111 protein-coding genes, 1 pseudogene and 1 riboswitch (2 of these 113 running past the window's edge) are annotated in these 115,343 nt (G+C 65.5%); of the genes and pseudogenes, 64 read left to right on the top strand and 48 right to left on the bottom strand.

The window, feature by feature from the left end:
* The 5 genes from MTX35_RS15835 to MTX35_RS15815 all read left to right on the top strand — a co-directional run.
* Positions 1-247, top strand: the 3' portion of a protein-coding gene (locus tag MTX35_RS15835) for an FAD-dependent oxidoreductase (RefSeq protein WP_243595894.1). 944 nt of this gene lie to the left of the window's left edge; 247 of the gene's 1,191 nt are visible here — the last part of the coding sequence; its start codon lies off the left edge, out of view; it ends in the stop codon at positions 245-247.
* Positions 248-352: 105 nt separating this feature from the next.
* On the top strand, positions 353-2,122 hold the full coding sequence (locus tag MTX35_RS15830) for a YfhO family protein (protein ID WP_243595893.1): 1,770 nt from the start codon (positions 353-355) through the stop codon (positions 2,120-2,122).
* The gene (locus MTX35_RS15825) at positions 2,100-5,303 is read left to right on the top strand and encodes an arabinosyltransferase domain-containing protein (RefSeq protein WP_374230307.1); all 3,204 of its coding nucleotides are present in this window, start codon (positions 2,100-2,102) and stop codon (positions 5,301-5,303) included. Before MTX35_RS15830 ends, MTX35_RS15825 begins: the two co-directional genes overlap by 23 nt.
* Positions 5,304-5,379: 76 nt before the next feature.
* Positions 5,380-8,697: an arabinosyltransferase domain-containing protein gene (locus MTX35_RS15820; protein WP_374230306.1), complete on the top strand. Its 3,318-nt coding sequence runs from the start codon at positions 5,380-5,382 to the stop codon at positions 8,695-8,697.
* Positions 8,698-9,024: 327 nt separating this feature from the next.
* The gene (locus MTX35_RS15815; RefSeq protein ID WP_243595891.1) at positions 9,025-9,987 is read left to right on the top strand and encodes a hypothetical protein; all 963 of its coding nucleotides are present in this window, start codon (positions 9,025-9,027) and stop codon (positions 9,985-9,987) included.
* A 162-nt stretch (positions 9,988-10,149) separates the two neighbouring features.
* Here the strand turns inward: MTX35_RS15815 and MTX35_RS15810 are convergent, their stop codons facing one another.
* The 16 genes from MTX35_RS15810 to cobM form a co-directional block, all read right to left on the bottom strand.
* Positions 10,150-11,694 carry an acyl-CoA carboxylase subunit beta gene (locus tag MTX35_RS15810; RefSeq protein ID WP_243595890.1) on the bottom strand — a complete coding sequence of 515 codons (1,545 nt, stop codon included), beginning with the start codon at positions 11,692-11,694 and terminating at the stop codon, positions 10,150-10,152.
* A gap of 3 nt (positions 11,695-11,697) precedes the next feature.
* On the bottom strand, positions 11,698-16,716 hold the full coding sequence (gene pks13 / locus MTX35_RS15805; RefSeq protein ID WP_243595889.1) for a polyketide synthase Pks13: 5,019 nt from the start codon (positions 16,714-16,716) through the stop codon (positions 11,698-11,700).
* A 42-nt stretch (positions 16,717-16,758) separates the two neighbouring features.
* Complete coding sequence (fadD32, locus tag MTX35_RS15800) at positions 16,759-18,657, bottom strand: long-chain-fatty-acid--AMP ligase FadD32 (protein ID WP_243595888.1); 1,899 nt, start codon at positions 18,655-18,657, stop codon at positions 16,759-16,761.
* Positions 18,658-18,838: 181 nt separating this feature from the next.
* Entirely contained in the window at positions 18,839-19,837 is a 999-nt protein-coding gene (locus MTX35_RS15795; protein WP_243595887.1) for an LLM class F420-dependent oxidoreductase, read from the bottom strand.
* Positions 19,838-20,043: 206 nt separating this feature from the next.
* Positions 20,044-20,994, bottom strand: coding sequence for a cutinase family protein (locus MTX35_RS15790; protein WP_243595935.1), 951 nt, complete (start codon positions 20,992-20,994; stop codon positions 20,044-20,046).
* A gap of 12 nt (positions 20,995-21,006) precedes the next feature.
* A complete protein-coding gene (locus tag MTX35_RS15785) occupies positions 21,007-21,552 on the bottom strand; it encodes a DUF732 domain-containing protein (RefSeq protein WP_243595886.1) in 546 nt (181 codons plus the stop codon).
* 82 nt (positions 21,553-21,634) lie between these two features.
* Entirely contained in the window at positions 21,635-23,443 is a 1,809-nt protein-coding gene (locus MTX35_RS15780) for an alpha/beta hydrolase-fold protein (RefSeq protein WP_374230310.1), read from the bottom strand.
* A gap of 314 nt (positions 23,444-23,757) precedes the next feature.
* Positions 23,758-24,771, bottom strand: coding sequence for an alpha/beta hydrolase family protein (locus MTX35_RS15775; RefSeq protein WP_243595884.1), 1,014 nt, complete (start codon positions 24,769-24,771; stop codon positions 23,758-23,760).
* 333 nt (positions 24,772-25,104) lie between these two features.
* Positions 25,105-26,112 carry an alpha/beta hydrolase family protein gene (locus MTX35_RS15770; RefSeq protein ID WP_243595883.1) on the bottom strand — a complete coding sequence of 336 codons (1,008 nt, stop codon included), beginning with the start codon at positions 26,110-26,112 and terminating at the stop codon, positions 25,105-25,107.
* 217 nt (positions 26,113-26,329) lie between these two features.
* Positions 26,330-28,195 carry a flagellar motor control protein ZomB gene (gene zomB, locus MTX35_RS15765; protein WP_308198135.1) on the bottom strand — a complete coding sequence of 622 codons (1,866 nt, stop codon included), beginning with the start codon at positions 28,193-28,195 and terminating at the stop codon, positions 26,330-26,332.
* Entirely contained in the window at positions 28,173-29,078 is a 906-nt protein-coding gene (locus MTX35_RS15760; protein WP_121871812.1) for a decaprenyl-phosphate phosphoribosyltransferase, read from the bottom strand. Before MTX35_RS15760 ends, zomB begins: the two co-directional genes overlap by 23 nt.
* The gene (locus MTX35_RS15755) at positions 29,075-29,611 is read right to left on the bottom strand and encodes a phosphatase PAP2 family protein (RefSeq protein ID WP_243595882.1); all 537 of its coding nucleotides are present in this window, start codon (positions 29,609-29,611) and stop codon (positions 29,075-29,077) included. Before MTX35_RS15755 ends, MTX35_RS15760 begins: the two co-directional genes overlap by 4 nt.
* Positions 29,589-31,496, bottom strand: coding sequence for a glycosyltransferase (locus MTX35_RS15750; protein WP_243595881.1), 1,908 nt, complete (start codon positions 31,494-31,496; stop codon positions 29,589-29,591). Before MTX35_RS15750 ends, MTX35_RS15755 begins: the two co-directional genes overlap by 23 nt.
* Positions 31,493-32,722: a UDP-galactopyranose mutase gene (glf, locus tag MTX35_RS15745; protein ID WP_243595880.1), complete on the bottom strand. Its 1,230-nt coding sequence runs from the start codon at positions 32,720-32,722 to the stop codon at positions 31,493-31,495. The genes MTX35_RS15750 and glf overlap by 4 nt, the downstream gene beginning before the upstream one ends.
* A gap of 55 nt (positions 32,723-32,777) precedes the next feature.
* The gene (gene cobF, locus MTX35_RS15740; RefSeq protein ID WP_243595933.1) at positions 32,778-33,530 is read right to left on the bottom strand and encodes a precorrin-6A synthase (deacetylating); all 753 of its coding nucleotides are present in this window, start codon (positions 33,528-33,530) and stop codon (positions 32,778-32,780) included.
* The gene (gene cobM / locus MTX35_RS15735; protein WP_243595879.1) at positions 33,524-34,267 is read right to left on the bottom strand and encodes a precorrin-4 C(11)-methyltransferase; all 744 of its coding nucleotides are present in this window, start codon (positions 34,265-34,267) and stop codon (positions 33,524-33,526) included. The genes cobF and cobM overlap by 7 nt, the downstream gene beginning before the upstream one ends.
* Before the next feature lie 182 nt (positions 34,268-34,449).
* On the opposite strand from cobM, the gene MTX35_RS15730 reads away from it, so the two are divergent.
* Positions 34,450-36,696, top strand: coding sequence for an N-acetylmuramoyl-L-alanine amidase (locus tag MTX35_RS15730; RefSeq protein WP_243595878.1), 2,247 nt, complete (start codon positions 34,450-34,452; stop codon positions 36,694-36,696).
* Between the two features lie 79 nt (positions 36,697-36,775).
* Here MTX35_RS15730 and MTX35_RS15725 read toward each other — a convergent pair whose 3' ends face one another.
* Complete coding sequence (locus tag MTX35_RS15725) at positions 36,776-37,612, bottom strand: HAD family hydrolase (protein WP_243595877.1); 837 nt, start codon at positions 37,610-37,612, stop codon at positions 36,776-36,778.
* 75 nt (positions 37,613-37,687) lie between these two features.
* Between MTX35_RS15725 and MTX35_RS15720 the strand changes: the two genes are divergently transcribed.
* From MTX35_RS15720 to MTX35_RS15695, 6 genes are all read left to right on the top strand, one after another.
* On the top strand, positions 37,688-38,719 hold the full coding sequence (locus tag MTX35_RS15720; RefSeq protein WP_243595876.1) for an NADP-dependent oxidoreductase: 1,032 nt from the start codon (positions 37,688-37,690) through the stop codon (positions 38,717-38,719).
* A gap of 57 nt (positions 38,720-38,776) precedes the next feature.
* Positions 38,777-39,283, top strand: a complete 507-nt coding sequence (gene msrA, locus MTX35_RS15715) for a peptide-methionine (S)-S-oxide reductase MsrA (RefSeq protein WP_243595875.1) — start codon at positions 38,777-38,779, stop codon at positions 39,281-39,283.
* Between the two features lie 172 nt (positions 39,284-39,455).
* Positions 39,456-40,727: a YhgE/Pip domain-containing protein gene (locus MTX35_RS15710; RefSeq protein WP_243595932.1), complete on the top strand. Its 1,272-nt coding sequence runs from the start codon at positions 39,456-39,458 to the stop codon at positions 40,725-40,727.
* 19 nt (positions 40,728-40,746) lie between these two features.
* On the top strand, positions 40,747-41,490 hold the full coding sequence (locus MTX35_RS15705; protein ID WP_243595874.1) for a CPBP family intramembrane glutamic endopeptidase: 744 nt from the start codon (positions 40,747-40,749) through the stop codon (positions 41,488-41,490).
* 5 nt (positions 41,491-41,495) lie between these two features.
* Entirely contained in the window at positions 41,496-42,071 is a 576-nt protein-coding gene (locus MTX35_RS15700; RefSeq protein ID WP_243595873.1) for a DinB family protein, read from the top strand.
* Positions 42,072-42,211: 140 nt separating this feature from the next.
* Positions 42,212-43,675 (top strand): HNH endonuclease signature motif containing protein, encoded by a 1,464-nt coding sequence (locus MTX35_RS15695; RefSeq protein ID WP_243595872.1) that lies wholly within the window; start codon positions 42,212-42,214, stop codon positions 43,673-43,675.
* A 61-nt stretch (positions 43,676-43,736) separates the two neighbouring features.
* Here MTX35_RS15695 and MTX35_RS15690 read toward each other — a convergent pair whose 3' ends face one another.
* The gene (locus MTX35_RS15690; protein WP_243595871.1) at positions 43,737-44,336 is read right to left on the bottom strand and encodes a hypothetical protein; all 600 of its coding nucleotides are present in this window, start codon (positions 44,334-44,336) and stop codon (positions 43,737-43,739) included.
* Between the two features lie 127 nt (positions 44,337-44,463).
* Between MTX35_RS15690 and MTX35_RS15685 the strand changes: the two genes are divergently transcribed.
* Positions 44,464-45,147, top strand: coding sequence for a response regulator transcription factor (locus MTX35_RS15685; protein WP_243595870.1), 684 nt, complete (start codon positions 44,464-44,466; stop codon positions 45,145-45,147).
* Positions 45,144-46,595 (top strand): cell wall metabolism sensor histidine kinase WalK, encoded by a 1,452-nt coding sequence (locus MTX35_RS15680; protein WP_243595869.1) that lies wholly within the window; start codon positions 45,144-45,146, stop codon positions 46,593-46,595. Before MTX35_RS15685 ends, MTX35_RS15680 begins: the two co-directional genes overlap by 4 nt.
* On the opposite strand, the gene MTX35_RS15675 is transcribed toward MTX35_RS15680, so the two are convergent.
* Together MTX35_RS15675 and MTX35_RS15670 are read right to left on the bottom strand one after the other, a co-directional pair.
* Positions 46,596-47,081: a GNAT family N-acetyltransferase gene (locus MTX35_RS15675; RefSeq protein WP_243595868.1), complete on the bottom strand. Its 486-nt coding sequence runs from the start codon at positions 47,079-47,081 to the stop codon at positions 46,596-46,598.
* Positions 47,082-47,090: 9 nt separating this feature from the next.
* On the bottom strand, positions 47,091-47,831 hold the full coding sequence (locus tag MTX35_RS15670) for a 1-acyl-sn-glycerol-3-phosphate acyltransferase (protein WP_243595867.1): 741 nt from the start codon (positions 47,829-47,831) through the stop codon (positions 47,091-47,093).
* Between the two features lie 87 nt (positions 47,832-47,918).
* Here MTX35_RS15670 and MTX35_RS15665 point away from each other — a divergent pair, with 87 nt between their 5' ends.
* A complete protein-coding gene (locus MTX35_RS15665) occupies positions 47,919-48,788 on the top strand; it encodes a hypothetical protein (protein ID WP_243595866.1) in 870 nt (289 codons plus the stop codon).
* 7 nt (positions 48,789-48,795) lie between these two features.
* Here the strand turns inward: MTX35_RS15665 and serS are convergent, their stop codons facing one another.
* Complete coding sequence (serS, locus tag MTX35_RS15660; RefSeq protein ID WP_243595865.1) at positions 48,796-50,049, bottom strand: serine--tRNA ligase; 1,254 nt, start codon at positions 50,047-50,049, stop codon at positions 48,796-48,798.
* 11 nt (positions 50,050-50,060) lie between these two features.
* A complete protein-coding gene (locus MTX35_RS15655) occupies positions 50,061-50,453 on the bottom strand; it encodes an ankyrin repeat domain-containing protein (protein ID WP_243595864.1) in 393 nt (130 codons plus the stop codon).
* A gap of 34 nt (positions 50,454-50,487) precedes the next feature.
* Here MTX35_RS15655 and MTX35_RS15650 point away from each other — a divergent pair, with 34 nt between their 5' ends.
* Complete coding sequence (locus tag MTX35_RS15650) at positions 50,488-51,573, top strand: septum formation family protein (RefSeq protein ID WP_243595863.1); 1,086 nt, start codon at positions 50,488-50,490, stop codon at positions 51,571-51,573.
* A 13-nt stretch (positions 51,574-51,586) separates the two neighbouring features.
* A complete protein-coding gene (locus MTX35_RS15645) occupies positions 51,587-51,919 on the top strand; it encodes a metallopeptidase family protein (RefSeq protein ID WP_243595862.1) in 333 nt (110 codons plus the stop codon).
* A gap of 164 nt (positions 51,920-52,083) precedes the next feature.
* On the opposite strand, the gene MTX35_RS15640 is transcribed toward MTX35_RS15645, so the two are convergent.
* Positions 52,084-52,851, bottom strand: coding sequence for a CbtA family protein (locus MTX35_RS15640; RefSeq protein ID WP_243595861.1), 768 nt, complete (start codon positions 52,849-52,851; stop codon positions 52,084-52,086).
* Positions 52,842-53,036 carry a CbtB domain-containing protein gene (locus tag MTX35_RS15635; protein ID WP_032396459.1) on the bottom strand — a complete coding sequence of 65 codons (195 nt, stop codon included), beginning with the start codon at positions 53,034-53,036 and terminating at the stop codon, positions 52,842-52,844. Before MTX35_RS15635 ends, MTX35_RS15640 begins: the two co-directional genes overlap by 10 nt.
* A gap of 69 nt (positions 53,037-53,105) precedes the next feature.
* Positions 53,106-53,181: riboswitch (cobalamin riboswitch) on the bottom strand.
* 100 nt (positions 53,182-53,281) lie between these two features.
* Between MTX35_RS15635 and MTX35_RS15630 the strand changes: the two genes are divergently transcribed.
* The 4 genes from MTX35_RS15630 to MTX35_RS15615 all read left to right on the top strand — a co-directional run bounded on the left by MTX35_RS15630 (position 53,282) and on the right by MTX35_RS15615 (position 56,305).
* Positions 53,282-53,848 (top strand): histidine phosphatase family protein, encoded by a 567-nt coding sequence (locus tag MTX35_RS15630; protein ID WP_243595860.1) that lies wholly within the window; start codon positions 53,282-53,284, stop codon positions 53,846-53,848.
* Positions 53,849-53,936: 88 nt separating this feature from the next.
* Entirely contained in the window at positions 53,937-54,248 is a 312-nt protein-coding gene (locus tag MTX35_RS15625; protein ID WP_032381057.1) for a PE family protein, read from the top strand.
* A 63-nt stretch (positions 54,249-54,311) separates the two neighbouring features.
* Positions 54,312-55,481, top strand: coding sequence for a PPE domain-containing protein (locus MTX35_RS15620; RefSeq protein WP_243595859.1), 1,170 nt, complete (start codon positions 54,312-54,314; stop codon positions 55,479-55,481).
* Positions 55,478-56,305 (top strand): ESX secretion-associated protein EspG, encoded by an 828-nt coding sequence (locus tag MTX35_RS15615; RefSeq protein ID WP_243595858.1) that lies wholly within the window; start codon positions 55,478-55,480, stop codon positions 56,303-56,305. The genes MTX35_RS15620 and MTX35_RS15615 overlap by 4 nt, the downstream gene beginning before the upstream one ends.
* On the opposite strand, the gene MTX35_RS15610 is transcribed toward MTX35_RS15615, so the two are convergent.
* From MTX35_RS15610 to MTX35_RS15600, 3 genes are read right to left on the bottom strand one after another with little or no spacing between them, the layout of a single operon-like run.
* On the bottom strand, positions 56,298-56,963 hold the full coding sequence (locus tag MTX35_RS15610) for a histidine phosphatase family protein (RefSeq protein WP_243595857.1): 666 nt from the start codon (positions 56,961-56,963) through the stop codon (positions 56,298-56,300). The genes MTX35_RS15615 and MTX35_RS15610 overlap by 8 nt on opposite strands.
* Positions 56,960-57,892: a prephenate dehydratase gene (gene pheA, locus MTX35_RS15605; protein WP_243595856.1), complete on the bottom strand. Its 933-nt coding sequence runs from the start codon at positions 57,890-57,892 to the stop codon at positions 56,960-56,962. The genes MTX35_RS15610 and pheA overlap by 4 nt, the downstream gene beginning before the upstream one ends.
* Positions 57,893-57,901: 9 nt before the next feature.
* A complete protein-coding gene (locus MTX35_RS15600; RefSeq protein ID WP_243595855.1) occupies positions 57,902-58,624 on the bottom strand; it encodes a hypothetical protein in 723 nt (240 codons plus the stop codon).
* Between the two features lie 124 nt (positions 58,625-58,748).
* Between MTX35_RS15600 and MTX35_RS15595 the strand changes: the two genes are divergently transcribed.
* The 5 genes from MTX35_RS15595 (at position 58,749) to MTX35_RS15575 (ending at position 63,268) form a co-directional block, all read left to right on the top strand.
* Positions 58,749-59,519, top strand: coding sequence for a DUF2470 domain-containing protein (locus MTX35_RS15595; protein ID WP_243595854.1), 771 nt, complete (start codon positions 58,749-58,751; stop codon positions 59,517-59,519).
* Positions 59,520-59,553: 34 nt separating this feature from the next.
* On the top strand, positions 59,554-60,363 hold the full coding sequence (locus MTX35_RS15590; protein WP_374230305.1) for a CPBP family intramembrane glutamic endopeptidase: 810 nt from the start codon (positions 59,554-59,556) through the stop codon (positions 60,361-60,363).
* Between the two features lie 358 nt (positions 60,364-60,721).
* Positions 60,722-61,999 carry an LCP family protein gene (locus MTX35_RS15585; RefSeq protein ID WP_374230309.1) on the top strand — a complete coding sequence of 426 codons (1,278 nt, stop codon included), beginning with the start codon at positions 60,722-60,724 and terminating at the stop codon, positions 61,997-61,999.
* Between the two features lie 41 nt (positions 62,000-62,040).
* Positions 62,041-62,601 carry a ferritin gene (locus MTX35_RS15580; RefSeq protein ID WP_243595853.1) on the top strand — a complete coding sequence of 187 codons (561 nt, stop codon included), beginning with the start codon at positions 62,041-62,043 and terminating at the stop codon, positions 62,599-62,601.
* A 112-nt stretch (positions 62,602-62,713) separates the two neighbouring features.
* The gene (locus MTX35_RS15575; protein ID WP_243595852.1) at positions 62,714-63,268 is read left to right on the top strand and encodes a ferritin; all 555 of its coding nucleotides are present in this window, start codon (positions 62,714-62,716) and stop codon (positions 63,266-63,268) included.
* A 106-nt stretch (positions 63,269-63,374) separates the two neighbouring features.
* On the opposite strand, the gene MTX35_RS15570 is transcribed toward MTX35_RS15575, so the two are convergent.
* From MTX35_RS15570 to MTX35_RS15555, 4 genes are read right to left on the bottom strand one after another with little or no spacing between them, the layout of a single operon-like run.
* Positions 63,375-64,286, bottom strand: a complete 912-nt coding sequence (locus tag MTX35_RS15570) for a DUF5926 family protein (protein WP_243595851.1) — start codon at positions 64,284-64,286, stop codon at positions 63,375-63,377.
* 10 nt (positions 64,287-64,296) lie between these two features.
* The gene (locus tag MTX35_RS15565; RefSeq protein WP_243595850.1) at positions 64,297-65,070 is read right to left on the bottom strand and encodes a glycerophosphodiester phosphodiesterase; all 774 of its coding nucleotides are present in this window, start codon (positions 65,068-65,070) and stop codon (positions 64,297-64,299) included.
* On the bottom strand, positions 65,067-66,107 hold the full coding sequence (locus MTX35_RS15560) for a DUF4328 domain-containing protein (RefSeq protein WP_243595849.1): 1,041 nt from the start codon (positions 66,105-66,107) through the stop codon (positions 65,067-65,069). The genes MTX35_RS15565 and MTX35_RS15560 overlap by 4 nt, the downstream gene beginning before the upstream one ends.
* Positions 66,108-66,410, bottom strand: coding sequence for a rhodanese-like domain-containing protein (locus MTX35_RS15555; protein WP_243595929.1), 303 nt, complete (start codon positions 66,408-66,410; stop codon positions 66,108-66,110).
* Positions 66,411-66,735: 325 nt separating this feature from the next.
* On the opposite strand from MTX35_RS15555, the gene MTX35_RS15550 reads away from it, so the two are divergent.
* Positions 66,736-67,671 (top strand): LLM class F420-dependent oxidoreductase, encoded by a 936-nt coding sequence (locus MTX35_RS15550; RefSeq protein ID WP_243595848.1) that lies wholly within the window; start codon positions 66,736-66,738, stop codon positions 67,669-67,671.
* 121 nt (positions 67,672-67,792) lie between these two features.
* Here MTX35_RS15550 and MTX35_RS15545 read toward each other — a convergent pair whose 3' ends face one another.
* Positions 67,793-68,920: an acyltransferase gene (locus tag MTX35_RS15545; protein ID WP_243595847.1), complete on the bottom strand. Its 1,128-nt coding sequence runs from the start codon at positions 68,918-68,920 to the stop codon at positions 67,793-67,795.
* 259 nt (positions 68,921-69,179) lie between these two features.
* On the opposite strand from MTX35_RS15545, the gene MTX35_RS15540 reads away from it, so the two are divergent.
* Positions 69,180-69,803, top strand: coding sequence for a superoxide dismutase (locus tag MTX35_RS15540; RefSeq protein WP_243595846.1), 624 nt, complete (start codon positions 69,180-69,182; stop codon positions 69,801-69,803).
* A 79-nt stretch (positions 69,804-69,882) separates the two neighbouring features.
* On the opposite strand, the gene MTX35_RS15535 is transcribed toward MTX35_RS15540, so the two are convergent.
* The gene (locus MTX35_RS15535; protein ID WP_243595845.1) at positions 69,883-70,803 is read right to left on the bottom strand and encodes a sucrase ferredoxin; all 921 of its coding nucleotides are present in this window, start codon (positions 70,801-70,803) and stop codon (positions 69,883-69,885) included.
* 1 nt (position 70,804) lies between these two features.
* On the bottom strand, positions 70,805-71,752 hold the full coding sequence (locus tag MTX35_RS15530) for an ABC transporter substrate-binding protein (protein WP_243595844.1): 948 nt from the start codon (positions 71,750-71,752) through the stop codon (positions 70,805-70,807).
* Between the two features lie 158 nt (positions 71,753-71,910).
* On the opposite strand from MTX35_RS15530, the gene MTX35_RS15525 reads away from it, so the two are divergent.
* The 8 genes from MTX35_RS15525 to MTX35_RS15490 all read left to right on the top strand — a co-directional run bounded on the left by MTX35_RS15525 (position 71,911) and on the right by MTX35_RS15490 (position 79,591).
* The gene (locus MTX35_RS15525; protein WP_243595843.1) at positions 71,911-72,438 is read left to right on the top strand and encodes a peptidase; all 528 of its coding nucleotides are present in this window, start codon (positions 71,911-71,913) and stop codon (positions 72,436-72,438) included.
* A gap of 208 nt (positions 72,439-72,646) precedes the next feature.
* The gene (locus MTX35_RS15520) at positions 72,647-73,351 is read left to right on the top strand and encodes a TMEM165/GDT1 family protein (protein ID WP_243595842.1); all 705 of its coding nucleotides are present in this window, start codon (positions 72,647-72,649) and stop codon (positions 73,349-73,351) included.
* 32 nt (positions 73,352-73,383) lie between these two features.
* Positions 73,384-74,568 carry a sensor histidine kinase gene (locus tag MTX35_RS15515; protein ID WP_243595841.1) on the top strand — a complete coding sequence of 395 codons (1,185 nt, stop codon included), beginning with the start codon at positions 73,384-73,386 and terminating at the stop codon, positions 74,566-74,568.
* Positions 74,565-75,581: a hypothetical protein gene (locus MTX35_RS15510; protein ID WP_243595840.1), complete on the top strand. Its 1,017-nt coding sequence runs from the start codon at positions 74,565-74,567 to the stop codon at positions 75,579-75,581. Before MTX35_RS15515 ends, MTX35_RS15510 begins: the two co-directional genes overlap by 4 nt.
* An 86-nt stretch (positions 75,582-75,667) precedes the next feature.
* Positions 75,668-76,963 carry an ABC transporter substrate-binding protein gene (locus MTX35_RS15505; protein ID WP_243595839.1) on the top strand — a complete coding sequence of 432 codons (1,296 nt, stop codon included), beginning with the start codon at positions 75,668-75,670 and terminating at the stop codon, positions 76,961-76,963.
* Positions 76,960-77,865, top strand: a complete 906-nt coding sequence (locus tag MTX35_RS15500; RefSeq protein WP_243595838.1) for a carbohydrate ABC transporter permease — start codon at positions 76,960-76,962, stop codon at positions 77,863-77,865. Before MTX35_RS15505 ends, MTX35_RS15500 begins: the two co-directional genes overlap by 4 nt.
* Positions 77,862-78,701, top strand: a complete 840-nt coding sequence (locus MTX35_RS15495; protein WP_068045038.1) for a carbohydrate ABC transporter permease — start codon at positions 77,862-77,864, stop codon at positions 78,699-78,701. The genes MTX35_RS15500 and MTX35_RS15495 overlap by 4 nt, the downstream gene beginning before the upstream one ends.
* Before the next feature lie 122 nt (positions 78,702-78,823).
* The gene (locus tag MTX35_RS15490; protein ID WP_243595837.1) at positions 78,824-79,591 is read left to right on the top strand and encodes an SDR family NAD(P)-dependent oxidoreductase; all 768 of its coding nucleotides are present in this window, start codon (positions 78,824-78,826) and stop codon (positions 79,589-79,591) included.
* A gap of 40 nt (positions 79,592-79,631) precedes the next feature.
* Here the strand turns inward: MTX35_RS15490 and MTX35_RS15485 are convergent, their stop codons facing one another.
* Positions 79,632-81,245: a TM0106 family RecB-like putative nuclease gene (locus tag MTX35_RS15485; RefSeq protein WP_374230304.1), complete on the bottom strand. Its 1,614-nt coding sequence runs from the start codon at positions 81,243-81,245 to the stop codon at positions 79,632-79,634.
* Between the two features lie 132 nt (positions 81,246-81,377).
* Here MTX35_RS15485 and MTX35_RS15480 point away from each other — a divergent pair, with 132 nt between their 5' ends.
* From MTX35_RS15480 to MTX35_RS15440, 9 genes are all read left to right on the top strand, one after another.
* On the top strand, positions 81,378-82,028 hold the full coding sequence (locus MTX35_RS15480; protein WP_037186611.1) for a DUF6474 family protein: 651 nt from the start codon (positions 81,378-81,380) through the stop codon (positions 82,026-82,028).
* Between the two features lie 15 nt (positions 82,029-82,043).
* A complete protein-coding gene (locus tag MTX35_RS15475; RefSeq protein ID WP_243595836.1) occupies positions 82,044-82,562 on the top strand; it encodes a hypothetical protein in 519 nt (172 codons plus the stop codon).
* A gap of 45 nt (positions 82,563-82,607) precedes the next feature.
* Entirely contained in the window at positions 82,608-83,273 is a 666-nt protein-coding gene (locus tag MTX35_RS15470) for a YcnI family protein (protein ID WP_243595835.1), read from the top strand.
* Between the two features lie 5 nt (positions 83,274-83,278).
* Positions 83,279-83,833 (top strand): MprA protease, GlyGly-CTERM protein-sorting domain-containing form, encoded by a 555-nt coding sequence (gene mprA, locus MTX35_RS15465; protein ID WP_243595834.1) that lies wholly within the window; start codon positions 83,279-83,281, stop codon positions 83,831-83,833.
* A 16-nt stretch (positions 83,834-83,849) separates the two neighbouring features.
* Positions 83,850-84,794: a copper resistance D family protein gene (locus MTX35_RS26040; protein WP_243595833.1), complete on the top strand. Its 945-nt coding sequence runs from the start codon at positions 83,850-83,852 to the stop codon at positions 84,792-84,794.
* Between the two features lie 35 nt (positions 84,795-84,829).
* A complete protein-coding gene (locus MTX35_RS15455; protein WP_243595832.1) occupies positions 84,830-86,005 on the top strand; it encodes a DNA cytosine methyltransferase in 1,176 nt (391 codons plus the stop codon).
* A complete protein-coding gene (locus MTX35_RS15450) occupies positions 85,989-86,840 on the top strand; it encodes a GIY-YIG nuclease family protein (RefSeq protein ID WP_243595831.1) in 852 nt (283 codons plus the stop codon). Before MTX35_RS15455 ends, MTX35_RS15450 begins: the two co-directional genes overlap by 17 nt.
* An 18-nt stretch (positions 86,841-86,858) precedes the next feature.
* Entirely contained in the window at positions 86,859-87,767 is a 909-nt protein-coding gene (locus MTX35_RS15445) for a LysR family transcriptional regulator (protein ID WP_243595830.1), read from the top strand.
* A gap of 68 nt (positions 87,768-87,835) precedes the next feature.
* On the top strand, positions 87,836-88,945 hold the full coding sequence (locus MTX35_RS15440) for a TDT family transporter (protein ID WP_243595829.1): 1,110 nt from the start codon (positions 87,836-87,838) through the stop codon (positions 88,943-88,945).
* On the opposite strand, the gene MTX35_RS15435 is transcribed toward MTX35_RS15440, so the two are convergent.
* The gene (locus MTX35_RS15435) at positions 88,936-89,286 is read right to left on the bottom strand and encodes a VOC family protein (RefSeq protein WP_243595828.1); all 351 of its coding nucleotides are present in this window, start codon (positions 89,284-89,286) and stop codon (positions 88,936-88,938) included. The two genes, MTX35_RS15440 and MTX35_RS15435, sit on opposite strands and share 10 nt — an antisense overlap.
* Before the next feature lie 108 nt (positions 89,287-89,394).
* Here MTX35_RS15435 and MTX35_RS15425 point away from each other — a divergent pair.
* From MTX35_RS15425 to MTX35_RS15410, 4 genes and pseudogenes are all read left to right on the top strand, one after another.
* Positions 89,395-89,592 (top strand): annotated as a pseudogene (locus tag MTX35_RS15425) (type II toxin-antitoxin system Phd/YefM family antitoxin); the annotation flags it as partial.
* A 219-nt stretch (positions 89,593-89,811) separates the two neighbouring features.
* Entirely contained in the window at positions 89,812-90,297 is a 486-nt protein-coding gene (locus MTX35_RS15420) for a MarR family winged helix-turn-helix transcriptional regulator (protein ID WP_243595826.1), read from the top strand.
* 3 nt (positions 90,298-90,300) lie between these two features.
* Positions 90,301-92,304, top strand: coding sequence for an MDR family MFS transporter (locus MTX35_RS15415; protein WP_243595825.1), 2,004 nt, complete (start codon positions 90,301-90,303; stop codon positions 92,302-92,304).
* Positions 92,305-92,420: 116 nt separating this feature from the next.
* Complete coding sequence (locus tag MTX35_RS15410; protein WP_243595824.1) at positions 92,421-93,815, top strand: PQQ-binding-like beta-propeller repeat protein; 1,395 nt, start codon at positions 92,421-92,423, stop codon at positions 93,813-93,815.
* 35 nt (positions 93,816-93,850) lie between these two features.
* Here MTX35_RS15410 and MTX35_RS15405 read toward each other — a convergent pair whose 3' ends face one another.
* Positions 93,851-95,443: a succinic semialdehyde dehydrogenase gene (locus MTX35_RS15405; protein WP_279396000.1), complete on the bottom strand. Its 1,593-nt coding sequence runs from the start codon at positions 95,441-95,443 to the stop codon at positions 93,851-93,853.
* Between the two features lie 115 nt (positions 95,444-95,558).
* On the opposite strand from MTX35_RS15405, the gene MTX35_RS15400 reads away from it, so the two are divergent.
* Both MTX35_RS15400 and MTX35_RS15395 read left to right on the top strand, forming a co-directional pair.
* The gene (locus MTX35_RS15400) at positions 95,559-96,764 is read left to right on the top strand and encodes a lipase family protein (RefSeq protein WP_243595822.1); all 1,206 of its coding nucleotides are present in this window, start codon (positions 95,559-95,561) and stop codon (positions 96,762-96,764) included.
* Positions 96,765-96,827: 63 nt separating this feature from the next.
* Positions 96,828-97,580 (top strand): MerR family transcriptional regulator, encoded by a 753-nt coding sequence (locus MTX35_RS15395; RefSeq protein WP_243595927.1) that lies wholly within the window; start codon positions 96,828-96,830, stop codon positions 97,578-97,580.
* Here the strand turns inward: MTX35_RS15395 and MTX35_RS15390 are convergent.
* Both MTX35_RS15390 and MTX35_RS15385 read right to left on the bottom strand, forming a co-directional pair.
* Entirely contained in the window at positions 97,549-97,899 is a 351-nt protein-coding gene (locus MTX35_RS15390) for a WhiB family transcriptional regulator (protein WP_279395999.1), read from the bottom strand. The genes MTX35_RS15395 and MTX35_RS15390 overlap by 32 nt on opposite strands.
* A 71-nt stretch (positions 97,900-97,970) precedes the next feature.
* Positions 97,971-99,011, bottom strand: a complete 1,041-nt coding sequence (locus tag MTX35_RS15385; RefSeq protein WP_243595821.1) for an amidohydrolase family protein — start codon at positions 99,009-99,011, stop codon at positions 97,971-97,973.
* A gap of 106 nt (positions 99,012-99,117) precedes the next feature.
* On the opposite strand from MTX35_RS15385, the gene MTX35_RS15380 reads away from it, so the two are divergent.
* The gene (locus MTX35_RS15380; RefSeq protein WP_243595820.1) at positions 99,118-99,501 is read left to right on the top strand and encodes a DUF5313 family protein; all 384 of its coding nucleotides are present in this window, start codon (positions 99,118-99,120) and stop codon (positions 99,499-99,501) included.
* Between the two features lie 24 nt (positions 99,502-99,525).
* Entirely contained in the window at positions 99,526-100,005 is a 480-nt protein-coding gene (gene rraA, locus MTX35_RS15375; RefSeq protein ID WP_094638506.1) for a ribonuclease E activity regulator RraA, read from the top strand.
* A gap of 43 nt (positions 100,006-100,048) precedes the next feature.
* On the opposite strand, the gene MTX35_RS15370 is transcribed toward rraA, so the two are convergent.
* Positions 100,049-100,888, bottom strand: a complete 840-nt coding sequence (locus tag MTX35_RS15370; RefSeq protein WP_243595819.1) for an alpha/beta fold hydrolase — start codon at positions 100,886-100,888, stop codon at positions 100,049-100,051.
* A gap of 105 nt (positions 100,889-100,993) precedes the next feature.
* On the opposite strand from MTX35_RS15370, the gene MTX35_RS15365 reads away from it, so the two are divergent.
* Positions 100,994-101,566, top strand: a complete 573-nt coding sequence (locus MTX35_RS15365) for a TetR/AcrR family transcriptional regulator (RefSeq protein ID WP_243595818.1) — start codon at positions 100,994-100,996, stop codon at positions 101,564-101,566.
* Between the two features lie 66 nt (positions 101,567-101,632).
* Positions 101,633-102,781, top strand: coding sequence for a serine hydrolase (locus tag MTX35_RS15360; protein ID WP_243595817.1), 1,149 nt, complete (start codon positions 101,633-101,635; stop codon positions 102,779-102,781).
* Here MTX35_RS15360 and MTX35_RS15355 read toward each other — a convergent pair whose 3' ends face one another.
* Positions 102,782-103,693, bottom strand: coding sequence for an aminotransferase class IV (locus MTX35_RS15355; RefSeq protein WP_243595816.1), 912 nt, complete (start codon positions 103,691-103,693; stop codon positions 102,782-102,784).
* Positions 103,694-103,757: 64 nt separating this feature from the next.
* Here MTX35_RS15355 and MTX35_RS15350 point away from each other — a divergent pair, with 64 nt between their 5' ends.
* Together MTX35_RS15350 and MTX35_RS15345 are read left to right on the top strand one after the other, a co-directional pair.
* Positions 103,758-104,732 carry an aldo/keto reductase gene (locus MTX35_RS15350; protein ID WP_243595815.1) on the top strand — a complete coding sequence of 325 codons (975 nt, stop codon included), beginning with the start codon at positions 103,758-103,760 and terminating at the stop codon, positions 104,730-104,732.
* 55 nt (positions 104,733-104,787) lie between these two features.
* On the top strand, positions 104,788-105,171 hold the full coding sequence (locus MTX35_RS15345) for a GNAT family N-acetyltransferase (protein ID WP_243595814.1): 384 nt from the start codon (positions 104,788-104,790) through the stop codon (positions 105,169-105,171).
* On the opposite strand, the gene MTX35_RS15340 is transcribed toward MTX35_RS15345, so the two are convergent.
* Positions 105,153-105,395: a PLDc N-terminal domain-containing protein gene (locus MTX35_RS15340; RefSeq protein WP_243595813.1), complete on the bottom strand. Its 243-nt coding sequence runs from the start codon at positions 105,393-105,395 to the stop codon at positions 105,153-105,155. The two genes, MTX35_RS15345 and MTX35_RS15340, sit on opposite strands and share 19 nt — an antisense overlap.
* 134 nt (positions 105,396-105,529) lie before the next feature.
* Between MTX35_RS15340 and MTX35_RS15335 the strand changes: the two genes are divergently transcribed.
* Both MTX35_RS15335 and MTX35_RS15330 read left to right on the top strand, forming a co-directional pair.
* On the top strand, positions 105,530-107,050 hold the full coding sequence (locus tag MTX35_RS15335) for a hypothetical protein (RefSeq protein ID WP_243595812.1): 1,521 nt from the start codon (positions 105,530-105,532) through the stop codon (positions 107,048-107,050).
* A 42-nt stretch (positions 107,051-107,092) separates the two neighbouring features.
* A complete protein-coding gene (locus tag MTX35_RS15330; RefSeq protein WP_243595811.1) occupies positions 107,093-107,290 on the top strand; it encodes a PLD nuclease N-terminal domain-containing protein in 198 nt (65 codons plus the stop codon).
* Between the two features lie 4 nt (positions 107,291-107,294).
* Here the strand turns inward: MTX35_RS15330 and MTX35_RS15325 are convergent, their stop codons facing one another.
* Together MTX35_RS15325 and MTX35_RS15320 are read right to left on the bottom strand one after the other, a co-directional pair.
* On the bottom strand, positions 107,295-107,651 hold the full coding sequence (locus MTX35_RS15325) for a hypothetical protein (protein ID WP_243595810.1): 357 nt from the start codon (positions 107,649-107,651) through the stop codon (positions 107,295-107,297).
* A gap of 117 nt (positions 107,652-107,768) precedes the next feature.
* The gene (locus MTX35_RS15320) at positions 107,769-109,658 is read right to left on the bottom strand and encodes an HNH endonuclease signature motif containing protein (RefSeq protein ID WP_243595809.1); all 1,890 of its coding nucleotides are present in this window, start codon (positions 109,656-109,658) and stop codon (positions 107,769-107,771) included.
* A 120-nt stretch (positions 109,659-109,778) separates the two neighbouring features.
* Between MTX35_RS15320 and MTX35_RS15315 the strand changes: the two genes are divergently transcribed.
* Together MTX35_RS15315 and MTX35_RS15310 are read left to right on the top strand one after the other, a co-directional pair.
* Positions 109,779-110,270 (top strand): hypothetical protein, encoded by a 492-nt coding sequence (locus MTX35_RS15315; protein WP_243595808.1) that lies wholly within the window; start codon positions 109,779-109,781, stop codon positions 110,268-110,270.
* A 60-nt stretch (positions 110,271-110,330) separates the two neighbouring features.
* Entirely contained in the window at positions 110,331-110,927 is a 597-nt protein-coding gene (locus tag MTX35_RS15310; RefSeq protein ID WP_243595807.1) for a hypothetical protein, read from the top strand.
* On the opposite strand, the gene MTX35_RS15305 is transcribed toward MTX35_RS15310, so the two are convergent.
* Positions 110,924-111,394 carry a hypothetical protein gene (locus MTX35_RS15305; RefSeq protein ID WP_243595806.1) on the bottom strand — a complete coding sequence of 157 codons (471 nt, stop codon included), beginning with the start codon at positions 111,392-111,394 and terminating at the stop codon, positions 110,924-110,926. The two genes, MTX35_RS15310 and MTX35_RS15305, sit on opposite strands and share 4 nt — an antisense overlap.
* 33 nt (positions 111,395-111,427) lie before the next feature.
* The gene (gene fmdA / locus MTX35_RS15300; RefSeq protein WP_243595805.1) at positions 111,428-112,681 is read right to left on the bottom strand and encodes a formamidase; all 1,254 of its coding nucleotides are present in this window, start codon (positions 112,679-112,681) and stop codon (positions 111,428-111,430) included.
* A gap of 131 nt (positions 112,682-112,812) precedes the next feature.
* Between fmdA and MTX35_RS15295 the strand changes: the two genes are divergently transcribed.
* The 3 genes from MTX35_RS15295 to MTX35_RS15285 all read left to right on the top strand — a co-directional run bounded on the left by MTX35_RS15295 (position 112,813) and on the right by MTX35_RS15285 (position 114,364).
* The gene (locus MTX35_RS15295) at positions 112,813-113,100 is read left to right on the top strand and encodes a zinc ribbon domain-containing protein (RefSeq protein WP_243595804.1); all 288 of its coding nucleotides are present in this window, start codon (positions 112,813-112,815) and stop codon (positions 113,098-113,100) included.
* 43 nt (positions 113,101-113,143) lie between these two features.
* Positions 113,144-113,902: an FAD-binding domain-containing protein gene (locus MTX35_RS15290; protein ID WP_243595803.1), complete on the top strand. Its 759-nt coding sequence runs from the start codon at positions 113,144-113,146 to the stop codon at positions 113,900-113,902.
* A 75-nt stretch (positions 113,903-113,977) separates the two neighbouring features.
* The gene (locus MTX35_RS15285) at positions 113,978-114,364 is read left to right on the top strand and encodes a hypothetical protein (RefSeq protein WP_243595802.1); all 387 of its coding nucleotides are present in this window, start codon (positions 113,978-113,980) and stop codon (positions 114,362-114,364) included.
* A gap of 34 nt (positions 114,365-114,398) precedes the next feature.
* Here the strand turns inward: MTX35_RS15285 and MTX35_RS15280 are convergent, their stop codons facing one another.
* Both MTX35_RS15280 and MTX35_RS15275 read right to left on the bottom strand, forming a co-directional pair.
* The gene (locus MTX35_RS15280) at positions 114,399-115,172 is read right to left on the bottom strand and encodes a DUF4097 family beta strand repeat-containing protein (protein ID WP_243595801.1); all 774 of its coding nucleotides are present in this window, start codon (positions 115,170-115,172) and stop codon (positions 114,399-114,401) included.
* Positions 115,169-115,343 carry the 3' portion of a response regulator transcription factor gene (locus MTX35_RS15275; protein WP_243595800.1) on the bottom strand. It continues 482 nt past the right edge of the window, so 175 of the gene's 657 nt are visible here — the last part of the coding sequence; its start codon lies off the right edge, out of view; its stop codon occupies positions 115,169-115,171. The genes MTX35_RS15280 and MTX35_RS15275 overlap by 4 nt, the downstream gene beginning before the upstream one ends.

Below are 115,343 nucleotides of genomic sequence, written 5' to 3'. Positions count from 1 at the left end.
CACCGCGCTTCCGTGGTTCTGGTCCGACCAGTACGACCTCAAGCTTCAGATCGCCGGACTGGGCACCGGATACGACGAGGTCGTCATCGACGGCGACCCGGAGCGCGATCGCGACTTCACCTGCTACTACCTCCGCAGCAGCGAACTCATCGCCGCAGACTGCATCAACCGCCCGCGCGATTTCATGAACAGCAAGAAGAAAATCGCCGAGCATTCCACAATCGAACGCGCGGAATTGATCGGATAGGTTGTATGTCTGCCCGCTCGCACTGCCGGGAGCCGGCGATCCTCACCGTGTGACCCAGGTCGTTCGAGTTTTCGCCCATCGTGATCTTTCTGTAACCTCGACGCGATGACCACCCACGACCAGAGCGTTCTCGAGCGGCAGCCGACTACGGCACCGGCTCGACACTCCGGCGTCGGACGTGGTGACGTCGTTGCGGCCGTCGGATTTCTGATCGCCGCCCTGTACGTCCTGCAGGGTCAATGGCGCAATCTGGGTGGCGGCTACCTCTACAACAGCGGCCAGGACCAGACGATGTGGGAGTGGTTCTTCTCCGTCGCCGCGCATTCGGTTGCTTCACTGGACAACCCGCTGTGGAGCGACCTGCAGAACTACCCGCTCGGGGTGAATCTGATGGCGAACACGGCGATGTTCGGTATCTCCATCCCGCTTGCCCCGATCACGTTGCTCTTCGGACCCACCGTGACCTGGGCGATTGCCCTCACCGTCGGCCTGGCCGGCACCGCGTTCGCGTGGTACTGGCTGTTCTCTCGTCAGCTCAACGCGTCCAAGGGTGCCGCTGCCATGGGCGGTGCGTTGTGCGGCTTCGCACCCGGCGCAATCTCCCACGCCAACGGCCACCCCAATTTCGTGGTTCTGTTCCTGCTTCCGGTCATCGCGATGCTGGTCACGCGCATCGCGCACGGCGGCGGAACCACCAAGAACACCGTCGGACTGGGCCTGATCGTCGCGCTGCAGATCCTGCTCGGTGAAGAACCCCTGCTGATCTTCGCGATGTCGTTCGCCATTTTCGCCGTCGTCTACTACCTGTCGCGCCCGCGTTCGCTGTGGCCCGCCGTCCGCAACGCCGTTCCCCGACTTGCGGTGTCGGCCGGTATCGCGTTGACGCTCGTCGCATTTCCGCTGTGGTGGCAGTTCTTCGGCCCGCAGTCGTACTCGTTCCTCGAACACGGACCGATGGGCAACGACGCCAAGGCCCTGTTCCAATTCCCGACGCAATCCCTGGGCGGCGAGGCGACGCCGGGGCAGAACGTCCGCATCAACGCCACCGAGGAGAACGCGTACTTCGGTTGGCCGCTGCTGGTGCTGTGCCTCGTGGCAGCGGTGTGGATGTGGCGCGTCGCGTGCGCCCGCGCTGCCGCCGCGACCGCGATCGTCATGAGCGTGCTCTCGCTCGGTGCAACGCTGGTGATCGGCAAGGACGACACCGGCATCACGCTGCCGTGGACGAAGCTCGCCGAGTACCCACTCGTCGAATCCGTGCTCGAGACCCGCTTCGCGTTGGGCGCGGTGCCCGCCCTGGCCCTGCTGCTCGTTCTGGCCACCGACCGCACCGTTCGCAACGGACTTCGCCCGCTGCCTGCGTTCTGGATCGCCGGACTCGCACTCGCCCTCGTGCCACTGATCCCGACGCCGCTTCTTGCCGTCGACAAGACCCCGACCCCGCAGTTCTTCGCCGACGGTGACTGGCAGAACTACGTCGACGACGGTTCCGTCGTCACCGTTCCCCTGCCACGGCCCGAGGATGCGCGTCCGCTGCGCTGGCAGATGGACGCCGACATGGGCTTCAGGCTCGCCGCCGGATACTTCGTCGGACCGAGCGACAAAGAAGACAAGGTCGCCAAGTACGGGGCCGTCGACCGTCCGACGGCGTTGCTGCTCGGCTCGGTCTACGACTCGGGCAACGTCCCCGAGATCACCACGGATCAGCGCAGTCAGGCTGCGCAGGACATGGCCTTCTGGGAGGCCGACGTCGTGGTGCTGCCGCCGAGCGAGAACACCATAGCCCTGCGCACCACCGTCACCGATCTCCTCGGCGTGCAGCCGAGCTACACCGGCGGCGTGTGGGTGTGGGATGTGCGGACGCTCGTCCCATAGCATCGTCGGCGTGCCCGAGACCGCTCCGAACATCGTGACCGCCCGACTGGTAGCGATCGTCACCGGCATCATCGGTGCGATTTTGGCCATCGCGACTCCCCTGCTGCCGGTTCAGCAGGACGTCGCAACCCTGTCGTGGCCGCAGAGCTCGTTCGGCAGCGTCAACGCCCCGCTGGTGAGCTACTCGCCCGTCGACCTCGAGGCGAGCGTGCCGTGCAGCGCGGCCACTGCTCTCACCGACGGCGGCACGCTGATCTCCACCGCACCCATAGCAGCCTCGAAGACCGAGCAGAGGGCGCTGATCGTGCGGGTCGACGACGGCCGACTGCAGGTTCTGCTGCGTGATCGCGTCCTCGCCGAGGCTCCCGTGTCCGAGCTGTCCGAAAACTGCGCACTGACGGTGTCCTCGAACGCCACCAGCACGATCGTCGACCTCGACGGCGAGGCCAACACCGTGGACGGCGACGTCCGGCCGCAGGTCGTCGGCATCTACACCGACCTCACCGCTCCGGTCGACGGCCTGAACGTGCGCGCCGATATCGACTCGCGGTACTCCTCCAGCCCCACCACGTTCAAGTTGCTGGCCATGATCGTCGGCGCGCTCGCCGTCATCGCCTCCCTGTTCGCGCTCCATCGCCTCGACAGCATGGACGGTCGACGCCACCGCCGATTCCTCCCCTCCCGCTGGAAATCGATCACCGGCGTCGACGCCGTCGTGGTGGGTGTGTTGGTGCTGTGGCACTTCATCGGCGCGAACACCTCCGACGACGGCTACCTGCTCAACATGGCCCGCGTCTCCGAGAACGCCGGCTACATGGCCAACTACTTCCGCTGGTTCGGTGTCCCCGAAGCGCCGTTCGGCATGCCGTACTACGACATGCTCGCCGCCCTCGCCAAAGTCAGCACCGCCAGCATCTGGATGCGGCTGCCCGCCACCATCGCGGCGCTGCTGTGCTGGCTGGTGATCAGCCGCGAGGTCATCCCCCGCCTCGGCCGCGCGGTCGTGACCAACCGTGTCGCGCTGTGGACCGCCGGATTCGTGTTCCTCGCCTTCTGGCTGCCCTACGACAACGGCCTGCGCCCCGAGCCGGTCATCGCCCTCGGCGCACTCCTCACGTGGTGCTCGATCGAGCGCGCCATCGCCACCGGACGACTGCTGCCCGCCGCCGTCGGCACCCTGATCGCCGCGTTCTCGCTCGCCGCCGGACCCACCGGACTGATCGCCGTCGCCGCCCTGCTCGCCGGCCTGCGCCCACTGGTGATGATCGTGGTCAAGCGTGCTCGCCAGGTGGGACTGCTCGCCGTTCTCGCGCCGCTGGTCGCGTCGGGACTGGCGGTGCTGATCGCGATCTTCGCCGACCAGACTCTGAGCACCGTCCTCGAAGCGACGCGAGTGCGCTCGGCCATCGGACCGAACGTGCCGTGGTTCGAGGAACGCGTCCGCTGGGACGCGTTGATGACCATCTCGCCCGACGGCTCGCTCGCCCGACGATTCGGCATGTTCGCGATGCTGCTCTGCATCGTCGTGTGCATCGCGGTGATGCTCCGCAAGAACGGACGCATCCCTGGTACCGCCACGGGGCCGTCGCGTCGGATCCTCGGAATCATCCTGGGCGCACTGGCTCTGATGATGTTCACGCCCACCAAGTGGACCCACCACTTCGGTGTGTACGCCGGTCTCGCGGCGTCGTTGGCCGCGTTGGCTGCTGTGGCCGTGACCGCGGCGACCGTCCGATCTCCGCGCAACAGAACGCTGTTCACCGCCGCTGTCCTGTTCCTGACGGCCGTGGCATTCACCAGCTCCAACGGGTGGTGGTACGTCTCGAGCTACGGGATTCCGTGGTTCGACAAACCGCCGTCCGTTGCCGGAAAGGGCTTTTCGACGATCCTGCTCGGACTGACGGTGCTGACGCTGCTCTACGCCGCCTATCAGCACGTCCGATTGCCTTATCGCAGAAAAGAACCCACCACGCGTCGACGCTTCGCGCCGTCCGCGCTGACCATCGTCGCCGGCGGGGTCGTCGCATTCGAGGTGCTCTCGTTCGTCAAAGGCGCTGTGGCGCAGTACCCGGCGTACTCCATCGCTCGATCGAACTTCTCCGCCCTCGCCGGAAACTCGTGCGGACTCGCCGGTGACGTACAGGTGGAAACCGACGTCAACGGCTCGGTCCTGCAACCGATCGATCCCGCAGCCGACGCATTGGGTGCCGGTGGAAATACCGGATTCACCCCCGACGGTGTCGCCCGAGACCTGACCGCAGACTCCGAGGACACCGCGCAGGGCAGCGCCAACTCGATCCGCCCCGAGGACTCCGAACAGAGTGCGGCGGCCACCTCGTCGAACTCGGCGGGCACCTCCGGTGGAACCAACGAGAACGTCGGAATCAACGGCAGCGCGGTTGCTCTGCCGTTCGGACTCGATCCGAGCACCACGCCGGTACTCGGCAGCTTCGGGGCCACCGAGCCTGCATCCCTGACCTCCGGTTGGTACGTATTGCCGGGGGAAGGCGACCTGATCACCATCGCCGCCGCGGGCCGCATCCGATCGGTGGACAAGGACGGCATCGTCACCGAAGGTCAACGCGTCGAACTGGAATACGGACGCCGCGACGGCGGTGACGTGCTCGCGCTGGGACGGATCACCCCACTCGACATCGGTCCGTCGCCGTCGTGGCGCAACCTGCGGGTCCCGATGAACGACCTGCCTGCCGACGCGGACGTCGTACGTATCGTCGCCGAGGACAACGACCTGGCCGGCGATCAATGGCTCGCCGTCACCCCGCCGCGCGTGCCGAAGACACAGACGCTGAACTCGTTGGTCGGATCGACCGATCCGGTGTTGCTGGACTGGGCCGTCGGACTCGCGTTTCCGTGCCAGCGCCCGTTCGATCATCGCGACGGCGTCGCCGAGGTACCGGAGTACCGGATTCTGCCCGACCGCACCGGTGCCGAATCCACCAATGCCTGGCAGGACTCGATCGGCGGCGGCCCGCTCGGTTGGACCGAACTGCTGCTCGACGCGCAGACACTGCCGTCGTACCTAGCTGACGACTATGCCCGAGATTGGGGATCGATCGAGAGATACATGCCACTCGATCCTGACGCGACCACGGCCGAGATCGCCGTCGAGCAGCAGTCTCGGTCCGGATTGGCCAGCGACGGACCGATGAAAACCGACTGATCCCCTGGTTTCAGGATTATTCCCGGGGACGGTGCCTGTGTGACCTCTTCGTCACGCTCGCATAACATCGACTCTCGTGCCCGACGTCGTGACAGATTCATCAGCTGGTCCGCCCGTCCCCGCTCCACTGCGAGCCTCGGACGAACTTCGTGCTCAGGTACGAGTTCCCCGGCTGATCGCCATGGTCGCCGGCGTGCTCGGCGTACTGTTCGCGCTGATCACTCCGTTTGCACCCGTCACGCAGACCACCGCCACCATCGAATGGCCCCAGAACGGGCTGCTGCAGGACGTGGACGCCCCACTGGTGTCCCAGGCACCTCTGAGCCTGACTGCGACCCTCCCGTGCTCTGCCGTCGCCTCACTCCCCGCGTCGGGCGGGCTGTTGCTGGCGACTGCTCCCCCGCAGGGCGAAGGCGCGGCATTGAACAGTCTGTTCGTTCGCGTCGGCGAGGCGAACGTGGACGTTCTCGACCGAAACGTCGTCGTCGCGACGGCACCTCGCGCCGACGTCCAGAGCACCCGCTGCGCGGCCATCGAGATCACCTCGAACGACGAGTACACCTCGGCGGCCTTCACCGGACTCACCGACGACGACGGCCAGCCGATCCAGGGCAGGCTCGACGGCGACCTCCGTCCCCAGGTCGTCGGCATCTTCAGCGATCTCAGTGGCGCGGCTCCGGCCGACATGTCCGTCACCGTCGACGTCGACTCCCGCTTCTCGTCGTCGCCGACGCTGCTCAAGTCCTTGATCATGATCCTCGCGATCGCCTGCACCCTGCTGGCCATCGGCGCACTCGGTCGGCTCGACGGCACCGACGGTCGCGCGCACCGCCGCTTCTTCCCCTCCCACTGGTGGAAGTTCACCGGCGTCGACGTCACCGTTCTCGGTGTTCTGGTGGGCTGGCACTTCGTCGGTGCGAACACCTCCGACGACGGCTACCTGCTCACGATGGCCCGCGCCGCGGACCACTCCGGCTACATGGCCAACTACTTCCGCTGGTTCGGCGTACCCGAGGCCCCGTTCGGCTGGTACTACGACGTACTCGCAGTCTTCGCCAAGATCTCGACCGCCAGCCCGTGGATGCGACTGCCCGCCCTCATCGCAGGCGTCCTCTGCTGGATGGTGATCAGCCGTGAGGTGGTGCCACGCCTCGGACGCGCCGTCCGCAAATCCAACGTCGCCCTGTGGACCGGCGGACTGGTGTTCCTCGCGTTCTGGCTGCCGTACAACAACGGTCTGCGTCCCGAACCGATCGTCGCCCTCGGCGCATTGCTCACCTGGTGCTCGGTGGAACGCTCCATCGCCACCGGTCGACTGCTCCCCGCGGCCGCAGCATGTCTCATCGGAGCCTTCACCCTCGCCGCAGCGCCGACCGGATTGATGTGTGTGGCAGCACTTCTCGCCGGGGCCCGCCCCATCGCGCGCATCGTCGTCCGACGCCACCGCCAGGTCGGCACCCTCGCGATGCTCGCACCGCTGGCTGCAGCAGGCGTACTGGTACTCGTCGTCGTCTTCGCCGACCAGACGTACGCGACGGTCATCGAGTCCACCCGAGTCCGCACCATCATCGGCCCCAACGAGGCCTGGTACCAGGACTTCCTGCGCTACTACTACCTCTTCGTCCAGACCGTCGACGGCTCGGTCGCACGCCGCTTCGCGTTCCTGACGATGATCCTGTGCCTGTTCACGACACTGTTCGTGCTGCTTCGCCGCCGACGCATCCCCGGCATCTCGAACGGACCGGCCTGGCGACTCCTCGGCGTCGTCCTCGGCACCATCTTCTTCATGATGTTCAACCCCACCAAGTGGACTCACCACTTCGGTTCCTACGCCGGAATCGCCGGTGGCCTGGCCGCGCTGACGGCCGTCGCCGTCTCGGCCAGCGCCCTGCGCTCGCGACGCAACCGATCGCTGTTCGCAGCCGGGCTGATGTTCGTTCTCGCACTGTCGTTCTCGGGCATCAACGGCTACTGGTACGTCTCGAGCTACGGCGTGCCGTGGTTCGACAAGACGGTGTCGCTGAGCGGCAACGAATCGGGCACCCTGTTCCTCATCCTCTTCGGACTGGTCCTCGCCGTCGCCGCATTCCAGTACCTGCGCGAGGGATACGCTCCCCCACAACCGAAACCGACCTCCGCGCGCGGCAAGCGCATCCGTAAGTTCGCCGCCGCACCGCTGACCGTCATCGCCGGAATCATGGTGTTGTTCGAGGTGCTCTCGCTCGTCAAGGGAGCCGTCTCCCAGTACCCCGCCTACTCGCTGGCACGATCGAATGTGCAGTCCGTCCTGGGCAATTCGTGCGGACTGGCCAACGACGTGCTCGTCGAGTCCAACCCCAACGCAGGCATGCTGAGCCCACTGCCGGACGACTTCGACCCCGTCGCAGGACCCCTTGGCGGCGCGAGCTCCACCCTGCGCAACTTCACTGCCAACGGCGTGCCAAGCGACCTCAGCGCCGACGCCGTGGAAGTCAAACCAGGACAGGGCAACACAGACCAACAAGCCGTCGGACCCGCCTTCGAGGAAGGCCAGAGCTCCGGAACCGCTGGCGGCACCGGCGAAGTCGGCGTCAACGGCTCGTCCGCCGCCCTGCCCTTCGGACTCGACCCGGCCACCACACCGGTACTCGGCTCGTACCAGGAGGGCATCCAGGAGCCCGCGGAGGCGACGTCGAGCTGGTACCAACTACCCGCTCGTAGCGACGATGCTCCCCTGGTCGTCTTCTCCGCAGCCGGCCGCATCTGGTCCTACGACGACACCGGAGCACTCACCTACGGACAGTCCCTGCTGCTCGAATACGGCAAGCGTCAGCCCGACGGCAGCGTCCAGGCCCAGGGCACCTACCTGCCCCGCGACATCGGACCGGCACCCTCGTGGCGCAACCTCCGAATCCCGTTGGCGGACATCGCACCCGACGCCGACGCCGTCCGCATCGTCGCCAACGACCCCAACCTCACCGGTGACCAATGGCTCGCGTTCACCCCGCCACGGGTGCCGTTGATGGAGAATCTGAACACCATGATCGGCAGCGATCAACCCGTGCTGCTCGACTGGGCCGTCGGACTTCAGTTCCCGTGCCAGCGCCCCTTCGACCATCGAAACGGCGTCGCCGAGGTACCCGAATACCGCATCCTCCCCGACCGCCCACTCGCCGTCAGCTCCACCGACACCTGGCAATCCGGCGAGAACGGCGGCCCCCTCGGCTGGTCCGAACTGCTCGCCAAGCCCGTCACCGTCCCCACCTACCTCGAAAACGACTGGGCCAGGGACTGGGGTTCGTTGGAGCGCTACGAGCAGTACTACCCGAGCGCTGTGCCCGCTGAACTCCAGACCGCCGACGTCACCCGATCGGGTTTCTACCAAGACGGCCAATTGCGAGTATTCGAGGACTGATCGCCCGCCCGCCCCCCGCCCCGCGTCAATGGACCCTTGCACACGTCTCGACCGTGCAAGGGTCCATCCACGTCTCGGCCTGTAGTGGGTCAATGGACCGTTGCATACGTCTGAGCGCGTAGATGGTTCATTCACGCTGCCGGATGGCCACGCCCGCGGACGCTATCGGACTCCATCGGCCGCCCTTAGCATCCGAGTCCGACAGCGTCGTCCGGCTCGAGACTGGTCACAGCCAATCCATCCACAGACTCGCCGTCCATCCACAGACATCCTGAGACAGCGTCGAAACACGACGAACGTGTCGGTGTCGAATTCCACTCTTCGGGCATGAGAAGACGAATGTGGAACGCAGAATCATTGTTCGACCTGAGCTCGACCGGCGTCGTGACGCGACGGCAGCTTCGCGAGGCGGGCGTCAGCGACGCTGCGATCGACGGCAGGTGCGCAGCCGGCGGTCCGTGGCAGCGGTTGCTACCGGGAGTCGTACTGCTGCGCAACGGACATCCGTCGACGCTCGAGCGCTCGGCCGCGGCGCTCGCATACGGCGGAGCGACGAGCATGATCACCGGCTGCGTCGGACTCGATTCGTTCGGATACGGGACCAACGGATCCGCCGGGGAGGTTCATCTGCTGCTACCCGCGGAAATGCGTCGGGCATCGGTGTCATTCGTCCGAGCAGAGCGGACATGGCGGCTTCCCGAGTCGATCACCAAGGGCAGCATCCGAGTTGCTCCTCTGGTGCGATCACTGGTCGACGCCACGCGAGCCGCGAAATCCGAGGCACGGTGCGTCGCCCTGCTGACCGAGGTGCTCCAACGAGACGGCGTGACCATCGACGAGATCGCCGCCGAATTGGCCGAAGGGCCGCGCCGCTACAGCGCGCTCACCCGCCGTGTACTTCTCGAGTTGCGGGACAACGCGCACTCGGTGGCAGAACTCGAAGACCAACGCCTGTACAGAACCAGCGGACTGCCCGCGATGACACACAACTGCGACATCTACGCCCGCAGCGGAGAGTTCATCGCCAATACCGACGGGTGGATCGACACCGTGGCGCTGGCACGTGAAATCGATTCCGTGGCCCATCATCTGTCACCGGCCGACTACCAGCGGACCCAAGCCCGACGTAACCGAATGCAGGCCCACGGTCTGATCGTCGTATCCCATTCACCGCAAGACATCCGCGATCGGCCGACACAGGTGCTCGACGACTTACGGATGAACTACCAACATGCTCTCGCCAGACCTCGACCGGATGTCGTGATGCTTCCGCGCGAATCGACCGCGTGAATGGACCATCGGACACGTCTGACCGGTGCAGTGGTTCATCGACGCAGACGACGCCCGCACGTGAATGAACCATCGCATACGTCTGACCGGTGCAGTGGTCCATTGACGCGAACGGGAGCGAAGCGACCCCCGGAGGACGAAGGACCGCCGAACTTCAGTTCTCTAGATGGGGAGCAACGAGTGCTTACGCGGACTCTTGTGCACTTCCTTGTCCTTCAGAATGTGCAGGGCCTTGCGAATTTCGAGGCGGGTGCTCGACGGCTCGATGACCGCATCGATGTAGCCACGCTCGGCGGCGATCCAGGGTGTTGCGACATGCTCGTTGTAGAAGTTGATGAGCTGCTTGCGAAGCGCCGGAGCGTTCTCGCCCGCCTCGGCGAGTTGCTTGCGACTCATGATGTTGATGGCACCTTCGGCACCCATGACGGCGATTCGGGCGGTCGGCCAGGCGAGGTTGATGTCGGATCCGAGCTGCTTGGAGCCCATCACCGCGTATCCGCCACCGTAGGACTTGCGAATCACGACAGTCAGTTTCGGCACCGTGGCTTCGACGAACGAGAAGATGAAGCGGCCACCGCGATGGATGACGCCGAGGGTTTCCTGATCGACGCCGGGCAGGAAGCCGGGTGTGTCGACGAGAAAGATGATCGGGATGTTGTAGGCATCGCTGAGGCGGATGAACCGAGCGCATTTGTCCGCTGCCTTGGCGTCGAGTGCCCCGGACAGATGCATCGGCTGATTGCCGACGATTCCCACCGGCCGACCGTCGACGCGGGCGAAGCCGGTGATGACGTTCGGTGCCGTCTGGCCGGACAGTTCGTGGAATTCGCCGTCGTCGAAGATGCGCAGGATGATGTCGTGCATGTCGTAGCCGGCGTTGTCGGCGTCGGGCATGAACGAGTCGAGCTTGCGGTCGGATTCGGTGATCTCCGGCTCGAGCCCCGGGTTGATCACCGGTGCTTCTTCCTGGCAGCTCGAGGGCATGTAGCTCAGGTAGTTCCGGATCCAGTCGAATGCGGCCTTCTCGTCGGCAGCGACGTGGTGCACGTTGCCGTTGATGGCCTGGACGCGGGCACTGCCCAGTTCGTCGAGGCTGACGTCCTCACCGGTGACGGACTTGATGACGTCCGGTCCGGTGACGAACATGTACGCCTCTTCGGTGGCGACGACGATGTCGGTGTTGATCGGTGCGTACACCGCGCCACCGGCGCACTTACCGAGGATCAGCGAGATCTGCGGGCACAGGCCGGAGAGCGCCTCGTGGCGTCGGCCCAGTTCGGCGTACCACGCGAGGGAGGTGACGGCGTCCTGCACCCGAGCTCCGCCGGAGTCGTTGATGCCGACGACCGGGCAGCCCATCTTGATCGCGAAGTCCATGATGCCGGCGACCTTGCGGCCGAACATCTCGCCGACGGTGCCACCGAACACGGTCTGATCGTGCGAGAACACGGCGATCGGACGGCCGTCGACGGTTCCGTGGCCGGTGACGACACCGTCGCTGTACAGAGCACCGGGATCGTTCGGGGCCTTCACCAATGCGCCGATCTCGACGAAGCTGCCGGGATCGAGCAACGAATTGACGCGATCGCGAGCACTGGGAATGCCCTTCTTCGCACGCTTCGCTATCCCGATCTCGCCGGCCGGTTCCTTGGCCAGTTCGAGCCTCGCCCGTAGTTCGGCCAACTTCTCCGCAGTGGTGCCACTCAAGATCTACGCTCCGGTTCTTGCAGACTCGATGTTCTCGAGCGTCTTCGACAAATGGGCCGCAATTTTTCCAATGTACGGCTCGTCGACGACGGCGAGGTGATCGCCTCCGACGTACACGATCTCGAGGTCCTTCACCACCGGTCCCCAACCACCGTGCTCTTCGCGGGTGGCGTACGCAGGCTCGAGAGCGATCGCATCGTCGTGGTACTTGTCGGCCAGGTACAGCGTCACGTGTCCGCCGTACTCCTTGAGCTCGGCCGTCTGGATAGCCCGATTGTCGAGCCACGACGTCCGCTGATGCTCGATGATGCCGCCGGGAATCTTTGCCCCACTGAGCTTGACCAGATCGGTGATGATCCGAATCTGGCCCTCGTCGTCGGAGTCGACCAACTTGTCGTACGGGATCGGGTAGTCGACGTTGTACGTCTTCTTCGCGAACGCCGCGTACCGCTCCCAGCGCTTACGGACTTCGTCCTTGGTATCGGGAATCGCAGTGCCGGGCATGACGGTATCGAGCAGCCCGACGTAGGCGACCTCGATGCCTTCCTCTTCCATCTGACGCGCCACCTCGTAGGCGAGGATGCCGCCGAGCGACCAGCCGACGAACACGTACGGCCCCTCGGGCTGGATCGCCTTGATCAACGGCACGTACTCCGCGGCGCGCACGGCGATGGGGCCTTCGACGCGCTCCAGTCCGTACATCGGCGTGCCTGCAGGCAGCTTCCGCAGCAGCGGCTCGTAGGCGACGGTGGAGCTACCCGCCGAGTGAAACGCGAACACCGGTGTGGCGGTGGATCCTTCGGGCCGAGCACGCAGGTTGCGTACGACGCCGTCGATCTCACCGTCTTCGAGGTGCGGGCGCACCTTGTCGGCCAACTGCTCGATGGTTTCCGAATCCAGCACGTCGTCGAAGGTGATTTCGCCGCCGGCCCGCTCGGTCAGACGGGCGGCCAGCTTCTCGGCCGTCTCGTCGTCGAGGATCGGCAGGGTGTTGAAGATGCCCTTGGCCGATTCCTTCGTCACGACCGCCCACGTCGCGAACGTCATCCGCTCGGCGTTGTCGCGCGGGGGCACATCGGAACCGGCGGCCTCGGCGAACGCTTCCTTGCCGCCCAGGTCGGTCTGCGCTGCGGCGGCCGGAGCCGGTGCAGCGACTGCGGGCGCTTCCTCGGCAACCGGAGCAGTCGCCTGAACCGGTGCAGCCTCGACGGCCGCCTGCTCGGCGGCCTTTTCTGCGGCCTGCTTGTCTGCCAGCGCCTGCACCTCGTCGCGGTTCTCGATCGCGTAGCGCAGGTACTTCTCCACCTCGCGCAGGTTCGCGTCACGCACCGCCTGCAATTGCACTGTGGGGATATCGAATTCGTATTCCACGCGGTTCTTGATGCGCACAGCGCTGAGTGAGTCGAGCCCGAGCTCGATCAGCGGAACCTCGGGTGGCAGGTCCTCGGGCGCATAGCCCATGGACTCCGCGACGATGATGGCCAGTCGGTCTTCGAGCTTCTGATTGCCGTTGGGATCCCAGCGATCACCGAAGGTCTCGACGACCTCCGGCAGTTCCTCCATGGGAGAAGAGGAACGCTCTTCCAGAGCGACAACGGGTTCCGGACGCACATCACCGGACGTGACGACGGCCTCGTGCAGCAGGGTGAAGGCCGAGCCCTCGTGTGCGTGTACCTGGATCGAGGCGCCACCGAGGTGGGAGGTCAACGTGGTGACAACAGTGCCGACCTTCGGTACCGCCGCATGGGACACCGAAACGCCCACTGTCACATCGGAGAACACCTGCGATGCGGCGGCCGTGACCAGTGCATCGAAATCGGCGACGGCCGAGGCCTGGACTTCCCACACGTGACGGCCGTCCGGCAAGGCGACTCGCGCACCGGGAACTCGCGCGTTACCGCTGGAGCTGACCTGCGAGTTGAGCCAGAACTCCTTGCGCAGGTACGCGGTTCGCGGAATCGGCGCGTACGGGCCGGACTCGAACAGGGTCGCCAGTTCCAGTGCGTGTCCGTGGACGTAGAGCTGCGCCAGAGCGGCGAGGAAGGTCTCGGACTCGTCCTCCTTGCGCTTGAGCGTCGGAATCAGAGTCGAATCGGCGACGCCTGCAGCCCATGCCGTGGCCGCCACCGACATCAGCGCGACGGGGTTGGGGGCGAGCTCGACGAACGTCGTGTGGCCATCTCCCACAGCAACATTGACGGCCTGCGTGAACCAGACCGGGTGACGCATACCCTTGGTCCAGTAGTCGACGCCATGGATCGCCGCATGCCCGACGCGATAGTGGGCCTCACGATCGACCGACGAGTAGACCCCGGCAGTGAGTGTGGCGGGTTCGATTCCGGCGAGTTCGGCGGCCAGCTCACCGAGCAGGACGTCGACGGCCGCGGTGTGGCCTGCTCCCTTGACGTCGAGCAGACGGGCCATCTTGCCTGCGGCCTCGGCCATCTCGACGAGGGCCTCGACCTCGGCGCGCGGTCCACCGACGGTGGTGTGCGTCGGTGCGGCGTACACGCAGGGCTCGACATTGGGGAACTGGTCGGTGAGGGTCTTGACCTCGTCCGGGGTGTACTCGACCAGAGCCATGGCACCCTGCGATGCCGGTCCGAGTCCGTCCTGGCCCTCGGCCAGCAGGCGCGAGCGGGCGTAGATGATGCGCACCGCGTCTTCGAGGTTGAGGCCACCGGCAACGTATCCGGCCGCGACCTCGCCCATCGAGTGTCCGATGACGGCCGACGGCTCGGCACCGTGCGCACGAAGCGTTGCGGCCAAGGCGATCTGGATGACGAAGATGGCAACCTGGGAGTTCTCGAACTCGTAGGTCTGCGAGTCGTCGAGGATGATCTCGCGGATGGAGTAGCCGGCCTCGTCGACGACCAGCTCGTCCACCTTGTCCACCTCGGCGGCGAACACGGTGTTGGTGCGGTACAGCCGCGAGGCCATCTTGCGGTGTTGCGAGCCGAAGCCGGAGAACACCCACACCGCGCCGTTGGACGCGGGTGAATCCGCGGAGAACACGCCGGGGCCCGGCTTGCCGGCGGCGATGGCGCGAAGGCCGGCGATGGCCTCGGCTGTGGTGGAGGCGAGAACCACTGCGCGCGAACGCCCGTGGTTGCGTCGGGCCAAGGTGCGGCCCACGTCGACGAGGGGCGTCGTGCTGCCCTCTTCGGTCTCGAGCCAGTCGGCCAGTTCCGATGCGGCGCGCTTACGACGCGACGGCAGAGCCGCGGACACTGCGAGAATTACTGTCTCCGGCACACTTTCGGACTCGGCCAGGATGGTCTCGGCCTCGGCGACCGGGCTGGTCGTCTCGGAATCGAGTTGCTCCTCGTAGATGCCCTCCACCACGGCGGCCTCGGGATCCACTGCAGCGGGGTCGAATTCGGCCGAGGTCTCGCCCGGGACGTACTCGCGCACGACGACGTGCGCGTTGGTGCCACCGAATCCGAAGCCGGAGACTCCTGCGACGGCCTTGCCGGTGTAACGCGGCCAGTCGGTGGCCTCCGGGATCACCTTCAGGTGGGCCTTGTCGAAGTCGATGTACGGGTTGGGGCCCACGTAGTTCAGCGAAGCGGGAAGCTTGTTCTGCTGCATCGCGAGGACGACCTTGATCAAACCTGCTGCGCCTGCGGCAGATTCGAGGTGTCCGAAGTTGGTCTTCGCCGATCCCAGCAGGGCAGGCTTGTCTGCGTCGCGGCCACGGCCGACCACGCGTCCGAGAGCGTCGGCCTCGATCGGGTCACCGAGAATGGTTCCGGTGCCGTGAGCTTCGATGTAGTCCACGCCCGACGGGTTGATACCGGCGTCGCGGTAGGCGAATCGCAGCGCGTCGGCCTGTGCGTCCGGGTTCGGCGCGAGCAGTCCGTTGGAGCGGCCGTCCTGGTTGATCGCGGATCCGGCGATGACGGCGAGCACCTGATCACCGCCACGTTCGGCGTCCTCGAGTCGCTTGAGCACGACGAGTCCACCGCCCTCGGAGCGGATCATGCCGTTCGCGTCGGAGGAGAAGGCCTTGATGCGGCCGTCGGGCGCAAGCACACCCGTCTGACCGAAGCCGACGGTGATGGGCGGAGCGAGCAGCATGTTGACGCCACCGGCAACGGCGAGATCGGATTCGCCGGTACGCAGACTGCGCACCGCCTGGTGCACGGCGACCAGCGACGACGAGCACGCGGTGTCGACGGCGATGGACGGTCCGCGGAAGTCGTAGAAGTAGGAGACGCGGTTGGCGACGATGGCGGTGGAGGTGCCGGTGAGGGCGTACGGGTGCACGGCCGGGTCGCTGACGGCGATGAGCTGGTAGTCGTTCGACGAGCTGCCGATGAACACGCCCACCTGACGGCCCTTGATCGAGCTGGCCGGAATGTGCGCGTGCTCCAACGCTTCCCAGGTCAGTTCCAGCGCGAGCCGCTGCTGCGGATCGACGTTGACGACCTCGTTGGGCGACATCGCGAAGAACTCGGCGTCGAAGGTCTTGACGTCGTCGAGGTAGCCGCCCTTGGTGACCGTCGCCTCGACGGCCGCGGCGATGACGGGATCGGAGGTGAATTCCCGCCAGCGGCCGTCGGGCAGATCGGTGATGCCGTCGCGGCCCTCGATGAGCAGCGACCACATTTCCTCGGGAGTCTGTCCGGTGCCCGGGAAGCGGGACGACAGGCCCACGATCGCGACGTCGTGGGCGTCGCCCGACTGCCCGCCGCTGGTGTAGAACGCGTCGTCGACGGTGCCGACCGGCTCGTCGGGTTCGCCCTCGATGATGATCTTGGCGAGCGAGGCGATGGTGGGGTGCTGGTAGACGACGGTGGCGGTCAGCGTGACCCCCACCAGCTCCTCGATCTCACCGCTCAGTGCGACGGCATCGCGAGAGGACAGACCGAATTCCTCCATCGGACGGTCGTCGGAGATGGCCGACGCCGGTTGCCCGGTCGCGTCCGCAACCCAGTTGCGTAGCCAATCCCGCAGCTGGGCGACCGTGAGGTCCGTCCCGTCGGCACTCTGAATCTTGTCTGTCTCTTGTTCAGCCATTACTCACCAAGCTATGTATCGAAGGAACGGGAGGCCCAGAGATCAGTCGGGCAGTTCTGCGTCCGGGAAGGCCGTCTGCTGGTAACCGCCGCGCAGCGTGCCCTCGATGTATGCGGCCTTGCATGCGCGTCGGGCGATCTTGCCACTCGACGTACGCGGAATGGAGCCGGCCGGAACGAGCAGGACGTCGCGCACGGTGACGCCGTGCCGTGCCGATACTGCCGTGCGTACCTCGTCGGCGATCGGAGCCGGATCTGCTTTACCGGAGCCGGGAGCGCGCTCTGCCACGATGACGAGCTGCTCGGAGCTGTCGTCCGAGTCCTTGGTCAGGGCTGCTCCACTGAACTCGAACACGATGTCGGGGAGCTGGTTGAGCGGGACGGCGAAAGCCGCGACGAAGCCGGGACGCAAGGCCTTACTGGCTTCCTGGGCCGAGAACTCGAGGTCCTGCGGGTAGTGATTGCGGCCGTCGACGATGACGAGGTCCTTGACGCGGCCGGTGATGTAGAGCTCGCCGTCGTGGTAGACGCCGAAGTCGCCGGTACGCATCCAATTGCCCCCCTCGGGAGCACCGTCTGCATGCGAGCCCTCGGCATTGCGGTGGACGAGCTTGTTGTGGAACGTCTCCGAGGTCTCGGTGTCGCGGCCCCAGTAGCCCTTGCCGATGTTCTCGCCGTGCAACCAGATCTCGCCGACGTGCTCGTCCGCGACCTCGGTGGCCGTCTCGGAATCGACGATGGCGGCCCACTGACTGCGGGCGACCGTTCCGGTGGACACCTGTGGGATGGCACCGGGAGCATCGGGGGCGACGACCACGAAGTTGCCCGCATTGAGCTCGACGCGATCGACGTAGACCACCTTGGCCTCGTCGGAGTGCTTGCTGGTGGAGACGAACAGCGTCGCCTCGGCCATGCCGTAGGACGGCTTGATCGCGGACTTCGGCAGACCGTACGGGCCGAACGCCTCGTTGAACTTCTTCATCGACGACGTGGTGACGGGCTCACTGCCGTTGATCAGTCCGATGACGTTGGACAGGTCGAGGGACTCGCCGTTCTTGGGCAGACCACGTTGGGCGGCGTGCTCGAACGCGAAGTTCGGCGCTGCCGCGAAGGTGCCTGCGCCGTCGGAGACTGCGGCGAGTTCCTTGATCCAGCGCCAGGGACGCTGCACGAAGGCGCGCGGGCTCATGATGGTGATGTACTTGCCGCCGAGCGCCGGGAGGATGACGGTGAGCAGGCCCATGTCGTGGAACATCGGCAGCCAGGTGACGCCGCGGGAGTCGTGGTTGATCTCCATGCTGTCGACCATCTGCAGCGCATTGACGCCGACCGCGCGGTGCGTGATCTCGACGCCGGCCGGGGTCCGCGTCGAACCGGACGTGTACTGCAGGTAGGCGATGTCGTCGAGCCCGGCCTTGGGCTCGACCCACGTCTCGCCGACGCTGTCCGGGACGGCGTCGACGGCGATGATCCTGGGGCGTTCCGCGGCGGGCAGTGCACGGAAGAAGGCGCGCACGCCCGCGGCCGAGTTGCTCGCGGTGAGGATGGCGCTCGGCTTGCAGTCTCCGAGGACGGCGTGCAGGCGGTCGGTGTGACCGGGCTCGTCGGGATCGAACAGCGGGACCGCGATGGTGCCCGCGTAGATCGCTCCGAAGAAGGCGATGACGTACTCGAGCCCCTGCGGTGCCAGGATGGCCACTCGATCACCGGGCTGGGTGACCTGCTGGAGGCGAGCAGCGACAGCTTTGAGGCGGGTACCGAACTCGGCCCAGGTCAACTCGTGCGCTTCGCCGTCACGTTCCCGGGAGTAGTCGACGAACCGGTACGCGAGCGTGTCGGAATTCTCTTGCACGTTCACCTCGACGTGGCGGACGAGCGTCTGCCCTTCACCGATGGTGATGTGGCCGTTCTCATCGATGAAATCATCGAACGTGTGGCTCATTACTTCAATCTCCTCCGACACGAATCCGCTGCCACACAGCCTGCGTGACCTGGTCCCGCACCACCGGCTACGTGCATGCAGACACCGAACAGCGTTTTATGTTACTGACTAGTAGCTCTTACGGTGTCGGTTTGGCACCTGGTTTGAAAGGCCAGCTACATGGTACCGACACGCGCCTGCGTCACTCGCCTTTCAGCAAGTCGACAACCGGCGCGAATGCTTCCATTTGAGTAGGGAAAACCCCGACATAGGACATCGTGGTTCGCGCGCGAACGTTACGGATCTGATCGGCGATTTCCTCGTACGTCCCGAATGCGAGGTACGGCGACGAGAGAATGTCCTCGACGGTGAGCTTGACGTCGACGTCCACGTTCGGTGGGTAGCCGTTGTCGAGTGCCGCCAGCGCCATCTCGGCCATCTGCTCACGATCGTCGGTGACGACGATCGTGGTGATCGCCCAGTTCAGTTCGATGTCGTCGAACCGGTCTCCCGCGGCCGCACGGATCAGCTCGACTCGCTCGAGGGTCTTCTCGATGGTCATGCCCGACAGCAGAAGCTTGCCCTCCTTCGAGGTGCTCGGCACCACGGAGATGATGTCGGCGTGCCTGGCCGCCAGCGCGAGCATCTTCGGTCCGCCGCCGCCGATGCAGATGGGAGGACGCGGACCCTGCCGGGGCCGAGGGCTGCCCTTGAGTCCGGTGATCGTGTAGTGCTTGCCCTCGAAGTTGCACTCCTGACCGCGCAACAGCACGTCGAGAATTTCGAGGGTCTCCTCGAGCTTTTCGATGCGCACACCCGGGCGGTCGTACGTGATACCCGCCTTGTCGTACTCCTCACGCATCCAACCGGCACCCAAACCGAGTTCGAGCCGCCCGCCCGAGAGCACATCGATGGTGGCCGCATCCTTGGCCAGCACCGCGGGATGCCGGAAGCCGTTGGCCAGGACTGCCGTGCCGAGCCGGATCTTGTCGGTGGCGACGGCGAGTGCTCCGAGCGCTGCGATGGGACCGACCTGGTTGCCCAGGTGGTCGGGAATCATGAAGCTGTCGTAGCCCAGTTCCTCGGCCTGTTGCGCCAGCTTGATGAACTTCCGAGCCCCGCCCTCCTCGGCATTTCCCTCTCCGCCTGCAGCGAAGCGAAATTTGCGCGGCCCTGCGGTCGCGGCCTCGGCGGAACTCATCTATTGCTCTCCTCGCAAGTGTGCAGCGGTCTGGTTTCGGCGGCGAGAGCAGCCCGGCCGGGGCTGATCTGCGCAGGTCCAAGGCGTCACTCTAGCCGCTGGCCGGAGTCGATCACACCGGCTGGGGGTTTCACGCCTCAGGTTTGTGCCCGGCACCAGATCGCCATGCGTTGCGTTGTGACGTTTCCGTTATAAAGCGTCGTCGCTCACGAATGCGCGGGCATCGGGGCGTTCTCGATCAGTCCGGCGGCCCACGCAGCGGTCCACTGAGTGGCCGTCGTACCGGATCCGTCGACGACGAAACTGTTGTACGACGCATGAACGGGGTTGCCTGCAGCACCGATCAGAATCTGGATGCTCTGCGGAATGTTGCGGAGCGACAATCCATCCGACGGTGACGAGCAGATCAGGTCGCCGGGAGCGCAGATCTGATTGGTCCGGTCGTCGAGAGGACCGAAGCCACCTTCCCGACGCCCCGTCATGGTGATGCCGGGCAGGTCGAGTCCGCCGAGTGCGACCTCGGCACCGACTCCGTCGAGCGGGACGACATCGGTACCGGAGACGCCGTCGCGGCGACCGTCGGCGATGAGGGTGACCCCGAGAACCCGATCGGCGGAGATGGGACCGTTGCCCGCGCCGATGTCGGCCGCAATGTCTCCGGCGATGACCGCGCCCTGGGAGAACCCGGCGAGGACGAAAGTGCTCAACGGGCACCGCGCGCTGACATCGGACATCTTCTGCACGGCGACTGCTTCGCCCTCGGTGCGGCTGTTGTTGTAGGACTGCTGGCCGTCCGGCGGCAGTGCGATGGGGTTCGAGAACTGAGCCACGTACGGCACGGTGTAGACGTCGGCTCGCGAGCCGGGGAACTGCTCCTGCAACGGGCGAGTGACGTTGAGCATCAACGACACCGGATTGGCCGTCGGGTTGTACGGATCGTCGGTGGCCGACGATTCCCACGTACCGGGGATGGCGATGACCTGGACGTCGGGGCAGTCCGCCGGTTGTGACGTCGGCTCCTCGGGCCCCGGCGGCACCGGCGCACCCGGATCCTGCGGCAGCCGTCCGGCAAGCAGGTACCAGAGGGCGACGATGATCAGACCGATGATCGCCGCAACGGCGATCACCGGAAGAATTCTGCGCTTACGCTTGGCCATCACCGTGGATCTCTACGGCCTGCAGTAGGTCGCCTGCGCGGCGGTGATGTAGGTCTGGGCTGTTTCCTGAGCCTGCGTCTCACTCATCTGCGTTCCGGCGGCACTGGCCTCCACGCCGACATTCGCAGTGACGAACGTCGAGATCTCCTCCGCCGCGACGCCCTGGGCCTGCGCGGCGCAGATGTAATTGGCCGTCGACACCGCGATGTCACCGTTGCCCGCCGGGGTGACGCCCTGCTTCTTCAGCTCGTCCAGGAAACTCGTACCGCGGTCGTCGATCTGGCTTTCCGTCGGACCCGGGAAATCGTCCGGAACGGGCTGCGGCTGCTCGGGCGGCGCGGTGGCCGCCTCCCCCGGACTCGTGGTCGGCGCAGCGGTGGTGGTCTCGGCCGCCGACGTCGTCGAACTCGCCTCGGTCGTGGTCTCGGCGGCCGAGGTGGTGCTCGTCGGAGCGCCGGTGGCCGTCGAGTCGTCGCTTCCGCAGGCCACCAGCAGCGAGCTTGCCGCCACAGCCATCACACCGAGCGACAGAGTTCTGGCCAGGGAATTACGCGTCATCGATCGAAATCCTTCGGTCGTCGGGTTCGCAGGCGACAGTACCGCCACGCTCTGAGAGGACTCTGAAGAGTCATGCACTCGACTAGGGCGCGATCGTGGCAACGCCGTCCTTCAGCGTGATGATGCCGAACTGGAAGTTCTGCTGCTTGCCGCCGCCGTCGATATCGAACTGATCGCTGGTGGGGTAGCCCAGTCGGCCGCCCTCGTAGCCGACCGATCCCCAGGCGTCGAAGATCGGGCCGTACGGGGTGGACCAGGCTCCGCTGAGCGGGCTCCAGTAGATGTTGCCCGTCTCGAACTGGTTGAAGCGTCCGCCGTCCCGGATCGGGCCGATCTCGTTGGACTTCGGGAACCCGAGAGGTCCACTCTCCCAACCCAATTCACCGTACTTGCCGAGGATCATGCCCTGCACCGAGTGCACTCCGGCATCGGGCGAGGTGTAGATGGCACCGATCTCGAAGCCCTGCACCGAGCCGGGCTTGTTCGGTGTCTCGACCTCGTCGAGCACCGGGTATCCCAGCGGTCCGCCCTCGTAGCCCTGGGCGGCCCACTCGTCGAGCACTGCGCCCTTGACCACGTGGGCTCCGGTCTGCGGCGTGAAGTAGACCATCCCGTTCTGGAAGGCGTTGAACCGTCCACGACCGTCGGGGGTTCCGATCTCGCCGGTCGTCGGGAAGCCGAGCGCACCCTCGGGGCCCCTGTTGCCCTGATAGATGCCGCCGATGGCACCGGCGACGACCTGCGCACCGGTATCGGGGGTGAAGAAGACCCGGCCGAAGGTGAAGTCCTGAGCACGACCACCGGCAACGTTGTACTCCGCGGTCAGGCACGGGCCGAGCCACGAGTTGGCACCGCTCGCATTGCCGATCAGTCCGGCGGCACTGCACGCGGGCTTGTCGACCTCGACACCGAGTGCGGTGGCGAGCTGCGGCCAGAGCTGGTGCAGCTCGAACTGCCAGTACGGCCACGAGTGCGTGCCCGACGGCCGGTAGTTGACCTGAGCGGGAATGCCGAGCTGATTGAGCTTGGTGGCGAATGTCTGCGAGGTCAATCGCGAGAGGATCTCGAGACCCATGCCTGCGTAGTTGGTGCTCACGCCAGGGATGGGCGACGGCTGATCGTACGGTCCGGCCGATCCGTTGCCGCTGGAGATGTAGAGGCTGACGCCCTCGAGCTTGTCGGCCAACACGTATGGATCGTGCTGTGCCCACAGCGAATTGGACGGTGGCCCCCACATGGCGCTGGAGCTGAAGCCGCCGGCGTCGGTCATCGCGTACTGGATGGCCTGCGGCATACCGAGCGAGGTGGTGCTCAGGATGCCCGAGAGCGAGCCGGCGAACTTGAAGAAACCGGGGTTGCGCGCCGCGAGGAACATCGCGGACGTGCCACCCATCGACAGTCCGACGACTCCGCGACTGTCGGTGCTACGCCAATCGCGTTCCAGGATGGGCGGAAGCTCCTCGGTCAGGAACGTCTCCCACTGGTAGTTCTTGCCGTTGTCCTGATCGACCCAGTCGGAGTAGAAGCTGGACTGGCCGCCGATGGGCAGGACCACGTTGACGTTCTTGTCGGCGAAGTACGACTCGGCGTCGGTCTCGGCCGTCCAGCCGTTCTCCTGATCCGTGGCGCGCAGACCGTCGAGCATGTACACCTGCGGGAACGTGGCCTGCGGGTTGATGTTCCAGTCACGTGCGAGCAGCAGCTGAACCTGAATGGGCGTTCCCATCGACGGCGACTGTATCCACAGCGCGACACGACGATCGGAGAGCCAATCCACCGATGTGACGGTGGCACCGGATGTCTGCGTATAGGCGGGCCCGGCGAGCGCTACCGGGGCCGTCCGGGCGACGGGGGCCGCGGAGGCAACCGTCGTCGTCGCGAAGGGGATCATCAGCGCGGAAGCGACGGTCAGTGCTGCCGCCGCTCGTCGAGCCCGTGTGCCGGCCGATGGCGTCCGACCGAACCGAACAAGCTCAGTGCGCATGATGGTGACTCTCTTTCGACGTGACTTTCGAAGGTCTCCTATCGAGACATGCTTCGTATGTCTTTCTACACGTGCGCGCTGCCGACGACCTGCAGACGCGCTGTGACTGGTGGTGCAATTGTGAACTGGGGCGAGGATGGCGATCACGGCCGAGACCGAGAAATGCCGCCCGGCGCACAGACGCAGGGCGGCATTTCTCGAAGATCACGTGTCGATCGGTGTCAGGCGTTGAGCGCGTCCAGGATCTGGGTGCGAGCCTTCCACAGCTCGGCTCCCCAGTACGGCCATGCATGGATGCCGTTGGACGGGAAGCTGTACGTGGCCGGGATGCCCAGAGTGTTCATCCGGATCTGGAACGCACGGGTGTTGGCGAGCGACAGAGCTTCGAGAGCCATGCCGTTGGCCGTGTTGTAGAAATCGATCGGCGCGGCCGGACGATCGAACTCGCCGGGCAGACCGCTGGCTGCCGAGATGTACAGGGACATGCCCTCGAGTCGCGGCGCGAAGACGAACGGGTCGTTGCGCAGCCACGCCGGGTTCCACGGCGGTCCCCACATGGAGTCGACGTTGAAGCGACCTGCGTCGAGCATCGCAACGCGGATGGCCTCACGCATGCCGGGTGCCGAGATGTTGAGGTAGCCCGAGAGCGAACCGGCGAACTTGAACTGATCGCGGTGGTACGCGGCCAGCGTCAGAGCGGCCGAACCACCCATCGACAGTCCGAGGACGCCGTTGTTGCTGCGCGAGACTCCGTAGTTCTCGAGGAATGCGGGCAATTCCTCGGTCAGGAACGTCTCCCACTTGTAGGTGACTTCCTGGCCGTTGAAGTTCGACGAGGTGTACCAGTCGCTGTAGAAGCTGGATTGACCGCCGACGGGCATGACCAGGGTCACGTCGTCGTTGGCGAACTGATCCTGAGCGTTGGTCTCGAACGTCCATGCATTGCGATCGTCGCGTGCGCGCAGACCGTCGAGCAGGTAGAGAGCAGCGTTTCCGCCGCGAGCGGCCCACTGGACCTGAACCTTGATGGGGCCCATCTCGGACGGGACGATCAGGTCTTCACGGCCACCGGCCGGGGCCTGATGCGCGATGGGAGCGGGCGCTGCGGCAGCGACGGTTCCACCGACGACACCGGCTGCGATGGGAAGTACGAGCGCTGCGGCACCGACGCCGAGCAGGCGCTGACGCCAGCGTGAGGACGCCTTCGGAGTTCTACTGAGGCCGGCAAATCGCATGAATCGTGCTCTCTCTCATCTACGCGGTCTCCGCTCTCGTAGCGGCCCCCGGCAATCGAACAGGGCGAACTGGTGGCCCCGTGAGGCCGAGTGAAGCTGGATCTCGGAAAAGCTGAGGTTCTGCTGTGAGAACAGGCGAACCGCTCGATGGAGGTTATTCCATCGAGCGGTTCCAAGGCAAAACTGTGATCAGCGTCCCAGTTTCACTTCGTCGTATCTCCGGAACAGGAGACTATCCTGCGTGGTCCCTGCTGAACAGCCCTGAAAAGTCGTGAAATCTCACTACGGGCCGAAAAACAGGCGACGCGACCGAATGTTCCGTGACCGGGTTGCCTATCCGATATTGGCGCTCAGATCCGGTGCCATGACCCGAATCTGCTCGCCCCAGTAGCCCCACTGGTGGGTGCCGACGGGCGGGAAGGCGTAGGTGACGTTGTTGGCGCCGATACTGGCCATCCGGATCTGGAAGGCCCGGCTGTTGGCCAACGCGATGGCCTCGAGGCCCATGCCGTTGGCGGTGTTGTAGTAGTCGATGAAGCTCTGCGGGCGATCGAGTCCACCGGGCAGACCGCTACCTGCGAACACCCACACGCGGGTGCCGTTGTCGCGCAGACGAGGCGCGAAGACGAACGGGTCGTTGCGCAGCCACGCCGGATCCCACGGCGGTCCCCACATCGCGTCGATGTTGTAGCGACCGGAGTCGAGCAACGCCAGACGCATCGCTTCACGCATACCGGGAGCCGAGATGTTCAGGTAACCGGACAGCGAGCCCGCATAGCTGAACTGGTCGGGGTGGTACGCGGCCAGCGTCAGCGCAGCCGAGCCACCCATGGAGATACCGATGACGCCGTTGCGGTTGGGGTTGAAGCCCCAGTTGGCGCGCAGGTTCTCACGCAGGTTCTGCGTCAGGAAGGTTTCCCACTTGTACGTGGTCCGCTGGCCGTTGAAGTTCGACGGTGCGTACCAGTCGGAGTAGAAGCTGGACTGTCCACCGACCGGCTGAACCACGTTGATGTTGTAACCGGCGAGCACGGCACCGGCGTCGGTCTCGTGCTCCCAGCCGGAGATGTCGGAGGTGGCCCGCAACCCGTCGAGGAGGTAGACCACGCGGTCGGTGTTGCCGTCCGCGGCGCGCCAGACGCGACTCTTGATCGGACCCATGGACGAGTCCGTCCAGACGTCGATGGCATTGCCGTCGAAGGCCGCGTTGGCAGTTGCGCCACCGCCGGCTACAGCCAATCCCAGTGGGAGGACCACCGCCATGAGCATGGACGTGGCGGCGCGACGTCCCCAGGACCCCCGTTGCTTGTCCTCGGACCGGCTCTTCCTTCTACCCAGCATGCACTCGACCTCTCAGCTGCTTCGTCGTCACATCGGTTACGCAATCAACGCTTGATCTCGCAAGTTCGTCATGTGTGCGCCCGACCCCAGGGTCTGGCGCATACATATCCTCCGCACTTATCGCACGAAGTACGTCGTCCGTTACAGGATCGAGACAGCTCATCTTGGCGTCGAGACCATTTCGGCGCAACCCGGTGACTCTTTCGTGTTCGGACATCTAATTGTCGGCCTTCAATATCGGGGCCGGAAGATCACATCTCTGTATTTCGTACTTCGGCACCCGATCGAACCGATATCCGGCGTAGAAGAACGAGCGCTTGACATTGCGGACGAACAAATCCTTCGTCAACGGAGCCCGATACGAGGTGAGCAATTCCTGGGTGTCCGGGCAGGTCAACGCCACCTGAGCCTCGGTGACCCAATCCTCGTCCATGTACCAGGGCAGGTACGGATGGACGGCGACGAGTCCCAGATCGGCCACCACCCAGTCCGGATACAGGTTCTTGTCGTGCCCGATGCGACCGTCCTCCAGCCGTTCGGTGTGTGACGCCAACGGATATGCCAGACCCATCTGGTCGATGACCCGCACGTCGAGGCCGACGTTCATGCTGGTCATTCCGAGGTTCAGGAAGAAGACGGTGTGACCGAAACCACCTTCGGGGATGGGTAGCGGTGGCGGCACGACATCCCAGTAGGTGAACTGCGCCGACGGCAGCAGGAGTCCACCGTCCGGGGTGTCCTCGATCGCCTCGACCATCCCACGCATCCGCGGGTAGTCGAGGTAGTCCGAGGCCAGAATCGGGTGAGCGTGCCCGGTGTTGAGGGAGTAGAAGGCTCGTTCGTCGACGATGCCGCTACGGCCGACGATCGAGCCCTGCGGCATACCCGTCGTATTGGCAGCAGCGACGGCCCAGACGACGATGCCACCCCAGACGACGAGATCGGCGACGAATACTGCCGTCGCCCGGTCCTTGGACCAGCGTGTCGGTAGGGCAACCGGCAGCACCGAAATCGGCAGCAGCAGTGTGAACAATGCCGGTAACAACGTTCGGCCGTGCATGAAATCGCCACCGACGCGAATGGCGTACACGGCGAGGATGAATCCACTGATCAGTGCGAACACGACGACGGCGGTGGGCGTCCGCAGAGCAGCAAGCCAGCCACCGACGGTCCGGGGCAGGGACAGTCGAACTCGAGACGCCGACAGGACGGCACCGACGACCAGCAGCGCGAGCGGCAGCCACAGCAGGTACGGGCCGACGAGGTTGGACAGGTACTCGAACCCCTGAGACCACTTGGCTCCGCCGGCATCCTTCGACACCGCGGTGTTGGGGTACGGCAGGCCGTAATAGCCCATGCGCCAGATCTGATAGAGCACCGGCACGGCTCCGGCGACCGCGAACACTCGGAGCCTGGACAGCCAACTCTGCGGGGCCAGGAAGATCATCGCCAGCGCCAGCACCGCCACGATCGACAGTTCCGGACGCACCAGCGGGCCGAGCCCGGCGAAGAACGCCAGCAGCAGCAGCTCGCCGCCACCGGAGCGGCGCTGGCCCCACCGAACCATCAGCAGCCACAGCATCGCCAACCAGAAGATGACCAGGCAGGTCTCGAGGCCGGACGTCGCGAAGTCACGGGCGGGCGGAACCGCGATGTAGACCAGGACCCCGGCGGGTAGGAACAACGTGTGAGACGCGGTACGGCCCCGCAGTGCGAACGTCCCGATCATCGCGACGACCACGGCGGCCGTGGACAGCACGAGCGCGATCGTCAGGACCACGTATTCGAGTCGACCCTCGCTCAGCCAACTGCCGGCGTAGACGAGGTAGGTCCAGATGGTGCTGGTGTTCGTTTCCACCCGTTCGCCCGCGTTGAACACCGGTCCGTTGCCTGCCAGCAGGTTGCGGACGGTACGCAGAACGATCAAACCGTCGTCGGCGATCCAGCGGCGCTCCCACGCACCCCAGAGGAACAACGCCCCGGTGACCACGGTCCCGATCCAGAAGACGGGCCTGGTGATCGATGCCCGAGCGGAGTTCTCTTCTCGCGTGTCTCGCTGGTCAGGCGAGGTAGACAGCGACACCAACCACTCCGATCCACGCTATGGCGAGTAGCTGGAGAACCCTGTCTCCCAACGCGATCTCTTCGGGTTCGCCTGCCTCGCCGCCATCGACATCCACTGCATATCGCAGGATTGCGATGGTAAACGGAATCATCGAGATGGCGAACCAGTTCGCCCCCGTGCCCGCATCTTCCTGGAACGCCCACAGGCCGTAGCAGATGACGACGGCCGTCGCGGACAACGTCCAGACGAATCGAAGGTAGGTGGTCGTGTAGTTCTCGAGCGACTTGCGAATCTTCGCGCCGGTCCGTTCGGCGAGCTGCAGCTCCGCGTACCGCTTACCGGCCGCCATGAACAGCGAACCGAACGCCATGATGAGCAGGAACCACTGCGACAACGGAATCGAGGCAGCAACCCCACCGGCGATCGCACGGAGCAGGAAGCCCGAGGAGACGATGCAGATGTCGAGCACGGCCTGGTGCTTGAGGCCGAAGCAGTACGCCAGCTGAATCGCGATGTAGACGCCGATGACGAGCGCCAGCTTCCAGTTCGCGATGAACGACAGGCCGATGGCGAGACCGAGTGAGACAACCGCCATCGCGTAGGCGATGTTGACCGGCAGTACGCCTGCGGCGATGGGTCGGAACCGCTTGGTGGGGTGCGCGCGGTCGGCTTCGACGTCCAAGGCGTCGTTGACCAGGTACACCCCGGATGCGGCGAAGCAGAACACGACGAACGCGAGCGCGACCGACAGCAGAACGTCGGGGTCGGTGACCGAGCCCGCCGCGAGCGGTGCAGCCAGCACCAAGACGTTCTTGACCCACTGACGCGGACGAAGTGCCTTGACGATGCCATCCGCCAGGTTCTTCGGCGGTGCGCCTACGGGTGCGGCATCCTCGCTCATTTGTCTCCTTCGAACTTCACGACGGCCGCAGCCGTCAACGCGCCGAGCGCCGATCCTGCCAGCACATCGGTGGGGTAATGGACTCCGAGCACCAAGCGCGAGAGCAGCATGGGTGGGACGAGGACCGCCGGTAACGGTAGCCCGGTCACCCGGCCGAGGAGAACCGCGGCGGCTGTGGTGGATGTCGCATGGGAGGAGGGGAAGCTCAGCTTGCTGGGCGTCGAGGCGTTGATGCGGACGGCCGGGTCGTGCGGACGCGGCCGACGCACGATGCGCTTGATGACGATCGACGCGGCGTGGGAGCCGACGGCTCCGACCGCAACCGATGCCCACTGACGCCGACGCGGCTTGTCCAGTGCGGCACCGATACCGGCGATCGCGACCCAGCCGAGTGCGTGTTCGCCGAAGTGCGACATACCCCGGGCGACGGTGATCGCGCCGGGGGCACTGCCGACGGTGCTCTGCACCTTCTCGAGGATCCGGACTTCCGTCGGGGCCTCGGTCTGGCCCTTACGCCTGGTAACGAAAGACACGTTCCCACGTTTCCTTACTGGTCAGGTGCGGCACGGCATCGCGGTACCGAGCCTTCAGGGCGGGGAATTCGGCTGCCAACTGCTTGCGCAGTGACAGAGCCTCCTTGAGCAGCGCCGCCGCCTGCTGACGATCCCGCTTGCGGTACACGACGCCCCGGCCGTCGGCGGTGGTGACGGTGACGCCGTCGACCTGGGACAGCAGGAACCAGCGCGCGTCGAGAGTCGGGACGTTGAGCTGCGGGCGGTCGTGATGCTGGGTGTGCGCAGGCTTTGCGTTGTGCAGCAACCCTTTTGCCAATCGGCTGATCTTGGCGATCGGGTTGGTCGGCAAACCGACGGCTCCCACTTCCTCACCGGACGCGAGCGGCAGCTCGGTGGAACTGCCGACGACGACCGCGTCGGGAAATTCCTTGCGCAGTGCGTGCACGGTCGGCAGTGCGGTGGGCAGGATCTCGAGGATGTGCTCGGGGCCGGCCAGGAAGTCGCGGATCGCGAGGTTCTGAATCGCGACGGTCGAGTATTCGAGGCACAGCAGGTGCTTGATCGTGGCCTTGACCGTGTCGAGCACCAGGCCCTTGCCGTCGCCCGGCATGTGCAGCGAGGCGACCACCAGGCGGTTGCGCAGATGGAAATACGCCTGCCAATCGATGGCGTCGTCCTTGTCGCTCCATGCCATGTGCCAGATCGCCGCACCCGGCAGCGTCACCGTCGGGTAGCCGGCTTCCCGTGCCCGCAGACCGTATTCGGCGTCGTCCCACTTGATGAACAGCGGCAGCGGCTGCCCCAGTTCCTCGGCGACGACGCGCGGAATCATGCACATCCACCAGCCGTTGTAGTCGACGTCGATGCGACGGTGCAGCAGCTTGCTGGTGCGCAGTGGGTCCTCGGAGAAGTCGTGGTCGTACTCCACGTTCTGCGCGCCGGTCCACATGAAGTTTCCGCGATCGATCACTTCGCCCATGACGTGCAGGTGACTGCGCGCCTGCAGGTTGAGCATCTGGCCACCGACGAGCGTTGGCACCTTGGCGAATCGAGACATGGCCAGCGCCCGCAGGATCGAATCGGGCTCGATCTCGATGTCGTCGTCCATGAACAGGATGTGTTGGCACGAGGTGTTGTTCAGCGCCTCGTACATGATGCGGCTGTAGCCGCCGGACCCGCCGAGGTTGGCCTGATCGTGGATGGCGAGTCGGCCGCCGAGGGCAGCTGCGGCCTCGTCGAATCCGGGCTCGTCCTTGGCCTTGCGGGTGCCCTGATCCGGCATGATGACGGCCTGGATCACGTCGAGAACCAACGGATCCGAGCCAAGAGCCACAAGGGCTTTGACGGCGTCGGTCGGGCGATTGAAGGTGGGGATACCGACGGCGACGGTGGCCTCGCCGGGCGCATCGATCGGCGCATACCAACCCGCGCTCTCGAGCACCACCTCGGAGTCGGAGGTGATGTCGAACCAGATCCAGCCGCCGTCCTCGAACGGACCGAGGTCGATCAGAAACTCTTGTGCCGCATCGCCGTCGACGGCCTCGCGGCCCTCGACGTGGATGCGTGACGCGTCGGCCTTGGACCGGTAGACGTCGATTCGGCAGTGGCCGGAAACCTCGACGCGCAGCACCACGGACTTCAAGACGCTGTAGCGCCGCCAGTAGCTCGCCGGGAACGCGTTGAAGTAGGTGCAGAACGACACCTCGGACTCGGAGCCGATCGTGACCGAGGTCCGCGAGAGCGAGTGTGCCCGTTTGGCGTTGGTGAGCGCTTCTTCGAGGTACAGCGTCCGCACGTCGAGCGGTTCACCGGAGCGCGGCAGCAACACCCGCTGCAGCAGCGACTTTCCGAGGATCGGGGCGACATCCGCGGCCCCGTCCTCGAGGAGGTGCTTGGCGGTCACTTGTCGCCTGCCAGGGAAGCGCCGGTCTCGAAGTGCGGGGCCAGGGTGTTCTCGTACATGTTCAGTGCGCTGGCGATGGCCATGTGCATGTCGAGGTACTGGTAGGTGCCGAGGCGTCCACCGAACAGCACTCCGTTGGCGGCTGCTTCGGCCTTGGCGCGGTCGCGGTAGGCCTCGAGCTTCTGCCGGTCGTCGGGGGTGTTGATCGGGTAGTACGGCTCGTCGCCGCTCTTCGCGAAGCGGGAGAACTCGCGCATGATGACCGTCTTGTCGGTCGGGTACTGGCGCTCGGGGTGGAAGTGGCGGAACTCGTGGATCCGAATGAACGGCACGTCACCGTCGTTGTAGTTCATCACCGGGGTGCCCTGGAAATCACCGGTCGGCAGCACTTCGGTCTCGAAGTCGATTGTGCGCCAACCCAATTCGCCCTCGGAGTAGTCGAAGTAGCGATCCAGCGGGCCGGTGTAGACGATGGGAGCGCCGGGGCTCTCGGCCACGATTTCGGCCTTGACGTCGAACCAGTCCGTGTTCAACCGGACCTCGATCCTGTCGTCGGCGGCCATCTTCTCGAGCCACGCGGTGTAGCCGTCGACCGGCAGTCCCTCGTAGGTGTCGTTGAAGTAGCGGTTGTCGAACGTGTACCGCACCGGCAACCGGGTGATGTTGCCCGCGGGCAGGTTCTTCGGATCGGTCTGCCACTGCTTGGCGGTGTAGTCCTTGATGAACGCCTCGTACAGCGGACGCCCGATCAACGAGATCGCCTTCTCCTCGAAGTTCTGCGCATCCTTGGAGTCGAACTCACTCGACTGATCCTCGATGAGAGCGCGCGCCTCGGCAGGCGAGAAGTACTTGCCGAAGAACTGCGAGATCAGACCGAGGCCCATCGGGAACTGATACGACTGGCCCTTGTGCAGAGCGAAGACACGGTGCTGGTAGCTGGTGAAGTCGGTGAACTGGTTGACGTAATCCCAGACTCGCTTGTTCGAGGTGTGGAACAGATGCGCACCGTATTTGTGGATCTCGATGCCCGTCTCGGGCTCGGCCTCGGAGTACGCGTTGCCGCCCAGGTGGTGGCGACGATCGAGCACGAGGACACGCTTGCCCAACTGGGACGCCGCCCGCTCCGCCACGGTCAGTCCGAAGAACCCGGATCCGACGACGATGAGGTCGTATCGGCCGGTCACGGAGGCGTCGGAAGAGGTGGTCTCGGGGCTTACAGCAGTCACGGGCAACCAGGGTATCCGACGATCGTGACCGCTCCACCCCACCAGGTGCCCGGTGTCATTCGCTCAGGCGCCGGAGCAGGTAGGTATCCATCACCCAGCCGTGCTCGGACTTGACCTGCTCGCGGGCTCGGCGGATATCGCCCAGCACGTCGTCCAGCGGCCCTGCCACCAGCTTCTCGTCCGCCGTTCCCAGGTTCGCACCCCAGTGGATGCCCCATCCTGCGCCGGTCAGCGCGCTGCACGCCAGATTGCCGTCGAGCATCACCACGAGATTGTCGAGACCGGCGGCGACATCGCCCGCCAGGTTGCGGCCGGTGGTGATCACGATCGGTCCGCCGATGCGGTTGAGGACGAGCCGATGACTCGCCGCCAGCATCGACACGCTGGAGATTCCGGGTGTGACATCGAACTCGATGTCGCCGCGCAACGCGGCCAACCGCTCGACGACGCGGATCGTGCTGTCGTACAGCGCAGGGTCACCCCAGACGAGGAACCCGACGACGGTGCCTTCGGCGAGTCCGTCGAGCACCTCGGCGTAGGCGCGGGCGCGGGCATCGTGCCAATCGAGGACGGCGTTCTCGTACTGCTGCGGTGACCGGTCCCGGGGCGGGTCGGGCACCTCGATCACCCGGTAGCTGCCGCCGTGGTGACGCTCGAGCAGCGCCTGCCGTGCAGCCCCGAGATCGCCCACCGACGCGCCCTTGTCGGCCACGATGAACACGTCCACGGCCCGCAGTGTCTGGACGGCCTGGACGGTCACCTGATCCGGATGTCCGCCGCCGATGCCGATCAGATGGATCTTCACGATCGGTCCCGACACGCGTCGTACAGGTGAGATTCGGCGACGACACGTCGAGCCAGGGCCGGGCCCACCAGAATCACCGCCGCCTGAAGAAGACCTGCGGCCTCGACCTGATCGGCGATGTCGGCCAGAGTGCCGCGCAGAATCAGCTCGTCCGGCTTGCTGGCGTGGAAGACCACCGCGGCGGGGCACTCGGGACCGTAGAACCCGCTGAGTTCGTCGGCGGTGATGCGCGTGCGAGTGATCGCCAGGTGCAGCGCCAACGTCGCTCGGGTGGCGGCGAAGTTCTTCAGCGCCTCGGTATCGGGCATTGCCGTCGAGCGGGCCTGCGCGCGCGTGAGCACCACCGACTGCGTCACCTCGGGGACCGTCAGCTCGACGCCCAGTGCGGCGGCTGCGGCCGCGTAGGCCGGAACGCCAGGGGTGATGTCCCAGGGCACACCTGCGGCATCGAGTCGGGCGGACTGTTCTGCGATCGCGGAATAGAGCGACGGGTCCCCCGAGCACAAGCGCGCGACGTCCTCGCCGCGCTCGTGGGCCGCGACCAGCTCGGCCGTGATGGCGTCGAGGTCGAGCTTCGCGGTGTCGACCTGTCGGGTGCCGGCAGAACAGTGGTCGAGAATGGCGTCGTCGATGTAGGTACCGGCGTAGACGCAGACCGGGCTCGATCGCAGAAACTCGACGGCCCGCAGCGTGAGCAGGTCGGCAGCGCCCGGTCCGGCTCCGATGAAGTGCACAGTCACAGCTGGAAAGCGTAAGTCACGCGCCCGACGCGCCGCGCCACCGGAACTTCCCGCTTGTGGCTAACTGTCAAGCTAAGGTTTAGCCTTGTGTCTGATGGGACTCATGTTGCTGATGTGATTCATGTTGTTCAGCAACTGGAGTTCCTACGACGCGTACCTACCAACAACCAGGGAGTACCGCCTTGCCGAACCGTCGAACGAAGCCGTCGATCGTTCTCGGTGCTGTTGCACTGTTGGCCGTCGCGACCCCATTTGCGGTCGCAGGCCTCACCGACAGCACCACAACCGGAGTTCGACCGGCCAACGAGACAACCCCGGTCACCGTTCCGACCAAGATCGTCGAGACCGCGCTGAGCGCTGCGCCGGACATCGTGATTCCGCTGCAGGAGCTCACCGGACTGCCGTTGCCCGATCTTCGGCTCTCGGATCTGAAATACCTACCGCTGCCGGACTCCATCGTGATCCCGCCGATCGAAATCCCCGATATCCCCGGCCTCACCACGCCCGCGCCGGGTGGGGCAACCGCGCAGGCCCCCATTCCCCGAGTGGACGCCTCTGCGCCGGTGAATCCCCTGCCGGTCAATCCTGAAGCTGCCGACCCCACGGGTCCACCGCTCGGTGCCGCCGTCAAGGAGATCTCGCAGGACACCCCGTTCAGCATGGTGGCACTGACGTCCGAGCAGCTGGACGGTGCTTCCGCTCAGGTCCGCCGGCAGCTGGAGGACGGCTCCTGGGGTCCGTGGCTGGAAACCGCGCCGGTGGATACCACTGCGAGCGACGCCGTTCCCGCTGCGGAAAAGCAGGGCACCGAGCCGATCTTCGTCGGACTGACCAACGCCGTGCAGGTATTGCTGACGCCACTGACGAGCAGTGCAGCTCCCGAAAGCTTCGCGACGCCGCCGGTTCCCGAGGTTCCGGTGGTCGAACTGCCTGCTGTCGACGCTCCGGCCGAGGCCCCCGCTGCTACGGAACAGCCACTGGGCTACACGCCTGCGTCGTCGAGCACGCCCCTCCGCCAACAGGATCCGGCCCCGCTCGATCCGGCTGCACTGGATCCGGCAGCGATGGATCCGGCTGCGACCGAGCCCGCACCGGCAGATCCGGCAGCGAATCCCGACCAGGCGAGTACCACCGAGCAACTGGCGGCAGCCGTCAACGACATCAGTGCCGTACTCATCACCCCGGGAACGTCGCCGGTCGACTCGGCGTTGAGCGACATCGCCACGCCCGTCGCCGGAGACGCAGGCCCGAAGGTGATCACCCGCGCTCAGTGGGGTGCCGACGAGTCGATCCGTTGCGCCACACCGACGATCGACGACTTCCTCGGCGGTGCCACCGTGCACCACACCGCAGGCAGCAACGACTACTCCAAGTCCGAATCGGCCGAGATCGTCCGCGCCATCTACGCGTACCACGCGCAGACGCTCGGCTGGTGCGACGTCGGCTACAACGTCCTCGTGGACAAGTACGGACAGATCTTCGAGGGCCGTGCGGGTGGATTGGACAAGCCGGTTCAGGGTGCACACTCGGGCGGATTCAACGAGAACACGATGGGCATCGCCATGATGGGCGACTACTCGAGCGAGGATCCCTCGCAGGAGACCATCGACTCCGTCGGCAAGTTCCTCGGATGGCGACTCGGCAAGGCCGGTCTCGACCCCAAGGGCACCACCACGATGACCTCGGAGGGAACGGATTTCACGTTCGTCGGCCGCGGCCAGAGCGTCGACCTGCCGGTGATCTTCGGTCACCGCGACGTCGGCAACACCGAATGCCCGGGTGACGCCGGTTACGCACGGCTCGGGGAGATCCGCGACATCGCTGCGGCGAACCTCGGTGGCGGAGATGCCACTCCGGCATTGCCCGACACTCCCGATACCGCACCCGATACCGCAGTGACCGACCCGGCTCCCTCACGTCCGGGCACCGACGCCAGTTCCACTCTGGGCGAGAACATCCCGGCTCTGGTCGCCGAGTTGCAACGACTGGCGTCGACCAGTCCGGTCGCACAGAAGTGGTTGGAATCGGGCGCAGAAACCGGCGTGCTCGGCGTACCGGTTTCCGGTCTGGTGCAGGTGAGCGGCGGCCGTGAGAAGGCGCAGTTCGCCAACGGCGAGATCATCACCAACATGGCCGGTCAGGCCGTGGCCGTCATCGGCAAGATCTTCCAGCAGTACGTGCAGCAGGGTGGCGTCGACGGCATTCTCGGCCTGCCGATCACCGACGAGTTCAAGGTCCCGGAGGGCTTCCGAACCGACTTCGAGAACGGTTCGCTGATCTTCAACGAGCTCACCGGAATCGTCACCACGGTGATCAAGACGTACAACGACACCTACAACGCGGAAATGCAGAACCCCGTTGCCGCGCCGGTGGAACCGGCTCCGGTACCCGAGCCTGCTCCCGCACCGGAGCCCGCACCCGCGGGCTGAGTTTCACACAGTCGACAGGGGCCGAGTCACCACGGTGACTCGGCCCCTGTCGTGTTCGGGACGTCCGAAGACCGGCGCGTCACCACCAGCGTTCGAGGACGTGCGCCACTCCGTCTTCTGCGTTGGTGACGGTCACTTCGTTCGCCGCCGCGACGGCAGCGGGATGCGCGTTACCCATCGCGACGCCCAGTCCCACCATCGACAGCATCGGCGCGTCGTTGGGCATGTCGCCGAAGGCCACGATGTCGTCGACATCCACCGACAGCGACTCGGCCACCTTGGCCAGGCCCGACGCCTTGGTGATGCCCGGTGCCGACAGTTCGATGAGGCCGTTGTCGGTGGAGAACGTGAGGTCGGCGCGACCGGAGATCAGCGGGGACAGGATGTCGGCCATGTGTCCGCTGGTGGAACCGGACAACCGGATCAGCAGCTTGACGGCCGGAACGTCGACCACGTCGTCCTCGGTCATCTCGACGTTGTCTGGGTTGAGCCATGCGTGCTCGTAGCCCGGGGAGCTGACGAACTGCGGGGTGGCCGAGTCGTGTGCCGTCCGGCCCACCCGTTCGGCGGCCAGTCCGCAGCCGGGCAGCGCGCGATACGCGACGTCGGCCAACCACTGCAGCGTCTGCACCGACAAGGTCTCGGCACTGAGTACACGATCGTTGGCAGCGTCGTAGATCACCGCGCCGTTGGCGCACACCGACATCGGCGCGTATCCCAGCTGATCGACGACGGGGTGGATCCACCGCGGCGGCCGGCCCGTGGACAGCACGAAGGGAACTCCGTCGGCGACGACGGCCGAGACGGCGCGCCGAGTACGTTCGGTGACACGTTCGTGATGGTCCAGCAAGGTGCCGTCGACGTCGCTTGCGACGAGTCGGGGGGCGAGGCGGGTGGTGTTCGGCGCGTTGGTCATCGTGACGTCATTCTGCCCTAGTGTCGAGGTGCCCTGTTTTCGACATGCACGTCTTCGATGTGGAAGGAACGGTAGATGACATCCGTGAACCGCCAGATCCGATTGGCTCAGCGCCCGGTGGGACGTCCCGACGAATCGACGTGGGAGCTCACCGAGGAACCGATTCCCACTCCGGGCGACGGTGAGTTCGTCGTCACCATCGACTACGTCTCTCTCGACCCGGCGATGCGCGGCTGGCTCAACGATGCGCGCTCGTACGTGCCGCCCGTCGGGATCGGCGAGGTGATGCGCGCTCATGCCGTCGGCCGCGTCCTCGAATCTCGGCATCCCGATTACGCTGTGGGCGAGGTCGTTTCGGGCTCGTTCGGCGTCACCGAGCATGCGATCTCGGATGGGTCGGGTGTGCAGAGGGTCGACGAGTCGATCGCACCGGCACCCACGTGGCTCGGCGCGCTCGGGTTCCCCGGACTGACGGCCTACTTCGGTCTGATGGACGTCGGCAAGCTCGCCGAGGGCGACACCGTGGTGATCTCAGGAGCCGCCGGTGCCGTGGGCAGCATCGCGGGTCAGATCGCGAAAGCGAAGGGAGCCACCGTGATCGGGATCGCCGGTGGACCCGAGAAATGTGCTTGGCTCACCGAGGAACTGGGTTTCGACGCGGCGATCGACTACAAGAACGAGTCGGTGTACAAGGGTCTGAAGGCAGCTGCACCCAAGGGCATCGACGTGTACTTCGACAACGTCGGCGGTGAGATCCTCGACGCGGCCCTCTCGCGGCTGCGCAAGGGAGCGCGAGTGGTGTTGTGCGGAGCCATCTCCGGCTACAACGCCACCGACCCGCAGCCCGGCCCGGCGCACTACCTGTCGCTGCTCATCAACAGGGCCTCGATGACGGGTTTCATCATCTTCGACTACCTCGATCGCTACCAGGAAGGTGTCGACGCTCTGTCCGAGCTGCTCACCAGCGGCACGATGACCGCGCGGGAGCAGATCGAGATCGGCGGCGTCCCCGCCTTCGGATCGACGCTGAACCTGCTGTTCGACGGTGCCAACACCGGCAAGCTGGTTCTCGAGGTGGGCGAACGTACCCACGACTCGGAATTATGACGACGCCTCGTTCGTTGAACCCCACGTATCGATCGATAAAGAGCTAGGAGAACAACGATGTCTGCAGCCACCGAAACCGCCATTCTCGCCGGAGGATGCTTCTGGGGAGCCGAGGAGCTCGTCCGCAAGCTTCCGGGAGTGGTCTCCACCCGCGTCGGGTACACCGGCGGCGAGGTGCCCAACGCGACGTACCGCAACCACGGCAATCACGCCGAGGGCCTGGAGGTCGTCTACGACCCCACCCAGACGACGTACCGGGATCTGCTCGAGTTCTTCTTCCAGATCCACGACCCCACCACCAAGAACCGTCAGGGCAACGACATCGGAGCCAGTTACCGGTCGGCGATCTTCTACCTCGACGACGAACAGAAGCGCGTCGCCGAGGACACGATCGCCGACGTCGACGCCTCGGGTCTGTGGCCGGGCAAGGTCGTCACCGAGGTGAGCCCGGCAGGTGATTTCTGGGAAGCCGAGCCCGAGCACCAGGACTACCTGCAGAAGTACCCCGAGGGCTACACGTGCCACTGGGTGCGTCCGGACTGGAAGTTGCCGCGTCGGGCCTGAGCGGCTGCGCCGCATGTGCATGGAACTTCGTAGCCTGCTACGAAGTTCCACTCACATGGGTGGGCGTAACGCCCATTCCGGACGATCGACGGTCCACAGGTAGAAGTACCGCGCACGTATCGGCCGAACTTGCGACACTGATCCGGTGACCTCCGACAGAACCCCTCGGTCGATGGCCGACGTCCTTCGTTCGCCGCGTTTCTGGCTTGCCCCCATTCTCGTCGTCTCGGCGTTGATGTCGTTTCTCGCTGCCCTGTACCTGGGCGGCGTGCTCGACCCAAGGGGCAATCTGCACGACCTCCCCATCGCGATCGTCAACCAGGACGAGGGCGACACCCTCGCAGGCGAGCAACGCAACATCGGCAACGACATCGTCGACGGTCTGCTGCAGAACGTCGATCCGGAGAAGGTCGATTTCCGGGAAGTCGGTCCGGCGCAGGCGCAATCGCTACTGTCGACGGCCGAGGCGTACGGCTCGATCGTCATCCCGAGCGATTTCACCAAGAGGATGGGAATCCTCGCCCAGGCGAGCGTGATTCCCGGGGACGTCGAGAAGCCGATCATCACGGTCTACACCAACCCGCGTGCCGGCAGCTTCGGAATGTCGCTCGTGACCGGGGTGGCGACACCGGCCTTCGATTCGGTCAATCAGACTGTGGGACAACAGATCACCGAACAGGTGCGCCAGCAGCTCGGTGAGACACAGCTCGCCGGTGCGAGTGCTCTCACCCTCGCGCAGCCGATCGATGTGATCGTTGCCCAATACGATCCTCTGCCCGACGGCACCGGCGGTGGCCTGTCTGCGTTCTACTACGCGCTCTTGCTCGTCCTGGCCGGCTTCACCGGTGCGACCATCGTCAGCGCACTCGTCGACGGCCTACTCGGATTCACGCCCACAGAGATCGGCCCCAAGTACATCCACCGCGGACCGACCCTGATCAACCGCTTCCAGACGCTGCTCGTGAAATGGCTCGTGATGATCGTGCTGGCCATGCTGGTGTCCGCCCTCTATCTGCTGATCAGTCATCTGCTCGACATGCCGATCACGCACGCCTGGACCCTGTGGATGTACGGCGCGTACGCGATCGCCGCGGTCGGCATCACGGCACTGGCGGTGATGTCCGCGTTCGGCACGGCAGGACTGCTGATCAATCTGATCGTGTTCATCATCCTGGCGTTGCCGTCGTCGGGCGGCACCATCCCCCTCGAAGCGAGCCCGCGGTTCTTCACCTGGCTGGCGCAGTTCGAGCCCATGCACCAGATCTTTCTCGGCACTCGCTCGATCCTGTACTTCAACGCCTCACTCGACGCGGGATTGTTGCATTCGGTCGGCATGACGTCTCTCGGCCTGCTCATCGGGCTCGTGTTCGGTGTGGTGTTCACCCGCATCTACGACGCCAAAGGCCTCGACCGAAGCCTCGATTCACCCGGCGCTCACAGGTGACGCCAGTACACTCGATCCAATGCTTGCTGTGAATCCAGCCGGGAGCGTTGCACCCCGACGTGCCTTCCACGCGTACCTCGACGTCGCCATCGTCGTTCTCGTACTCGTGGGCACCAACCTCATCGCGCACTTCACCACGGTGTGGGCCAGTATCGCGACGGTTCCGATCGCCGCTGTTCTGCTGGTCGTCCTGGCGAACCGTCGGGGTCTGGGGTGGGCCGAACTCGGACTGTCTCCGAAGCATTGGAAGACCGGATCTCTGTACGCACTCGGAGCCGTCGGGGTCGTACTCACCGTCGTCGCGATCGGTGCGTTGCTGCCACTGACTCGGCCCTTCTTCATGGCCGACCGATACGCAACCGTCTCCGCCGCCATCGTCGCGTCGATGATTGTCATTCCGCTGCAGACCGTGATCCCGGAAGAACTCGCGTTCCGCGGGGTGCTCCACGGCACGCTGGGTCGCATCTACGGTGCACGCGGAGTCTTCGCGGCAGGGTCTCTGCTGTTCGGTCTGTGGCACATCGCGTCCTCGCTCGGCCTGACGGCGGGCAACGTGGGGCTCAGCGGGTTTCTGGGCGGCGGACTGTTCGGGCAGATCGTCGGTATCGCACTGGCCGTGGTGGCCACTGCGGCGGCGGGCGTGGTGTTCACGTGGCTGCGCAGCCGTAGCGGGAGTTTGATCGCGCCGATCGCCCTGCACTGGTCGTTGAATGGACTCGGTGCGCTGGCCGCCGCTCTGGTCTGGCACGCGTCGGTGAGCTGAGCGACATGAAAGACGAGCTGCATCAATACCTTCGGATTGCTCGCGAGAACATGCTGTGGAAGCTCGACGGCTTGCCCGAATACGAGACGCGGCGCCCAATGACGCCGACCGGAACCAATCTACTGGGCTTGGTGAAGCACCTGGCGATCGTCGAATACGGATACTTCGGGCTCACGTTCGGTCGAGAATTCCCGGCCCGATTCACCGAACTGGAGAAATCGGCCGTGGCGCAGTTGAACTCGGATATGTGGGCCGCTGCCGACGAGTCGTCGCAGTTCATCGTCGACCTGTACCACGAGGCCTGCTTACACGCCGACGAAACCATCGCGGCCAACGACCTCGACACTGTCGGACGCGTCCTGCACTGGCCCGTCGAGAAGCAGGAAGTGACTCTGCACCGAGTCCTGGTCCAGATGATTGCCGAGACCAACCGGCACGCTGGGCACGCAGACATCGTGCGCGAACTGATCGACCAGTCCGTCGGCATGCGTCTCGGCAACGAAAACATGGCCGACGGCGACGCAGCGTGGTGGGCCGCATATCGAGCCGAGCTGGAAACCGTTGCCAGAGAAGCTGATTGACATCATCCCCTGACGCCAGGTTTCTCCAACCCCTACCACACCCCACCGGCAGGTTCTGAATCTCGAATACTCAAGCAGGGCAACAGTTTTCGATTCAATCACGCTTGCCAGTCGAACGCACGTTCGATACACTTGCTTCCATGACCACGAAGATCTGGCAACTGAGCGAGAGCGAACTCCTCGCCGACGCCGCCACGGTCTCCCATGAAATTCAGTTGTTGGAGGCCCGGCGGATCGCCCTCGTCGCAGAGATCGACACCCGCGTGAGCCGTGAGAAACTCGGCTTCCCCGGACCCGCCGGGTGGCTGACCTCCACCACCCTGCTCTCACCGTCCAAGGCCACCAAGATCGTCGCCCTCGCACGCGGCATGAAGAACTTCCCCGATATCGCCGACGCCGTGAACACCGGCAGCATCTCCATCGACCACGCGGCGCTGATCCTCACCTTCGCCGAAACCCCACCGAAGGACCTCCCGGAAGAGGGTCGCGTTATGGCCCGCACCGCGATGATCGCCGCCGCCACCGGACCCGAAGCACGCACCGGCCGCATCCGAGCAGCGATCACCAAGCTCGAGGACGAGTTCGGCGGCAAGACCCCACCACCGGAGAACACCGACCGCAACGAACTGTTCGCCTCCAAGACCCTGAACGGACGTCTGGTGGCGAAGATGGATTTAGACGCCGTCACCGGAGAAAAACTCCTCACCGCACTCTCACCCCTGACCGAACCGCAACCCGCCGCCGACGGCACCGAGTCACCCAAAACCGGAGACGACCGCAGCCCCGCCAAACGCAGAGCCGACGCCTTCGGACACATCCTCGACCAATACCTCGCCTCCAGCAGCCGGCCCATCGAAGGCGGCGAACGACCGCACCTGAACCTGCACATCAACCTGCGCGATCTCACCGACCTCCGCGACAGCGCCGACACTGCCGACGCCGACGACATCGCAGACGACGAACCCTCGCGCGCAGCAACCGAATCCGACAACAACACAGAGATACGCGATCCGGTCGACATCAACACCGGACACCCGATCCACTCCGACTCCGCTGACGAGCCGGATATTGGAACCGCCGACCCTGACAGTGGCACCGCTAGTGGCGGTGAAGGTGACCGCAGTGCGACCGATCGCGGCACCTATCGCGACCTGTTCGGCGACGGCACGTCGGTCGGATGGCTTCCCTGGATGGGACCACTATCCCGCAACACTTCCCGCCAGTTGGCGTGCGACTGTGTTCTCACCGCCATCGTCATGGATGAGCACGGCAACCCACTCAACCTCGCTCGCACCGCCCGCACCGTCTCCGCAAAACAACGCAAAGCCCTCACCGCCCGCGATCACGGCTGCGCGTTCCCCGGCTGCGGAAAACCCGCCGCCTGGACCGAAGGACACCACATCTGGCACTGGGCCGACGGCGGACCCACCGACATGAACAACCTCGTCCTACTGTGCGGATTTCACCACCGACTCATGCACCACTCCGACTGGGAAGTGTTCATCGGCACCGACAACCACCCGTGGTTCGTACCGCCGGCCACCGTCGACCCGTATCGACAACCCCGACAATCCCACGCCCGCGCAGGCCCCCACATCGCCTGACCCCCAAGAAAAGCTCCAGCCCCGCACCGAAACAACGGTGCGGGGCTGGAAGAAGTTGAGCTCAGGAACCCGAGGGAGCTGCCGGCGGTGCGGGAGGAGTCGCGCCGTCAGCGTGAGCCGGAGGTGCAGGCGGAGTCGAACCGTCTCCCTCAGCACCCGGAGCAGGCGGCGTCGCACCGTCAGCCGGTGCGCACACAGCACCACCGGGGCCACCTGCGCCCGGTCCGCCCTTCCCCGGTCCGCCGTCAGCTGGGCCGCCCTTGCCCGGGCCACCCGCGGGCGGAGCAGGCGGAGTTGCACCATCCCCCGGTGCCGCAGGAGTAGCGCCGTCCGCAGATCCCGGTGGTGCCGGGACAGCAGGAACCGTCGAGCCGTCACCGGCGTCCGGAGCCGCAGGAGCTGCCGGCACCGCAGGTACATCCGACCCGCCACCACCATCGGTCCGCTGCCCGAGCTCCGAGGACGAGGCCACCGTGGACACGCCGGGCGAGACGTCGGGTCCGGTGGCAGCGAAGACTGCCGCGGTCACCAGGGCACCGACGGCCAGACCCGCTGCGGCCGTCGCCACCAGCGGCACCCGTCCCTTCCACCGCTTCGGCGTGGTCCCTCGGACCGGCTCCGGGTTCGATGCTGCGGGAATAGGCTGAGTCTGATCGTTCACGTTCACTCCTTGTTCGGACTGTGTCGTTCGTTTCGGTCTGTCACCGACACTGCCGCCGCTAGCTGAAGTCACCCTGAAGCCGGGCGCATCTTCAGGATCACTTCAGCTGGTGGGTGACAATCGAGGCATGACATACAGTTCCGCTCCCCGGGTGATGGTGGTGGAGGACTCACTGCCCATCCGAGAAGCACTGGTGGCCGCATTCGAGGACGCGGGATTCACGGCAGCGTCCCTGCCCGACGGGGACGACTTCGAGACCACGATGGCAGGCTTCCGCCCCGATGTCGTGATTCTCGACGTCATGCTGCCCGGCGCTCGGGACGGGTTCGCGTTGATCGACGTCGTTCGGCAGAGCACCGACGCCGGAATCATCATGGTCACCGCGAAGGACCGGCTGGAAGACCGGCTGCGCGGACTGAGCGATGGCGCAGACGACTACGTGATCAAGCCTTTTCAGCTCGACGAGGTGGTGGCACGAGCGAAATCGGTGCTGCGCAGACGGGGCAGATCGTCGGACGCAATCCAGGTGGGCGATCTACTGGTGGACGAATCCGCGGGGGTCGTCACCCGCGCCGGCAGTGTCCTCGATCTGACGGCGACCGAGCTCCGCCTGGCAACCTTCCTCGTCGCCCAGCGTGGCCGCACGGTCTCGAAAACGTCCATCCTCGAATCGGTCTGGGGCTACGGCGCGTACGACGGCAACCTGGTGGAAGTGCACATCAGTGCGTTGCGTCGCAAGATGGAAGCGCATGGGCCGCGGTTGATTCATACCGTCCGCGGCCTGGGTTATGCATTGCGGGCTCCGCAGTGAACCGCACGCCCACGCCCTCGTTGCGCACGCGGGTGGTCGCCACCGTCGTCGTTCTGTTCGCGGTGTTGCTGCTGATAGTCGGCGTGTCGGTGGATATCGTTCTCGGTCAACAGCTTCGGCGTGATCTGGAAGCTCGGTTGACCGACCGAGCAACCCGAGCCGTCGAACTCGTGGACAGCGGCGTCGAACCCGGCGATCTGGTGCAGTCCCTCCAGGGCGACGCCATCCGAGTTCGTGTCACCACTGCGGACGGCACGGTCTACGGCGCTCCCGGCACCGGGCCGCCCGGACCGGATATTCGGCCCGCAACCCCGGCTCCGCCTGCCGGGCAGTCGAGAGCCCCCGGCCCTCCCGCTCCTCCCGATCCCCCTGCACCCCCGTCGGATTCGTTCGAGATCACCGAATCGTTGCCCGATGGCTCGACGCTGTCACTACTCGGCGACACCACCGCGATCGCCGATGTTCGCCGACAACTGCGCATCCTGATGGTGGCTGCCGGAGCCGTGACACTGCTGTTGGCCGCAGCCACGCTCACCTATGCCGTGCGGCGCGCACTGTCACCACTGGATTCGATGACCGCCGTCGCTCGTCGAATCACCAACGGCGACAGAGGGAGAAGGCTACTACCGTCGAAGCCCAAGACGGACCTGGGCCGTACTGCCTCCGCCGTCGACGAAATGCTCGACGCCCTGGAGGACGCCGAGCGTAAGGAGGCTGCCGCCGCGCAGTCGGCGCGTCGAGCAGAGGACGAGATGCGCCGATTCCTCGCCGACGCCGCACACGAATTGCGGACTCCGGTCGCCGGGATCTCGGCGTTGGCGCAATCGTTGCAGCGCGATGCCGAGCATCGTCCCGATCGGGTGGGGAGGTGGAGCGAGCTGCTGGTCGGCGAATCGAGCAGGGCCTCCCGCTTGGTGGGCGACATGCTCGATTCCGTTCGTGCAGAGAACACTTCGGAGTTGGAACTGGCGGACGAGGATCTCGCCGACATTGCGCGGCGCACCGTCGAGCGTGCGGCACTGTTATCCCCTCAGGTTCGGTTCGAGGTCGACGGATCGCAACCGGTGCCGGTCAGGGTGGACGTGGGCCGCGTCGAGCAGATTCTCTCGAACGTCCTCGAGAACGCCGCTCGATTCACGCCGCCCGGAGGTTCCGTCCGAGTGACGACAGGGGCCGATACACACGCGTTCGTCACCGTCGACGACGACGGTCCCGGCGTCGACGAGGCAGACCGCGAACGCATCTTCGAGCGGCTCGTCAGACTGAACTCGGCACGCGACCGCTCCTCCGGAGGCGTCGGGCTCGGCCTCTCGATCGCACGAACGTTGGCGCGCGCTCATGGCGGCGAACTCGTCTGCGCCGCAGGGCCTACCGGCGCGAGGTTCCGCCTGACACTGCCTGGCCTCACCGGTCGTTCCGCGGGCTCCACTCTTGCGAACCACCGATAGCTATTCGACGATCAAGTCCATCAGCAGGCTGTCGTGCCAGCCGGTCGGCCCCTTCTCGTATTTGCGCATGATGCCGACCGGCTCGAAACCGACTGCGCTGTAACAGGCTATGGCTACCGCGTTGTCGGCGGCCGGGTCGATCACCAGCCGATGATGCCCCAGTTCGACGGTCAGGTATCGCACCAGGGTGCCCACGGCGTCCTGTCCGATACCGCGGCCGTGCACTGCCGGATCCAGAAAGACGTCGATCGACGCGTGCCGGTACATCGGATCGGTCTCTTCGCCGTACTGGATCAATCCAACTGCCGCGCCGTTCAATTCGACGACCAGGCGGTGTTCGTCGGGGTTGTCGAACGGCCAGTTCTCGTCGGCGTCCTCGTCGCCCCACCGCGCGTACACCTCGGGGGTGTGCAGTATTCGGCGCAGCTCCGGCACATCCTCTGCGGTGACGGGCCGCAACACGACCCGCTCACCACGAAGGTTCATCGCGAAGCTCTACTCGGCCCGCTTGGCAGCACGCGCTGCGAGATCCTGGGCGTCGAGCTCGTCCGCTTCTTCGAGAGTCGGAGCGCTGCCGCCCAATCGGGCCGGAACCCAATACGCGCCCGGCTCGTGGTGGTAGTTCTCCTGTAGCTCGAGCAGCATCTTCTGCATCACGCTGCGTAGCCGGTCGGTCAGCTCCTGGGGCGGGCCGACCGGTGCCAACGGCTCACCGACGGCGATCGAGATGGGAGTGTTGGTGCGGCCCAGTCGCTTCGGGTAGCCCTTGGTCCACACGCGCTGTGCACCCCAGATGACCGTCGGGATGATCGGCACGCCTGCCTCGATCGCCATACGCGCTGCGCCGGACTTGAATTCCTTGATCTCGAAGCTGCGACTGATGGTCGCCTCCGGGTACACACCCACGAGCTCGCCGTCGCGCAGGCTCGCCACGGCTGCCTTGTACGACTGCGCTCCTGCCCCGCGATCGACGGGGATGTGCCGCAGCGCGCGCATGATCGGGCCGGAGATCTTGTTGTCGAAGACTTCCTTCTTCGCCATGAACCGGATGTAGCGCTTCACCCGGCGCGGCGGTAGTCCCGCGTAGGTGAAGTCCATGTATCCGGTGTGGTTGACGGCGATGACGGCTCCGCCGGTCGCGGGGATGTGTTCCTCGCCCTCGACCTCGAATTTCAGGCCCTCGAACGCGAACACTGCACGAGCGATGCCGATGACTGATCGGTAGACGGGTTCCACAGTCCGTTAGCGTAGTCGGTGGACGATGCCGGACAAAAGGTCCGGGAGATGACAGGTCCGGCCAGAATGCAACGGGGGAGAAACGACGTGAAGAACAGTGCGGCATCACCAGGGCGGACCCGGGTAGTCCGAACCGCGCTGCCGCTGATCGCAACTCTCGCCCTGGTCGTAGCCTGCGATTCCGCAGTCGGACTGCCGTCCGAACAGTCCGGGGCGACGAGCAACACCACCGAGGCAACGACGTCGACGACAACTCCGACAACGGCCTCCGCGACCACCACCACGCCCCCACCGATCCCGCCCGGCCCACCCGTCGGCGAGGTTCCCGGCAACCCCGACGCTGCGATGGCGCTGCGGCCGTTCGTCAACGATCTGACCGGTGGCGGTATCGGCGTCGTCACGGCGCGGTGCTGGACTGTCCCGCCCACCGACATCCCGACGATGTACGTCGACACCGCCGCGATTCTCGCTGCCGTTGCCACCCCTGGCGTCGACGGCCAGTTCGCCGTCACGTGGACCGGGCCCACCGCTACGGTCAGTGTGAAGCGCAGTGAGATCGCGTCCGGCTATGCCTGCCCCACCGTCTACCCCACCGGCACGGCCCCTGTGTTCGACGCGGCGGACGCCGTCTACACCGTCGACCGCTACCTGGGTCGTCTCGCCGGGCTGCCCGTCGCCCCCGACGATGTGGAAGAGAACTTCCCGCTCGTCTGCGACGGTCGACAGACCTGGGATCCCCTCGGCACCGGCGTTCCCACTGCCCCGCCGCTGGTGGAGAACCCGAACATCCTGCCCGGCATCACCTCGTTCGATCCCGACAGCGTGTTCGTCACGGGGCAGAACGGCATCTACACCCAGGTCAACGCAGACATCATCGACGCGTCCGGGGTGTACCAGAACCGCACCTTCGTACTGGCCATCGGCGGCGAGGGTTACTGCATCGGCGACATCGCCTGAGCGAGTCTTATTTCAGAACGTCCGTTCCGACGAAGGGTACGAGGGCCTCGGGGACCCGGACGGTACCGTCGGCCTGCTGGTGGTTCTCGAGGATCGCGACGATCCAGCGGGTGGTGGCGAGGGTGCCGTTGAGCGTCGCCGCGGTCTGCGGCTTGCCGTTCTCGTCGCGGTAGCGCACGCCGAGGCGTCGGGCCTGGAACGTGGTGCAGTTCGAGGTCGAGGTCAGCTCGCGGTAGGCCTTCTGGGTGGGAACCCATGCCTCGCAGTCGAATTTGCGGGCGGCCGAGGAGCCGAGGTCGCCGCCTGCGGTGTCGATGACGCGGTACGGCAGTTCGACGGCCGCGAGCATCTCTTTCTCGAATTCGAGCAGCTTCTGGTGTTCGGCGGCTGCATCCTCGGGCTTGATGTACGAGAACATCTCGATCTTGTCGAACTGATGGACTCGGATGATGCCGCGGGTGTCCTTGCCGTAGCTGCCTGCTTCGCGGCGGAAGCACGACGACCATCCGGCATATCGCTTCGGGCCGTCGGCGAGGTCGATGATCTCGCCCGAGTGGTAGCCCGCGAGAGCCACTTCGGAGGTTCCAACGAGGTAGAGGTCGTCGGCTTCGAGTCGGTAGATCTCGTCTGCGTGGGCTCCGAGGAATCCGGTTCCCGACATGATCTCCGGCCGCACCAGCACCGGCGGGATCATCATGGTGAAGCCGTTCTTGACGGCTTTCTGCGCAGCCAGCTGCAGCAATCCCTGCTGCAGCAGCGCGCCGTAGCCGGTCATGAAGTAGAAGCGTGAGCCCGAGACCTTGGCTCCGCGTTCCATGTCGATGAGCTTCAGCGATTCACCGAGCTCGAGGTGGTCCTTGGGCTCGAAATCGAACTCCGGGATGTCGCCGACGGTCTCGAGCAGCACGAAGTCGTCTTCGCCGCCCGCGGGCGTGCCGTCCTGGACGATGTTGGAGATTGCGCGGTGCGCCGTGTCGAGGGCCGCGTCGGCCTCGGATTCGGCGGCCTGGGCGGCCTTCACCTTGGCGGCCAGCTCCGATGCCCCGGCCAGCAGTGCGGGACGGTCCTCGGCGGAGGCCTTGCCTACCTGCTTTCCCAAGGCCTTCTGCTCGGCCCGCAGCTGATCGCCTGCGAGCACAGCGGCGCGGCGAGATGCATCGGCGTCGAGTAGCGCGTCGACGAGAGCGGGGTCCTCGCCTCGGGTGCGCTGCGAGGCGCGCACTGCGTCGGGGTTCTCGCGAAGGAATTTCAGGTCGATCACGAGAGGGAACCTTACTTGCCGAGCAACCCCAGGTAGTCCTCGCGTCCGAACATCGTCGCAGCATCGACGGCCGACGGGTGACCGCCGTGCGGGTCGGCTCCACCGTCGACGAGAACACGCACCACCTCGTCCTCACCCTTGAACACTGCCCCGGCGAGTGGAGTCTGTCCCTTGTCGTTGGACTTGTTCACATCGGCACCGCGCTCGACCAGCACGCGCACCGCGTCGGCATGCCCGTGATACGCGGCCAGCATGACCAGCGTGTCGCCCGACTCGTTGTGCAGATTCACCGGGACGCCTGCGTCGAGGTAACTCGCGAGCGCGGCCGCGTCGCCGGTGCGGGCCATGGCGAACAGTCGGCCGGCCAGCTCGCTGAGGTCGTCGTCACGTGTTGGGTCGCTCATGAGGACCGAACCTACTCGGGCATGATGGAGGGTGATGTCCGTACACGAATCAGACCCCCCGACGGGCGAGAAGTCTCGACGAACACTGTCTTCGACCACCGCCCGACGCGGGCTCGCCATGGTTGCGGTCGGCGCGGTCCTTGCTGCGGGGGCGACGGTTCTGTTCTCCGACGGGTTCTCCCCGCCCGAGAAGATCACCACCCACACGTCGGCCGCCGGCCCTGCGACCGACGGACCGGTGTCGGCGACATCCTTCGGTGCGGCCGATCCGGGCACGTGCCTGCAGTGGACGCCCACCGATGATCCGGAGACCGACCGACAGGACCTCGCCGAGGTCTCGTGCGCCGATCCCCATCGCTTCGAGGTTGCTCGCGACATCGACATGAGCGTCTACCCCGGCGTCGAGTTCGGTCCGGGATCGACGTACCCCGGTTCCATCCGGTTCGGCGAGCTGCGTGACGAACACTGCGCGGCCGCCGTCAACGACTACGTCGGTGCGAAGTTCGATCCCAGCGGACGCTTCGGCGTCGGACTGATGTTCCCCAGCCAGACCGGCTGGGCCAAGGGTGAACGGACGTTGCGCTGCGGTGTGCAGATGCCGTCGAACACCGGAAGTCTGATGGAGATGACCGGTTCGATCCTCGACCAGGACCAGTCGAAGGTCTGGCCGACCGGTACGTGCGTCGGCATCGATCAGAACGTGCCGGCGGATCCGGTGGACTGCTCGGCCCCGCACGCGTACGAGGTGGCGTCGGTGATCAACCTGACGCAGCAGTTCCCCGGCGGGCACCCGTCCGAGGGTGATCAGGACGCGTATCTGGAAGGCACCTGCACCGATGCCGTCAACGGCTACCTCGGCTCGGACACCGCCTTGCGCGACAAGACGCTCACCCTGTTCTGGGACACGATCGACGTCGCGAGCTGGCTCGCCGGAAGTCGCCAGGTGACCTGTTCGGTGGGCAAGGAACTCGATTCCGGCGGCTTCGCGACCATCGTCGGCACCGCCAAGGGCGACATCCTCATCAACGGTGCCGCTCCCGTCCCGCCGCCCGCCGCTCCCGACGGCCGCGCACTGCCGACACCGTTGCCCGGTGCCGCACCGATCACCACCGGAGGGTGACATTCCCACCCACATGACCCGCGTCGACTTCGAGGAAGCCGTGTCCGACGCCCTCGACACCCTGCCGCGTGAACTCACCGACTTCATGAACAACGTGGTCGTCCTCGTCGAGGAGGAACACCCAACCGAAGACATCCTCGGGTTGTACGAGGGCATCGCCTTGACCGAACGCTACGAGTACAGCGGACACTTGCCGGACGTCATCACCATCTACCGCAAACCGATCCTCGAGATGGTCGACGACGCCATCGAGGCTCGCCGCGAAATCGCCATCACCGTGGCCCACGAAATCGGACATCACTTCGGCATCGACGACGAACGATTGCATCAACTCGGATTCGGCTGATCGCACTCGCCCCGTCCGCATCCCCCGACGCGTGAATGGACCACTGCATACGTCTGAGCAGTGCAACGGTCCATTCACCCGGACCGACCTGGGCCGACCACACCGCGTCAATGGCACTTTGCATACGTCTCGGCCGTGCAATGGTCCATTGACGCGGAAACGGGCTACGCCGCGACTGCCTCTCGGCGAACAGGGCGCACTGCCCGATCGGTGAGGAATGCGAATCCCAATCCCAGTGTCAGCCACAGCGTTGCCTGGGTGGCCAGTGACGACAGTCGGAATTCCCACAGCAGGGTTGCCGGGAAGTCCGAGCCGACCTCGTTCACATCGGGCAGCAGCGCGTAGCCGATTCCCACGATCACCAGGAACGCCAGCAACGGCGCGCCGACGCGAATCGCCACCGAATTCTGCGATGCCACCGCCTTCGCCGCGTACACGGCGACCGCGACGGCCAGCAGACCCAGAATCACCGACGCCAACCACAGCCACGTGCGCTGGGTGATTGTCTCCGGATCGCCGACGGCCGGCGGGTTCGCCGGGTACTTGAAGAACGGCACCGCTTCGATGGCCAACCACCCGCCGCCTGCCCCGACGAGCGCGAGAATCGAGCCCGGAAGGGAGCTGACGCGTCGGGCATAGTGCAGTACCGACGCGAAGATCGCGCCGAGTGCCAGGCCGGCGAGTCCGGTGGCGAGGAACAGTCCGACGCGTTGTCCGTCCCGACCGACGAGCGCCTCGTCGCCGTGGGAGTGCGCGGCAGGGGCGGCGTCGGCGTGATGGGCGTCGGTGCCGGCTGCTTCTTCGATGGCGATGGCCGAGTCGATGTGCGGCTCACCGACGACGAAGGCAACTGCTCCGGCGAGCAGGCCGGCGAGAAGCCCGGCGAGCAGACCTCGCATCAGCAATTGAACGAATGTCCCGGTCAGTGGCATGGCAGGCCCAGCAGGTGGCGGCCGTCGTGCATCAGTTCGTGCATGTACATGCCACTGCGGGAGATCGCGCCCTGATCGAAGCCGACGAGGTAGAGCACGACGAAAGCGAGCAGAATCGTTGCGGCGACGATGACGGCAAGGGCAGCCGACTCCGTCGTATTACTGGGTGCGTGAATGATTGCCATGGTGTCCTCCTGGGATTGTGCGTCCCGTAGTCCCCGCTCGAAAACGGGGACGGCCATGCGATGAACGAGTTTTCTGACTCTCGAATTCGGACATATGCCCGACGTCGATCACAGTGGCGCAACCGCTCCGGATTTTCACCGGATTACCTGCGTACATCGCGTCTAACCTGCGAACTGTGGCACCGAACGCAACGCTGTGTCAATCGCTGTCATGGCCTACCGCAGCTCGATGCCAGAATGGCCGAGTGTCTGCGCCCGTGACCCGACTGATGCTGGTGAGCCACGCCAGAACCGACGCGATGCGCACCGGCCGATTCCCCGGCGACGAACCACTCGACGACGCGGGACAGCGCGATCTCGCCGCGGTGACCGATCCTCCTCGCGTCGACCGCGTGCTGTCCGGCCCGGAAACCCGATCGATCTCCACTGCGCAACGCTTCGGCTCGGATATCTCGGTCGAACCCGGGTTGGCCGACATCGACTACGGCCGATGGTCGGGTCTCGAGATGACCGATCTGCCCGACGCCGACGCGATGGCCTGGCTGAGTGACCCGGCGTTCGTTCCACCGGGCGGTGAATCCCTCGACGCGTTGTTCTCTCGCGTCGAGACGTGGCTGAGCATCGTCGGCTCGACGCCCGGACGGACCCTGGCAGTGACCTCTCCTGCCGTCGTCCGAGCCGTGGTGATCGTGGTGTTGGAGGCCCCGGTGTCCTCGTTCTGGCGGATCGACGTCTTCCCGCTCACACTCACCGCACTCGGTCGTCGAGGCGGCGTGTGGACCGTCGGCTCGGTGGCCCAGAAGTTCGTCTGAGTTTTTCTCGCGTCGAGGGAACCAAACCGAACACGGCGGCGTCCTACCTACCGACAGCGCAAAGTTCTTCGATCAGGGGGCGTGGCTCATGACCGTCATCAAGGTGGATCCGGTGGCACTGCAGCTCGCTGCTTCGGAGCTCGATGCGGTCGCCGCCAGGTTGCAGGCCGCCGTCACCGCGACGGCGATCCCCGTGCGGCCACTACCGCCGGGCACCGACGAGGTCTCTCTGCTCACCGAACGGTTCTTCGGCACCGCGGCTGACACCTTCGGGCCGGCTGCAGCACAGGGTATTTCGGAACTACATCGAGCGGCCGAGGAACTGCGGAAGCAAGCCGCGGACTACGTGGCCACCGACGACGACACGGCCGGGGGCCTGCCCGGCCTACCCGGCATCTGACGCGCCGAACTCGACCGCAGCAAAAATTGGATGCAGGGCTCGAACATCATGGGGGGCTGAGGGATGACGCTCGGAGTGACAGGTGTGGTGTGGCTGCCACGCACGGCGACGGGAAATTCGACGCGATTGCTCGGGCCGGGACCGGTGCCGTTGCACGTCGCCGGCGGAGCATGGGGTTCGGTTGCCGCGGCGTTCACCGAGGCATCGGCGAGCATCGCCGCTGTCACTGCGGCCCTGACCGCGGGCTGGGAGGGTGAGTCGGCACTGCTCGCCCAGGCCGCACTCGCACGTTTCGCAACGTGGACCGGCACAACGGCATTGAAAGCGGCCGCGCTCTCGGTCGAGGCCCCCGCCGCCGGGACCACCTACGGCGTAGCCCTGGCAACCATGCCGTCGCTGGTGGAAATCGGCGTCGTGCAGGCCGCCAAGGTCACCGCTGCGTCCACGGGCGGCGCACTGAACGGCAGCTACGAGGCAGCCGAGGTGGCAGACCGGTTGCTCGACATCCGAGCGGCCCTGGTGATGGAGGGCTTCGAGCTGGTCAACTCGCACCGCATCGTCAAGACCACCTTCGATCATCCGCCCGCCATCGTGTCCGATTCCGGCAGCGGCCTCGGAAAGTTCGCCAACGCCGTGATGACCTCGCCAGTTCAGGCCGCGATCGGCGGTCTGATGGCCGCAACTCAGAACCCCGGTGTGGCCGCGGCGGCCGGTCAGATCGGTAGCGCTGCCACCTCCATCGCCAGTACCGGCGTGTCCACCGTCGCCACCGCCGCATCGAACATCGGAGGAAGTGCACTGTCCGGTGGTGCCGGAACGGGCGGCGGCTTCGCACCCGGTGGGTCGGCATCTCCTGCCGTCGGCCCGGCGTCGACGCGTCCGGTGTCGTTCGGCGGCGCAGGTGGAGCCGGCGGATTCGGCGGCGGTGCCGGAATGCTCGGTTCCGCGTTGGGTCCCGCGGGTGGCGGCTCGATGCCTGCAGCTGCGGGCCAGGGCGGAGCCACTTCGTTCGGCGCACCGGCATCGACCGATGGCGGCCTCGCTCAGCGCGGGACGGGCGCGGCCGGCGCTCCGGCCTCCGGCACGCGCGGGCAGGCCGAGGACGACGAGCACGAGACCCCGGACTACCTCAAGCAGTTCGAGCACTTCGCGGACGGCCGCACCGTCGCACCGTCCGTCCTCGGCGCGGATCCGCCCCTTCCTGCACCCGATACCAGCGGAAACGGCCGTTGATCGACTTGGGAACCGTGCCGGTGGGCCACACGGTGCCGAGCGCCTCACTCGGCACGGACGCGATGGATTTCCTGGTCGACGAGCTGTCGATCGCCGAACTTCCTGTCGTCCTGGACGTGTTCCCGCGCTTCGACGACGCCGCCGCGAGGGACTCCGCGCTCGAACGTGGCCGCTGCGCTCTCGAGTCGGCCGGGCTGCTGGCCGGGGGCCGCGTTCACGACGATGTTCGGCGCTGGCTGCGGGTCCTCGAACAACCACGCTGGTACATCTCGGCCCGCGTGTTCGACGTCGAGAGCGGCGCGCCCGCTCCCAGCACGCGGATTTGCGTCGCGTCCGACGACTGGATCACCGTGTCGGCACTGCGGCAGGACGACGTGGTCACCATCCGTGTCGTCCACGGCGACCCGGCCCGAGACCTCGCGATGTCGATCGGCTCGGCCGCCACGTTCGACCTGGGCAGCATCAACGCGCCCACAGATCTACTCGCCGAGGCGCTCGATGCGGCACCGTCCGACGTCGCAGCCACAGCGTCTCGGCTACGCGGCATCGGAATAGTGGGCGACCGCGCGTCGGCACTGGCGTCGGCGATGGCCACCTGCGCCGGCAGAACCGAGATCACCGCCGTCGCCCGCAGGCACGGCAGCCGGCTCGTGGCGGGTAGACCCGTCGCTCTGTTCGACACCCGAGCCGGACGCATCGTCGCCACCTCCACCCTCGCCGCCGACGGCACGTCGTGGAGCTCGCTGACCGGCGCAACGGATCGCAGAGTGACCGCGGCCGTGGCCGAGCTGATCGCTTCGGCGCAGGATCTGCTCGCTAGCTGATCGGGTTGTCCGCGTTGTCACTGCCCTTGCCCTCGAACGGCGGCAGGATCGTGCCCCACCTGCCGCACGCCCACCCTCCGCTCGGCAGCGGGAGCAGCTCGACGGTGTGGGTGTTGTCGAGATGGTTGTCGGCCGCGAACGTGCCGTCGACACCGGCCAGTACCGCCGCGACCAATCGGATCGCGGCACCGTGGCTGACGACGACGACGTCGCCTCCCGTGTCGTCACCCAGATACTGCGCCCGGAGACCGTCGAGCACCGGGACGTATCGCTCCAACACCGAATGTCCGCTGTCGCCTCCGGGCACCGTCGCCGCCAGATCGCCGGCGTGCCAGCGACCGAAGATCTCGGTGAACGCCCGGTGCGCGTCCTGGTCGTCGCGGTCCTCCAGCTCGCCGGCGAACGTCTCCTGGATTCCCTCGGTCACTACGAGGGGGACTCCGGTCGCTCGCTCGATGTAGCCGGCAGTCTGCTTGGCGCGCAACGCAACCGAGGACACCAACATCGCCGGCGGGCGGCCGACCCAGGTCTGCGCATAGGCCTCCGCCTGCTGGTGGCCCAGTTCGGTCAGCTCGGCTCCTGGCGGTGCGGTGTCCAATACCTTCGCGACGTTGGCCTTCGTCTGGCCGTGCCGAACGAGAATGAGCTTGCCCATCACAGATCACCGCGTCCGGCACGAATCTCGGCGACCCACTGCACGTGTTCGTCGATCGGCGGCGGCACCGATCCACCCGTTCCCGTTGCGGTGGGCCAAGATCCGAGAAAGCGCAGTGGCATCTTGCGATGGAAGGCGGCCAACGTCTCCGCGACGAGTGGATCGTCGATGTGCCCGGCGCAATCGACGAAGAACCTGTAGGTCCCGAATCGTGAACGGGTGGGCCGTGATTCGATGAAGGTCAGGTCGATGTTGCGAATTCCGAACTCTGCCAACGCTGCCGGCAGTGTGCCCGGGTCGTTCGGCGGCTCCAGCACCACCGACGTGCGGTCGGAACCGGTACGCGCGGGCACTGGTTGCGGTGTGGTCACCAGCACGAAGCGAGTCCGCGCACCTTCGACGTCGATGATCCCGTCGGCCAACTGCGGCAACTTCAGGCGCTCACCGGCAAGCCGCGTCGACACCGCAGCATCGACCATTCCGGCGGCAACATCCTCTGCTGCACCGGCATTGGAGGACGCAGACTGCACCACGGCGTCGGGCATGGCGGTCTGCAGCCACTGACGCACTTGATTGAGTGCGATGGGGTAGGCACTGACGGTGCGAGCCGAGTCGAGGGTGACGCCGGGGCCGCCGAGAATGGTGAACGCCACCTCGATCTCGGTCTCGGCGACGATCTGCAACCGGCGACCTTCCGACAACGCGTCGAGCGTCGGTGGAACGGCACCCTCGATGGAGCTTTCGATGGGGACCACGGCCGCGTCGGCCGCACCCGAGCGCACGGCCTCGAGCGCTGCAGGCGGGTTAGACGCCGATACCCGCTCGACCGCCCCGTTCAGACCGACTGCACCGAAGGTTCCGAGCGTTTCGAACTGCGCCAGCGCCATCTCCGTGAACGTTCCCGATGGGCCGAAGTAAGCGATGCGAGGCACGCCTCGAGGTTACGTTGTCGACGTCGACGAAGCGATCAAACCGACGTCGACGAGTCGCGCGCGAGCGCGGGCGGCGTCGACGATCTCGATTCCGAGCAGTACCTCGCGCACCGCCTCGGCGGCCTCGGGGATCAGCGCTCGCAGTGCGGCGACGTTCGGAGCGGCAAGGGCAGCGGCGATGTCGTCCCCGCGCAACGACGCCACCGTCGCAGCGAGGATCGAGAGCACCTCGTCGCCGGAGTCCGCGCGGGCGACCAGACCCACATCGGCGTGCGAGACCACCGCGAGCACGTCGGCGATGCGCCGCGGAGTGTCGGCGACGCCGATGCCCGGGGTCCGATGAGCGAGGACGACGGCCTCCGCGGTCTCGGCCACGTCGATCGCGTCGAACATCGGGAAGACGACGAGCGGCGAGGGCAATCGCAGCGCGAGGGCATCGGCGAGATGCTCGGCAGAGGCGTCCACCGTGAAGCGGACGGCCTCGTAGCCGCCGGTCCGACCCGCACGGAGCTCGTCGGGATCGAGGTCGAGGTGTACCACGATGCGACCGAAGTTCTCGACGTCGGGCAGTGCGAGCAGCGTCGACGCCCGCACGACGGGTGGTCCGTATTCGGCACCACGGGGGGCCGCGGCCAGCGAGTCGCCGTCGGAACACACCGGTTGAAGAAGTGCGTGGACGAGAGCGTTCGGGTCGGGTCGGTGGGGCACACCGAGGGTCAACGGAATCGGCACCCCCTCACGGTAGTCCCGGCACGGCCTTGCGATCCCCGCCACACCGGTATAACTTAGGGACGCATAACTTAGGTTTGCCTCACCTACTGGACCAACGCAGGTACCGAACGCATCGGAGGAGCCCATGCTCGGCGCAACCACCACCACCGGACCGTCCACCGCCGAGCGCGTGCGCAGTGCGTGCATGCGCGCCGAGGGCGCTGCCCTGGCCATCGACGGCAGCGACCCGGTGATCACGTCCCTGCACCACCTGCGACCCAACGGCGAGATGATCCTCGCCGTCCGCACCGACTCCCTCGACGGCGCGGTCGCGTGGCAATCCTCCCGTGCCGGAGTACCTGCCGTCCTCGAACTCACCGATCACGCGCCACTCGCCCTGCGTGAACCGGTGCGATCGCTGGTGTGGCTTCGCGGAGATCTGCGCCCGGTCCCGGAATCGCTGATGCGGCCCATGGCCGGAGCGGTAGCCGCCGAACATCCGCACCCGGCCCTGCTCGACGTCGGCCACACCACCTCGCTGATGCGGCTGATCGTCACCTCCGCCGTGGTCGCAGACAGCACGGGAGCCGAGCCGGTCGACATCGACACGCTGCTGGCGGCCGAACCCGATCCCTTCTGGGAGATGGAGACCAGCTGGCTCGAGCACCTCGACTCCGACCACCCGGACCTGCTCGCCCAATTGGCCCGACGCCTCCCGCCGTCGCTGCGACAGGGCCGAATCCGGCCGCTCGGCATCGATCGCTACGGCATTCGGCTGCGGATCGAGAGCGAATGCGGCGACAACGACGTCCGGCTGGGATTCGCCGAGCCCGCCGGGGACGTCCTCGCGCTCAGTCGCGCACTCCGCGTGCTCGCCGGCTGCCCGTTTCTGAACGGGCTACGCGCCCGCGGCTGACACCCGATCTCACGAAACAGGGCAGACTCGTGCGGTGATCGACTTCAAGAGCTGGTTGACGCCACCGCCGCCTGCGAGCGCCGCTCCCCCGCCCGATGCCCGCGAACGCACCACCATCAAGGTCGAGATCGCGATCGTCCTGCTGGTGACGTTCGGCCTGAGCGGTATGAGCAGCATCCTCTCGCTCATCGAGGACGCGTTGCAGACCGCCGCCCTCTCCGATCAGACCGTGGCGCTGAACTCGTCGCGGTCGAGCTTCAGTGTGATCGATCTGCTGTTCCAGCTGCTCAGCATTCTGCGTCTGTGCGCCTGGGGCGCCCTGGGGTTGTACCTGCTGTGGCGAGCCGACCTGGCACCCCGAGCGATCGGACTGGGCAGGCCGCGGCTGAAGATCGACCTCGGCCACGGCGTCGGACTGGCCGCACTGATCGGGCTGCCCGGCCTGGCGCTGTATCTCGTGGGCAACGCCCTCGGCTTCAATCTGAACGTCGTTCCCAGTGCCCTCGACGACCACTGGTGGCGCGTTCCGGCATTGATTCTGTACGCGTTGGCCAATTCCGGTGCCGAGGAGATCATCGTCGTGGCGTACCTGATCTCCCGGCTGCGCAGGCTCGGGCTCAGTGAAAACGCGTCCCTGCTGTGCTCGTCGCTGCTGCGCGGGAGCTACCACTTCTATCAAGGCGTGGGCGGCGGTGTCGGAAACTTCCTGATGGGTCTGGTGTTCGGCCGCTACTGGCAGCGCACCGGCAGGCTCTGGCCACTGCTGATCGCGCACGCTCTGATCGACATCGTCGCCTTCGTCGGCTACGCCCTCCTGCGCGAACATCTGTCGTGGCTCCCGTGAATCGGTCGCCGAGGAAGGCCGCTGTATGCGCGGCGACGGTTACAGTCGACCCGTGAACGACGACGATCGCTACGGACGGCACGGCGCGCCAGACCGGCGCACGCCACCGGACCGATCGACGCCGAGTCGACACCGTCGGCCGGACCCGGCTCCCCAACCGGGTCGAGCGCCGCAACCGGGTCGCGCCGCAGGTCCACCCCCGCAGCAGCCGCCCGATCGGCCACGACCTCGTCAGCAGCCGCCCGGTCCGGAGCCCGGGCAGGGCCCGAACCGCCGACCGCCCGGCCAGCAGCCGCCGCCACCACGGGGGTACCGGCCGGGTCAGCCACAGTGGCCGGCACCGGAGGGCACGGAGTTCATCAGACGCGACGGCCGTCCCGCCTCACCGCGGCCGCCGTCGCGTCAGGGCCCTCCCGTGCCCCCGCAGCAGGCATGGTCGCAGGCACCCGAACCCCGATCGGCGCAGTCGTTTCCAGCACAGTCGACCCCGCCGAATTCGACGCGGCAGTACCCACGCGCGCAGAACGACGATCGGGGTCGCACCGGCTATGCACCGCGTCAGCAACCCGAGCCGTTCACCGAGGAACGCAGGCAACCGGCCGCACCTGCACAGCGGGCGCTGCGACGACCGGAACCGGCACGGCCACAACGTGATTCACGGCCACCGAGGGTCGCGAAGCCGCGCAAGAGGAGACACTGGGGTCGACGCTTCCTCATCGTGTTGCTGGTGCTCGTGCTGGGAATCGGCGGCGTCGTCTACTACGTCGACAGCTCGCTGACGCGAGTCGACGCCCTCACCTCGTACCCCGGACGCATCGGCGACACCCCGGGCACCAACTGGCTTCTCGTCGGATCGGATTCACGAGCCGGCCTGACGCCCGAGCAGGAAGCCGCACTGGCGACGGGCGGCGAGGTGGGCCCGAGCCGCACCGACACGATCATTCTGATTCACATCCCCGAGGGCAGCGGCGCGCCCACGATGGTCAGCCTGCCGCGCGATTCGTACGTGTCGATTCCCGGCAACGGCCAGGACAAGCTCAACGCGGCCTTCGCATTCGGCGGGCCGCCACTGCTGGTGCAGACGGTCGAGGGTGCAACCGGTGTGCACATCGATCACTACGCCGAGATCGGATTCGGCGGCTTCGCCGGGATCGTCGACGCCGTCGGCGGGGTCGACGTGTGCGTACAGAATGCGATCGACGATCCGTTGGCGGGCATCAACATTGCCGCCGGCTGTCAGGAACTCACCGGAGCAGAGGCGCTCGGGTTCGTCCGATCCCGCGCGACGGCGTTGGCCGATATCGACCGGATGAACAATCAGCGCGCGTTCATGTCCGCCCTCCTCGAGAAGGCAACCAGCGCTTCGACTTTCCTCAACCCACTGCGGTTGTGGCCGCTGGTGTCCGATACCGCGTCGTCGTTGAGCGTCGACGAGGGAGATCACATATGGAACCTCGCAGCACTGGCCTGGGCGATGCGCGGAGGTCCGGTGACCACGACGGTGCCGGTCGGCGGATTCCAGGACTCCGACGTCGGAAACGTGCTGCTGTGGGACGACACTCGCGCGCCTGCATTCTTCGACGCCATCGCGCAGGATCGCGAGATTCCGCCGGAACTGCTGACCGGCGGCCCCTGACGGACACGAATTCCCCACGGCCGGACGGTAGGTTGTGGACCATGACATCGCCGTCCGCCCAGCCCACCGCCACACCCGGTACGTTGTTCCACGACCTGCTGCGCGCTCAGGTACGGCATGAGTTCACCGCATCGCAGCAGTACGTCGCGATCGCGGTGTGGTTCGACCGAAACGATCTACCGCAGTTGGCCACGCGCTTCTACGCCCAGTCCGCCGAGGAGCGTCGGCACGCCATGATGATGATCCGTTTCCTCATCGACAATCGACTCGAGGTCGACGCGTCGGGCATCGACGACGTGGTGACGGCATTCCATTCGGTCGTCGAACCGGTGGAACTGGCGCTGGCGCAGGAGTCGGCGGTGACCGAGAAGATCACTGCGCTGGCGGGTGCTGCCCGGGCCGAGGGCGACTACATCGGCGAGCAGTTCACTCACTGGTTCCTCACCGAGCAGGTCGAGGAGGTCGCGGCGATGCAGAGCCTGCTCAATATCGTCCGCCGGGCCGACTCGAACTTGTTCGACATCGAGCAGTACGTCGCTCGCGAGATCGGCGCTTCGGTGATCCGTGCCACCAACGCCCCGAAAGAGGCCGGGCGAGCGTAGCGTGAGCCCTGCTCAGAGCGGACATTTAGGATCGACTGTATTAGGCCACGTTCGCCTCAATAAGGTTCGACTTGGATGACAGTGCCCTCTGACCAGGCATATTGTCCTTCGCATGAGCGCAGACATCAAGGAAACCAGCCACACCAAGTTCCACGCACTTCTTCGCGACCAGATTCGCAACGAGTTCAACGCCTCGCAGCAGTACATCGCCACCGCGGTCTACTTCGCCAATGTCGACCTGCCGCAGCTGGCGCAGCACTTCTACGCGCAGTCGGTCGAAGAGCGCAACCACGCGATGATGATCGTGCAGTACTTCCTCGATCGCGACATCACGGTCGAGCTGACCGGCGTCGACGCGTCGAAGTCCGTCTTCACCGATCCCCGTGAGGCCATCGCACTGGCGCTGGCGCAGGAGGAGACCGTCACCGAGCAGATCATCGCGCTGGCGAGCACCGCCCGCGAGGAGGGCGACTACCTCGGCGAGCAGTTCATGCAGTGGTTCCTCAAGGAGCAGGTGGAGGAAGTTGCCAGCATGAAGACTCTGCTCAACATCGCCGATCGCGCAGGCCACAACCTGTTCGATCTCGAGCAGTTCGTCGCCCGTGAGATGAACACCAGCGTGGTCGCCGACGCAGGTGCCCCCACGGTTGCCGGTGGATCGCTCTGATCCGCACCGCAGCAACGCAACACGAGTAACGCGCGAACCCTCGCGCTCATACGGGTGGCCGGACGAACAAGCGGCACATGTTCGGGCGGCCACCCGGCTCGCGTTTCTAGCGCAGAGTGACCTGGCGTCCACGCAGGCCGTCGCGTGAGCGCAACTGCGCCGCCGTGAGCGGTGCATCGACGGCCAGCGCCTCGTTCAGCTTGTCTCCGAATTCCTTTGTGGGCGCTGCCCATTCGGTGGGGTGCATCTCGGGATCGAGATCGAACACCGGCACCAGCACCCCATGCGTCCGGAACGAACCGGCGTAGCGCGAGCCCTCACCCAAGTTGAGATCACCCGCAGCGTGCAGACGCGCGAGGGCGAGCATCACGTCGTCCTCGCTCTCCGGACGAACCCACCGGATGTGCGCCTTGTCGCCTGCATCCACCCACCAGGCAGCAACGACGCCGTCGGCCTCGATCCGCGCCGAGGGCATGATCGCCTGGTTCGCACGCTCCACGGTGGCAGTCACATCGGCTGCGGGAGTGGCACTTTCGGGGATCCACCAGTTGAAGTCCTGATGGACGGTGATCTCGAGCAGCGCGGAGGCGTCGAGCACATCGGTCAGCGCGGGGGTGCTGTCGGTGATCTTCGCGGCTTCGAGCGACTCGCCCGCGGGGGCGGTGGACACCCAGCCGAGTGCGCTACTGATATCTGCTGCAACGTCTTTCGACTGCGTCTGTACCTGAAGGCCGACGAATCCCTCGACGGTATCCGCTTCTTCGCGCACCAGTGCCGCGACGGCACCGGGCAGCACTGTTGCCAGCGTGATGGTGCGACCGTCCACTGTGATCGGCGCGGTTGCCGTCGCCGACGGGACGAACTCGCGCAGCGCTACCAGGTCGCATTCGGCGGCGAGACCCTCGAACGGGCGAGTCGACGACGATTCGATGCTCGCGCGCTCGGCCTCGCGCTGCGCCAGCTTCGCTGCTCGATTGCTGTCCTGCTTAGGTCCACTGTTTCTTTTGCTCTTACCCACGCCAGAAAACCTACACGTTCTTCGATTCGAGCCAGGCTCGCGTTCGACCGGGGTGGTTGGTGGCGATCCACCCGACGCCGAGCTCGCGGCACAGGTCCACGTCCTCTTCTTCGTCGACAGTCCACACGTAACTGGCCCGGCCCGACGCGGCTGCGCGGTCGATGATGGCCGGGTGCTCGCGCAGAGCCCGTATGGATGGCCCGACCGCGGTGGCACCGACGGTCGTCGCCGCTCCCCCACCGAGGTAGTGCGAGCTGTCTCCCAGCAGCACCGTCGGAAGCATGGGAGCCGACCGTCGTACTCGCCAGACGGCCGACGGCGCGAACGACATGATGACGGCCCGCGAGTGGTCGGCCGAGGCAGGCGCGCCGATGCCGAACGTGTGCAGCTCGGCGAGCACCTTGCTCTCGATCAGCGAGCCGTACCGCACGGGATGCTTGGTTTCAATGAAGAGTTTGACCGGCTTGCTGGTCCAATCGAGGACGAGCGAGATCAGGTCGTGCAGCGTCAGGAGTTCGGCGGGTTCGTCGGCGTCGCCGTAGTTCAGTCGGGCGAGATCGGCGAAGTCCATCTCGCTGACGATGCCGGTGCCGTTCGAGGTCCGATCGACGCGGCGATCGTGCACGCACACGATGTGGCCGTCCTTGGTGAGCCGCACATCGCATTCGACCCCGTCCGCGCCCTCGCGCAGCGCGAGGTCGTACGCCGCGAGGGTGTGTTCCTTCTTGGCCGACGACGCACCTCGATGCGCGACGACCAACGGCCCACGCCGGTCGGGACTCACGACGCCGTCACCGCCTCGGGTTCCTTCCGATCGGTGTCGGCTTTCTCGGTGTCGGGCTGCTGCTTCGGCTTCGGCGCAGTGTCGGTGGCGATTACCCAGCGAGTCGGACGCGACACAGCGGAGCCGCGCAGCGTGCGGCCTTCGAGTCGGCGCATCACCGCCAGGGTCAGTACGGCCGAGACGGCGGCCACCACTGCCACGAATGCCGACAGCAGAACTCCGTCGGCGCGGGCCTGGAGGGAATCGCGGAAAGTCCACAGCAGTTGAACGATCACCAGCGCGTTGCTCGCGGCCCAGACGGCCCACCAGATGCGAACCAGCGTCAGCTCACGGTGCAGATCTGCATCGGCAGCGCCCCGCAGACGGACGACCTCGGTGAGGTAGACCCCTGGCATCACGATGCGGACCACTGGAAGCATCGACAGCAGCAGCATCCACCGCACCGACCGCGGCTCCGTGGAGCCGGCCGCAGCGAAGGCCAGTCGGCGTTGCTGGATCAACCAGCAGGACGAGGCAATCAGCGCTGCCAACCCGATGACGAGCGCACCGACCTGGGCGAAATACACCAACGCGTCGGACACGGCCAACGTGATCGGTGAGACCAGTCGCACGCGGTTGTACAACAGGATGCCGTACCGGAACGCCTCGGCGAATGCGGCGAGCGCCAGCAACATCGCGGTGACGATGACCAGGTTCTGCGCATTCGCGGCGTACCGCTCGACGCGACCGACGTAGCGATTCCCCTCGGGGTCGCGCGGGATGTCACGCAACCCCCAGGTGGGCGTCGAGTCGTAGTGCGGCGTCGGGGTCGGGGTCGTGGATCCGGCCGGGCGTGCGGCCCGCGTCGGAGAGGGCGCCGGGCGGGCTACCCAGCGGAAGTTTCGTCGGCCCTGAGCAGGCGCCTGGTTCGACACCGGAGAGAGCAGGACGCCGTGGCAGCGGGGGCACCACGTGCCCGGCCGTGCACCGACCGCCCAGCGAGTGCTGCAGCGGGCACAGACCTGGAACGCCTGCGCGCGTCCCCGCGGAGCCGTCATCTAGATGATGCTCGGTTCGCGGGAGTCGTCGTCGCGCTCGATCGGTCGACCTGCGGCCTGCCAGGCGAGCATCCCACCGTCGACGTTGATCGCATCGAATCCCACCCGATTCAGGTACTCGACGACGCGAGCCGACCGTCCGCCGACTTTGCATACGACGTAGACCTCGGATTGGTTGTCGATCTCGCCGGCACGGGACGGAATGTCGCCCATCGGGATGTGGACGGCGTCGGGTGCGTGTCCCGCCTGCCACTCGTCGTCCTCGCGCACGTCGAGCAGCAGCGCCGTTTTCGGGAACGGCATCGGGAGTCGGTCGACGGTGACGGCGGGCGACTGCTCGGGGTGAGACACACCTCGATCTTGTCACGGCGTCACGCGGGGCTGCCACCCGTGTCCCGACGACCGAAGCGCGCACCCACTATGACCTACGTCACTCGAGCCTCAGAAGTTATCCACAGTATCCACAGGTTGATGCACAGAATCGGGGGCTGTTCCGGTTTCTATCCACAGGTCAGAGCGTCGAGTCGGTCCCGCGGTGTACTGAATACCAACGCAGGCTGTGGATCGATGGTGATTTGACACAGCGACCGTCTGCGGTCCTGTGGACCCGCTGTTTAGGCTGGCGAACATGACTTCGACAGAGCTACGCGTCTTCACCGAACCGCAACAAGGTGCCACCTACGACGACCTCCTTCGTGTCGCGAAGGCAGCCGAGGAATTCGGCTACGGCGCGTTCTTCCGCTCCGACCACTACCTCGCAATGAGCGGTGACGGCGGCCCGGGCCCCACCGACGCATGGATCACCCTGGCCGGCCTGGCCCGCGAGACGTCGACCATTCGGCTCGGCACCCTCGTCACGTCGGCCACCTTCCGATACCCGGGACCACTCGCCATCAGCGTCGCGCAGGTCGACGCCATGAGCGGTGGCCGCGTGGACCTCGGCCTCGGTGCCGGCTGGTTCGAGGACGAGCACAAGGCCTACGGAATCCCCTTCCCGGCGCTCGGCGAGCGCTTCGACCGGCTGGAGGAGCAACTCGCCGTCATCACCGGACTCTGGGACACCCCGGTGGGCGACACGTTCTCGCACGCCGGCACGCATTACCCCGTCACGGACTCCCCGGCGCTCCCCAAGCCGGTGCAGACTCCGCACCCGCCCATCGTCATCGGCGGTGGCGGCAAGAAGCGCACCCCCGCCCTCGCCGCGAAGTACGCCGACGAGTTCAACATTCCCTTCGCCTCGCTAGCCGACACCGAGACCCAGTTCGGCCGCGTCCGCGCTGCCTGCACCGCCGCCGACCGCGACCCCGATTCCCTCGTCTACTCCAACGCCCTCGTCCTGTGCTGCGGCCGCACCGAAGAAGAAATTGCCCGACGCGCCGCCGCCATCGGCCGCGAGGTATCGGAGCTACGCGAGAACGGTGCCGCCGGCAGCCCCGCCGAACTGGTCGACAAAATCGGCAGCTTCGGAGCGGTCGGTGCCACCCGCGTGTACCTGCAGACCATGGACCTCACCGATCTCGATCACCTCGAACTCGTCGCCTCCGAGGTTCTCCCGCAGCTCTGACCCCGCAGCTCTGACCCCGCCGATCGCGCCCGCCCGAGTCCACCCACCGAGGTCCACCAAATGTGACATCGACCCCCGAAAAGGCCACCAAATGTCACATTGAGTACCCAGGGGGCCTCGGTCAGGCGGTGGATCGGGCGCGTAGGCGTGCGTATGTCGCACTGATGTGTCGTGCCGCGGGTAGTTCGATCCAGCGGTAGGTGATCTCTGCCAGGACGGCGGTGATGGCGAGGAACACGAGGACTGCCGCCGAGGTTCCGAGGCTCGGCTGGACCATGTTGTAGGTGCGGTACAGCACGAGCGTGTGCAGCAGGTAGATGGCGTAGCTACGGGTGCCGAGCCAGTGGACCAGGGGCCAGCGGGTGATCGACCCGCTGTATCGGGCCAGCAGGACGACGGCCACGGTGATGACGAACAGCGTCCACAGGTATCGGTAGCCCATCCAGAATGCGTCGGCGTGGATGGCGAGTCGGACCACTTCCACCTGTGCGAGCACGGCGAGGACCACCCATCGCCACGCCACCAGCCGGGCCCAGGCCAGATAGATGATCTGGCCGAGGAACAAGGTGGGAAGTATCGCCGCGACCCGGGTCAGGAAGGGTACGGCCCAGCCCTCGGGGACGGTGAGGTTGTACAGCAGGATCGACACACACAGGACCGCTCCGACGAGGGGTACCAGGAACGGGGCGCTGCGCAGCACCGATCGCATCGCAGTGCAGTAGAGGTAGAAGACTGCCTGCACGACGAGGGTCCACGTCACGCCGAGCACCAGCACCTGTGGGGTCAGGAAGAATCCGCCCAGAACGAAATTCAACGCCGCGTCGACGATGCCGATACCGATGTCGCCGTTGTTTTCGGCGGCTCCTATCAGCAGTACGAGCACGAGCGTGAACCAGAAGGCGGGTACAAGGCGTGCGAGCCGGGCCACCATGAAGTCCCGACGGGTTTGCCTCATGGCGGATCTGGTCACCAACAGGCCGGTGAGAAGCATGAAGATGCCTACTCCGACGAGAGACAGATGCAGGGTCAGGCCCAGCATTCCATTCAGGACGGCCGCGGAGGCGTCGAGGAACCACCAGGATTCGCCCAGGTCGTCGATCACCCAAAACGAGATGTGGGAGTAGAGGACGGCGAGGGCTGCGATGGCGCGGAGGAGGTCGGCACCGTCCATCTGCACTCGGGGTGCCGCGAAGGGCCGAGCGGCGACGGACTCGTCGACCGCATTCTGGCTCGGCCGGTCCCCACTCACACCCGCGAGTTTAGGTTCCGTTCACCTTTCGGACCAATCCGCAGCCGCTCCGCAACTGTTTCGTGATATTCGATGCGAATTCACAGCCGAGAATTCGGCTGTCTCGTTCACACGAATTTATTCCGGGAAAAGCATCTCGGTTACAACTGTTGCACTGGGGGTAGGAATGAGATTGGGTTGAACCCTACGAATGATCCGCAGTAGGACGAACGTGCCCGCATCACATGATGGGTACGGCGTCGTTAGAGAAGGGAACCACGTGTCCGAGTACACCTTGCCCGACCTTGATTTCGATTACTCCGCCCTCGAGCCGCACATCTCGGGCGAGATCAACGAGCTTCACCATTCCAAGCACCACGCCACCTACGTCGCAGGCGCGAACACCGCCCTCGAAAAGCTCGCCGCAGCGCGCGAGAACGACGACCATGCATCCATCTTCCTGCACGAGAAGAACCTGGCGTTCCACCTCGGTGGCCACGTCAACCACTCCATCTGGTGGAAGAACCTCTCGCCGAACGGTGGCGACAAGCCCGAGGGTGAGCTCGGTGCCGCGATCGACGACCAGTTCGGTTCGTTCGACAAGTTCCGCGCACAGTTCACCGCTGCGGCCAACGGCCTGCAGGGCTCCGGCTGGGCCGTTCTGGGTTACGACTCGCTGGGCAAGAAGCTGCTCACCTTCCAGCTCTACGATCAGCAGGCCAACGTGCCGCTGGGCATCATCCCGCTGCTCCAGGTCGACATGTGGGAGCACGCCTTCTACCTGCAGTACAAGAACGTCAAGGCCGACTACGTGAAGGCGTTCTGGAACGTCGTCAACTGGGCCGACGTCCAGGCTCGTTTCGAGGCCGCGACGTCGAAGACCCCGGGTCTGATCTTCCCGTAGTTTCGCCGGAGTGCCGACAGTCGAGCACTGGCCGACAGGGCCACCGCAACGGATGCGGTGGCCCTGTCGCTTTTCGAAGTCATACCCGTTCGGTTGCCGAGATCGGTCGGATCGAGGTGATTCCGTGGTCGGGCGTCGCAAGAGCCTCGGAGCGGCACGTCGTTCTGCGCGGAGCCTCGGGGTTCGGAGTCACGCGCACCTGCACCGAGCCCGTCGTCGTTGCAACGACGACGTCCATCCCGCTGTCCGACGCGGTGGCCGCGGTCGGACGCGCGTCGTGGATTCCGGTGAGTCCGTACTCGGTACGTACTGCGTGTTCGGCAATCTGGACCGCCGTGTCGTCGGTGCACCGACCCCGGTAGTGCTGCAGAGACAACTGCCCACGGTCGTGACCGTCCACCACGGCCCGAGCATTCGCCGGAGTGAGGTTGCCGTAGTAGCTGCCCTCCGGCAGCGCCACCATTCCCGCCGCATACCGGTCCCCACCGAGGTGCGTCGATTCCCACACCCGTCCGTCGGGTCGACTCAGAGCGGTCGCCACCGGACGACCCAACACCTCGCAGCACGGATCTTTCTTCCCGTGCGTACACACCAGGTACAGCGGCTGCTCGACAGATATCCCCAGGCCGGGTGGGGTACCGCCCGAAGCGGCTTCCAACGGCAGCTCGAGCACCTGCTCGACCGCGTCGACCGTGTACTGCTCGGCCCACGGACCCGAACGGCCCGAATGCACGAGGAAGACTCGCCGCACATCGGTCGAATTCCGCGGCAGCCGAGTGTCGCGCACGAGTTGGGGACGTACACGCGCCGCCGAACAGCGACGGGCAAGTTCGACGCCGATTCGACCCAGCGGACCGTCGGGCCCCCACGGTTCTGTGCCCCACGGCCCTCGGTGTTCGATCAGCACCCACCCGTCGGCCCTGGCCGCCGTTCCGCGAAGAGACTCGTCGCTCTCTCGGGCCACCGCGGCGCAGCCGCCCCAGCGCTCCGATGCAGGCATGTCAGCCACCGAGTCCGGCCGCCGTCTCCACCAACGCCTGCGCGGTGAGTACGTTGCCGAACAGGTAGTCCTTGGACGGCAGTTCGGTCACCCGGGCCCCGAGTCCGATGAAGAGCGGGTTCTGCCGCAATTGCGTCACGGCGTCTTCCGTCACGGCGTCGGTCAGCAGAACGATGTCGTCGGCATCGAGAACGTCGATCAGTTCGGGACTCACGTCGACGGTCTGCACCGCATCCGACCCACGGTCCTCCTGCGCGGGGGCGCTGTAGCCCAGATCGGCGAGCACCGAGTAAGGAAACGAGCCGTCCTGCGTCATGTATCGAAGCGAGTCGGCGCGCACCCGTGCGATGGTCAACGTGCTGCCCTCGCGCGGTGCCCGAGCCTGCGACTCGTCCACCGTGCGCCGATAGTCGGCCAACAAGTTCTCGGCCGTGTCCTGCTGGTCGAAGAATTCCGCCACCTGCTCGAGGGTGCTCTGCCACGACGCCGGCGCGTAGTCCACGACGACGGTCGGTGCGATCGGGGCGACGCGGTCGAACAACGCGCGACTGTCCTCACCCTCCGTTCGCATCACGATCAGGTCCGGTCCGGCCGCCGTCAGCGCCTCGATGTCGATGTCGGAGTCGGCCGATCCGATGTCCACCGGTTCGTCGGCGAGAAGGGCACGTACGACGGGCGCATAGTCACCGGTGAGCGGCGGCTTCACTGCTGCGACCGGCTTCACTCCCAGAGCCACGACCGCTTCCATCGTGCGGTCCCCGTCGAGCACGGCAACGCGCTGCGGATCCACCGGAATGCTCGTCTCACCGAATGCGTGCTGCACGGTACGGACGTCACCTGGGTTCTCCTGGGTGCTCGACGCGTCCGCACTGCACGCAGTGACCGCGACGGCGACCAGGCATGACGCGACCGCAACACCGAGCCGCCCACCGATTCGTCCGAATTTCATCGAAGGAGCGTATCCGGTGGCAATGCGCAGCGGGGCGGCCACGTTTCGGCTGGCACTCTCCCCATCTTGTGTGCCAGCCGCTTTCGGGTCATTCTCTTCTTTACCCAACGTCGTGTACCCGGCTAGCGCCCTGTACCTGTCTGGGAGGAAAGATCGAGATGGACGAGCGAAATCTCATCGGTGTTTCACCGTTTCATGCCGCCGGTCTGCTGCGCGGATTCGTGATCTCGGGCCGCTGGCCGGACACCACCAAGGAATGGGCTCAGTTTCTGGCCCTCGCCGTGCGGGTGGCCTCGATGCCGGGCATATTGGCCACGTCGACGGTGTTCGGTGTACGGGAGGAATTGCCCGACGACCCGGAGCCGGGCACGGTCGGATTGGTCGTCGCCGAGGGTCCGGTTATCGGCGATTTCGCGCTGGCACCCGGACGGTTCGCCGCGCATCAACCTGCTGCGTTACTGATGCTGCATCCGCCCTCGGAGACCACGCCCACGCTCCCGGAGTGTGCGGGCGCGGCGTCCGGGTGCGTCCTGCTCCCCGGCCTTCCTCACCTCGGGCTCGACCATCGGGCGGCCTGGGTGGAAGCCGAGTCCGACGGCACCGTGACCTCGATGGTCAGCCGGGTCGGTCTCGATCCCATCAGCGATCCCGACACCGCAGTTTTGGCGATGCTCCTCGCGTCGTGACCGCTCCCCGTACACGAGGTTTCGGGAACCCAAACTTATTGCGGCATTGGACATTTCACGATCGACCTCCTACAGTCGTCTGCAGCGAAGGGGAGTAGCCCCCAATCAACGTGTCGACATACTGGTTGCTCGAAAGCGACCCGGCACCTGAACCGGCCAGTTCCGGTGGGCGAGACCTTCGGTCCGTTCGACGACCGAGGAGTCCGCTGTGCTGTCCGCATTGTTGTTGAGTTTCGCTGTCATTTTCGTCGCCGAGCTGGGTGACAAGTCCCAGCTCATGGCCATGACGTTCGCCCTGCGCTACAAGTGGTACGTCGTCATCGGCGGCATCACCGTGGCCACCACTGTCGTGCACCTGGCCTCGGTGGCGGTCGGGCACTTCCTCGGCGTGTCGATCCCCACCGAGGCGATATCCATCGTCGGCGGCCTCGCATTCGTCATCTTCGGGCTCTGGACGCTGCGCGGCGACTCCCTGTCCGACGACGAAGGCGCGAAAGCCTCCCGGGTCACCAAGTCTGCGTTCCTCGCGATCGCGTCGGCGTTCTTCCTGGCCGAGCTCGGTGACAAGACGATGCTGGCTACCGTCACCCTCGCGGCCGACAACGACTGGGTGGGCGTGTGGATCGGCTCGACGGTCGGCATGGTCGCGGCCGATGCGCTTGCCATCGTGGTCGGTGCGGTTCTCGGAAAGCACCTGCCGGAGCGCATGATTCAGTACGGCGCAGCTATCCTGTTCTTCGTCTTCGGTGCCGTCCTGTTCTTCGAGGGCCTCATGCCCGGCACCGCAGCCCCGTACATTGCCGCCGGAGTGGTCGTCGTGATGTCCGCCGTCGTCGTCGCCGTGTTCGTTCGACGCTCCCGCACCAGGGCAGCGCGGGAATCGTTGGAGCAGACCACCAGCGAAGACGCCTGACCTTGGTTTAAACTCCTCCTCCGGAGGGGTGAATGAACATCGACCAGCAGGTCATCGGCACCGACGCCGCACATCGATCGACCGACCGGCTGATCAGAATCTTCGGCCGGTTCGTCGCCACCGGCTATCTCATCTACCTGTTGCTGTTGATCCCGGATATCGCGCGCAGCGGTGAAGTGGTTCCCGGTTGGTGGACTCCGGTCACAGCTGTGGTCGTGTTCGGCAGTGGTTTCGCATTCGGAGCCATGACTTTTCATCCGAGTATCGCCGCGATCAGGATTGCCGGCTCGATAGCAGCATCGACGTTCACGATCATGGCTCTGCTGTGGTGGGTGGCCTGGGACGGCACCACTTTCGATCAGGCCGGGACGTTTCTCTCGGTGTTTCCCGGCCTGGCAGCGCTCGCGGCCGCCACGGTGTGGCCTCCGGTCCCGGCATTCGTCCACATGACCGTCAGCGTCGTCGTCGTGCAGCTCACCAATCAGGCTGTGCGAGAACCGTTTCCTCGCAGCAACATCATCGCGGAGATATTCTTCGCGATGATGTTCTGCACGGTGTTCGTGGCCGCAACCCTCGCCGCGGTACGCACCGGACGGATTCTCGACGCCACCATTTCCGCGACGCACGACGACGCAGCCCGAGCAGCCGCGGCCACCGCCCGCGAGGTCGAGCGCGAACGGTTCGACGCGCTGATCCACGACGAGGTCATGTCGTCCCTGCTCGCCGTGACTCGACATGGCCGCACGCCAAGCCTGGCACGTCAGGCCCGCTCGGCTCTGACACATCTGGACGACCTGACCACCGGCGCCGTCTCTCACAGCTTCTCCGCGGACGAGGCTCTGGCTCAGCTGCGTTCCGCCGCGACCACGGTCGACGAGTCGATCGAATTCACCGTGCACATGGAGGAGCTCGAACGATCGGCGGACTACCCAGCCGACTTAGTCAGATCCATTGCTGCAGCTCTCGCAGAGGCGCTGCGCAACAGTCGAATTCACGCGCAGGCATCGGACCGATCGGTCAGCGTCCGGCTGGCTCCGTCGTCGTTGCAGGTCACCGTTCGCGACAACGGTATCGGCTTCGATCGACGCTCGGTACCCCCGCACCGACTCGGCGTCGCCGTCAGTATCGAAGGCAGGATGCGTCAGCTCGACGGCGGATCGGCCGACATCCACTCCTCCGCCGCAGGCACCACCGTCCAACTGAGGTGGAAACAATGAACGGACAAGACATCCGGGATCTGCTGTCGATGAAGTCGACAGCCGCGTACGCCGTCGCAGTGTTCTTCGTGCTCGCGTGCGCGGTCTGCGCGACAGCGACCCTGGGCGGAGTCTCCTCGGTGTGGCCCGAATACGCGGCGGTTCTCGTGTTCACCGGAGCCGTCGCCGTATTGCTCGGTGCCGCGGGCGATCCCCTGAGCGTGCGGGCGACCGCCCTGCTGACCGTCTCGGGTCCGGTGGCAGCGGCGTTCGTCTTCGCGGTGTTACCGGTACCGCTGACGGGCAGCCTGCAGACCTGGCCGTTGGGGATGTCCGTGGTGATCTACACCTTCATGTGCGTTCGCGGTCGCACCCTGGCCGCGTGGCTCGGGCTGGCACTGACCATGACCGTTGCCATCGGGTGGGCGGTGGTCACGGGTCAGGGATTTCTGTACGGGCTGTCGTTCAGCGCCATCAACATCGCGCCGCTGTTGATGGCGACGTTCTTCGCCTTCACCATCCGTCCGTTGGCCGCGGCCATCTTCGAGCTGCGCAGGCAGTCGACGGTGCGTATCGCGTCCCAGGCTGCGGCTGCGGCCGTATTCGAGGAACGCGACGCCCGCCTGGCGAGTCTCGACGCGTTGGCCCGTCCGTTGCTGCAGCGCATCGCCGATGGTCCCGATCCGACTGACGAGGAAATCCTCGCGTGCCGGCTGCTCGAAGCCGAACTTCGTGACACCCTGCGCGCCCGCGGTCTCGTGAAGCCCGACCTCATTCTCGCTGCGAGATCGGCTCGGGCGCGCGGAGTGGACGTGATGATGCTCGACGACCGCACACCGGACGCACTCGACGACGACGCACGAGACCGCATCGTGGCCGCTGCATCGAGTGCGCTCGATGCCGCCGAAGCAGGCGCGGTGACGGTCCGCCTCCTGCCTCCCGGACGGACCGTGGCGGCGACGATCCTGCTCGACGACCTGGGCGACGGTACGCAGCGAGTCGAGTACGACGAAGCCGGTCACATCCGGCGCTGAGCGGTGGTTTGGACCGCTGCTCCCCTGGCTACTCTGCGGCGGACCAGTCGGTCTGTACAGCTGCAGCCGGTGAACGGAGATCTTCAATGGCACTCGATCGTCGCTCGTTTCTGATCGGATCCGGTGCTGCCGCAGTGCCGTTGCTGTTGGCGGGGTGCGGCTTCGTGAAGTCCAGCCCGTCGCAACAGACCGAGGGCACGCTGACGTTCACCACGTGGGGTACCGATGCCGAGTTGGCCGGCTTCCGGGACTCGATCAGCGCGTTCGAGGCAGCCAATCCCGGGTCGACGATCACTCTCAACGCAGTGCCGTACGAGCAGATGTTCACCAACATCGACGCCCAGCTCCAGGCGGGCAATCCGCCCGACATCTTCCGCGTTCCGTACTACACGTTCGGCGCGTACGCCGGCCGCGGCCAACTGCTGGATCTGTCGCCGCTGTTGGCGTCGGACACGCGGGATCAGTTCACGCCGACAGCGTGGGCTGCCGTGCAGAACGGCGGAATCCCCTACGGCCTGCCCCACCACACCGACACCTCGGCGATTCTGGTGAATCGAAACCTGTTGTCGCAGGCCGGTATCGACTCGGTCCCGACAAATCTGGACGACGCCTGGACGTGGGACGAGCTGGCGTCGATCGGCGATCGGCTGCGTTCCTCGCTGCCGGCCGACAAGTATCCGTGGGCCTACAACTGGCAGGGTAACGGCGTCACCCGCTGGCTCAGTCTGCTGTTCCAGGCGGGCGGGTCCTTCCTGGCCGAGGACCAGAAGACTCCACTGATCGACTCCGACGAGGCGCGCAGGGCCGTCGACTTCTCGTCGTCGTTCTTCTCGAAGGGCTACGTGCCGGCCAACAACACCATCGCGTCGTCGAGCTACGCCAGCGAGGCGTGGTTCTCGCAATCGGTCGCCATGGTGTGGTCGGGTGCGTTCCAATTGCCCGACGCCGAAGCCACGGCCAGTTTCGACTGGACCGCCACCTTCGCACCACGAGATCGCCGGGGCGGCGGCGACTTCGGCGGCAACGCACTGGTCGCGACGTCTCAGACCTCGCAGCCGGAGTTGGCGGCGTCGTTCCTCGAGTTCGTCACCCAGCAGGAGCAGATGCGCAACTTCTGTAGGGCGGCCTCGCTGCTGCCGACGCGCACCGACCTGCTCAACTCCGACCTCGAGTTCGACATCCGGTCGGAGCTGGCCCCGATCTTCGCGGCGCAGGCGACCACGGTGCAGCCGCAGGATGCAGCTCAGGTGGCGTCACCGTCGATGTCGGCGATCATTCCGGTTCTGAAGGAGCAGCTCGATCTCGCCTTCGCGGGTTCCCAGGATTCCGCCGCCACCGTCTCCGCGTTGCAGAGCGGCATCGCCGGGGTCACCGGCGCATGACGGCTGTAGTACGAGCGAAGACCAAGCGCGCCGGTGCCAGGAAAGAAGCATTCGCGGCCGCCGGATTTCTGGCCCCCAGCTATGCACTGTTGGCCGTCTTCGTGCTAGTTCCCCTCGTCGCCGCGTTCGTCGTCAGCCTGCAGCAGACCGACGGATTCGGTGCCGGCGAGTTCGTCGGGGCGGCCAATTACGCACGCCTGGTGGAGGATCCGTTGTTCTGGCGGGCGCTGATCAACACGCTGCTGTTCACTGCGCTGGTGACTCCGCTGTCGATGCTGTTCGGTCTGATCGCCGCGGTACTGCTCAATTCCGCGTTACCCGCCCGGCCGCTGTGGCGATCGCTCGTGATCCTGCCGATGGCGGTCTCGGGCGTCGCGACCGGCCTGATCGGCATTTTGGTGTTCGACCAGAACTCGGGCGTGCTCAACAACCTGATCGGTTTCCTCGGGCTACCTGCTATCGATTGGCAGTCCTCTCCCGGGCCGGCTTTCGCGTCGATCGTCATCGCCACCGTGTGGTGGCGCACCGGGTTGAACATGCTGATCTACCTGGCCGGCCTTCAAGGCCTCGGTCCCGACCTGTACGAGGCGGCCCGGCTGGACGGCGCGAACGCATTCCAACGCTTCCGCAACGTGACGGTGCCACTGCTGGGTCCGACGTCGTTCTTCCTGCTGGTGCTCAATGTCATCTACTCGTTCCAGGTGTTCGATCTGGTCTTCGTTCTCACCGGCGGCGGACCGGGCGGGGCGACGTCGGTGCTGGTCACGTACGCCTATGAGACGGGCTTCGTCACCCGAGATCAGGGCTATGCAGCATCGATCGGGATGGTGCTGTTCCTGTTCGCCCTCACGTTCGCCGCCGCGCAGTGGCGCGCGAGCCGAACGAAGGATCTGGTCGAATGAGCGGGCCGAGAAACGCGTCCGCTCGTCGCGCACTGGTGCTGCGCACCGTGATCATCGCCGTCATCGGCCTGATCACCGTCGCGCCCCTGTATTGGATGCTGGCCGTGGCGTTCTCGACTCGTGGCGAGTTGCTGGGCGGCGGCGAGCTGCGGCTGTGGCCACGCCAGGTGACGTGGGAGAACGTCACCCGCGTGTTCGACTCGTTCCCGGTCGCGACGTGGCTGGGAAATTCGATCGCCATTGCCGTCGTGGTCACGATCATCACCGTGGTGACGAGTCTGCTCGCGGGATATGCGTTCGCGCACTTGAAGTTCCGGTTCTCGACGCCGTTGTTCTTCATCGCGCTGGCGACGTTGGTGCTGCCGGTGCAGGTGATCATGGTGGCGTTGTTCCGCATCGTCGTCGGGCTCGGCCTGTACGGCACGTACTGGGCGGTCATCCTGCCGAGTTCGGCATCGGCGTTCGGGCTGTTCCTCGCACGCCAGTTCATGCTCGGCATTCCGCGTGAACTGCTCGAGGCGGCGCGTCTGGACGGTGCCGGTCACTGGCAGATCTTCCGACGCGTCGTGCTGCCGCTGTCGGGACCGCTGATCGCCGTCCTCGCCTTCATGAGCCTGCTGCAATCGTGGAACGACTTCGCGTGGCCGTTGATCGCACTGCGAGAGAACGAGCTGTTCACGTTGCCCATCGGACTGCTGTACCTACAAGGGCAGGCGAACAGCGATTACGGTGCCACGATGGCGTTCGCGCTGATCAACGTCGTGCCGATGGCGTTGCTGTTTCTGTTCTTCCAGAAATACTTCATCGCCGGATTCGCGCGCAGCGGAATCAAGTAGCCCCGACTGTCGAAGCGGGCGCCCACCGGTACATGAGGTCCCCCGCCGGTTATGGTGCAAGCGACTAGGAGGTCGCAGCCTGTGCCGCGGCCCGCCACCGTGAGCGAAGGGGATCGTACGACGTGGAAATCTCAGGAACAGCAGCACTTGTCACCGGCGGGGCATCGGGCCTCGGTGCCGCAACGGCCGCACGTCTGGCCGCCGCGGGCGTCACCGTCTTCGGCCTGGATCTGCCGCAGTCCATCGAGCGCGCCGGGGACAGCGTCCCGGCCGGGGTGACACTGCTCCCCGCGGACGTCACCAGCGAAGCCGAGGTCGAGGCCGCACTGGACACGATCGTCGCATCCGGTGTGCCGCTGCGCATCGTCGTCAACTGTGCAGGCGTCGGCTGGGCGGGCCGCATCCTGTCCAAGAAGGGACCGCACGATCTCGAGCTGTTCCGCACCGTCATCACCATCAACCTCCTCGGCACGTTCAACGTGATGCGACTGGCCGCGAATCGGATGCAGTCGCAGGCCACCGTGGACGACGCAGGCCAGCGCGGCGTCGTCATCAACACCGCGTCGGTCGCGGCGTTCGAGGGACAGATCGGACAGATCGCCTACACCGCCTCCAAGGGCGGCGTGCACGCGATGACCATCACCGCAGCTCGCGACCTCGCGCAGGTCGGCATCCGCGTCAACACCATCGCCCCCGGCATCGTCGACACCCCGATGCTGGCCGGCGTCACCGAGGAATACCGCCAAGGCCTCGAGGCGTCGGTGCCGTTCCCCTCGCGTCTGGCGCAGCCCACCGAGTACGCGCAGCTGGTCCAGATGATCGCCGAGCACGATTACCTCAACGGCGAGACCATCCGCATGGACGGCGCGATCCGAATGGCACCGCGTTAATCACCGACCACTCCGCGTGGCCCCGCCTGTCGAGGTGGGGTCACGCGCGGGCGCGTAGATCCGCCACCGTCGGAATCTCTTTCTCGGCGCGGTCGGACATCCACTCGCGCAACACCTTTGTCGCCAGAACATCGTCCTCGTTGTAGACGAGCAGTCGCTCACGCTGCGTCTGATCGGGCTCCGCGTCGTAGCCGACGGCCTCCCGGTACCAGCCCATCGACGCCTCGCCGCCTGCCTCGTCGTCACGCCAGGCGAAACCCGCGACCGGCGCAATCTTCTTCAGGCCCTTGCCGTTCGGGCAGATGAACTGATCGCTGACGGCCTGGTAGATGTCCACCCACTGCTCGCTGTCGATGAACTCGCGAATCTGCGCCTCGGTGGGAACCCCGGGAACGTCGGCGAATCGACGGGCCGAGTCGAGCAACCACTTGTCTTCCGCCTGCCGCGAATAGCAATACGCCGCAAAGGTTTTGCCGCGAGCAGCAGCGTTGGCCCTGGTATCCATCAACCAGTTCCAGAACACCGCGAACGAGCGGCCCTCGTCCACGGTAGGCAGCGGATCCCACGTGACGAAACCGCGATACGTCGGCGGCGGACCGCCCGCCTCGGTGAGCAGCGTGCCCCACAGATACGCGCCGTGTTCCTGATAGCTCTCCATGTCCACGTCCACCTCGACGTCAGCGCGATGCACCGTCACGGTCTCCGAGCGCCGCAGCAACGGCACGTCGGCTCGCCAGGCCAGCGCCGCGGACACGGCGTCGTCGAAGTTTCCGAAGGGCCATTCCTCGGGAGCCGGGCCGGTCCACTGCGCCAACTCGTCGATGGTGCGCACGCCGGCACTGCGCAGCACATCGGCGCGGGACCCGGAGGCGACCAGCGAGACGTCGCGAACGGCCTCGAGTTGCGGCTTACAGTCGAACCACCACGAACACGACCGACATTCACTCACCTGGGAGGGAACGGTGAACGCGGCCCCCTGGGCTACCGAGAGCCGGTCTGCGAAGCGGGTGTCGTATTCGTCGAGGACCGTGGTGAGATCGTGCACCAGCATGCACTCGCCCTTGTAGCCCACTGCGCCGCCGACGGGGGTGGCCGTGGCCAGGCCCTCATGCGTCAGCATGCGATACAGATGAGCGAGCCGGAGCTGGTCGCGCAACTGACTGCGCACCTTGCGGGCCTCGTCGATCGACGGAGACCACCGGTCCAGTGGGGTGGTGCGCGCGCCGCGGCCGGGGTCGGTGACCTTGTGGTTGACGACGATCACCGGAATGTAGCCACCCGCCGCGTCGCGGACGAGCAGTTCGCTGCGACCGCGTCGGCCGGTGTCACGTTCGAGGGGTAGTACCGCGTTCCAGATGCGTTCCACTCCGGCTCGGCAGGCGGCGACGGTGGCGTCGGCAGCGTCGCGGGCAGTGGGTTCGTCGATTTCGATCCACAGCATCGGATCGTCCACGGCCAACTGCGCGCGGACGTTCTCCCGGTGAGCCTGAGCTGCTTCTCGGCGCTGCCGTACCCCTGGGTTCTCGGGTTCGCCGCGCAACAACGACCCGTACGCCGTGTCGAGATAGAGACGATGCCGACACCGCGTCAACGATCCGGCGTCGAGCAGCACGGGCACCGGTGATGTGGCTGCCGCACCTCGTTGACCGTTCACACTGCTAGACACTAGGTCAGCCCTCCGACAGCCGGTACAGATCACCGCCCGTCAGCCTGTGAACACCACCGCCCGATAAGGTGTGTGGAACGCACCGTTTCCGCCTAGCAGCACACGTCAGGAGCCTTGTCGATGGGTTTGTTCCGCAAGCGTAAGGGTCGAGCCACTCGTAAGGCAGAGGCCAAGGCACTCAAGCACAAGGCAACGTTGGAAGCGAAGCTCGGCGCAAAGAACGAGCGCAAGCAGTTGAAGTCGATCGCCAAGGCGCAGCGCAAGCTCAGCGCGGTGGAGGCGAAGTCGCAGAAGAACGTCGAGAAAGCGCAGGTGTCTGCTCTGAAAGCCCAGCAGAAGGCTGCGGTGCAGGGAACGCTGAGCGTGGCTCAGATCCGTAAGTACCTCGGCATCGCTCGGCTGCTGATTCCGGTGTTGGCCCCCATTCTGTACCGCGGTGCGACGGTCGTTCGCGCGCAGCTCGACAGCCGCAAGGCGCAGCAGCTCGGTGTCGCTCCCGATCAGCTCAGCGAATACACCGGCCACGGCGGCAAGCTCAGTGCCCGCATCGCCGGTGCCGAGAAGTCGCTCGACACCATCGGTGCACGCCACTCCGACCCCGAGACCAAGAGCTTCGGTGCCGCGATCAGCGAGCGTCTGGACGATCTCACCACCGCCGTCCGCGCGTCCGAGCAGATGCCGCCCGCTCGCCGCAAGACCGCACACGCCGCGATCTCCGCAGAGCTCGACGGCATCGAAGCCGATCTGCTCGCCCGTCTCGGCGTGCGCTGACCTCCTGAAAAACCGATGACCGACAGCTCTGCCGCCCCGCTTCGTGGCGGAGCTGTCGGCATCGTCACCGCGACGCTGGCGGTGGCCGCACACGGCATGGCCGGCGGCGGCTGGGCCGACGGTTCCGCCCTGGCCCTGCTGATCGTCGTCAGCATCGGAATCGGTGCCATGACGGCGCTACCCGAGCGTTCCACCGTTCTGCTGCTCCCGGCGCTGATGGCCGGCCAACTTCTCGCCCACATCGCGCTGAGCCTCGGCGCGGCAGAGATGCACAACCACTCTCTGCTTCCCAGCACCGCGATGATCGCCTTCCACGCGGCCGCCTCGGTGATCGCCGGACTGATGATCGCCGCGGCCGAACGCCTCTACGGCCCGATCACCTCCATCGTCCGAGCGGTTCTCGCGCTCCTCACTTCCCTGCCCGACGGTTCCGCCGTCGGTCGCGTGTCCATGTCCGTCGCGGTTCCCTCGGTAGACGGAACCGCCCTGGACTGGGTCATTTCTCGTCGCGGACCTCCGGTCTCGGTCTACTGACCGACATCCTTTTCCGCACATCTCTGCACAGAAATGACCCAACCCATGAAGAGCTCTCTTTCCCGTGCCCTGTTCGTATCGGGAGCCACCGTCGGCGCGTTGCTGATCGGCGCAGGCGCTGCGTCCGCACACGTCGTCGTCTCCGCTCCCGACGCCGCACAGGGCGGCTACTCGGTGCTGACGTTCCGCGTCCCCACCGAGTCCGATACCGCCTCGACCAGTTCGGTCAAGGTGACCCTTCCCGGCCTCAATTCTGCTCGTACACAGCCCGTTCCGGGCTGGACGTCCACCGTCGAGAAGGACTCCGCGGATCTGGCGGTGTCGGTGACGTGGACGGCGAACCCCGGTTCCGAGGTCGGCCCCGGCCAGTTCCAGCAGTTCCTGCTCTCCGCGGGCCCGCTGCCCGAGGAGGAGACCGTCTCGTTCCCGGCCACCCAGACCTACACCGACGGTGAGGTCGTGAACTGGGACGAGCCGATGACCGAGGACGGGAGCGAGCCCGAACTGCCTGCTCCCACTCTGACTCTCGCCGCGTCGAGCGGTGATGCACACGGCAGCGCCCACACCGACACAGCCGCAACCGCCGAGGCGTCGGCCGAGACGTCCTCGTCCGACAACACCGCCCGCTGGCTCGCCGGCGTCGGCCTCGTGCTCGGGGCCGTCGGCGCAGGTCTCGGCATCGGCGCGACAGTACGGGCGCGGCGCTCGTGAGGGCCATGGCCATTTCCACGAAAGCGCTGATCGTCTCGGCGGTGGCACTGCTGACGCTGTTGGTCGCCGCACCGATGGCGTCGGCGCACTCGCAGGTCACCGGGTACAGCCCGGCCGACGGCTCGTCGCTCGACGCGTCTCCGGCAACGGCGTCCGTGTCGTTCAACGAGGTGCCGCAGTCGCAGTTCGCCACGCTCAACGTCGTCGGGCCCGACGGCAACATCTGGTCCGAGGGCGACGCTCGCGTCGAGGGTCAGAGCGTCGTCGTCGACGTCAACGAACTGGGACCGATCGGCGAGTACACCCTCGCGTATCGCATCACCTCGGCCGACGGCCATCCGGTGAGCGGTACCGCGACGTTCACGCTGACGCAGGAGGGGTCGGGAACTCCCGGGGCACCGGCCGACGCGTCGGGAAGCTCCGAGGAGTCCGAGGATTCGTTCCTCGGCGGCTACGGTCAGATTGCGCTGATCGCAGTGGCGGTTCTGGCTTTCGCCGGGGCATTGGCATTCGCGCTGCGTAAGCCACAAGGCGTGCGTAAGCCGAAGAACCAGAAGTAGCACCGACGTGGCTGCGGTGGGTGAGAGAAGCGTTCGGCTGGTACTCGCCGCCGCAGCCGCGGCCGTGCTGGGGGTCGCGGCGGCCTTCGCCGTGGCGTACCCCACCTTTCCCGACGGGTCGGCGTGGCTGCGGGTGATCGCGGTGGCGTCGGGCTCGGTGGTGTTGGGGTTCGGGATTCTCGCTGTCCTGGACGGCAATTCCGAATCTCGACGCCCCGCCGTGGACTCTCAGGTGATGTGGCGTTCGATCGGCTATCTGTCGGGGCTGTGGGCGGTGGCCGAGTTCGTTCTGCTGACTGTGGCGGCCGCCGATTCCGCCGGACGCACGCCACTGACCCTGTCGCCGAATTCGTTCACCGCGTTCGCCACCTCGATCTCCGTGGGTCGACTGGGTACGGCGACGGTGATCATGGCCCTCGCCCTGTGCGCCATCGGGGTGGCCGGGTATCGGCTGAGTGCGAGCTGGTCTCCGATTCCGGTGATCGTGCTGGCGTCGCTGGCCCTGGTCGCTCGGCCGATCACCGGGCACATGTCTCAGTTCGCGTTCGGCTCCATTGCCGTTGCCGTGCACGTGGTCTGCGCGTCGGTCTGGCTCGGGGTACTGGGAGCGATGGCGCTGAGTCTGCGGAGCAAATCGGCATGGGCGACGCTGTTGCCGGTCTATTCGCGAGTCGCGTTCTGGTGCGTCGTCGGGGTTGCCACAACCGGGGTGCTGGACGCGGTCCTGAAGCTGGACAGCCTCACTGCCCTGGTCGAGACCGGTTACGGCCGAATCGTTCTCGCCAAGGTTTTGATCACCGTGGCCCTGCTCGCGTTCGCTCGCCGGATCCGAGGGACGTGGTTGCCCACCGTCGCGGCACACCGATCCACGGTGGAGCACTCGGTGGGGCGGGCGGCCGCGCACGTCTGCCTGCTGGCGGTGGCGTTCGGCCTGGCGGCCGCGTTGGCCACCACGGCATGACCGAGCCTGTCAGTGCCCTGTACTAACCTGAACGCATGCCGAAGTTGACTGTGGTGCCGGGTGGTTCCTCGGCACCTGCGCTCGGTCGGATCCACACGGTCGCAGAGTTCTTCGCCGGTATTGGCTTGGTGCGAATGGGCTTGGAGCAGGCCGGTTTCGAGGTGCGTTGGGCCAACGACATCGAGCGTGACAAGCATCAGATGTACCGACAGCACTTCGGGGACGACGCCGGCCATTTCCAGCTCGGTGATGTCGCCGGAACCCGTGGAGACGATCTACCTGACGGTCTGTCGTTGGCGTGGGCGTCGTTTCCGTGCACCGATCTGTCGCTGGCCGGCGGCCGGGCCGGTCTCGCGGGCAAGAACTCCTCGACGTTCCGCCACTTCACGCGGGTCCTGGCCGAGCTCGGTGATGCTCGGCCACAGGTGGTGGCGCTCGAGAACGTCGTCGGGTTGGCGACCAGCCATGGTGGTGACGATCTGGCCGCAGCGGTTCGCGAGCTCAACGAGCTCGGCTACTCGGTGGATGTCCTCACCATCGATGCTCGACGCTTCGTCCCGCAGTCGCGTCCACGTCTGTTTCTGATCGGTGCACAGAATCCGCCCGAGGATGCCCGCGACCCCAACAGTGAGCTTCGGCCGGATTGGTTGCAGGCCGTATACGGCGATTCGACGTTGCTGACGCATCGGGCACCACTGCCGAGTCCGCCGATTCCGTTGACCAGCGGTCTGGGAGATCTGGTCGAGCGCATGGACTACCGCGACGAGCGATGGTGGGATGCAGCCCGTACCGCGGCGTTCGTGCAGTCGTTGTCGCCGATCCAGTTGCAGCGCATCGAAATTCTGAAGAAGGCGCGCAAGGTCAGCTACCGCACGGCCTACCGTCGCACCCGCAACGGCGTCGCCGTCTGGGAGGCTCGCCCCGACGACATCTCCGGCTGCCTCCGTACTGCCCGCGGCGGTTCGTCGAAGCAGGCGGTGGTCAAGATGGGCAACGGCCGGTTGCAGGTGCGCTGGATGACGCCACTCGAATACGCTCGCCTGATGGGTGCGGGCGAGTACACACTCGACGGCCTGCGAAACAACCAGGCGCTCTTCGGGTTCGGGGATGCGGTGTGCGTTCCCGTGGTCGCGTGGCTCGCCGAGCACTACCTGATGCCACTGGTCACCGGATCTTTCGATTCTGCTGCAGCGCATGTCCAGTCACGGTAAGTCCTCGCTGCGGTCGTCTGCCGTCGCGCCGCGCAAGAGCACTCTCCCCGCGGACGATGTGCAGTCCTTTCGTACCGCTCTGCGAGAAGTGCTGAGCGAGAAGGATGATCACGGTCGGGTATGGTCGGCGGCCAAGTGGGGCGTGTACGCGTTCTACGACTACGACGGCGAGCCCATCTACGTGGGGCAGACCAAGGAGAAGCTCAGCGTCCGGGTGCAGCGTCATCTGACCAACCAGCGAACCGACGCCGTTGCGATGCGGGTGCTCGACGTGTTCGAGGTCGCCGAGATCGAGATCTGGCCGCTGTGGCAGTACGAAGATCTCAAGAAGTCCGACGGCGCAGATCAATTCCGCGCAGCCGAGCGAGATCTGAATGCTCACGAGTACACGGCGTACCTCGAGGCCATCGACAGGTCGCGGCACAAGGCGATCCTCAACGAGAAGATTCCGCCGGTCTCGGAGCCCATCGCACTCCCCGCGTCGCTACGCCGGTCGCTGATCTCCGAACAGACCCGACGCGAGCGCGGCCATCCCGACATTCGCATTGCTCGCCGCGCCGAGACCATCTCACGGCTGGCCGCAGTCACTCGTGAACGCGGCGAGGTCTCCGAGGGTCTACGACGCGTCCTCGTGGTCCAGGCCGTGCGCCTGGCCTACCTCTCGGCCGAGCGACTCGCCTTTGTCGAGGGGCACCCCATCCCCGATCCCGCCGCGATCGACGTCACCGCACTGGTGGGTTCGGTGCTGCACGAACGCAGCGACGACAGTCCCGACAACGAGCCCGATGTGGAACCCGAGGACGACGGCGAGCTGGACCTGTTCAGCGAGTACTGACGAAAGTAGGCTCGCCTCGTGCCGCTTCCCCCTCACGTTGCCGATCTGACCAGCATCGATCTGCTGCTGTCGGTGGCCGAGCTCGGCAGCATCGGGCGAGCCGGTCGGGCTCACGGCATGTCGCAGCCGGCGGCCAGTGCACGTATTCGTGCGCTCGAACGGCGCGTCGGCGCTCCGCTGCTGGCACGCGGCGCACGCGGAACGGTGCTGACCGAACTCGGTGAGCTCGTCGCCAGTTGGGCCGCGCCGGTCGTTCGGTCCGCCGAGGACTTGGCGACGGCCATCGCCACGTTGCACGCCGAACGCGTCGGCCATGTGCAGATTGCCGCGAGTCAGACTGTCGCAGAATACCTTCTGCCGCGCTGGCTGGTCACGCTGCACACGCTTGTCCCGCACATCGTTCCGGCACTGAGTTCGGGTAACTCGACGGTGGTCGCCGAGAAGGTACTCGCGGGCACCGCCGACCTCGGTTTCATCGAAAGTCCCAGTGTCCCGGCAGCTCTGGACCACCGAACCGTTGCCACCGACGAACTGGTGCTGGTGGTGGCACCGGATCACCCGTGGGCCGTCACTCCGCCGTCGGCCACCGAGATCGTCGCCACCGCACTGGTGATGCGCGAGGCCGGATCGGGAACGCGTTCGGCCTACGAAAGCGCCCTGGCTGCAGCGGGTCTCGGACAGCCGGCGTCGCCGCTCCTCGAGGTCTCCTCGACGACAGCGATCAAGTCCGCTGTCGGGGCAGGCATCGGTGGAGCCGTGCTGAGCTCCTTGGCCGTTGCCCCCGAAATGGCCGCCGGAACTCTGGTCCGAGTGCCTATCCCAGGACTTACTCTGCATCGTGAGCTGAAGGCGATCTGGCCGTCCGGCCGCGCGCCGAGTGGTCCGGCGGCGGAACTACTCACCGTGGCGGCGAAAACCCAGCCATAACCCTGAGTTATGGGTGAGGGGCAATTCGCTACCTACCGGAGATGATCCGTCACGCGCAGGCTGAAGACATGGCCGTGACAGCTCCTACCCTCGTCGTGCGACACCAGCCCTTCGAGCACATCACTCCCAACTGGTTCGCTGCGGTGATGGGGACCGGCATCGTGGCCACCGCAGCCGCGACGTTGCCGGTGCAGTTCACGGCTCTGCACGTCTTCGCCGTTGCGGTGTGGGTGGTCGCAGCTACCGCGCTGGTCGTGATCGGTGTGGCCTTTGCCCGGCATTGGATCGGGCATCGCGACCACGCCGTCGCCTACGCCCGGCACCCGGTGATGGTGCAGTTCTACGGCGCTCCGCCCATGGCGATGCTCACCGTCGGCGCGGGCGCAGGTCTCCTCGGAGCGGACCTGCTCGGATCCACCGCGGCCACAACACTGTTCGCCGCGCTGTGGATCACCGGGACGATTACCGGTCTGCTCACCAGCGTCGTCGTGCCGTATCGAATGATCACCGCGGCCCATCATCGCGACGTCGCGGCCCTGCCCGCGTGGCTGATGCCCGTGGTGCCGCCGATGGTCTCGGCGTCGACCGGTGCGTTGCTGCTCCCCCACGTGCCCGAGGGCCAGTGGCGGCTGGCGCTGCTGTGTGCGTGCTACGCGATGTTCGGGCTGTCGCTGATCGTCGGGATGATCACGCTGACTCTGATCTACGGCCGTCTGCTGCACGGCGGCCTGCCGCCCGTCGACGCGGCTCCGACCGTGTGGATCACGCTGGGGCTGATCGGCCAGTCGATCACCGCGGCGAACCTGCTCGGCACCGATGCGTCGATGGTGTTCACCGGCGCACAGTCGTCGGTCGCGGTCGGACTTCATGTCTTCGGTATCGGCTACGGGTTGATCATGGGCGGCTTCGGAATGCTGATGTTCGCTCTCGCAACGGCTCTCACCGTGCACGCAGCACGCAGGAACCTGGGGTTCTCGCTGACCTGGTGGTCGTTCACCTTTCCCGTCGGCACCTGTGTCACCGGAGCGACTGCATTGGGACATGCGCTGAACTTCGGTGCGGTGCAGGCTCTGGCCGTTGCCCTGTACGTCCTACTGCTCGCCGCCTGGCTCACCGTGGCCACCCGCACTCTTCGCGGAATCCGGCACGGAGAGTTGCTGCGTCCGGGTCACAGGTGAGAAAGAACGTTCACCACGTTGCCGCCCGGGTCGCGAAAGAAGAATCGGCGTACACCCCACTCCTCGTTGGTGATCTCGTAGACGATCTCGAGTTCGGCGTCCATCGCTGCCCGGTACGCCGCGTCCACGTCGTCCACCTCGATCGACGCGGACGGATTGACCGGTCCGGTGGGATCGGTGGTGATCAGACTCAGCTGGGCAGAATTGTCATCGGGCGGAGCTAGCGTAGCGATCCAGCCGTGATTCATCACCACCTCCATGCCGGTGACCTGGACGTACTTGTCCAGCGCCGCATCGAGATCGGTGACCGTGAGCAGTGGCATCGCGCGCACAACGTCCATGTTCGGACTGTATAGCCCCGAAAACGTCCCCGCGGGGACGTTTCTCGAGTTCCCCGCGGAGGCTGACGCAACGAACATCCCGCACATGGTGGACGATGTTTCGACTACGTCAAGCGCGCGGAGGCCGGCGAGTCGCTGCTGATCACGGTCGCAGGACGACCGAGCGCCGTGTTGGGTCCGGCAGAGCGAAAGCAATGGAACACGTTCGACGACGTAGCCGACGTCTTCGACTCGGAACACGACCCGACCCTTGCGGGCGATCTGATCGACATCGACGACTCGATGCAGGACCCATGGCAGCGATGAGGACGGTGCTCGACACCAGCGTCCTGATAGGAGACTCGCTCGATCGCGTCGCAGGGGAAGTCGCGATCAGCGCCATCAGCCTGGCAGAACTTCACTTTCCCGACCGCAGTCCATCTCAGACCTGTGACCCACCAGACAGGAATATTGTTTGCTTAGCGCATGTATCTATATATATGGTTGCAGACAGCAAGTAAACGGACACTCATCGTTGGAGTACTCATGGCAGTTCGATCCACAACAGCGGAGTCGCTGGTCGAAGAGGTCTTTCTCTTCGGGCGCACGCTGAAGCGGGCCGTGACCACCGGAGTCGAGGATTCACCCCTGCCGCAGGCCCTGACCGGAGTTCTGGCCATCCTGGCGACCGAGGGCGAATGCAGACAGACCGACCTGGCCAGCAGGCTCTGTGTCAGCCAGTCGGCCCTGAGCCGGCAGATCGCAGACCTCGTCGACCTCGGCTACATCGATCGGCACCCCGATCCCGACGACAAACGTGCGTCCCGGGTCTGTGTGTCGAACGAAGGCCAAGCTCGACTGAAGCAAATTTGGGACAGACGAGCACGTCGCCTGGCAGAGATGTTGAGCGGCTGGAGCGAGGCAGAGGCACTCGATGCACTGGACTCGATCCGCAGATTGAACGACACCTTCACCGAAGACGCCCACGCCCAGCACCAGGACGTGGCCCGCATTGAATTGATTGCGAGATAAGACATGACAACATCCGCGGAGAATCCGCCCAATCAGGCAGTCGTCGATCCCGACGCGATGTCGCATCGCCAGATCCTCGAAGCCCTGACCGGCCTGCTGGCCGCGCTGTTCACGGCGCTGCTGAGCACCACCATTGTCTCGACGGCGCTGCCCACCATCATCGGTGACCTCAAAGGCTCGCAGACCGCGTACGCCTGGGTCATCACCACGGCCCTGCTGGCCAACGCCGCCTCCACGCCCATCTGGGGCAAGTTGGCCGACCTGTTCAACAAGAAGGTGCTCGTCCAGAGCGCGATCGTCATCTTCGTCGCCGGCTCGCTGATCGCCGGCTTCGCCCACAACGTGCCCGTCCTCCTGGCCGCACGCGTGGTGCAGGGCATCGGCATGGGCGGTCTGACCGCACTGGTCATTGCCATCATCGGAACCATCGTCTCCCCGCGTGATCGCGGTCGCTACTCCGGCTACACCGGCGCCGTCATGGCCGTGTCGATGTCCGGCGGCCCCATCCTCGGCGGTGTCATCGTGGACAGCCCTCTCGGCTGGCGCTGGTGCTTCTTCGTCTGCGTGCCGCTGGCCGTCGTCGCCCTCGGTCTGCTGCAGAAGACCCTGCACATCAAGACCGTCCGCAAGGACAACGTCTCGATCGACTGGCTGGGCGCACTCCTGCTCACCGCAGGCGTTTCCGTTCTGCTGGTGTGGGTGTCGTTCGCAGGCAAGGCCGACTACTACGCCTGGATCTCCCGCGAGACGGCCTACCTGGTGGGCGGCGGCGTACTGCTGCTGGTCCTGACGATCATCGTCGAGGCACGGCACAAGTCGCCGATCATCCCGCTCAAGATCGTCACCGAGCGCACGACCGGCCTGGCCATCATCGCCTCGATCGCCGTCGGTGTCGGCCTCTTCGGAGCCACCACCTTCCTCGGCCAGTACTTCCAGACCGCTCGCGGCTACACCCCCACCGAAGCCGGATTGCTGTCCATCCCGTTGGTGTTCGGCATGCTCGTCGCCTCCGTCGGCTCGGGACAGCTCATCACCAAGTTCGGAAAGTGGAAGCCGTTCATCGTGTCCGGCTCGGTCCTGCTGGTCGTCGGATTTCTGCTCCTGGGCACCATCGATCACGCCACCAGCCTGGTGACGGTCGGCATCTTCATCACCATCGTCGGCCTCGGTACCGGCATGCTGATGCAGAATCTCGTTCTCGCAGTGCAGAACACGGTCAGTGTGCAGAATGTCGGTGCGGCATCGTCGACGGTTGCGTTCTTCCGCACCTTCGGCGGCGCGATCGGCGTCTCGGTTCTCGGTTCGCTGTTGGCAACTCGCGTCGCCGAGAAGTCGGCAGCCGGCCTGGCCCAGCTCGGCGTCGACGGTTCGGCCGGCGGCGGTGGGTCACTCGACCTCACGTCACTGCCTGCACCGGTGCTCGAGGTCTTGCGTACCGCATACGGTGACGCGACCGGACGCATCTTCATGATCGCCGGCTTCGTTGCGATCGTCACGCTGATCGCAGTCGTCTTCATTCCGAATCGCCCACTGCGCCAGACGATCGACATCGCCTCGACCCCTGCGCAGGGACCCAAGGACGAGCCGCAGGACCAGCTCGCCGAGATTCCGTCCTTCGGTGCCACCCAGGACTACCTCTCCCCCGAGTACGACGCCGACCGCCACCTCGACAGCGGGCACGCCGAGGGTCGGCACGAGGCTCAGCCGGGACAGCGGCCCTTCGAGGGCCTGAGCACCGACGCTCGCGATCGACTGCTCGCTCTGCTGTTGCCCGAGCCGAAGGACACGTTGGCCGCACTGGACGAGGCCGAGACCATCCGCGCCGAAGTGATTGCCCTGCAGCAGGAACTCGACGCGAGGATGCTCGATTTCGATGCAGTGTGCGAGCGGCTTCGTCGCCTGGGGCTCAGTGAGCAACAGATCGCCCGGGTGTTGGGAGACAACCACATTCCCGACAGCCACAATCACTACGCACACGCCGGACTGAACGGACACAGCGTCAACTAGACCCGGCATCACAGAATTTCCCCGCACTCTCACCGAGAGTGCGGGGAATTTTCGTTCTATGCTCGCCAGAACGGACAGACCACCATGTCGGTTCTGCACAGGCGGGAGAATCTTTCATGACACGCGGCCTCCGGATCTCCGCCGTCGCGGTCCTGGTATCAGCGCTCGTCTGCGCGTCGTGCACTACCGAGCAGCAGCAGCCCCCGGCCGGCACCCCCGTCGACGGTGCAACAGGATCCGCGCCCGGCCTCGGTTGGACTCTGACTCCCTCGGATGTGGGGATCGACGGTGGTCAATTTCGCGATCCGGTCCAGGGCAGCGAGACCGACTCGACGGAATCCGGTTCCATCTCCGACGGCTCGACGGTCGTCACGCTCGTCGGCCGTCTCGACGGCAGGGACATCGCCGACGCCACCCTGGTGGGATTGGACATCGCCGACGGCGCGGTGCGATGGCGCACCCCTGCGGAGGACATCGTCGGCTGCGGTGAGGAATTCGTCGACGGTCGGATCGTCTGCTATCGCGGCAACGCCGGCACGAGGTCCCAAATCCTCACCGTCGACGCAGAATCCGGAGAACCGACCACGCGGGACGCAGCGTTCCCCATCACGAATCTGACCACCTCCGACGGCCACGTCTACACCTCGCGTGCGGTGGACGAGGGTGACCGGGCGACGGTATCGCGAGGTACTGCTGATGACCTCGATGCAGACTGGTCGGTGCAGTTCGATTCCGCGACCTCGTCGAGCATGTACTTTGCTTCCACCCTGCACACCGCGCACGGAATCGGGCTGTACGACGACGACCAGGGAGTGTTCACCTTCGACCTCGACACCGGCGAGAACCTGTGGTCCAGAACAACTCCGAACTGTGCACGCTCGGGCACTGCCGCGCGCGACGGCACAGTGCGGGTTGTGCGAACGGACTGCTCGGACCCCAACGCGGTCACGGGTTCGGAGATCGTCGACACCGACGGAACCGTGCTCGCGGCAACGGATTCCGTGACCCTGCAGCAGCCGACGTTCGACGCACCCTCCGAGGAGAGCCCGTTGCTGCTCGGGACGGGCGGCTATCGTCCGTCGAATCCCGACCCTGTGTGGACCGACGACGGCCTCGTCCGGACGGTTGCGCCGGACGTCGCCGGCCCCGCCGCGACGTTCCTGGCCACCAACGGCCTCGCCTACGCGGTCACCGATTCGGTGGCACTGCTGCGCAACAACGACACCGCCACCGAGTCGGCGATCGACCTCGACACCGGAACCACGCTGTGGAGCCGAGAGTCGGGGCGGTTCGCCGAGGTCGGTGCGCTCGACGGTGACGTCGCCACACTGTTCGGACCGGAAGTACTGCGCGGAATCGACGTCAGAACCGGATCGACCGTGTGGGACATCCCCGTGGCGACGTTCGACGACGAGGGAATCGATCGACAGTCGTGGCCGATGTTCGATCGAGTCGACACCGACTCGATCTACAGCAGGGCCCTGAGCATCTCGGTCCTACGCGCGACCTAGACCGTCCCTCGTCGCCCCCGTTTTCGGAGCCTGCTCTACCGACCCGGGATGTACTTCAGCGCCTTGACGAAGGGCGGCATGATCTTTGCCCACAGCTTCGGCGGAAGTCCCCGCGGCCCACCGAGATTGAGCAACCGCGTCGTCGCGATGGTCTGCGACTCGGTGTACTTGAGCAGACCCTCGGTACCGTGCCTGCGCCCCATGCCGGACACTCCCATGCCGCCCATCGGTGCGCCGGTGGTTCCCCACGTCGGCGCGTAGCCCTCGTCGACGTTGACGGTGCCCGAATGCAGCCGCGCCGCAATGGCTTCGCCCTGCGACTTGGTCTTGGCCCACACACTCGCGTTGAGTCCGTACTCGGTGTCGTTGGCCTTCTCGATGGCCTCGTCGACATCGACGACGGGGTAGATCGACACCAGCGGCCCGAAGGTTTCGGTTGCCGCGCACTCCATGTCCTCGGTGACATTCGCCAGCAAGGTCGGCTCGTAGAACAGTGGGCCGATGTCGGGGCGAGCCTTGCCGCCCGCGATCACGGTCGCGCCCTTGACCTTGGCGTCGTCGACGTGGGCCGAGACGGTCTTGATCTGGTCCTCGGAAATGAGGCTGCCCATCTCGATGCCGAACTCGTAGTCGGCTCCGAGAGTCATCTTGCGCACCCTTTCACCGAACTTCTCGGTGAACTCCGCGGCGATCGACTTCTCGACGTAGATACGTTCGATGGAGATGCAGAGTTGGCCGGAGTTGGAGAAGCAGGCTCGGACGGCCGCGTCGGACACCTCACGCAGGTTGGCACCCTTGGCGACGATCATCGCGTTCTTGCCGCCGAGTTCCGCGGAGAATCCGATGAGTCGACGGCCGGCCTGCTCGGCCAGGAGCTGACCGGTAGCGGTGGAGCCGGTGAACATGACGTATTCGGTGTTCTCGACGATGGCGGTTCCCACCACCGAACCCGGGCCGGGCACCACGGCGAACAGGTCACGGGGCAGACCGGCCTTGTAGAGCAGTTCGACGCAGGCCAGGGCGCAGTACGGCGTCTGACTGTCGGGCTTGAGCACAACGCCGTTGCCTGCCAACAGCGCCGGAATGGCGTCGGATACCGCGAGGGTCATCGGGTAGTTCCACGGGGAGATGATCCCGACGACGCCCTTCGGCTGATAGCGGACACGAGTCTTGGTCAGCACCGGCAGCATGCCGGTGACCTTCTTCGGAGCCAGCAGCTTCGCGGCGGTGCGCGCGTAGTGCCGCGAGGTCATCGAGATGTCGAGGACTTCCTCGAGGGCAGCGGCGCGGGACTTGCCGGTCTCGGCCTGCGCCATGTCCATCAGCTCGTCGCGATGGGCGAGCACCAGGTCACGGTAGCGGTGGAAGATCTCGGCGCGCTCGGACACGGGGCGCTTGGCCCAGGCCACCTGAGCTGCGCGAACGCGCGCGATCGCAGCCGTCGCGTCGGCGGCGGTGCCGACCGGGATGGTCGCCAGTTCCTTACCGGTGAACACCTCGGTGATGGTCTTCGTCGGCCGCGATTCGGCGTCTGGGATGGCGATGAGATCGGCGAGCCGAGAGAAGGTCGAGGCGGACGGTGCTGGCATGGACGTGTCCCTACTGGTGAGTAGTGTTCTGAGTAACAGACAACCTACCTGGTCTTCGGCTCACTTCACAGGGCCGAAATTCCCGAATCCTGTGGCACGATGGTCAGTGGTCTACCGGACGTCGGGGCGTACGGAGCTACAGGGTGGGAAATACATGCGCAAGGCATTCGTTCTGGCCGGAGCCGCAGCATTGATGCTGTCGTTCGCAGGATCGGCCCAGGCCGATCCACTGCAGGATTTCATCGCTCCGCCGAGCGATCCCGATGCGTATCTCCCCACCTCACTCGGTGATCCATGGTTCGACCCGCCTGCCGGGTACGAGAACCAGCAGCCCGGCTCTGTACTGAACCGTCGCGACGTCGCGGTCACGCCGGAGGCGTCGTCCGTGCAGTTGCTGTTCCGCTCCACCGACTCCAAGAACCGGCCCATCGCAGCGGCGACGACGGTACTGACCCCCACCGCGCCGTGGACCGGAGCCGGAGATCGTCCCGTCATCGCGTACAACGAGGCGACGGATTCGCTCGGAAATCAGTGCGCGCCGTCCTACACGTTGCCGCGGGGCAACAACAAGGAAATCGACCAGGTTCGAATTCTGCTCGACCGCGGCTACACGGTGGTCGTCACCGACTACCAGGGCCCGCGGCAGGCCTATTCGGCCGGTCTCGTCTCCGGGCACACCGTGCTCGACGGCCTTCGTGCCTCCCAGAGCGCGGGCGTGAGCGCGGATGCGCCGATCGGTATCACCGGCTACTCCGGCGGTGCCATCGCCTCGGGTTGGGCCGCGCAGTTGGCCCCGGAGTACGCGCCCGAGCTGAACATCGCAGGCGTCGCGTTCGGCGGTCCGCCCACCGACTACAAGATTCTGCAGACCTCGTTGAACGGTCAGATCGGTTCGGGCCTGTTCACTGCGGCGACGATCGGGTTGTCCAGGGAGTATCCGGAGATGCGGGAGCTCGCCAACGACAACGGGAAACGACTGGCTTTGGCGCAGAAGGATCAATGCGTCGATGTGTTGTCGTATTCGGGACTGTTGATGTTGGACCAGCGAAACCTCTCCAACGTTCCTGATGTCTTCGCGCATCCGATCACCACGGCCGTCGTCGAGGAGAACCGCATGGGCCAGACGAAGCCCGACGCGCCGGTGTACATCTACCAGGGCCTGCAGGACTTCCTCATCCCCAAGGAGGGTGCCGAGGCCGTGCAGGACCAGTGGTGCGCTGCGGGAGCGTCGGTTCGCCTCGAATTGGTGCCCGGGGATCATTCGCTGGCGCAGACCAACGGTCGTCCCGGCGCATACGATTGGCTCGCGCAACGTCTCGCGGGAGAATCCACCTCCGGATGCGAACGTGTGACCCGATAAGCGCGGCTTGACCCTCACGCCACGGGAGGCAGCACAGTGTCTTTCGTGAGTGATTCGTCTGGCATGCAGGTCGGCGCGGTCTCGAAGTTGGTGGGTGTCAGCGTGAGAACGCTGCATCACTACGACGAGATCGCGTTGGTGGTGCCCTCGGGCAGAACGCCGAAGGGCTATCGGACGTACTCGTCCGCCGATGTCGAACGGCTGCATCAGGTATTGACCTACCGCGAACTCGGGTTTCCGCTCGAGGTCATTGCAGCGTTGCTCGACGACCCAGCGGTGGACGCAATGGCACATCTGCGTCGGCAGCGAGAGTTGTTGAACGAGCGGATCGATCACTTGCACGCAATGGCTGCGGCCGTGGACAAGATGATGGAGGCGAAGAAGATGGGTATGCAACTGACTCCCGAGGAGCAGCGAGAGATCTTCGGCGACAACTGGCCCGGCGAGGACTACGCCGAGGAAGCCGAGCAGCGCTGGGGCGAGACCGACGAGTGGAAGCAGTCGCAACAGCGGACGGCGTCGTTCACCAAGGACGACTGGAAGGCCGTCAAAAAGGAGGCCGACCTACTGGAAGCGGATCTCGCTGCCGCGATGCAGCGGGGTGTGTCGCCGGATTCCACCGAGGCCGGGGCACTGGCCGAGCGTCATCGGGCTTCGATCGAGCGGTACTACGACTGCGGTTACGAGATGCAGGTGAACCTGGCAGAGATGTACATCGCCGACGAGCGATTTGCCAAGCACTACAACGGTATTGCCGACGGCTTGGCGCAGTATCTCCGTGATGTCATCGTCGCGAACGCTGCTCAGCAGGGTTGACGCGTCTCGATCCGCACCCCTTTTCGGAATTCGCACCTCCTGCAGGGGGTGCGGATTCCGACCCGGGGCGTAGACGTCCGGGCGAATGCCGCTCGTCAGGGCTGACGCGCGCCATCGCGGACCGCTCGTGTGGGGTCGATCCACCCCAGACTCCGTGCTTCTCATCCGAGTCGAGTGCGTGTTGCAGGCAGCGCGCGATCACGGGGCATCCATCGCACACGAGCTTCGCCTGCCGCTCGAGGTTTCTCAGCGAGTATCCCCGCAGCCCCAGGGGCGGGTAGAACATCGAGACCGGCATCGAGCGGCAGGCGGCATTCATCTGCCAATCCCAGTACTCTGAGAACGGTTGCAGTGCTTGCGCTTTCATCGTCAGTGCCTGCTTCCTTCGGATCAGAGATTCAGCAGTCGGCGGGCGTTGCCGGATGTGGTCGCACGCCAGTTCTCGAGTCCGCCGTTCGCGGCACCGGCGTCGAGGGATCGCAGTTGCTCCTGTACGCCGGTGATCGGCGTGAAGCAGTAATCGCTGCCGTACACCAGGCGATCAGGTCCGACGGTGGACAACAGCGCAGGTAGCTGCCGCGGGGCCGGCGTACCGGCGAGGTCGAACCACAAGCGCTGCAGTACATCCGGCGTAGTCGGCGTGCCCAGACCGACCTGCGTTCGGAAGAAGTCGACCCGATCCGCCAGTAACGGCAGAACTCCGCCGCCGTGAGTGAACACCCAGCGGATGTTCGGGAACCTGTCGACGACCCCCAACAGAATCAGGTCGACGACGGTACGCGCTGTGTCGAAAAGGAATTCGATCATCGGTGCCGGCCGCCCGAGCGACACCGCTGCAGAATTCGGCGGCGAGGTGGGATGCACGAACACGACTGCCGATCGCGCATCCAACGCGGCGAGCAGTGGCGTCAGTACGGCGTTGCCCAGGTACATTCCACCGGCGTTCGACATCACCGTCACGCCGTCGGCACCGAGCTGATCGAGAGCACGAACGGCTTCGATAGTCGAGTCGACGACGTTCGGAAGTGGCAGCGACGCAAAGAAACCGAGTCGGGGCTGGTTCGAGACCACGCCAGCACCGAAGTCGTTGACGTGGCGGGCCAGATCGGCGGCCTTGCCGTCGTCACCGAAATGCACTCCGGGTGACGAGACGGACAGGATCGCGGTGTCGATGCCGCACCCATCCATCATCTGCAGGTGTTCACCGACCGACCAGCTCGGCCACTTCGGCATGCCGTCGGGAAATGCGATGCCCGACGCGAGGGCTTCCCTCAGATAGAAGTCGGGAACCATGTGCGAGTGGACGTCGACAATCCCGCCGTTGCCCGAAGCGGGTGCTGCCGATGCTGTCGCAGACGGCAACGTCGAGAGGGCCACCCCGGAGATCGTCGCGGCACCCAGCGCGCCGAGCAGGGTCCTGCGATCGATCACAGTGCACGTCCTTCTCTCATCGCTTGAACTGACGCTATCGTCACATATGAGGGAATCCGCAGTCAACGGTGACTTGTACCAACTCTTGTGGGACTAGCATTGCGCGATGACCACCGAACGCACGACGCCCACCCCGCTGCAGTTTCTGGGCTATTCGTTCGGTCGCACGCTGCCCGAGTCCATGCAGGATTGGGTTCGTGAGGATCTGGTGGGTAACGGCGCGCAGGTCCGCTACCTCGCACGGTTCACGGTGCCCGTCATCCCGCTGCTGCTGTTGTTCCTGCTGATCCCGGGGCCGCTGTGGATGTCGCTGGCGATGATGGCCTTGCTGTTCATCCCGTTGGTCTACTTCGCGATCGCCCTGATGAATGTCTATCGACGACATCGCTTGTTGATTCACGGCCTCGATCCGCAGTTGATCAATGCCAAGGCGCAGACCCGCGCCGACCGCACTCGCGACGACTACGAACGCCGTCACGGCCGCGGCTGATATCCGGACGATAGTCTGTGGCGCATGACGTCACCTGTGGAATTCAAGGCAACCGCTGATCTGGCCGACGAGATCGGTCCCGACATCCGCAGCTGCGACACCCAGTTCATCCAGTTCGGCAAGCACACCGAGTTCGCGGGGCCCATCACCACCATCCGCTGCTTCCAGGACAATCTGCTGGTGAAGCAGACGCTCAGCGAACCCGGCAACGGTGGTGTGCTGGTGGTGGACGGCGATGCCAGCGTGCATACCGCCCTCGTCGGCGACATCATCGCGGGCCGCGGCGTCACCAACGGCTGGGCCGGCGTCATCGTCAACGGTGCGGTGCGCGACTCCGCGATTCTGCGCACACTCGAGATCGGCGTCAAGGCCCTGGGAACCAACCCGCGCAAGAGCACTCAAACCGGCTCGGGTGAGAAGAACGTGCCGGTCAGCTTCGGCGGCGTCACGTTCAACCCGGGCGAGATCGTCTACAGCGACCACGACGGCGTCGTCGCGGTCTAGTGCCGGCCAGGGCGGCAGGCCTGATGCCTGCCGCCCCGATTCACTACTTCACGAACGCGAGCAGCGCGTCGTTCACTTCCTGGAAGTGCGTCCACAGCAGTCCGTGGGGAGCGCCCTCGACCTCGACGTAGGTCGCCTCGGGGAACGCCTCGTGGAACGGACGGCCCGTCGAATCGATCGGCAGGATGTTGTCTGCGGTTCCGTGCAGAATCAGCGTGGGCTTGCCGGATTCACGAACCTTCGCAACATCGCCGCGGAAGTCCTCGAGCCAGGTGGGCACAACGGCGTAGGCCGCGACGGGTGCACTGGCTGCGGCGGTGGCGAAGTTCGCCCGCACCGTGGCCTCGCTGATGCGGCTGCCGAGGTTCTCGTCGAGGTTGTAGAAATCCTTGTAGAAGTTCTCGAACCAGGCGAAGCGATCCTCCCGAGCAGCGGTCTCGATGCCGTCGAACACCGACTGCGGAACGCCGGTCGAGTTGTCGTCGGTCTGCAGCAGAAACGGTTCGAGCGAGGCGAGGAATGCGAACTTCGCGACGCGATCCGTGCCGTATTTCGCGGCGTACCGAGCCAATTCGCCTGTGCCCATCGAGAATCCGACCAGGATGACATCACTGAGGTCCAGCTCGGTCAGTACCTTGTCCAGGTCCGAGGCGAAGGTGTCGTAGTCGTAGCCGACGGTGGGCTTGCTGGACTGGCCGAAGCCGCGGCGGTCGTAGGTGATGACGCGGTAGCCGGCGTCGAGCAGCGCCCGCGACTGACGTTCCCAGGAGTTGCCGTCGAGTGGGTAGCCGTGGATGAGCACGACCGGCTGACCGGTGCCGTGATCCTCGTAGTGGACCTCGACCGGGGTGGAGTTCTCGGTGTCGACCTTGATGTACGCCATGGTGTCGCCTTCCTTCGTGAGTGAAGTCCGACGCGGGAGAACGGTCGTTCTCACCGCGTGTGGACTACTGTAGAGAACGTTGGTTCTCTCGGCAAGGGGTAGACGATGACCAGTACGGAAATCGGACGGGCACAGGTGGTGAACGCCGCGGACGAATTGTTCTATGCGCGAGGCATTCAGGCTGTCGGCATGGACGAACTCCGCAGTAGTGCAGGCATCTCCCTCAAGCGCATGTACTCACTGTTTCCGTCGAAGACCGCTATCGTCGCCGAGGTGCTTCGTGGTCGCACACAGCAGTGGAACGACGGCATCGACGCCGAGGCCGCCGCGCACGAGTCCCCCCGAGACAAGCTGCTGTCGATCTTCGACTTCCTGGACCACTGGTTTCGCGAGGACGACTTCCGCGGGTGTGCCTTCATCAACTCCTTCGGCGAACTGGGCGCCACCATGCCGGAGGTCGCCGACGCCGCGCATCAGCACAAGAAGAACTTCATCGACTACGTCACCCGATTGGCCGTAGAAGCCGGCTGCGCGCCGGCCGTCGGGCTACAGATCGCGCTGCTCGCCGAGGGTGCTCAAACCACCGCGGCAATCACAGAGCTGGCCGAATCTGCCACTGCAGCAAAGGCTGCGGCGAAGGTTCTGCTCGATTCGAGTGCGAGGCAGGTCGATCGCTGACCAGCATCCGCAATTACTGACATTTGACACTGAAATACTTCGTTCGACGGCGATAGCGTCGAAGACATGAGCAAGCTACGAATCCTCGCCGCCCTCACCGTCTCGACGTCCCTGCTGGTCAGCGGATGCACATCGTCTGACGAGCCGTCAGCCGTCGAGCCCACCACCACCACGCCCTCGAGCGGGAGCATCAGGACCGACGACGTTCAGGCCGCCTTGGACGCGATGGTCGACGCCGGGTCCGTCGCCGCTGTTGCGCAGGTGCGCGACGGCGAGGATTCCTGGTCGGGAGCGGCCGGTCTGGTCGAACGCGATGGAACCGAGGCTGCCTCCGCCGAGAACCCGGTCCGCATCGCCAGCGTCACCAAGGCAATGGTTGCCGCAGTGGTGCTGCAGCTGGTAGACGAGGGGAAGCTCGAGCTCGATCAGCAGGTCGACGAGTTGCGGCCCGGTCTGCTGCCCAGGCCAGTGACCGTTCGACAGCTGCTCGATCACACCAGTGGCGTTCCTGACTATCTCACCGGCTTCGACACAGCCGACCAGATCGCGGCCCGCGCAAACGACTCCGTCAAAGATGACGAGTTGATCGCCCAGGCACTCGCCATGCCATGGACCACCGAACCTGGGTCCGAATTCGTCTACTCCAACACCAACTACGCCATTCTCGGACGCATCATTGCCGAGCAGGATGGCAAGTCCATCGGACAGTCGTTGCAGGACAGGATCTTCGATCCCCTGGAGATGACCGACTCGACGTACCCCACCGATTCCACTCTCGACGCCGATGCCCTGCACGGCTACGTTGTCGAGAACGGAAACTACACCGACGTCACCGAGTACGACGCCAGTATCTGGTCGTCGGGGGCTGCCGTGGTCTCCACCGTGGCAGACATGAACACCTTCTTCCGTGGACTGTTCGACGGCACGCTGATCCCACAGAACCTGATCGACGAGATGCAGGTCGTCAACCCAACCGGCTATGGACTCGGCCTGCTACTCGCAATTGATGCCTGCAATCCTGGTTCGGGCGAGCTCGTGTTCGGCAACCGCGGAAACGGCTTCGGCTACAGCACACTCGCGTTCGCCAGCCCGGACGGGGAACGTCAAGTAGCGCTGTCATGGACCTCCACGGCACCTGACCCCGCAACCGATCCCCTGTTCCAATACGCCAACGCCGCGCTCATTGCTGGACTCACCTCGACCTGCCCGGCGTAGCTAGAGGGCCGTCACCCAACCATGCACTTCGTCGCTGGTGAGCGCGGCCTGGTGACGCTTTCGCAGGGTGAGCGTCACCGGGCCGGTCTCCTTGGTTCCTATTGCGCGACCGTCGATTTCGTATACCGGCGCAACTCCGGCCGAGGTGCCGCAGACGAAGACCTCGTCGGCGATGTACAACTCGGTGAGGTCGACGGTGCGCTCCTGAACGGTCAGCCCTTCTTCGCGCGCCAGGGTCAGAATGGTCCGACGATTGATGCCGTCGAGAATATCGCTGGTGACATCGGGAGTGACCAGCACTCCATTGCGGACGAGAAAGATGTTCGCGGCACTGAGTTCACAGACGTGACCGTTGATGTCGAGGAAGATGCAGTCGTCGAAGCCGCTGTCGATCGCATCCTGTTTGGCCAGAACCGAATTGACGTACGCTCCGTTCACCTTGGCGCGAGATGGAATGGCATTGTCGGGGATACGACGCCACACGCTCGTCTTCAGCCGCATACCGTTCTGCGGGACAATGGGATTCGCGTCGTACAGGAAGATGGAGACGGTGGTGTGCAGTCCGCGTACCCGCGTTCCGGGAATCGACTCGTCCACGTGGACGGTGGCGCGAACGTAGACCTCGGCCGTCGGAGCATTGGCGGCGATCACGTCGCGCGTTGCCTGAACGAACCTATCGAATGTCCACTCCGACGCGAAAGTGTCGATGCCGATGATCTTGCAGGACTCGACGAGGCGTCGATAGTGATCGAGCAAGCGGAACGCGGTTCGCCGATCACCGTCCACCTGCACGGGGAACACGGTGTAGACACTGAGCCCATACAGGACGGCCGAGGTTGCGACCCCGAGCGTCGCCTCCTGCGCGTCCACCAAGCGATCGCCGAAATACACCTTCGAGTGTGGAAGAGCCATGCGGCGATGCTAGTCGCCCGGTGAGTCCGAGCGACAACGCATTTACCGTCGTATGGTCGAGTACATGAGCGAACGCACAGTACTGACCCGCACCCTGTGGAACGACGGCCCCGAGGTGGGTGCCATCGGCTTGGGATGCATGGGAATGACCTGGGCATACAAGGCCGACGACCGAACGGAGACCCCCGATCGCGTCATCGGGCACGCCTTGGACCTGGGTGTGAATTTCATCGACACGGCCGATGTGTACGGACCGTTCACCAACGAGGAGGTCGTCGGCAAGGCAATCGGCAGCCGACGCGACGAGGTAATCCTCGCGACCAAGGGCGGTCTCGTCTCCCACGTCGGCGACGCCGGAGAGCCGGTCATTTCGGGCCCCAACGGCAAGCCGGAGCATCTACGTTCGGCGATCGACGATTCGCTCCGCCGCCTGGGCGTCGACCACATCGATCTGTACTACCTGCACCGCCCGGATCCCGAGGTGGACGTCGAAGACAGCATCGGTGCCATGGCCGAGGCCGTGCAGGCCGGAAAGGTTCGCGCACTGGGCGTCTCGGAGTTCAGCGTCGAGCAGCTCGATCGCGCCCAGCAGGTGCACCCGATTTCTGCGGTGCAGTCGGAGCTGTCGCTGTGGACGCGCGATCACCTCGCTACGTCGCTGAAGTGGACGCAGGACAACGGTGCGGCATTCGTTCCGTTCTCACCGTTGGGTCGCGGCTTCCTGACCGGCAACTTTCGCGGAACCACACCTGCTGCAGACGATTTCCGATCACGATTGCCTCGCTTCAGCCAGGACAATCTCGATGCGAACCTCGTGATCGTCGACGCCATCGCAGCCGTAGCCGACGAGCTCGGCGCGACGCCGGCGCAGGTGGCCTTGGCCTGGGTGTTGGCGCAGGGTGAGCACGTGGTCCCGATTCCCGGCACCCGACGTACGTCGCGTCTCGACGAGAACGCGGGTGCCGCGTCTCTGATGTTGAGCGCGAAGCACCTCGCCACACTCGACGCCCTGCCTGCCCCCGCCGGTGGCCGCTATTGAGGTCGTTCGCGTCGACCCCGCTTCGGATCGGCAACTGGCCGAACAGATTCTCGCGATGCAGAAGGGATCCTATGCAGTCGAAGCGAGACTGATCGGCGACAACCGAATCCCGCTGCTGCACGAGTCGGTGGACGATCTGTGCGCTGCACAGGTCCACTGGGTCGTTGCTCGGGAGGGCGACGACATCCTCGGTGCTGCAGCGTGGTCCGAGACGGAGATCGACCGTCTGGTGGTGGCTCCCCACGCGCATCGACGAGGAATCGGACGGAGTTTGGTTGCGGTGATGCTGAAATCGATTGCCGGACACCATGTTCGGGTTGCCACCGGACGGGACAATCCACCTGCCCGCAGGTTGTACGAGTCCTTCGGCTTCGTGCACACCGAGGATCAACAGGTACTGCCCGGGCTGTGGTTGGCCCGCTACGAACTCGTCCGCTGATCGGACTCAGAGGTTTTCGGTCGAGCCAAGAACCAGATCAGCGCACCGGTGACCGGCATGAGCAACACGAGCAGACACCACCAGAATGCGGCACCGCGCCGGCGGTGGGAAGTACGCAGAATCGATACCCACGCAACACCGACGAGCAACAGCCACACCACGGTCGCTGCCGTCCAGGCGAGATCGAACGCTAACGGCAGCGTGGGGTTGCTGTGACTGTTCATCGCCAACCCCCTTCGCCTCGAGGACCGAGCTTATCGCTTTCGCCCGGCGTTGGAATGCCACCATTGGACCCGATCTCGCTGCAGTGACCTGACGATGCCGCTAGCCTCACGTGCATGACTTCACTGAAAGGCGCATGAGCGACCGTCGCACGCTCGTCGTGCATATCTCGTCATCGGTGATCGGCGACGGTGAAATCGCCCCGCCGCAGGTGGGTGCGGTTCTGACCGGCGCACTCCGTTTCGTGGAGCTGCCCGATACCGAAGCGGATATCGTCACGATATCGGCGAGCCTCGAACCCTCCGGACATCAACCGATCCTGCAATACACGGGCCAGAACTCCGCGCGGCGCTGGGAGTGGGCCGGGTTGTTGCGCGGCGACGGCTGGACTGCGTCGTGGCGCGGGTTCATCCCCCGCACAGGCCGAGTCGAGCTGACCGGACGCTTCTACGGCGTCTTCGGGTATGACACCGAGGGCCGATTCCGCGGTCTGGTGACGCGCGCGCAGATGGTCTCCGAGCGCTACCGGTTCATCGCCGATGAAGGCTGGGTTGCCCGCCAGGGCCATCGCAGCGCGCGCGAGGTAACGCACGTCCAACGGTTCTTCGGCGACGAGTCGATGCCAGCGGACGACGGTGACTTCGATCGGGAGTCCAGCGTCATGATCGATCTCGATCTCGACGACGTTCCACCTCTGCCGACTCGCCCGAGCATCGTGCCGGGCAACGTGGCCGCTGCCGGCGGTGTCACCTGGGTTCTGGACGCCGAATTGCCGCTGGTCGTCAGCATCGATGCGAAAGGCGTTGCCACCGAGCATGTTCTGCCTGCCAAAGTCGGTGACACCCGTTCCATCTGGGCCGCCGATGCAGGGTGCTGGGTCGGCGGAGTGGATGGAATGTTCTGGCTTGCCCTTGGCCACGAGGCGGTTCGGATCGATTCGCTGCCCGCGCACGTCGGAGCCGTCAACGGCGACCGGTTGCTGGTCTGCACCGGCGACCCTACGTGGCGCATGTACACACCCGGGATCGGGTCAACCGACGTTGCGGCACTCGACGGCTACATCAATTCGATTGCTGCGGAACGTGATGACTGGATCGTCTGCGTTCAACCCCGTGGGGAATCAGTGGTCCGTCTGGTACGGGTGACGAGTGCAGGACACTCGACCATCGGACCCAGCATTCCGCAGCTGCCTCGCGGACACGGATATCCCTATCTTGCGGGCGATCCTGTGCGCTTGATTCGCGGTGTCGACGTCGCCGTCGTCGAACCGGATCTTGGCATCGCTGATGAGGAAGAAATGCTGGGCCGCAGTCAGTTTCACGGTGGACAACTCGGTGACTTCGCTTGGACGATAGGACATCCGCCCGATGGCACCTCGTCGACGGGTTGGTGGCCACTTCCCGGCCCAGTGCAGTACGAACGAACCGAACAGTTCTGGCTGTTCACCGTCTACGACGCGTCGACCTTCACACCACTGACGAGTGTTCCGGTATTTGCAACCAGACCGAACGTCACCGTCGACGACGCTGGGCGAATGCTGGTCATCGCGCGTGGAGTCCGAGCACTTCGACCCGACGACCCGGTGATGAGCTGGCCTGTGCATCTCGATATTGCCGAGATGCTCGACAACTCACGCTCGAGCCGGTTGCGAAGCTGACCGCTCGCTACCGGAACCGATGTCTGATCTACCCTGTGGGACATGACTTCTGTTGGCGTTACGGTTGCATTTGCACTGTTCGCCATGTCCTTGGTTTCGATCGTCCGTGACCCCTTTCTGGGATTCGTGGCGAAGCTGGCATGGGTAGTCGTTGCGTTGATTCTGCCCATTGTCGGGCCGATCCTGTGGTTCGCAGTCGGCAAGCGTTATCCCCACGGACCGAACGGCGGCAACCGATAGCAGTTCAGTATGACGTTGCCTTTCGCAGGTCGATGTTCACCAGATGACTGACCTGATCGCGGAGCCACTCGACGGTCTGCTGCCCGGGCGCGGGCGTGTGGGCCAACAACGTCCAGCGAAGCCGGGTCTCCGGCCGTACATCGAACTGCAGCAGGAGATCCGGGACCGTCGACCACGGCGAGCTCCACACGACGCGGTCGAACTCGCTGCTCTCGACAATCCGAGGCAACGACTGGTCGTGGAACATGACCGGCCAGGCGAATCCTCTGTTCAACGGATGCAGATCGGGACGCATCAACGCTTTCCAGACGACGCGTGCCGGCGGCGACAGTACTGCCGTCCTGCTCGCGAGAACCATCATGCGCTTACCGTACGCAGGGCACGACTCCGAAGCCCTACTATTTTCGCGCACGACCGGTGCGGCGGCTGCCATGTACCGACGACAGGCAGAGCTGTGCCCTGATGGTGGTGTAGGTCGTCAGGCGGGTTGTCGTGGTTCTTCGTCCCCGGGGTCGTCGTGCTGGTCGGGTGGGTACAGGACTTCTTCGGGGTGGTGTGCGTGATTGATCAGCCCGCGCCTGAGCGGGTCCATTCCGGTGGGTGGGTGCCACAGGGTGCGACCTGGATAGCGATGTGTTGCTGTGGTTTTGGTGGTGGCCCATGTGTTCGGTCCGGTGCCGACGAGTGCGTGGTGCATGTCGCAGCCGAAGGTCAATCCGTCGATGTCGGTGTTTCCGCCGTCGACCCAGTCGGTCACATGATGGGCTTGGCACCAGGTCGCGGGGCGGGTGCAGGAGGGGAAGCTGCAGCCGCGGTCGCGGGCGATGAGCATGATGCGTTGGTCGGCGGAGGCGATGCGTTTGCTTCGGCCGAGGTAGAGGGCTCTGCCGTGGTCGTCGAAGATGGTCAGGTAGTGGTGGGCGTGGGAGGCCATGCGGATGGCGTCGCGGATCGACACTCGTGATCCGGTGGCGGTCTTCGCGTATCCGCAGCCGGCTTCGAGGTCTTTCAGGGTCATGGTGATGATGGCGGTGACGGGTAGGCCGCGGTGGGTGCCGAGGGTGCCGGAGGCGAGGGTGTGTCGGAGCGCCAGTTTCAGGGCGTCGTGACGGCGTTCGTTCTGGGTGCGGATATCAGGTGCGGCGGCATCCCGCGCGGCAGTATCCGGCACCGCAGTATTCGGTTCGTCGCTACCGGGGGCAGTGGGGTCCGCTGCATCGTCGGGGTCGGTGTCGGTTGCGTCGGTTGCGTCGGTGTCGTCGGAACGATCTGGCTCTGTGCCGCAACCACAGTCGCGACAGTTGCTTTCATCGCCACAGTTGCCCTCATCGCAGCAGTTGTCATCGCAGCAGTTGTCGTCGCAGTCGCACTCACTGTCGCAGCAGTCGCCGTCGCTGCCACAGTTGTTGCTGTGCCACAGGCCGGCATCACTGGAACTGGCATCGCTGGGCTCGGGCTTAGGCGCTGTGCCGCTACCGTTCCCGCGACTCCTGCTCCCGCCCTTCTCGTCGCTGCCGCTGCGGGTCTCATCCCTGCTGGTCTCGCCGTGGACGACCGATGTCGGGTCGGCCGGGTTGTTCACCCCCGGTTTCGCGGCTTTGGCGAACAACGCTTCGAGGTAAGCCCGCAACTCGGGGTCGACACAGAATTTGCCTTCCGACATGCCGTCTGCACCTTGTTCGCCGAGGTAGAAGAAGGCATCGCGTCGCTTGCGTGGCTTGGGCTTACCGTCCTCGTCCTCGTCCTCGTCCTCGTCGTGATCGCCGTCGGGGTTGAGAATCGAATCCAGGTTCGCCACCAACGGCGCAAAATCGTCGGGCCGCCTGGTCGACGCGAAGCCCACCAACTGCTCCTCGGCGAGATCGCGGGTCTGCGGATCCACACTGGCAGGCAAGTGCTTGAAGAATTCGCGGATCATCTGCACGTGCTGGGCGTCGAGCAACCCGGCCCGTAATGCGTCGGCGGTGTGCGGCAGCAACGGCGGCAGAACCTCGCCCGACAGTGCGGTGCGATCCCCCAATTCGGCAGCCAGGCGTACTCGTGCTCCTGCTGTTCGTGGGGTGATCCGCAGCATCCATGCCACCGAGCACGGCACCGACCCGGGATACACATCAAGGCCGTGTTGAGCGATCAGCTCGTTGAGCCAGGTGTACGAGTACGCGGTCACCGATCGGGTGAGCGTTTCCATCCGCTGGATCACCGCACGCCGGTCGGCGTTCGTCCACGACACCGACGCCTGCCCGGCCAACTCCGCGACCGCGGACTCCACACGATCGACCAACACCGCCAACTCGGGATCGGACACGTCAGGAGCGGGCGGCACCGTCTCGATGCCGTCCACCCCTGATCCGCCGTCCCCCGAAAGCATGAACAGAATCTATCGCGACCCACCGACAAGTTTTCGAACACAGTTGCGATTGCGCCAAGAAGGCAGTCGCCGGGCTCCGGACCAGAAACCTGTGCGATGACATTGGTAGAGAATGTCGACATGCCGACCCTCCCTGATCACCCGAGCGGAGTTCGCCGCTGGGTGATCTTCGCGGGGATACTTCCACTGGCCTGGTGGTGCCTCAGCCTGGCTGCGGGTGCACTGGGTATCGGTTACGACGCCATCGGCGACGTTGTGAGCACCTGGAACATCACGACAGCAGCCGGATTGGTCCTTCTCATTCCAGCGGCCTTCTTTTCCATAAGCGGAGGCTTCGAGCTCACCTCACCTGACAATCTCCGTCACGGCCGTTGGTATGCGACCGTTGGATTGACTCTGACGATGGCCTTCTACCTGTTGATGTTGCTGAACTCGGTCGTCGCAAACTTCGGCGATTCAGTCCGTCGCGACCCGAGCAGTTGGAGCCCCGAATTGTCCTCGCTCGAACAGTGGGCGGTTGCGGCACCGTACGCAGTCTTCCTGATTCCGACAGTAGCGACGCTGACAGCGCTCTGGCGGGGGCGAAGCAAGCAGGCAGGATCCGTAACCTAGCCATTCTTCAGCTGCGAGATGGGTCGACCACCCACACCGAATGTCGGTAGCGTCGCGTCCATGGAATCGAGTACCGATTGGGCGGAATGGTCGGGCGATGATCTGCAACAGGATGTCTCGGAGGCACAGTGGGTGAACAACAACCTCGCCGTCGTCGCCACAACCACAGTGGGCTCGCTGGTCCCCACCGTGTTCGACGCCTATGCCAGCATTCAGTATCCACCTAGCGGCAACACGCGTGGCGCTACGGTGCCGGCGAAACCCGTTGTTGCCTGGCATGTTCAACTGGCGTCCATCATCGAGGTACTCGCTCGAAGCACGAACACACCGGACTTATGCTGGTTCGCAGTCTGGGAAGGCAATACCGCCCTCGATGACATTCGCGACAAGGCTCCGACCGCAGCCATCGCCGGCTACAACTATTTCCTGTTGAGGGGACCGGTCTCACGCGCAGCGGGCACACTCGAAGGATTGTCGCCGCACCTGTGGTGGCCCACCGACCACGCGTGGTGCGTGGCTCAGCACTTCGACTTCCCGTGTGCATTCCTCGGAGGCAGCACGGAGACCGTTGCCGGCATCCTGGCGCTCACCGACATCGAGTCCCAGCCGACACGCGTCGACCAGATCATCACTGCGGGCCGCGGCGACGACGGCTAGCCACCCGACGGAACAATCTCGACGACTGATGCCTCCGACCGAACTCCGAATCCCTCTGGCGTTGAACCCCGTTGGTGGTACTCCAGACCACCCTCGTACGTCACACTGAATGCGCCGGGGTGTCGGGTCGCGGTCCATTTCTGACGTTGCACGAGGAATCCGGCCCGGTCGAGCAGGCGAAGACTGCCCCACGGCCTTGCCCAGAAATCGATCCATAGGTACCTGTCCCACACCAAACACCCGTGCAACATCACGTCCCCAACCATGCTGCCGTCACCCATCATCGTGGTGAAGCCGTCGCCGAGATGCGCTACCCACTCCGTCCGGCCTTCGGTGACGACGGCCTCCACCCGAGCCGGCACCTCGGTGCACACCTCGGCGGGCAGGTCCATCCACTCGCGTGACGCCCAGTACGTGGTGGGTGAAAACACCGCGCCTACGGCAGGCTCGTCAGGCCACGGTTCCATATCCTCGAGCATCCACAATGTCGGCATACGGCGTCAGAGCTGCGCCCTCGGCGCTCCCATTCCCGGGTCGATCTGGAACGGCCCGGAGGCCGAAGGCGCGATCGGGAAATCGAAGATCGCCGTGGGGATGTACACCGTTGCACAGGAGTTCGGAATGTCCACCACCCCGGACAGGCGTCCTTCGATCGGGGCCGAACCCAGCAACAGATACGCCTGCTCGGGACTGTAACCGAACTTGGTGAGGTAGTCGATCGCATGCATGCAGGCATTCTGGTAGGACAGGTCGGAATCCAGATACTTCTGCTCACCGTCCTCGGTCACCGAAATGCCCGAGAAGGCAATCCATTCCGAGTACTGCGGTGCGGTATTCCCGGGCATGAAGATCGCGTTCTCGATCACTCCGTAGGTCTCCATGCCGCCCTTGATCAGGTCGACGTGCAAATCCATGAAGCCACCCATCTCGATGGCACCGCAGAACGTGATCTCACCGTCTCCCTGCGAAAAGTGCAGATCACCGAAGGACAGCTTCGCGCCCGGCACGAACACCGGGTAGAAGACGCGGGTTCCCTTCGTAAGGTTCTTGATGTCCTGGTTTCCACCGTTCTCGCGTGGCGGTGCCGTGCGTGCGGCTTCGCCTGCGACGCGGGCGAATTCGTCACCGCTCAACGATCCCAGAATTGCCCCGTCGAGCTCGGGTGCAAGAGCCAGTGGCGGAACACGATTCGGATCGGTGGCGATCAGCGCACCTTCACGAGCGTTCCACTTGGCCAACAATTGCGCCGACGGCGCGGTCCCCATGAGCCCGGGATGGGTGATGCCGGTGTACTGCACGTGCGGAACGTGTCGAGACGTGGTGGTCTGCCCGGAGAAATCCCAGATCGCCTTGTACGCGTCGGGGAATCGATCGGTGAGGAACCCGCCGCCGTTCTCCTTGGCGAAGATTCCCGCGTACCCCCAGCCCTGGCCGGCCAGCGGACCCGAATCCTCCTGCGGGATCGGCCCTACGTCGAGAATGTCGACGATCAGCAGGTCACCGGGCTCGGCACCCTCGATATGAAACGGCCCGGACAGCGTGTGCACGTTGTTGAGCGGCGCATTGAGGATGTCCTCGGCCGAATCGTCGTTGCGGATGGCCCCGTCGAACCATTCGCGACAGTGCGCCCGAAAAGACGTGCCGGGTTTGACCGTGACCGCCGCCGGGATATCAGGATGCCATCGGTTGTGACCGACGACCTCCTGCTCGGTGAAACTCTTCGTCGAGTCGAGCGGAAACAGCAGTTCGGGCACGAGGCACCTCCGGTTGCGCGGATTCTCCTGCCTCGATCATTGCACCGATGTGGCCCTCCAGGTCGGTTCTGGCACGTAAATGTTGTATGACGTTGTGCCGTAACACTGCTGATCCCGCTACCCTCGAATGCGTGCCCACCTACAGCTTCCGCTGCGCACAGCGTTGCGACCCCGTCGAGCAGCGGTTCTCCATGGCCGACGCGCCGTCCGAGGTGACGTGCCCGCAGTGCGGGCAGGCGGCCGCTCGGAAGATCTCCTCGCCCGCTCTCGGACGGGGAAACAGCGCTGCGATGAAGGCGCACGACGCCTCGCGATCCACTGCAGACACGCCTGCCGTCGTCTCGTCCCTACCGCCGGCCGGCAGAACGGCAACCAGGACCACATCCAACCCACTGCATCGCCGACTGCCGCGCCCCTGACGACCGGCGTTTCCCTTTCGTACCGACGGGGAAGTCCGACGGCATGTCCGAGCTACCCACTCCGCCGTCCATTGCCGACGGCTCCACCACCGAGGACGTCGTCGACTGGGTTGCCGAGCATCTGGGCGATCTGACACGCGAAGAGCCGGATGCCATCACGGCCGGTGGCATTCGCGGCGGGCAGTCGGCTGCCGATGCCGCGCTGGCCGGACTCGACATCACCGGATACGCCCGGGACCGCAGCACCGTTCTCCCGGTGAATCGTCGTGGAGCGAGCCGTATGTCCCCGTATATCCGCCACGGGCTACTCACGCTACGAGAGGTCTGGGACGCGGTATCCGACGCTCCCCCACGCGACCGTTCCCGCTATCGCGACGAGCTGATGTGGCAGGAGTACGCGCGCCACTTGTACTCACGAGTCGGAAGCGAACTGGGACAATCTCTCCGCCGCGAACAACCGCGGCCACAGAACTGGACGTCGCAGCCCTGGGCCGAAGAGATGAACTGCATGTCCTCGGTGGTGGGCGAATTGCATGAGGACGGTTGGCTGGTCAACCAAACGCGTATGTGGCTGGCCTCCCAATGGGCCGTCCGCGCCGGTGCGACGTGGCGCGACGGCGAGGACGAGATGTTCGCCCACCTGCTCGACGGGTCCCGCGCCGCCAACCGCCTCGGTTGGCAATGGACCGTCGGTACCGGAAGCGGGAAGGTCTACGGCTTCAGCCGGTGGCAGGTGAACAAGAGAGCACCGTCGCTGTGCCGCAACTGCGCACTGAAAGATGCCTGTCCCATCGAGAACTGACCCGACGACGATCTCGGGCCGGCTGTCGACGGTCCCGATCTGAACAAGGCTCCGATTCCCGCCGGACCCGCCCACGTGGAAGGTACTGGTGCAGAACAGGTCTGGCTGACTGCCGAATCTCTCGGCACCGCGGACCCAGCGCTGGCCGCCGACACCGAACGGCCTGCCGTCTTCGTGTTCGACGAGCCACTGCTAGGGAAACTGAAGCTCTCCGGCAAGCGACTGGTGTTTCTCGCCGAGACGCTCGGCGAGATCGCGTCCACCCGGCCGTTGGAGGTCCGTCGCGGCAGAGTCTCGGATGAGCTCTCCGGACGGTCCCTTGCCACCACGTGGGCACCCGTTCCCGGCTTCTCCCGCATCGCCGACGCCACCGCCCCGGTCGAGTTGCATCCGTGGCCGTGGCTGGTGCGTCCCACCACGTCCTCTGTCCGTTCCTTCAGTGCGTGGCGCCGGAGTCATTGACCAGCAGACATTGAACAGCAGTCACTGACCGGGACTACCGCCGCTGCACCGAAATCTGGCCTTCTTCACTGGTGATGGATACCGACCTCGGTGAACTCGGATCGTCGACGACGTCGATGTCGACATCTCCCTTCTCCGACGTCGCCTCGACGTCGTAGAACTCGGCCGCCGGAAGTTCGATCATGCTGTCGCCCTGCATGTTCTGCACGAGTACCGAGTCCGGTGGCACCCTCGAATCCAGAACGACCTGGCCGAATGTCGTGTCCACCTCCACTGCCGATACTGCGGCGTCGGCGATGTCGACATCACCGAATCTGGTTGTGACATCGAGGGTTCCGGCGGATCCTCGAGCTACCACCGAGCCCGACGAGGTGGACACCGACGTCTGCGCGTCCACGTCGGAGAGCACCACGTCGCCTGCTGCCCCATCGATATCGAGAATCAGCCCGGCGGGTATCCGAAGCTCGACATCGATATCGCAGCTGCCACGTTGTCGGTACGAGCATTCCACTGCTACCTGCGACCCGTCGTCACTGATGTCGACCGTGGGAATATCTCCGCGGTAGGACCCGTCGGCCCGTACGTGCACCTCGGAATCTGGGCTCATCGACACCGTCACATGAGCGAATCTCGTTGTGAATGCGAGATTGTTCCCGGTAACGGCGTGGTTCTCGACGTAATCGAAGGACTGCATCTTCGGCGTGCTGAAGCCTTCGACGATTGCCGCCGCCGTGGCAGCACCTGCAGTGCCCACGACCACCACGGCCACCGAGACAGCAACAACATTGCGCCACAACGCTTTCTTCACTGTATTGCTCCCAGATATCGTAGTACCGCCATGACGCGGCGATGATCAGCGCTGTCCCCGAGCAAGCCGAGTTTGGCGAAGATGTTTCCGATGTGCTTCTCGACGGCTGCCTGACCGACCACCAACGCGGTCGCGATGCCGGCATTGGATTTGCCCTCGGCCATGGCCGTC

The sequence above is a fragment of the Rhodococcus sp. ARC_M12 genome (genome assembly GCF_022810385.1).
Taxonomy (GTDB): Bacteria; Actinomycetota; Actinomycetes; order Mycobacteriales; family Mycobacteriaceae; genus Rhodococcoides; species Rhodococcoides navarretei.
The sequence above is the reverse complement of the archived record's forward strand: the minus strand, read 5'-3'. Positions and strand labels throughout refer to the sequence as shown.

Coding starts and splice junctions, on each gene's coding strand:
- MTX35_RS15830 (WP_243595893.1), top strand. CDS start 353: ATGACCACCCACGACCAGAGCGTTCTCGAGCGGCAGCCGACTACGGCA.
- MTX35_RS15825 (WP_374230307.1), top strand. CDS start 2,100: ATGTGCGGACGCTCGTCCCATAGCATCGTCGGCGTGCCCGAGACCGCT.
- MTX35_RS15815 (WP_243595891.1), top strand. CDS start 9,025: ATGAGAAGACGAATGTGGAACGCAGAATCATTGTTCGACCTGAGCTCG.
- pks13 (WP_243595889.1), bottom strand. CDS start 16,716: ATGGCTGAACAAGAGACAGACAAGATTCAGAGTGCCGACGGGACGGAC.
- fadD32 (WP_243595888.1), bottom strand. CDS start 18,657: ATGAGCCACACGTTCGATGATTTCATCGATGAGAACGGCCACATCACC.
- MTX35_RS15795 (WP_243595887.1), bottom strand. CDS start 19,837: ATGAGTTCCGCCGAGGCCGCGACCGCAGGGCCGCGCAAATTTCGCTTC.
- MTX35_RS15790 (WP_243595935.1), bottom strand. CDS start 20,994: ATGGCCAAGCGTAAGCGCAGAATTCTTCCGGTGATCGCCGTTGCGGCG.
- MTX35_RS15785 (WP_243595886.1), bottom strand. CDS start 21,552: ATGACGCGTAATTCCCTGGCCAGAACTCTGTCGCTCGGTGTGATGGCT.
- MTX35_RS15780 (WP_374230310.1), bottom strand. CDS start 23,443: ATGATCCCCTTCGCGACGACGACGGTTGCCTCCGCGGCCCCCGTCGCC.
- MTX35_RS15775 (WP_243595884.1), bottom strand. CDS start 24,771: ATGCGATTTGCCGGCCTCAGTAGAACTCCGAAGGCGTCCTCACGCTGG.
- MTX35_RS15770 (WP_243595883.1), bottom strand. CDS start 26,112: ATGCTGGGTAGAAGGAAGAGCCGGTCCGAGGACAAGCAACGGGGGTCC.
- MTX35_RS15760 (WP_121871812.1), bottom strand. CDS start 29,078: ATGAGCGAGGATGCCGCACCCGTAGGCGCACCGCCGAAGAACCTGGCG.
- MTX35_RS15725 (WP_243595877.1), bottom strand. CDS start 37,612: ATGACCAACGCGCCGAACACCACCCGCCTCGCCCCCCGACTCGTCGCA.
- MTX35_RS15720 (WP_243595876.1), top strand. CDS start 37,688: ATGACATCCGTGAACCGCCAGATCCGATTGGCTCAGCGCCCGGTGGGA.
- msrA (WP_243595875.1), top strand. CDS start 38,777: ATGTCTGCAGCCACCGAAACCGCCATTCTCGCCGGAGGATGCTTCTGG.
- MTX35_RS15710 (WP_243595932.1), top strand. CDS start 39,456: ATGGCCGACGTCCTTCGTTCGCCGCGTTTCTGGCTTGCCCCCATTCTC.
- MTX35_RS15705 (WP_243595874.1), top strand. CDS start 40,747: ATGCTTGCTGTGAATCCAGCCGGGAGCGTTGCACCCCGACGTGCCTTC.
- MTX35_RS15700 (WP_243595873.1), top strand. CDS start 41,496: ATGAAAGACGAGCTGCATCAATACCTTCGGATTGCTCGCGAGAACATG.
- MTX35_RS15695 (WP_243595872.1), top strand. CDS start 42,212: ATGACCACGAAGATCTGGCAACTGAGCGAGAGCGAACTCCTCGCCGAC.
- MTX35_RS15685 (WP_243595870.1), top strand. CDS start 44,464: ATGACATACAGTTCCGCTCCCCGGGTGATGGTGGTGGAGGACTCACTG.
- MTX35_RS15675 (WP_243595868.1), bottom strand. CDS start 47,081: ATGAACCTTCGTGGTGAGCGGGTCGTGTTGCGGCCCGTCACCGCAGAG.
- MTX35_RS15655 (WP_243595864.1), bottom strand. CDS start 50,453: ATGAGCGACCCAACACGTGACGACGACCTCAGCGAGCTGGCCGGCCGA.
- MTX35_RS15650 (WP_243595863.1), top strand. CDS start 50,488: ATGTCCGTACACGAATCAGACCCCCCGACGGGCGAGAAGTCTCGACGA.
- MTX35_RS15645 (WP_243595862.1), top strand. CDS start 51,587: ATGACCCGCGTCGACTTCGAGGAAGCCGTGTCCGACGCCCTCGACACC.
- MTX35_RS15640 (WP_243595861.1), bottom strand. CDS start 52,851: ATGCCACTGACCGGGACATTCGTTCAATTGCTGATGCGAGGTCTGCTC.
- MTX35_RS15635 (WP_032396459.1), bottom strand. CDS start 53,036: ATGGCAATCATTCACGCACCCAGTAATACGACGGAGTCGGCTGCCCTT.
- MTX35_RS15625 (WP_032381057.1), top strand. CDS start 53,937: ATGACCGTCATCAAGGTGGATCCGGTGGCACTGCAGCTCGCTGCTTCG.
- MTX35_RS15620 (WP_243595859.1), top strand. CDS start 54,312: ATGACGCTCGGAGTGACAGGTGTGGTGTGGCTGCCACGCACGGCGACG.
- MTX35_RS15595 (WP_243595854.1), top strand. CDS start 58,749: ATGCTCGGCGCAACCACCACCACCGGACCGTCCACCGCCGAGCGCGTG.
- MTX35_RS15580 (WP_243595853.1), top strand. CDS start 62,041: ATGACATCGCCGTCCGCCCAGCCCACCGCCACACCCGGTACGTTGTTC.
- MTX35_RS15575 (WP_243595852.1), top strand. CDS start 62,714: ATGAGCGCAGACATCAAGGAAACCAGCCACACCAAGTTCCACGCACTT.
- MTX35_RS15560 (WP_243595849.1), bottom strand. CDS start 66,107: ATGACGGCTCCGCGGGGACGCGCGCAGGCGTTCCAGGTCTGTGCCCGC.
- MTX35_RS15555 (WP_243595929.1), bottom strand. CDS start 66,410: ATGCCGTTCCCGAAAACGGCGCTGCTGCTCGACGTGCGCGAGGACGAC.
- MTX35_RS15550 (WP_243595848.1), top strand. CDS start 66,736: ATGACTTCGACAGAGCTACGCGTCTTCACCGAACCGCAACAAGGTGCC.
- MTX35_RS15535 (WP_243595845.1), bottom strand. CDS start 70,803: ATGCCTGCATCGGAGCGCTGGGGCGGCTGCGCCGCGGTGGCCCGAGAG.
- MTX35_RS15530 (WP_243595844.1), bottom strand. CDS start 71,752: ATGAAATTCGGACGAATCGGTGGGCGGCTCGGTGTTGCGGTCGCGTCA.
- MTX35_RS15525 (WP_243595843.1), top strand. CDS start 71,911: ATGGACGAGCGAAATCTCATCGGTGTTTCACCGTTTCATGCCGCCGGT.
- MTX35_RS15515 (WP_243595841.1), top strand. CDS start 73,384: ATGAACATCGACCAGCAGGTCATCGGCACCGACGCCGCACATCGATCG.
- MTX35_RS15510 (WP_243595840.1), top strand. CDS start 74,565: ATGAACGGACAAGACATCCGGGATCTGCTGTCGATGAAGTCGACAGCC.
- MTX35_RS15505 (WP_243595839.1), top strand. CDS start 75,668: ATGGCACTCGATCGTCGCTCGTTTCTGATCGGATCCGGTGCTGCCGCA.
- MTX35_RS15500 (WP_243595838.1), top strand. CDS start 76,960: ATGACGGCTGTAGTACGAGCGAAGACCAAGCGCGCCGGTGCCAGGAAA.
- MTX35_RS15495 (WP_068045038.1), top strand. CDS start 77,862: ATGAGCGGGCCGAGAAACGCGTCCGCTCGTCGCGCACTGGTGCTGCGC.
- MTX35_RS15480 (WP_037186611.1), top strand. CDS start 81,378: ATGGGTTTGTTCCGCAAGCGTAAGGGTCGAGCCACTCGTAAGGCAGAG.
- MTX35_RS15475 (WP_243595836.1), top strand. CDS start 82,044: ATGACCGACAGCTCTGCCGCCCCGCTTCGTGGCGGAGCTGTCGGCATC.
- MTX35_RS15470 (WP_243595835.1), top strand. CDS start 82,608: ATGAAGAGCTCTCTTTCCCGTGCCCTGTTCGTATCGGGAGCCACCGTC.
- mprA (WP_243595834.1), top strand. CDS start 83,279: ATGGCCATTTCCACGAAAGCGCTGATCGTCTCGGCGGTGGCACTGCTG.
- MTX35_RS15455 (WP_243595832.1), top strand. CDS start 84,830: ATGCCGAAGTTGACTGTGGTGCCGGGTGGTTCCTCGGCACCTGCGCTC.
- MTX35_RS15450 (WP_243595831.1), top strand. CDS start 85,989: ATGTCCAGTCACGGTAAGTCCTCGCTGCGGTCGTCTGCCGTCGCGCCG.
- MTX35_RS15440 (WP_243595829.1), top strand. CDS start 87,836: ATGGCCGTGACAGCTCCTACCCTCGTCGTGCGACACCAGCCCTTCGAG.
- MTX35_RS15435 (WP_243595828.1), bottom strand. CDS start 89,286: ATGGACGTTGTGCGCGCGATGCCACTGCTCACGGTCACCGATCTCGAT.
- MTX35_RS15420 (WP_243595826.1), top strand. CDS start 89,812: ATGGCAGTTCGATCCACAACAGCGGAGTCGCTGGTCGAAGAGGTCTTT.
- MTX35_RS15415 (WP_243595825.1), top strand. CDS start 90,301: ATGACAACATCCGCGGAGAATCCGCCCAATCAGGCAGTCGTCGATCCC.
- MTX35_RS15410 (WP_243595824.1), top strand. CDS start 92,421: ATGACACGCGGCCTCCGGATCTCCGCCGTCGCGGTCCTGGTATCAGCG.
- MTX35_RS15400 (WP_243595822.1), top strand. CDS start 95,559: ATGCGCAAGGCATTCGTTCTGGCCGGAGCCGCAGCATTGATGCTGTCG.
- MTX35_RS15395 (WP_243595927.1), top strand. CDS start 96,828: ATGCAGGTCGGCGCGGTCTCGAAGTTGGTGGGTGTCAGCGTGAGAACG.
- MTX35_RS15390 (WP_279395999.1), bottom strand. CDS start 97,899: ATGAATGCCGCCTGCCGCTCGATGCCGGTCTCGATGTTCTACCCGCCC.
- MTX35_RS15380 (WP_243595820.1), top strand. CDS start 99,118: ATGACCACCGAACGCACGACGCCCACCCCGCTGCAGTTTCTGGGCTAT.
- rraA (WP_094638506.1), top strand. CDS start 99,526: ATGACGTCACCTGTGGAATTCAAGGCAACCGCTGATCTGGCCGACGAG.
- MTX35_RS15370 (WP_243595819.1), bottom strand. CDS start 100,888: ATGGCGTACATCAAGGTCGACACCGAGAACTCCACCCCGGTCGAGGTC.
- MTX35_RS15365 (WP_243595818.1), top strand. CDS start 100,994: ATGACCAGTACGGAAATCGGACGGGCACAGGTGGTGAACGCCGCGGAC.
- MTX35_RS15360 (WP_243595817.1), top strand. CDS start 101,633: ATGAGCAAGCTACGAATCCTCGCCGCCCTCACCGTCTCGACGTCCCTG.
- MTX35_RS15355 (WP_243595816.1), bottom strand. CDS start 103,693: ATGGCTCTTCCACACTCGAAGGTGTATTTCGGCGATCGCTTGGTGGAC.
- MTX35_RS15350 (WP_243595815.1), top strand. CDS start 103,758: ATGAGCGAACGCACAGTACTGACCCGCACCCTGTGGAACGACGGCCCC.
- MTX35_RS15345 (WP_243595814.1), top strand. CDS start 104,788: ATGCAGAAGGGATCCTATGCAGTCGAAGCGAGACTGATCGGCGACAAC.
- MTX35_RS15340 (WP_243595813.1), bottom strand. CDS start 105,395: ATGAACAGTCACAGCAACCCCACGCTGCCGTTAGCGTTCGATCTCGCC.
- MTX35_RS15335 (WP_243595812.1), top strand. CDS start 105,530: ATGAGCGACCGTCGCACGCTCGTCGTGCATATCTCGTCATCGGTGATC.
- MTX35_RS15330 (WP_243595811.1), top strand. CDS start 107,093: ATGACTTCTGTTGGCGTTACGGTTGCATTTGCACTGTTCGCCATGTCC.
- MTX35_RS15325 (WP_243595810.1), bottom strand. CDS start 107,651: ATGATGGTTCTCGCGAGCAGGACGGCAGTACTGTCGCCGCCGGCACGC.
- MTX35_RS15320 (WP_243595809.1), bottom strand. CDS start 109,658: ATGCTTTCGGGGGACGGCGGATCAGGGGTGGACGGCATCGAGACGGTG.
- MTX35_RS15315 (WP_243595808.1), top strand. CDS start 109,779: ATGCCGACCCTCCCTGATCACCCGAGCGGAGTTCGCCGCTGGGTGATC.
- MTX35_RS15310 (WP_243595807.1), top strand. CDS start 110,331: ATGGAATCGAGTACCGATTGGGCGGAATGGTCGGGCGATGATCTGCAA.
- MTX35_RS15305 (WP_243595806.1), bottom strand. CDS start 111,394: ATGGAACCGTGGCCTGACGAGCCTGCCGTAGGCGCGGTGTTTTCACCC.
- MTX35_RS15290 (WP_243595803.1), top strand. CDS start 113,144: ATGTCCGAGCTACCCACTCCGCCGTCCATTGCCGACGGCTCCACCACC.